This window comes from Venenivibrio stagnispumantis, from assembly GCF_900182795.1.
GTDB lineage: Bacteria > Aquificota > Aquificia > Aquificales > Hydrogenothermaceae > Venenivibrio > Venenivibrio stagnispumantis.
Window position 1 is genome coordinate 1 of record NZ_FXTX01000003.1, and the last position, 97382, is coordinate 97382.

Sequence of the window (97382 nt, forward strand, 5' to 3'; positions counted from 1 at the left end):
TTATCAGAAAACCATCTTAAGAGTTTAACTTTTTATCCTTATATTAAGGAGGCTTTTAATGTGATATAATTATCATTCCTTTTCGGTTTTGGTATTATAAACTTTATAAACATTTTTTAAGAGAAGAAATTTACAAACCATTTATACATTCTTGGTAAGAAAATGTTTGTAATACTTGTTTATGATGCAAATGAAAAAAGGGTTCAAAAATTTCATAAAATATGTAAAAAATATTTAACATGGGTTCAAAACAGTGTTTTTGAAGGTGAAATCTCTGAAGCAAACCTAAGAATATTAATAGATGAATTGGAAGAGATAATGGATATTAAGGAAGATAGTATCTTGATATATAAATTTAGAACAAAAAAGTATTATGATAGAGAAACTATTGGAATTCCAAAACCTTCACATGAAGATTTATTTATCTAAAACCCAAAATAAAATTTATCTTTGATTTTAAATCCGGTTTCTAAATCATAAAAATATTCCAAATTGGAATAAGGTACATAATAAAATCCATTTTCTATATGTGGTGTATTATCTTTTATAGGGACAGATATAATATATTGATAAAACTTAGCTTTTAAATCATCAAAAGCTTTTTTCTTTTCAAAAATATCCCTTATTTGTATTATCTGACAAAATTCTTTCCATATTTTTTGGGCTTCTTCATCAACTTCAACAAATATATCTTCTTTATAATAATCTTCTTCAATCAGAACAAAATCTTTTATAGATGTTATTTTGTTTTTTTCTTTTTCTCCATCAAATTTTAAAGAATAAAGCATATTAAGTAAATCTATAGAAATTTTATCTGATTTTCTTTTTTGAATTTCATTATAAAAGTTATGAACAAGATTTAATATATCTTTTTCTTCGTAATAATCTTTATATAATATTGATTTTGTGATAGAAATTAAAACAGCATCATAAACATAAAAACTATATTCTTTATTATTGTTATCTACTAAATTTATGATATAAAAATTACCTTTGGATTTATTGCTATTGCGATTACACCTTCCGGCAGATTGGATTAGGCTATCTAAAGGGGCAAAATCTCTATAAACTACATCAAAATCTATATCTACGCCGGCTTCTACAAGTTGTGTTGAAACTACTATTCTTTTTTTACCTTCTTGAATTTCTTTTATTCTTTTAAATCTTTCTTTTGGAATTATATAAGTAGAAAGAAAGGTAATTTCTTCTTGATTAAATTGGTTTTTTAGCCTTTCGTATAACTCTTTTGCAGAATTTACAGTATTTAGTATAAATAAATAACTTTTATCTGGTTTTATATCAAGATTGCTACAAAATGCTTCTATGGTTTGTGGTGTTTTGTTTATATAGATGTTGTATCTATTTAAATTTTCAAAGTAATAATTTGAATTAATAGCAAGTTCTTTTGAATTTTCAAAAATAAATGGTTGTGTAGCTGTTGATAATATAACATAAAAATTGAACTTTTCTGCCATTTTTGTTAAAAATTCATTTATTAAAAGCCAGTATTTATGAGGTATTGATTGAATTTCATCAAGGATAATGATTGAGTTTGTAAATCTATGAAATTTTCTTATCATTTTATTTTTATTTGTAAATATAGAATAAAAAAATTGCATAAATGTAGTTGTAATAATCTTACTATTAAAACCTTCAATTAAAATTCTTGAACTATCATAATCAAATTCATCTTCTTTTTCTCTATAGCTAAAACCGGTTAAATGATGGTATTTTAATAATAATGTATTATCAACAGATATTTTAGAATGTTTTAAAACTTTTTCAAAAACATTATGATTTTGTTCTATTACAGATAAAAATGGTAAACTGTATATTATTTTTAAATCAATACCTCTTTCTTTTTTTACTTTTTCTGCTATTTTTAAAGCAAGTTTAAAAGAGATTAAAGTTTTACCTATACCGGTAGGTAAAGTAATTGTTAATATTTTATTGTTTATATCAATATCTTGATTTGTAATTTCTTCAAAAGCTTTTTTCCTCAAATTATTTATTTTATTATCTCTTTGAGATAATGCTCTTACATAACTATCTACAATGTTACTTTCTAAATCTATATCTTTAAACAAAATAGATTTATCAATTTTAATACCTACATCCGATTTATCAGCATCTAAAAGAAGAGAAAATAAAAGTAATGTATTAAGATAATAATCTAATGATTTTTTTTCTTTAAGATTTCTTATAAATCTTTTTATTTCTCTTAATTTTTTATTAATTTTATCAAAATCTATATCTTCAAAAGAAAATTTTAATAAATCTTTGTTTTTAATGTTTAAATTATTTAAAAATACATTAAATTTTTCTTTATCTATTGCATTTATTTGATTTTTTAGTAATTCTATTTCGGTATCTTCTAAAATAACTTCATTTAAAAAATCTCCTAAATTACCATGATGTCTTTTTGGTAATATAAATCCAAGAGAAAGTAAAAATAGGTCATTTATATTTTTAGAACTTAAATATCTTTCTGTAAGACATAAACCTATTACTCCGCCAAGTAAAGCATGTTTTGTTTCAGGTCTATTTCTAAGGGTTTTATCTCCTTTTATGTATTCTTGAAAATAATCGGTTGATTTTCCAATATCGTGGGAAAATGAAATAATAGTTAGAATATCTTTTAAGATTTCATTATAGATATTATCTTTTTCAAAAAATTTTAGAGATAACTTTATCACACTATTAATATGCTCTTCTAAAAGCCTATCTGGATGAGAAAGAAGTCCTGAATTAATTTTATCCATTTTTCACAGAAAAGAGATTATACTATCTCCCACTTTATAACAATTTTTAAACTTGCCTTCAAGAATATTACCTACAAGTTCCATAACTACATCTTTATAAGCTAAGGGTTCTCTATTTATATTCATATCTGTTGGTAATTTTTCTTTAAAATATTTTTTACCTTCTTTGATTTCTATTTCTTCTATATTTTCTGAAAGTATAGCTGTATCAACTTTATTTGAAATAGATAAAGGCTCTGCATTAGCTACATTAATAAAGGAAAAATTTGCCAATAAATTAGCAAGTCCTAAGGAAACGGTATAATAACATTCTTTATTTTGCACTTTCTCAATCAGTTGGTTAAATAAATCATCATTATCTATATTTATAAATAATCTATAAGCCGGTTGTTTTAAAAATTCTGTTTTAATCTGTGTCCGCGATTTTATAAGGTTAAAACTTCCTGAATTTTTTGTATCTATCAAGTTTAGCGTCATTCTTGTTTTTTTAATTGGTTTTAAAATTTGAATAGCTACCTTAGTGTTTCTACCATTTATATGTTTCAGATAATCATTTTTAGATAGCCCTAATATTGCTCCTAAAATTCCATAGATTGCTGTTGGTGGTGGGATAGAAAATGTAAGTGGTGAAGATGTAGTATAAAATTTTTTAAAATGTCCAAATTCTCCCCAAATGTCAAATATTAAAGTTTTTTTAGACATTTATAGCCTCTGAATATATATACTTTTGAAGTTCTTTCCTTACTGCTTCTTTTATAACAAGGTCAACTTTCAAACCAAATAAATCTTCTAAATAAAATTTTAATCCCATATAATTGTCAAAACTTTTTCTCCCTTTCTCAAACTCTACAAGAATATCAATATCACTTTCTGGAGTTTGCTCTCCTCTAACATAAGAACCAAAAATATATAAATTTTTCACACCATATTTTTCTTTTAGCTCCGGCATTCTCTCTTTCAAAGTTTGCTTTATTTCTTGTAAATTCATCTCTATTCCATTTTTAATAAAATTTTTTATAAAATAATTCTAAAAAATTATTTCTTCAAATTTAATTTTATCAGAGCTTAAATCTTTGCTTAATATTAAATTTCTATCTTTTTTATAAAATACTTTTTGTATTTTTTCTGCTTCTTCTTCCAATATCTCTAAAAGTTTATCAATATTTAAGATAAAATCATCTGTGCTTCGTAGTTCTTCATCTGTTTTTTCGCTTTCTATTTTTATATATCTGTGAAGTTCTCCTATATGAGAATTGATGCCTTCTTTATAAATTACTTCAATAAGTAATCTTGGCATTTGGTTTTTAGAACGGGTTATCAGATTTTTTGTCCCTTCCCAGATAGCCTTTTTAAGAAGTTCTAAATCTTCATTTGTTAATTTTGTTAATTTTGCTGCATTTTGATTTGCTACTCCATGAAAAGCAATAAATGAGTATGGAAGTATCCATTCTTCTCTAAAGGTTTTCTGCTCTTTCCCTGAGCTTGATGCAAAGGCTCCTGTTCCTTTTATAAATTCAAGTTTAACTCTGTGGAGAGATTGTCCCATACCAAATTGCACTGCTCCTGTATATGTGATAGAGCTATCTTTACTTTTTCCGGTAGTTATTGGTATAGTTCCACCAAATAATCTAACATCAATACATTCATTTAATATTTTTTCAGGATTGTTATCAAAATCTTTTGCTCTTGCTTTTGCATCTTGAATTTTTCCATCTTCGTTTGCTATTTCTCTAACGAATATTTCCAGTCCTTCAAACTCTTTTAAATAATCTCTAATAGTTCTTTTGAGCCTAACATCTGTAACAATATTTCTACCGGTTTCTTCATCTATTCTTGGTTTGTTTTCATCGTTTGGGTCACCGTTTGGATTTGCAAAGCTAACATCATACAAAAACAAATACTCTCTTCTGTTTTTAATAATTTCTCCCATCTTAATCACCTCTTAAATAATTTTTCTTATAAAGTTCAAATTAAAACTCCTTTTTGGCTAAATATATCTTTTGTAATTTCCTTTATCAGACAGTCTGACTTTCTTTCTCATTTTCATAAACCACATTTGCAACATCTTTATATAATGCCATTCCGGATACAAAATAAAAGTTGATTTCATCTATATTTAATTTAAATTTATCCTCTGATAATAAATTTTTACTTATTTCCTCAGCTATTTCTTTTTTACCTTTGTCATATTTATCATATTCCATTAGCTTGTTTATAACTTTTGCAAGTAAGCCTTTTATATCTTCTTCATTCATTTTTAAGCCTTTTAGATTTTTTACAAAAGGTGTGCTTTGCCTTTCTTGAGCTTGGATATTTAAAAGCATTTGAGTTAATGCTCCAAGTAAAAATATTCCCCTTTTAGCCGGTGTGTTTAAAGATTTTCCTACTTTTTGATAAATTTTTTCAAATTTTGAGTTTTCCATAATTTCTCCCTCATATTGTAATAAACCAATTTCTTCAAAAAATTTAATATTCATTAAAGCATCAAAAACAGTATAACTAAAATTATTACCATTAAGAAAATTTTCCCGTATTTTTTTATTAAAAATCTGTATCAATGTTTTAAAATCAATTTTTCCTTCTTTAAAAATTTTATCTATAACTTCATAAAATGTTTTATCAAATTCATCTAAAAATCTAACAATTTTTCCAAAATTATATTCTTGAGAGAAGATTTTATCAACTTTTTCTTTTGCATCAAATATTTTATGTATTCTTGACGGAAGAACATCCTCTATGGATAGAAGTATTCTTTCAGCAGCGTTATCTTTTTTTAAAAAGAGCAAATAAAAACTAACTACATCTTTATAATCTTTCAATATTTCAAATATTTCTTCCTTATCATCTGTTATTAATTTTTTATTTTCTAAGGTTATTTTTCCAGCTTCATAAGACAATATCTCATTTATTTCTTTCAAAGCTTCCGGAGTATCTAAGATTAATTTAGGAATAATATAATAATCTTTTCCATAAAATTTAAATTTAAGTTTTTCTTCTATATATTTTTTGGCATAATCTATTTTTAGAAAACATTCTTCGCATATAGGAAAATTTTTCCAAGCATCTTTTTTGCTAAATCCAGACGTTATATAACATTCTTTATCAAGTGTATAAAATTTATAAATTAAGGAAGTGGTAAAAACTTCATCTTTTTTTTCTCCACATACACTACAAACAGCATCTTTTTTAGATACTTCTTTTATTTTTGCCATAAAATCATTTATCAAAATCTCTTTAAAATTTGGTTCTTCTATTTCGTATAGATATTTTCCATCTATTTTTAAGGTGATAATTTTGCCGTCTTTTGTTTGGTTTTGTTTAATTTTTGTCAAGATTTCTTCTTTATGATTTTCTAATTCTTTGTAGATTTTGTTTATTTCCGGAATATTTTTATGATTTTCAAACCATCTTAAAATTTTATTTTCTAATGTTTTTTTCGGTTCAGTTATTCTGGAAGTAGGAGAAAAATCCGGAGCATTAGAGCCGGAAGCTCTTTTATATAGATATATTTTCCAATTCTCACCTTTAAACTCTTCAACTACCACATCTTTAAAATTTAAATCTTTATCAAATTCTAAAACAAATACCGTCTTATATGTTCCATTACTATCCGGATTTTCAAGGAGAATATCAACAACTTCTTTTTGTTCATTTTCTAAAAGCAACTGTCCAATGTATTTAAGTGCTGTTAGCATTTTGGTTTTCCTTTATTTTAGATGAGCATCTATTTTATCCAAAATATATTTCCCATCTTTGGATTTTATATATAACCTTCTGTTATCATTACCATCAAATGGGTATATTTCATATTGGTAAGTTTCTGAAATATTACCTTTTAGTTCGTGGAATCTCAAAGATTTTTTGCAATCTTGAAAATTTCTTTCTATACAGATTTCAAGGTCGTCAATTTTTTTATTTAATTGTAAGCGTTCAGAAGGATTTAAAGATTCAAATTGTTTCTTTAATTGAGTTGACATTTCTATTCTTTTTGAAATTGGTTCAACTAATCTTTCTTTGTAAACTTCATCTTTTATATTTTGCCATATAAGTTCTCCCCAAGGAGACATAGCAAAACCATTATCAATTTTTAAATAAACAATTTCAGGTAATTTATCTATCTCTTCTTTTATAACATCTTGATATATTCCTAATTCTAACATTCTAAATAAATTTAGGTTTTCCTTGAAAATACCTTCCTCTATCTTTATTGGTAATCTTGGTATTCTTAATAAATTCTCACTTGTTTCAAATATATATATACTTTCATCTGCATATAAAGAAGCTACAGTTTGTAGAAAACTATTTATACTTTTAAATCCACCGGTAAGGTTAAAAATTATTTTATATCCACCTGATTTGAAAGGCTTTATTATTTCATTGACTAAATTTTTTGCTAAATCTGACAAAGAAATTTGAAACTCTTCAAAAGAAGATGTTTTTAAATCTTTAGCTGTAATTGATTCTACATTTGTAATTCCCTTATTTTTAAATAACTCTATTAAAATTTCTGCAACTTTCTTACCTAAGTATGTATCTGTATGAAGAAAATAATGATAATCCATTTCAGGAAAGTTTTTAATATCATTTTGGTAAAAATTTATCAAAGCATTTAATTCTGCACTTGTTTCTTTTAGCTCTGATAAATTAAACTTTAATAACTTTTCTTTTACATCTTTTATAAATTTATCAAACTTTTCTTTTTTTTCCTTAGGAAATTCTTTTTCTGTATAATTAGAGTATTTATATATATTTTCATCAAAGTTCAATTCTTTTGCCATATTTGTAAGAATGCTTAAACCACAGCTTGTAAGAATAAAATTTCCTACGATTTTATCCATCCTAATACCTCATTTTCTTTAGTTAATCTTCTTGTTTTTGGGAAAGAAATGTTATATCCGGTTTTTTTAGAAAGCAAAACGATTGTATGACTTAGTTTTCCGGTAAATCTTCCTATTCTTATTAATGGATTTTCTTCTGTATTTTCATTTTCAAGATTTTGATAAAATTTTAAAATCTCTTGATTTTTATCTTTCCAATATTCTTTTTCTACATCTATTAAATCTTTTGCATATTCATAACAGCTTTGTTTCCAATTGATTATGTATTTATTGTATTTGAAATTTTGAAATTCTCTTCTATTTTGGAATATTTTTATTTTTGTTTCTAACTTTGTATCTTTTTTAAGACATTCTGCATATTCTGAAAATTTTTTCCTTGTATTTATAATTTCTATTTTTTTGGCTACGAGATTTTGTGTTTCTATCGGCTTTGTATCTTCTACCATAAAAAATTTCATTATATCATTTGATATTTTTCCGAATGCTTTTTCTTCTATTTCTCTTGCAATTTTATTATTTTTATCTTCATTAACAAATTTCAATTTATCTTTAAATTCCTGTAAATTATTTTTAACTATGCTATATAAAATAGCAGTTCTTATTGCTCCTTTTATTTCTGACCCCGGAATATAAGGTTTATCTGCTGTTTTTATAAACTCATGGATTTCATTTATGTTTGTATCATTTACATTTAAGCTATATCTTTTTATATCATTTAGGTATTTTCTTATTAAATTTTCATCTATTTCATTATTACTTTCTATTTGTGCAATTATATTTTCCAGCTGTTTTTCATCAAGTTTTGATAAAAATTTATTTAGACTATATATAACTATATTTCTGCCTTCCGGTATATATTCAAGTTTTGTTATTTTTTCGCCTGAACCTATATGAACCGGTGATTTTATAGTAAGATTTATTTTTTCTTCAATATATCCCATTTTTACCACTCCATATATACAGGAAATTCTAAGCCGTATTGGTATATATCATTACTAATATGTTTTAAAACTCCGGCAAACTGGTTGGTATCTTGTTTTTTTATTATTGAACCTTCTTCTATATAATCAATCTTACCTTTTAATTTTGGTTTCTCAAAACTTCCATCTGTATATGAGACAAATGTGTAAAAGTTATAATAGCTATTTTTTAAATTTATATTTTTTGCAATTATAGGAGAAAGGGTTATAAATTTATCCGTTTCTTTTCTTCCTAAGAATGAAAAATTTTTATCATCTTCTAAAATCTCTACCTTTCCCCAACCAATATTTTTATTTCCACCTAAACCAAGCTCCTGAACTATTTTTAATATTTTTTCAAACTCATTTATAAATGATTCATCAATAAATTTAACTAAAAAATATTTTTCTTGATTTTCAAAAGGGACAATCCCTTCCTCAAAATAAAGATTTTTAGATTCATTATTAATCCTATTTATCTGATTATGGACAAATATCTGATTTTTACCGAAATTTAAACTACTAAGATTTTCATCATTATCATAAATTACTCCGGATTTAACATTTAGCTTCATTAAATCATTTTGGTTTTTAACTTCTCCTTTTATAATCTTCTCTAAAACTTTTTGGGTAATATATACTGCATTTTTATATGGTTTTCTTTTTAATTTTTCTAATATTTTTATATCTGATGATAGCTTAAGTTCAAAAAATGGTTTAGGGAATAGATATATATCTTCTATAACCGGAAACGGAGAGGATATTAAAAATTTTGGATTTTCTGAAAATTCTTTTAAGAAATTTTCTAATCTATCTTTTCCATATAAAAGTCTATAAGCCCAACAAAAAGCACCGAAAATTGTATAGCTTTTTATAGTGGTATATGGTGATAAAAATTTTATTCTATAAGCCTTTATCATAACTACTGCCCGATTTTAGTTATTTTATCTATCTCATCTTTTAATTTCTCAATTTCTATTTCTTTTTCAACCCCATTTATATCTATTATTTTTGCTTTTTTGGGTTCGCCTATTTCTACTCTTCCATATCCTCTTGAACCACTTCCACCAAGATAATCATTTTCAAGTAGTTTTATACCTTTTTGTAATATTTCTAGTGTATTTTGATAGCTATCTCCTTCAAAGAGTCTTATTATTATATTTCCTTTAAATATTGAACCGGGAATAACTCTTTCTTGATGTCTTGGATGTGCTGCTGTGCCGGTTATTCTATTTATAGTATTTTCTGTTTTGATTTCTGTATATAAACCTTCAAGCACATCTTCCCACATCTGTATGGTTTCCATTGTAGGATAAAAATCATCAAATCTAACTCTTACAGGTTCTGTTTGATTTTTGCCGGCTTTATGAGTTCCAAAAAGTTTGCATATATTACATTTTCCACAGTTACAAGGTTCTCCATTGTTAGATATTGCAATTGGAAGATTTGGATTATTTTGAGGTTTTTCTACCCATTCAAGTAAAGCTCTTATTTTACCTTTTAAAGATGAACCGGGAATATATGGAACATTTCTTTTTCCTTCATAATAAGGTGTTTTTATAACTATATTATCTATTCCACCTATTTCTATACTCTCCTTAGAACCGCCTATATGCAATCCGGTTAATACTTCAATTTCATAGCTTAATTTTAAAATAGCTTTTAATGGCTTGTTAAAAGTAGCTTGATTGTTTGACATCTTTTATTCCTCCTTTGGATGATGATATGTATGATAAGCAATAATTGCTTCAAAAATGTGGTCAAAAGCTTCAAAATCTTTTCTTTTGCCATCTTTTAATTTTAGAAGTAATAATTTCATAAATTCATAAAAATTCTTATCTATAGTTTTTCTACCGGAAGCATAAGCAAGTTTTGGTATAAGGGCAGTTACTCTAATACGGATATCCGGTTTTAAATTTTCATCCGGTTTAATTTCTACTATCTTTTGTTTTAATTCTTTTACTTCATTGAAAAATTTTCTTAACTGGCTTCTTTTTATTGTTGTTTCTTTGGCTATTTTTTCTGCAAATCCGTTCGGTTCTATAAATTTCTCAATATCAAGTTCAGATATATTTTTTCCTTTTAAATTTCTTTCAAGCACAATATTAAATGCGTATAAAAAATCTACATTATTCCATCCTTTAGTTCTTTTTATTTCTTTAATTTCGTTATAAACTTCTTCAACAGTCATCCTAATTACCTCCTCTGGTTTTCATTAATACTAAAGGGATTATAACATCTAAATTTTTTAAAACATTTTTTGTGGTTATTAAAATTTTGCCATTTTCTTTAAAACCTTCTTTTATTAACGTATTTTCAAAAAATTCTCTGACATCATTATCTTTTATATTTCTTGCAATTTGATAGTAGATTTTAGGATATATCATAGCTTTTATCTTTTCCTCTTTTCCTATATAACTTTGATGAAATCTCAATAATTTAAATAAAAAGCTTCTGCTTATTTTATCTTTTTCGTAATATTCTATAATTTTATTGGCTAATTTAATGATATACTCGTAAAATACAACTTCTTTATTTTCTTCCGGATTTGATATTCCTATATTGTATAAAATAGAGTTATCATTGCTATATTCATTCTGGATAAGGATTTCTAAGGTTTTTCTTCCTTGATAATCTCTCCATCTAAATGGTTTATCTAATATAGCTATGTTATCTTTTAAAATAATATTACCATTTTGTTTAAACATTGTTTTTTTAGCGATATTTTCAAGATTTTCCGAAAATTTAGCAGTCATGTGGATAGGTGTTGTAGGGGAAGATATGTATATTCCACCGGATAATCCAAAATCTAAATTTTTTCCGGTATATTTATAAAATTCTTCCCTTAATCTTAATGCAAAATCTAAAATTATGTTATAAGGTGCTATTAAAAATAAATCATCACCACCGGAATAAACAATATATATTAAAGAGTTTATATTTTTCAGTTCTATCTCTTTATTTCCTACTTTCTTTTTAATTGGTAAACTCTCTTTTGTAAAATCCTGAACTAATTTATTGATATATCCACTAAAAAATAAATCAAGCATTCTACTTAATGTAGCAACCCTTGATATTGTGTATCTTTCGGAGTCATTTTTGCCTTTTTTTCTAAGTCCATCGCTAAAAATTAATCCGAGATTATCTACATCGGCTCTGAATATACCAAGTTTTTTATCACCTTCTGATAACTCAGCTAACCAAGAAAAAGGAACAACATTTGCTTTGAGAGTTTCATCCCCTTTTTTGAAAGTTTCATTATCTTTATTTTCAGCTATGATTTTGAAAAATTCTTCATTATCTTCATCTATAAAAGGCACTGTATTTCCTAAGAATTTAAAACCATTATTTTTTTCAAAAGTTGTATCATTTAATAAAAGTATTTCTTCTGCATCTTTAAATTTATCAATATTTTCCTCTTCTACAAGATAGACCGTTCCAAAATTTCCAAGAGTAATGGAAGTAATATTATTTTGATTAGTTATATTTTTACCGAATACTATATACTTAATTTTTGGTAATTTATTTCCTATTTCATTTGACTTTTCACAAAGATAACAGATAGCATCCTCTTTTTCAACCGGTAGTTTTTTACAAGAAGGACATATAAATTCTTTTTTGCTTTCATTTTCATCTTTTCCGATTTGTTTATCAAATCTTTGTTTTTTCTTTTTATCAAGTAAAATTTGAAGTTCATCTATAACATCTGCATAATTTTTATGGTCTTTTCCGGTAAGATACTCTCCGGAAAATTCTTTATAAGCTATTGTTATTCCAAGTTCTGCAAAAAATTCTTTATAAAAATATTCTTGAAGTTTTTCTTTTATTTCTTCTAATTTTTTATTATTATTCTCTGTATTTGCAACTAATAATTGGAATTTTCCACCACTTGTATATATTGCATTTGTGATTGTATATCCAAGCTCATTTAATATATGTCTTGATATAATCTCCGGTATCATAGAAACTAAGAATGAACGACCTCTTAATGCTTTGGATATTGAAAAATTTTTTATACCTTGAGTTTTTCCTAAGTTATATATAAATTTTTGAATTCCGTTTATATCTGCTTCTATCAAGAGTAAAAAGTCTTGTTTTTCCAATGCGTTAAAATCCAGTTTTGATATATCTAATCCGGTTTGTTTTGCATAATCGTATATAGCACAGGCAATTGCTGATAATATTCTTGAATGGTCAAATAAAGATATATCCGGATAATGTCTGCTTTTTTTCTCAATATCATAAGTAGATGCCGGCACACACCAAAGATATTTTTGAAGCAGATAATATATAAATATAAATGCTTGTTTCCCTTTAAATCTTGATAATTTTTTTAGTTCATTTATAAATTCATTCCATAAATCCTTATAATTTCCAAGTTCTTCTTCTATTTCTGCTTTATTTTTGCCTATAAATCTTATAAAATTACCTTCATAAATACCTTCATAGGTTTTTGGAAAAATTCTTTCGTCTAATGCCAAAGGCTCCAATCTATAATATCCAAAATCTTTTCCTCCTGTATCTGATTCTCCTGTAAATGATACCCTTTCAAAAACTGTATGTAAAAAGTTTATTTCATCTTCTCTTATTCGCTCTCTTTCGGCAGAGGAAAACCAATCTGCTATCTGCATTATTTTTTCAAGCTCATTTGAAGGATTATGATGCTTAGATGCTATATTTGCTATCTCTTCCGGATTAAGATTTAGATTTTTTTCTAAATATTCTCTGAAAAATTTTTTTATTGCTATATATGAATATAATGCATGGTCATATTTAAAATCTTCTTTATTGTAATTTGAGATATTTTCTTCCGGTTTTGTCCTTAAATAAAACTTTCCAATATCGTGAAGCAGACCTGCTAAGGCTAATTTTTCTATATTATTCATCTTTACCTCTTGCAGTTTTTTATATTAAAAACATAAAATTTAATCAATTTCTGACATTACCTCTATCATCCCAAAACCTTGGGAGTTTTTTGCTCCAAGTCCGGCATCATAAACAACTTTAAACATATCCGGATTTGTTTTTATTTTAAATATTCCTTCATAAGCCTCTATCGGAAAATCTTTATATTTGAATAATACTTTTTTTATATCTTTTGCCGGCTTTATATCTATTGGAAATTCTTCTATATTTTCACCAGTTATAAGATTATATTTTTTAGTTAGATTAATTTTTATTAGCTCTGCAAAATCTTTTTCCGATGGAGAGTAATATTTGTAATATTTTTTATCATTTTCTATGGTTCTATAAACTGTTATCGGTGATAAGGTTTTTATATAAAACTCTTCTTTGAATTCTGGCTGTTTTTGAATTTCTATCTCTTGTAGATAAAGGTTATTCTTTCCAAGGAAAATCCTATCTTTTCTTATAAAATTTTCTCCCCATCTGTGTGGTATCTCTTCTATGGCTGAGGATATATATATGCTGATTGGTGATTTGTATTTTATCTTTTTATCTTTTAAAAGTGGAAAATATTGCTCTGAATAGATTTTTGAAAATGTAAATAATTTAAAAGCTCTGTTATTATAAAAAAATCCTATATCGTGTAGGTATTTGGCAAGTGGTTCCGGTAGATTTCCATAAAGCATCCCCTGAATATATTCATTATGATGGATAGGAAGATATATATATTCTTTATCTGCTGAAAAAGATATTTTTAATCTCAAAAGTTTTTCCCCTCTTTTTTATAACTTTGAAAATTATAAAAAATTTTTTGGAAATTTGCAAACGGATTTTTATGAAAAAATTTGAGTTCTAATATGGTAAAAAAGGATATTGATATAAATTAATTAGTCCTTATTTTTCAATTCTTTATATGTAAGTATGATATTAATATTTTCTTCTAAATCTAAGTTAGCAAAATCTTTATCCAAAGTGATTAAATTATTTATATCTTTTTCTATACAGATAGCAAGAATTAAAGCATCTTTAGGTAATAATCCGTATCTTTCGCAAATATTAAACAAAATTTCATGTGTGTTTTTACTTGGCGAAATAACTTTAAAAAAGGTTTTTAGAATACTTTCAATTAAAGGAATAACAATTTTGTATGTATCTTTTGCTATGTTAGGATTGTGCTTTAAATCCCAGTAAGATTTTTTAGAAAAATGTTTTACAAGAACATACAATATCTCTTCTATTGCATCTAAGGTTAGATAATATTCATTGTTAGGATTGCTTTTAACAAAATTAACAATATTTACTGCTTCAGGATTACCTTTCATATATTCAATAATTACATTACTATCTACCATAAATTTCTTCATAAATTTCTCCAATAAGTTCTTCAGCCGATTTATCTGTTTTTAATATTCCTTTAAGTTTATCAAGAGCTTCCTCGCCTTTTTTTCTTTCTTCAAATTCTTTTAAAATCTTTTCTATTTCTTGTGATGTCAATGATGTTTTTATTTTTAATTCTTTTTCATCTTTTGTTTCAATGATTACTTTACCCATAACAACACTCCATAAAATGAAATCTTTATTTAGAGTTTTAAAAATCGCTATTCAGTTAATATTATAGCAAGTTTTTCGTGATAATCTATAACAACCCCCTTATCTTTTTACCCCTTAAACTTCTAATTTATCCATATCTTTTTTCATAACAACTTTTTTATGAAAAAAATTTGAGTCTGTCGATGTAGATTTTTTAGGACTAATTGAGACAAAATCTCACAGTAAAAAATGGCAAAAATTGAGAGTTTGGCTTACAGTATCAACGATTAGCCGATGTCCAGGGTTTTTTGCAAGATTGGAGGTCGACTGAAAATAAATTCAATTTGACAGAAATAATTTTTTGTATTATGATATAATATAGATAAGTAATTGTAAGCATTACTTGGCAACTGAATAAGATATAAAATTTCGGGTTTGTAGCGTGCCTATAAGGAGTTGAAACATAACTTCCTTTAATAGAGTTTCTACTATTTTCTTTGCTTGTTTGTAGCGTGCCTATAAGGAGTTGAAACATCTCTTCACTGTTTTGTGCTATTTTGATTACCGATAGTTTGTAGCGTGCCTATAAGGAGTTGAAACTGATTAAATTTTCATCTTCTACTAATAGGAAATTATTAGTTTGTAGCGTGCCTATAAGGAGTTGAAACTGATAGCTCTTGCTGTAATTTCTTCTATTTTGATATTGTTTGTAGCGTGCCTATAAGGAGTTGAAACAAGAACTGAATTTGTGAATTCTCCCTATTGAAATCAGTTTGTAGCGTGCCTATAAGGAGTTGAAACTAATAATATCGATTTCGGTTAAACATTTGTTTAAATTGTTTGTAGCGTGCCTATAAGGAGTTGAAACTTTTTGGGGGTTTTGTAATGACAGATAAACAGACAAAAGTTTGTAGCGTGCCTATAAGGAGTTGAAACCGTTGTCAAGTTTTTCTATTTCATCTTTTAACATTAAGTTTGTAGCGTGCCTATAAGGAGTTGAAACAATCCACCATCAATAGAGATACAGCAGGGTATAATGAGTTTGTAGCGTGCCTATGAGGAGTTGAAACTCGCTAAAATATCAGGAAAGCATAATAAAGAATTATCGTTTGTAGCGTGCCTATGAGGAGTTGAAACGAAGATATCCGGATAGAATAGGCTCTATCCTAAACAAGTTTGTAGCGTGCCTATGAGGAGTTGAAACTACAAAAATCCCCATACATCCCAGAACAATCTATCAAGTTTGTAGCGTGCCTATGAGGAGTTGAAACAACACTTCAAGTAACCCTTGAATGATAACACCCTTTGTTTGTAGCGTGCCTATGAGGAGTTGAAACATCCGGAACAGAGGAATCATCAGAAGAAAAAATCAGAAGTTTGTAGCGTGCCTATAAGGAGTTGAAACTTTTAATCTATTTAGTATTTCTTCCAATTTATACCAGTTTGTAGCGTGCCTATAAGGAGTTGAAACTAATATCTCCATTATCTAATTGTCTTGTAATAAATCGTTTGTAGCGTGCCTATAAGGAGTTGAAACAATTTTATTGTCAATATTTCGCTAAATTCTTAGCAGAGTTTGTAGCGTGCCTATGAGGAGTTGAAACGTCTCAATCTGTTTTTGAGATTTAGTCTCAATTGGGTTTGTAGCGTGCCTATGAGGAGTTGAAATAATAAATTGGTGTTCTTAATTTCTATAAATAATCCTAAAGTTTGTAGCGTGCCTATGAGGAGTTGAAACGCTATTCTTTCTAAATTAAACATAGAATTACCATAAAGGTTTGTAGGGTGCCTATAAGGAGTTGAAACTTTATACAATGGTCGCATGCTATATTCCACAACTCTGGAGTTTGTAGCGTGCCTATAAAGAGTTGAAATAATAAATAAAAGTAGATAGTAAATATGGCTTAGCGATTAATAGTTATAAAGATTTAAAGCTTAGATTTATGTTTGTTTTTTAAACAAATCTGTAATAAGCATATAAACGATTGGGAGAGAGCCTAAGAGACCGAATAAACCAGCGATAAAAAAAGTATCTTGAAATGAAAAATTTAAAGCCTGTAAGTTTTGCACTGCATAGATTACAGCTTTTGCTTTTTGCTCTATTATATTTTCCGGCACAAATCCATCCATCTTAGATATTAAACCCTGTAAAAACTCAGAAACATAACCATAATTTTGCATAGCATTTATACCTTCAAAATGCTCATACTGATGCCGGTATAAATCATTTGTAGCTATAGCCGTTCCGAAAGAACCACCTACAAATCTTGCATAATGCATTAAACCGGTTCCGAGAGAAGTTTTTTCACCTAAATATCTAAGTGCTAAGGTTGTAGTTGGAGCAAAAAACATACCCATAGAGATACCAAGAGGAATAGTCATAATAGCTGCTTGCACAGAAGGAGTATAATAATCAAGCTTTGGCAGTATAAACAAAGAAGCAATAATATATATAGTAGCACTTATATAAATTACATATTTTTCATTCCATTTATCAGACAAAATACCAGCAACCGGAGAAAACATAGCTATAAATACAGCAAAGGCCAAAATATGCAATCCTGCATCAAAAGTTGATAATCCTTTTAAATTCTCAAAATATAAAGGAAGCAAATAAAAAACCTGATACATAGAAAATCCAAGAAGTAAAAAATATATAATAAATCCAACCGTATATTCTTTAACCATAAAAATAGAAAAATCTATAAGTGGTTTTTTTGAAATAATCTCTGAAACTATATAAAATAAAAAAGAAAAAATAGATATGATAGCAAGATAAACAATAGTATCGGACATAAACCAGCCAAGCTGTTGTCCTTTTGAAAGAAGTATCAATAAAGATATAGTAAAAGATGATAAAAAGAAATATGAAACAAAATTTAATTTTTCTTTTGTTCTATGCAACGATGTTTCCGGAAGATAAAATATTGCAAGCAAAGTGGTAATAACTCCAACAGGTAAATTTATAAAAAATACCCATCTCCAATCAAGATATTCCGTTAAATATCCACCGAGAGTTGGACCAAGTGCCGGTGCAAAGCTAACACCAAGCCCAAATATCCCCATAGCCATACCTTTTTTTTCTACCGGATATACCGAAAAAAGAATAGTCTGGGCAGTTGCCATTATGAGAGCTTCTCCGGTTCCCTGTAATATTCTGGAAAAAATCATCCATTCTATGCTTTGAGCTTGTCCGCATAAAAAAGATGCAGTGGTGAAAATTATAATTCCGGCTATATATACTATTCTCAGTCCTATTACTTTATCAAGCCATTCTGATAATATTAAACCGGTGGCTGCTGCTATCATATATGCAGTTATCACCCATTGGATACCATATAAATCTGTGCCAAGTGGAGACATCATCTTTGGCACTACTATATCAACAATGGTAGTATCCAAAATAGCCATAAAGGCACCTGTCATAACAATAAATGTTATTAAAACCCTTTCTCCTGTTGATATTCTTTCATAAATAGGTTTTTCCATCTTATTTATCCTTCTTTATCTCAACTTCTCCACCAAGACCAACCCTTAATAAAGAAAAATCGCCTTTTGTTATTCTTATTTTTACGGGTATTCTCTGGGCTACTTTTGTAAATTCACCGGCAGATATATCTCTCGGCACGAGGGCATATGTTGCAGCAGAAGCATATCCTATCTCTTCTACTACTCCTTCAAATTCTTTATCCGGATAAGCATCAAGTTTTATATAAGCTATGCTTCCTTTTTTTATACCTTTTAGTTTTGTTTCTTCAAGTAAAACATTTATATAAAAGCTATCTTTTTTGATAACTGAATAAATCGGTATACCGGATTTTACAATATCTCCAATAGAAACAAATTTTTTTGCTATAACCCCATCAAATGGTGCTCTTAAAGTAGTATAATTTATCTGATTTTCTAAATCTTCTTTTTGTTTGTTTAAAGCTTCTATCTGTTTTTGTAATGAAAGAATGGATTTATCAAGTTCTGAAATCTGGATTTTTTGCACTTTTGCAAGATTTATTCCTTCTTCTGCTTTTTTTATGGAGACATTTAGTTCTTCTAAATTCTTTTCAAGGGCTGATTTTTGTTTTTGTAAAACCGAAAGCTGGGTTTGTATCTGTTCAAATTTTTGTTTTGGTATTAAGCCTTTATTTAATAAATTTTCATATCTTTCATAATCTTTCTTTGTCTGGTTAATTTGGGCTTCTACCTGTTTTATCTGCTCTGATAGTGCCTCTTTTCTTTTGTTTATCTCTTCTTTTGTTAAACTGCTATTTATCTGATTTATATCTAATTCTTTTGATATTCTATCTTTTTTAATCTCCAGTTCTTCTTTTTGGTATTCAAGGCTTTCTATCTGTTTTTCTATCTGCTGTAGGGAGATTTTATAATCTGTATCATCTATTTTTGCAAGTTCTTGCCCTTCTTTTACAAAATCTCCTTCTTTTGCAAAAAGTTGTATCACTTTACCGGATACCCTTTGAAATCCTATGTTTGATATATAATCGCTTTCAACAAATACTGCATCTGTTATAGCATACTCCATTCTATGTTTTATCCATTTTATTGCTACAACGGCAAACAATAATATAAGTATTCCTACAATTATTAGACCTATCTTCTTTTTGTTATCCATCTCTTACCTCTCTTTTCCTGTTAGATATTCTATATCTGCCAATGTTTTAAGATATTGATAATAAGATATTTCTCTACTTGATAAAGCTCTTGTTAATGCTGATTCTGCATTTATTAAATCTGTTCCGGTTGCTATCTGATTTCTGTATTGCTCTTTTACAAGCTCATAATATTCCTTTGCATAAGATAGATTTTCTTCTGCCACTTTTAGATTATCTTTTGCTGTTTTTAGCTCTTCATAAGCTTTTTCTATCAAAAGTTTTAGATTATTTTCTAAATCCTGTATTTGATACTCAATCTTTTTTGTGTCTGATTTTGCCTGTAATATTTTATAATATGGTTTAATTCCCTGAAATTCTACACCGGCAGATATACTAAGTATAAAATTTCCTTTTGGATTTAGATAATCTACCTGATTTGTGTATTGATAACCTGCCTGAGTATATATCTTTGGTAAAAACTGAGATTGTTCTATTTTTTCTTTTTCTTGAAGCTGTCGTAGGGTAAATTTTAATGCTTTTAATTTATCAGAATTTTGTATGGTTTCTTTTTTTAGTTCTTCTATATCTTCAATATCTTTTATAGGAATATTTACCGGCTCAAAATTTTCATTTTTTAAACTTTCTCCTACCAATCTTTCAAGATTAGATAATGCAACTTTATATCTTCCTTTTGCATCTCTTAAATCTCTTTCAACCTCTGCTTTTCTTACTTTTGCCTGCAATAGCTCTACTTTTGTTACTAATCCCTGCTCCAAAAATCCTTCTGTCTCTTTAAGATGGGCATCCACATTTTCAAGCTCTTTTTGATATATATCTACCAATGCCTTTGCTATCATTAAATCAAAATATGCTTTTTTTACCTCTGCTTTTAAAGATTTTAATGTATCGTTATATAAATATCTATCTGATGTTAGCTGATACTTGGATATATTTATAGATGAGCTTCTTAAACCGGCTGTATATATATCATATTTTAACCCTATATTAAAGGTTGTAAAATTTTTATTAGATTGTTTGAAAGAAAGAAATGGTGCAATCTCCATTCTAGGTGTCTTAGAATAAAAGATTTCTGATATATTTGTAAAAAATGAAGGATAATATAGCTGTTTTTCTGCTTCAAGATTAAATTTTGATGATTCTACTTGCTGATTATAGGCTTTTAGCTGTGGATTATTATTTATAGCTTTTTCTATTAACTGGTTTAGGTTCTCTCCAAAGCTAAAATTTGCAAAAATCATTAATGATATAAAAATCTTTTTCATTTTTCACCTCTTGCTATTTTATTCCTTTTAAAACAATATTTAAAGATTCTTCCAATAAATTTCCAAACTCTTCTTTGGTTTTATTATCCGTTAAAATAAGCTCTAAAAAGTTTTGCCTTATACTGCCTATAATTATATTAGCAATAACTTCTTCATTATTATATCTAAATTTTTTCTGATTAATACCTTTTTTTACAATCTGTAAAATATAATCCTTTAATTTTAACATTTTTTGTATGTATATCTTTTTAAAATCTTCATTCAGGCATATCATCTGAAATAAAAATATAGAGGCTATCTCTTTGTTTTCATATATACAATTTGCTATTTTATTTACAATATTTTTCAGTATATTTTCAGCATCTTCTTCTGCGTTGCAACAATTTTCTATTTCTTTAAATATTTTTTCATTTATGCTAAATATTAACTCTTTGAATATATCTTCTTTACTTTTGAAATATATATAAAATGTCCCCTGAGCAACGCCGGCATCTTCTACAATATCAGATACTTTTGTATCGTGGTATCCTTTTTCTGAAAATATCTTTTTTGCAGAAATCAATAATTTTTCCTTTGTATTCAATATCTACCTCGCTAAATTCAGTATTTCTTTTATTACTTCTTTTGTATATATTTTATCAAGATTCCATAATTTAGCCGTAATCATAACATTGTCTGCTATTGCATCTATATCTTTTATACCTACTTCTGATAAAGAAACCGGTGCTCCTATGCTGCTAAACCATTCTTTTATAGCCTGTGGCAATTTTGTGTAATCATCTAAATTAAATATTTCCTTTGCAAATCGCTTAAATTGTGGTTTATTATTTTCAAGATACCATTTTGTCCATGCAGGTATTACTATTGATAAACAGGCTCCGTGTGGTAAATCATATAAAGCTCCTATGGAATGGGCTATCATATGGTTTGGAAAATATCCACCACCGACACCGGTTCTTGTTATTCCATTTAATGCAAGGGTAGAAGCCCACATAAATTCTGCTCTTGCATTATAATTGGTAGGTTCTTTGAGTATTATATCTGTGGTTTCTTTTATGGTTTTTACAATGCTTTCTACCAATCTATTTTGAATATTAGGACATACTTTGCAAGTAAAATACCATTCCACACTATGGGCTGTTATATCTACTGCTGAGTATGCAACATACTCTTTTGGCACGGTATATGTAAGCTCTGGATTTAAGATTGAAACTTTTGGATATATATAAATAGAAGAGATTGATAATTTTTCTTTTGTTTCTTCATTTGTGATAACGGCATAACCATTCATCTCTGTTCCGGTAGCCGCAAGGGTTAATATATCATATACCGGCAGGGCTGATTTTATTTCTTCTCCTCTTTCAAAATATATCCATATATCTTTATCCGTTTTTGCTCCTACTGCTATTGCTTTTGCTTCATCAATAACAGAGCCACCACCTACTGCCAATACTGCATCAACATTATTTTCTTTTGCTTTCTGGATACCTTCTCTTGTGTGGGATAAAACCGGATTTGATTTTACACCGCCGTGAAGGATGTATTCTATGCCGTTTTGATTTAATAAATTTATAACTTTATCAAATAATCCGGTTTTTTTGATGGATTCTTTTCCATACACAAATAAAACCTTTTTTATTCCATCATTTTTTAAAATCTCTCCTATCTTTTCTTCTGTCTTTTTACCAAATATTATTTTGGTAGGGTTATGAAACTCAAAATTTTCCATCTTTCTTACCTCCTAAGGGCTGATTTTAAAAATAGTTCAACTTTATCAAATAACATATACACAATAGGTATAACAAATAAGCTAAGAGGTAATGCCGATAATAAACCTCCTATTACTGCTATTGCAAGAGGTTGTCTCATCTCTGAGCCTTCTGTTATTCCAAGGGCTACCGGTATAAGAGATGCTATAATTGTTAATGTTGTCATAAGAATTGGTCTTAATCTTTCTTTTCTTGCTTGAAGTATTGCATCTAAGGTTTGTTTACCATCTTTTTTAAGCTGGATTATTCTTTCAATGAATAAAACAGAATCCCTTGTAACAAGACCGATTAATAATATTATTCCAAAATAAGAAGTTACATTTAAAGTTGTTCCGGTTATAAGTATAAGTGCAAATGTTCCTACTATTGCAAAAGGAAGCATCAATAAAACTGTGAAAGGATGGATTAAGCTTTCAAATAATGCTGCTAAAATCATATATACTGCAACAATTGCCACTATCAAAGCAGCTCCTAAGTATGCAAAAGTTCTTTTAAACTCTTTTGTTTGCCCGCCGATTTCATAAGTATAACCTGCCGGTAGGTATTTTTTGATAATATTTTCAACCTGAATTATTCCTTCCGATACTGGTTTTCCGGATGCCATATTTGCATAAATGGTGACAGAGTATTGTCTGTTATATCTGTTTATAACATTAAATCCGGGAGCCGGTTCAAATTTTATAAGATTGGATAACGGCACAAGATTTGAGTTTGCTGCCCTTACATATATCCTGTCTAAATTGTTATACTCTTTTAGAAAATCTGTATTTGCTTTTACATAAAAATCATAACTTTCTGAGCCTTCTTCAAATGTTCCGACCTGATATTTTCCAAAAATTATATTTATAGTATCGGCTATATCTTTTGTAGAAACTCCAAGCATTAATGCTTTATCTTTATCTATGGTTATTCTTATTTCCGGCTTATTTATTCTAATATCTGTATCTACATCCACAAAAGAAGGATTAGAGCGAAGCTCTGATTCTATATGGGAAGATACTTTTGCAAGTTCATTTATATCAGAGCCTTTTATTATATACATAATATCTGCCGAACGGCCGGCTCTTGGACCTACTGCCGACGGAATATCTATTATTGCCCTTACATCAGGAACTTTTCTCAAATCTTTTCTTAGCATATCCATTATTACTTTTTGGTGTGGTCTTGTTTTTCTATCTTTTAATGTGATAAAAAATATTCCGCCATTAACTTCCGGTCTTCCGGCTATTCCTTCACCGAGGGCTACTCCATATCTTAAAATATAAGGATTTGAAGAAATTATTTTTTCCATCTCTTTTGCTTTTTTATTTGTAAATTCAAAAGATGAGCCGGTAGGTGTTTCAAATCTTATTAAAAATCTTCCTTCATCAACAATAGGGAAAAACTCTTTTCCTGTTTTACCTGCTAATTTAAAACCTGCAATTACCGTAATAAATGCAACTGCTAAAACTATCAATTTGTGATTTAAAGACCATTTTAAAGCTTTATCAAAACCATTTTCAAATTTATCATAAAGTTTTTGGAATATATTTTTTTCTCCTACTTTTATTATTCTTGCAGATGCCATAGGTGTAAAGCTAAGGGATACTATATAAGATATTGCAATAGCAACGATTAATGTAAATGCAAAACCGATAAAGAATTTACCTATTACACTTTTTATAAATAAAACCGGAACAAATATAACGATTAAAGAAGCAGTAGAAGCAAGTAATGCAAATATAACCGTTTTTGTTCCTTTTTCTGCTGCTTCTATTCCTTTTAGTCCTTCTTCATTTCTTCTATAAATGCTTTCCATAACAACTATAGCATCATCTATAACAAGACCAACGGCTACTGCCATAGCAAGTAATGTGATTGTATTTAGAGAATAACCAAATAGATATAAAAATGTGATTGCTCCAAGGATAGAAACAGGAATAGCCATAGCCGGTATAAATGTCATTCTAAAACTTCCAAGGAATAAGAAAACAGTTAAAGCAGTAAGCAAACCACCTATCACTATCTCTTCAAGGGCATCATGGACGCTTCTTTCTATAAATGTTGAAGAATCATAATTAATATCAAGTCTCATTCCCGGTGGAAGTTGTTTATTTAGCTCTTCCATTTTTTGTTTTACTTTATTTGATACTTCCACCGTATTACTTTTTGATTGTTTATATACAATAATAGCTACTGCCGGTTCAGCTTCTTTTGCATCAAATGCTTTAAATCGGACTGCACTTCTTTCTTCATCAAAACTAAATTCAGCATTTCCTATATCTTTTATTCTTACATTGTTTTTTATTATTATATTGTTAATCTCATCTGCCGATTTAGCCTTTGAATAAATTCTTAATATATATTCTCTATTTTTTGAATCTATTCTACCGGCAGGGGTTTCAAGATGGTTTGATTGTATTGCATTGACAACATCAAGGGGAGCAAGATTGTGCCCTGCAAGTTTTTCAGGGTTTAGCCTTACCCACATTACCCTGTCCCTAAAACCACCTAAATCAACCTCTCCAACTCCCTGAACCCTTTCTATCTCTCTTTTTACAATTTTATCTGCATAATAAGAAAGCTCTGAATAATCTACATTTCCGTGTAATAAAATAGCCATAATTGGAGCAAGTGATGTATCTACTTTTCTAACAACAGGAGGGTCAGTGCCTTCAGGAAGTTTTTTTATAATCCTATTTACTGCATCTCTAACTTCCTGAGCTCCTATATCTATATCTTTATCAAGGTCAAATATAACAGTAATTCTTGATTGACCGGTATAACTTTGAGAAACTATACTTTCAATTCCACTTATTGTAGCAAGCTCATCTTCTATTTTTCTTGTTATATTAGTATCTACAACATAAGGAGAAGCACCCTGATAAGTTGTAGAGATAGAAACAATTGGAAAATCAACATCCGGATTTCTATCTATCGGAATATTTTTTAGGGCATAAATACCGGTTACTATAAAAGCCAAAATAAACATCCATGTTGTTATCGGTCTTCTGATAAAAAAGCTATACATATTGGCTCCTTGACATTTTTTATAAATTTAGTCTATAATATCACATGACTGATAAATCAGTCAATATATTTTGAAGGTGGAGAAATGAAAAAGATAACTCTTTTTTTGATACTATTTAGCTTTATACTATCTTGTCAAAAAAAAGATGAAACAAAAAAAGAAAAACCTACTCCAAAGGTTAGTATAGTTTATCCAAAAGAAACCTATATAAATATTCCTTATATAGCAAATGGTATTTTAGAAAGTCCAAAATCGGCTTATATAAAACCGGAAGTATCCGGAAGAATAGTTAAATTATATGTAGATGAAGGCTCTATTGTAAAAGCAGGGCAACTTCTTGCAAAAATAGAACCTGAACCTCAACTCTATCAGGTAGAATCATCTCAGGCAAATATATCAAAACTTGAAGCAATTTATAAAAACAAAAAAGATTATTATGAAAGAAGGAAACAGCTATACGAAAGAGAGCTAATCAGCAAAGAAGAGCTTGACCAAGCAGAAGCAGATATGAAATCAGCATTAAATGATTTATTATCAGCAAAAGCCAATCTAAAAGAAGCATCAAGAAACTTAAAAGAGACAAATATAATAGCTCCATTTTCCGGAATTATAGATAAAAGATTAGCCAATGTGGGAGATTATGTTGACCCATCAAAAGATATATTTTATATATTAACATTAAATCCTATCAGGGTAAAATTTAGCGTTCCTCAAGAACTGGTTAAAAATATAAAATTGGGACAAAAAATAGAAGTGGATATAGAAGGATTTGGTAAAAAAGAAGCACAAGTTGTTTATATCTCTTCATCCTTAGACCAAAATAGCCTTGTAACAATCAAAGCCCAGCTTCCTAACCCAGATGGAAATCTAAAAGAAGGAATGTATGCAAAAGTAAATCTTATAAAAGATACCGTAAAAGGTTTTGAACTACCGGAAGAAGTGGCTATAATGGAAGGGACAGATAATTTTCTGTATATAGTAGATAACCAAAATAAAATTCAAAAAACAAAGATAGATATTTTAAATCAAACCTATGGCAAGATTTATGTAACCGGAGATTTAGACCAAAATACAAAAGTAGTGGCTACAAATATTTTTAATGTAAAACCATTGATGACAGTTCAGATTATCGGAGAGAAAAAATGAAAAGATTATTTATAACAGCTTTAATTATAAATTTAAGCTATGCTTCAACTTATGAAGAAGTTATCCAACTTGCAACCCAAAGGGCTACCGATATAAAACTTTCAGAAGAAGATATAAAAAAAATAGAATATCAGATAAAAGAAGCAAAAAGCAATTTATATCCATCATTATCAATAACCGGAAGTTATACCAGATGGGACCCAAACTATATAAGCGGATTTACACCGAAAAATCAATATAATGCAAAATTAACATTATCACAAACAATATTTGACCAATCTATATTTGAAACATTAAATATAGCAAAAAAATCTTTAAAACTTCAAAATGCAACAAAAGAAAATGTAAAAATAAATGTAATAGATACGGCAAGAAGATTATATTATGATGCTTTATATAAAAAATCTGTTTTAAAACAAAAAGAAGAAAATCTAAAATATTGGCAGGAAAATCTGAAATTAGTAGAAAATAAATATCAGGTTGGACAGGTCGCAAAATACGATTATATGACAGCAAAAGCCCAATACCAATCAGCAATATCAGACCTTGAATTAGCTAAAGCAAATTACGAAAAATCTATAATAGAGTTAAAAAGATTTTTATTTAAAGAAGATTTAACCCCGCCGGAAGGAGAGTTATCAAAGATAGATTATAATTTAGATGAAGATTTTGATAAACTACTTGAAGAAAATCCGGATATAAAAGTTTTAAAAGAACAGATAGCAGTCCAAGATAGCCAGATAAAATTAGAAGAGGTAGCAAACAATCCAACAGTTTCATTTCAGGCTAATTATCAGACAAATAATATAATGAAATTTCCACAAAATGAAGAAGCTTGGAAAAAAGGATATAATTTTAATATATCTGCCAATATGGTAATTTTTGATGGATTTAAAAAAGATAGCAGAGTAATGCAGGCAAAAATAGATAAAACAAAATACAATATCCAGCTTGAGGACAAGAAAAACAGCGTAAAAGCCCAGATTAAAGAAGCCCTGCAAGATTTAAATGCTCTACAAAAGCAGATAGATGCAAATAAAGCAAATCTTGAAGCTTCAGAAGAAGCTTTAAGATTATCAACAGAAAGATACAAAGTAGGTGTAGCTAACATTGTAGAGCTTCTTCAATCAAAATCAAATTATGAAACAGCAAAACTTAATTATTTAACATCTATTTATAGCTATAATCTACGATTGTTTGATTTAATGAAACTCATAGGAAAATAAATATATTTTAAATCCCTCATTCTTTTCTTCTATATGATAAAATTTTAATAACATTGTGCTTTGAGAGGGATTAATGTATAGTTTAAGTATAGAGCAGTTTAAAGAATTAAGTAAGGATTACAATGTTATTCCGATTTATAAAGAGATTGTGTTAGATATAGATACTCCTTTATCTGTATTTTTAAAAATATCTTCTGAAGGCAGATTTAACTTTCTTTTTGAAAGTGTAGAAAAAGGCGAAAATGTAGGAAGATACTCATTTATAGGCTCTTCTTCTTCTGTTTATATAAGAACAAAAAAAGATTTTGTAGAGATATATAATAAAGGTAAAATTAGGTATGATAAAACAAAAGACCCATTAAATACATTAAAAGAGATTGTAAATAGTTATAAAGCTCCTAAGTTGGAAAATTTACCACCATTTTGGGGTGGTTTTGTAGGATATGTTGGTTATGATGTGATATATTTTTATGAACCTATTCCGGATATAAAACCGGATATATTACAAATTCCGGATATTTTTTTCTTTTTAAGTGATGAAGTTATCGTTTTTGATAATGTATATAACACAATAAAAATTTTCGTTTCTGCTATTATTGACAATCGAGATGTAGAACAAATATATAAAGAAAATATTGAAAGAATTGAAAAAATTGAAAATCAATTAAATAAAGAAATCCAGATTAAAAGAATATCCATAGAAAAAAAAGATGTTGATATTACAAAATGGAAATCTAATTTTAGTAAAGAGCAGTTTTTAAATGCAGTTTTGAAGGCAAAAGAGTATATTAGAGAAGGTGATATTATTCAGGTTGTGCCATCTCAAAGATTTAGTAAAAAATTTAAAGGAAATCCGATAGATATTTACAGAGCAGTCAGGGTAATAAATCCATCTCCTTATTTATTTTACCTTGATTTAAAGGATATAAAAATTATAGGTTCTTCTCCGGAAATACTTGTTTCTGTTAAAGATAAAAAAATCATCACAAAGCCAATAGCCGGCACAAGACCAAGAGGAAAAACAGAAGAAGAAGATAAAAAGTTATCAGATGAACTTATAAATGATGAAAAAGAAAGGGCAGAACATCTTATGCTTGTAGATTTAGCAAGAAACGATGTTGGAAAAGTTGCAAATATAGGCTCTGTAAAGGTTGATAAATTTATGTATATAGAATATTATTCTCATGTTATGCATATTGTTTCTGATGTTTCAGGAATATTAAAAGAAGGATTAACAGGTATAGATGTTTTAAAATCTGTATTTCCTGTTGGAACTGTAAGTGGAGCCCCAAAGGTAAGAGCAATGCAAATTATAGAAGAGCTTGAACCTGAAAAAAGAGGTGTATATTCCGGAGCAGTAGGTTATATATCATTTGATGGCAATCTTGATACTGCGATAGCCATTAGAACAGCTGTTTTAAGAGATGAAGAAATATTTGTTCAGGCAGGTGCAGGTGTCGTAGCAGATTCAATTCCGGAAAAAGAGTATGAAGAAACAATAAATAAAGCAAAAGCTATGATAAAAGCCGTAGAGATAGCAGAAAATATATGAGGTAAGTAAAATGTTTGGAATAGGTTTTCAAGAATTACTTGTTATAATGGTTGTTGCATTGATAGTTTTAGGACCAAAAAGACTTCCGGAAGTAGCAAGAAGTCTTGGTAAATTTTACAGAGAGCTAACATCTTCTCTTAATGAAGTAAAATCTTCTGTAGTTTCAGATTTATCTTCTATAAAAGATATAGAAAAAGAAAAAATTAGCTTAGATGAAACAAAAACAGAAAAAAAAGATACATTTGAAAAAGAGTTTGAAGCCCATATAAAAAATAAAAAAGAAGATATACAACCACAAAGGGAAGTAATATCCTTTAAAAAAGAGGTAAAAGATGAGCAAAAATCCTGAAGAATTTGAAGCCCCCATAACAGAGCATTTAGCAGAATTAAGGGATAGATTAATAAAAATCATTATAGCAGTATTTATAGGTATAGTAATATCTTTTACTCAGGCAAGTAAGCTTTTTGAATTTTTAAAATATCCATTACAAAAAGTAAACCCAAATATGAAACTTTATTTTTTATCTCCTACAGAACCATTTTTTACAGCATTAAAAATATCTGCATTAGCCGGAGTAATAATAACTTCTCCTATAATTTTTTATCAAATCTGGAAATTTATAGAGCCTGCTTTGTATGAAAATGAAAAGAAACTTGTTTTACCTTTTGTTTTATTTACAACTATATTTTTTATCGTAGGATGTGCTTTTTGTTTTTATCTTGTCCTACCGGTTGCCCTGAATTTTTTCATAAATTTTGGTAATATACAACTTGGGGCAGAAGCAATTTTTTCTGTAAAAGATTATATATCTTTTGTAACCAGAATGATTTTTGCATTTGGTATTACTTTTGAACTTCCTGTTATACTTTCTTTACTTGCAAGAATTGGAATTATAACCCCTGAACTTTTAAAAAAATATCGTTCTTATTTTATTGTTGCTGCATTTGTAATTGCAGCAATTTTAACACCTACCCCCGATATGTTTAGCCAATTAATGCTTGCTTTACCGTTAGTAGCATTTTATGAATTATCAATATTTATAGCAAAAATACTTTATCCAAGAAGCACAAAAGCTCAAAATGAGGTTTAAAAATGGCAAATAACTATCAGATAAATGAACTAAAAAAAGAAGAAGCTTGGCGATTATTTAGAATAATTGGCGATTTTATAGATGGATTTGATATTATGCCTGATTATCAGCCATCTGTAACTATCTTTGGTTCTGCAAGGGTTGATGAGAATGACCAATATTATCAAGCAGCAAGAGAAGTTGCCTTTAAATTAGCTAAAAAAGGTTTTAGTATTGTTACCGGTGGTGGACCCGGTATAATGGAAGCCGGAAATAGAGGTGCTTATGAAGCCGGAGGAAACTCAATTGGTTTAAATATAGCCCTTCCTACCGAACAAATACCTAATAAATATGCAAATGTTATTTTAAATTTTCATTATTTCTTTGCAAGAAAAATGATGCTTGTAAAATATGCTTCAGCATTTATTTTATTTCCAGGAGGATATGGCACCTTAGATGAATTAACAGAAACATTGGTTCTTATTCAGACAAAAAAATTAAAGCCATTTCCGGTAATACTTTATGGAAAAGAGTATTGGGAAGGTTTATATAACTGGTTAAAAGATAAAGTTGTAAAAGATGGATATATAGATGAAAAAGATTTAAATTTATTTAGAATAATGGATGATATAGATGAAATAGTTGAATATATTGAAGAAAGTTATATAAAGAAATCTGCGGAGAAATAATATGATTTTAGATATAAAAAATTTAGATGAATCACAAATATATAAATTGATGATAAGCACAATTGTGCCAAGACCTATTGCATGGGTATCTACAGTAAGTAAAGAGGGAATTTATAATATTGCACCATTTAGTTTTTATATGGGAATATCCAGCTCACCTCCACTTATTGCTATCTCAATTGGTAAAAAAAATGATATTACTAAAAAAGATACATGGAAAAATATAGAAGAAGTTGGAGATTTTGTTATAAATATTGTTGATTATGATTTGGTTGAAAAAATGAATATAACAGCATTACCTTTTGATGAGCATATAGATGAATTTAAAGAAGCCGGTTTGACACCCATCAAATCAGATATTGTAAAATCCCCAAGAATAGCAGAGTCTCCTATAAATATAGAATGTAAAAAATTTGCTATAATAGAGATTGCAGATATGGGATTGATAATTGGAGAAATTTTAAGATACCATATAAGAGATGATTTAATAAATGAAAAAGGATATGTAGATACATCAAAATTAAAAATAGTTGGAAGACTTGGTTCTGCAGATTATTGTTTAATTACGAAGGAAAATATCTTTACATTAAAAAGACCGGATAAGGGGTAAGAATGAAGCTTAAACAGATAGAAGAAAGCTTATCCTCAAAAGGTTTTAAAATAACAAAGCAAAGAAAACAGATTTTAGATTTTATATTAAAAACAAAAGGCCATTTTGAGATAGAAGATATAGTTTATAAAATGAAGAAAAAAAATAAAAATGTTTCAAGGGCTACAATTTATAGAACAATAGGTTTATTAAAAGAGCTTGGTTTTGTAGAAGAAGTTATTAAATATGATAATAAAACAATATATGAAATTGCAGGGAAAGGGCATCACGACCATCTTATATGTATAAAATGCGGAAAAATTATAGAATTTGAAGATAAAAATATAGAAAAACTGCAAAATAAGATATGTAAAAAATATAATTTTAAACCTATTTATCATAGACTTGAAATATTTGGAATATGTGAAGAATGTCAGAAAGGTGAAAAATAAAATGATAAAAAAAATTGGTGTATGTGTTGGAGCTACAAAGCCAAATAAAGTAAATTTTGTATCTGCTGAACCTCTCAGGATAGGGCAGTTTGTTATTCTTGAATATGAAGAAAATGGAGAAAAATATAAATTACTTGGAATGATACAACAACTTATAAGAGAAAATCTTTATATTTCAGATGGAAAAAGTTTTGAAGAAGCAGAAAAATTAAAAAGATTTGTCCATAACACAAATATAAAAGGAGAAATTCAGATACTTGGTAAAATTGTAGAAAATCAAAATGAGATATTTCTTGAAATACAAAGAACACCGCCGCTTCCCGGTTCTGATATATATGAAGCAGACCCTGAAATACTAAAAAAATTATTCGGAGCAAAAAATGAAAGATATATAAAAATCGGTAAATTATTGTCAGAAAAAAATGATATTCCGGTTTATATAGATATATCACAGGTTGCATTAAGACATCTTGCAATTCTTGCAATTACAGGAGCAGGTAAATCAAACACGGTTGGAGTTTTGCTAAAAAATATAGTAAATCTTGGTGGGACGGTTATTGTATTTGATTTTCACGGTGAGTATTCTAAAACAAGATTTACAAGAGATGGAAAGGAAGTTATAAATCAGATTAAACCAATAATTAATCCGGCAAAGTTAAAAATAGATGAATTTGCAAATCTTGTTGGTATAAGCTCAAAAGCCCATGTCCAGAGAAGATATTTTAGAATAGCTTTTAAAAAATTAATTGAGCAACTACAAGATGAAAAAGGTAAAGATTGGTATAACTATATAGATACAGATGATTTTATAGAAAGATTTAAATTGATATTAGAAAGTCTTGATGAAAGCGAGGAAATAAAAGGATTAAAAAAAGATTCTTTATATGAAGTAATAAATAAATTAGAAGATACCCAATCAGAACTTGGACATATTATAAAAATAGGAGAAAATCATCTTATAGAAAAAATAAAACATGGATATATAAATGTGATAGATTTTTCCGAAATAGATGAAAATGTAGCAGATGCGGTAGCTTCAAATATATTAAAAGTAGCATTAGAAGAAAGAAAAAAAGCAGTTAGACAGGAAGAATCAAAACTACCTTATCCGGTAATCGTAGTAGTAGAAGAAGCACATATTCTTGCTTCTGATAAAAGAGATACCCAATCAAAATACTATATGACAAGGATAGCAAGAGAAGGAAGAAAATTCGGTATTGGACTTACAATAGTTACCCAAAGACCAAAAGGACTTGATAAAGAAATCCTATCCCAGATGAATAATATGATAATTTTAAAATTGGTAGAGCCGGAAGACCAAAAACATGTCCAATCTGCATCTGAAGCATTATCAGCAGAACTTATGGAATATTTACCGGCATTAAATCCGGGAGAAGCAATAATTATAGGAAATATGACAAAATTACCACTTCTTATAAAGATAGATAAAGCAGAAGAAAAAATACAAGGAAATGATATAGATATTATCTCTAAATGGAAAGAAAGTTTAAAAAATGAATCCGGTAGGAGAAAAATAAACCTTGAAGATTTATAAAGATAGAAAAGAAGCAGCTAAAATATTAGCAGAAGAGCTATCAAAGCTCAATTTAGATAAAGAAAATACAGTTATTGTTGCTATACCAAGGGGAGCAGTAATTATTGCTTATGAAATTGCAAAAATATTAAAAATTCCATTTACATTTGTAATAACAAAAAAGCTTGCACCGTTATATGAACCGGAAGCGGCATTTGGAGCAATAGCATTAGATAAAACAACAGTTATAAATGAAAGATTAAAAGATTATATGAATGTATCGGATAAAGAGCTTGAAATAATTAAGGAAAAAGCATTCAATGAAGTTAAAGAAAGATTTAATAAATATTTAAATGGTAAAGAACCTGATGTAAAAGGCAAAACCGTTATAGTAGTTGATGATGGCATAGCAACCGGTTATACAGCCATTGTAGCTGCTAGATATCTTAAAAATAAAGGCGCTAATAAAGTTATTCTTGCAGTTGGAGTTTGCCCTTATGATAGTTTATTTAGATTAAAAGAAGAGTTTGATTTGGTTATCTGTCCATTAATAGAAGATACTCCGTTTTTTGCAGTAGGAGCATATTATGAAGATTTTCAACAGGTAGAAGATGATGAACTTTTTTCTATTGTAAAAAAAACAAAAGAGGAAAATCTATTTTATGAATAAAATCAGGAGGTAAAAAGATGAAGAAATATATTGCTCTATTATCTGCATTTGTAATTGGTTGTAGCACAACACAAACACAAATTCCGGAAGAAAAAAAAGCAAAGATAGAAGAAATCGGAGAAAAAAATGCTATGGTTTTACTTAAAACCTTAAAGGGAGAGCTTATTAAAGCAATGTCAGAAGGTGGAGCAGAAAATGCTTTAACAGTTTGTAATAAAAAAGCTATGGAACTAACACAGCAAGTAGAAAAAGAAACAGGCGTTCAGATGAAAAGAACAACATTTAAATATAGAAATCCGGCAAATGCACCGGATAAATACGAAAAAGAAGCCCTTGAATATTTTGAAAAATCTATAAAAGAAGGAAAATTTCCTAAGAATTATATACAGGTAGTAAATGAAAACGGAGTTCTAACTTACAGATACTATAAGCCTTTAAAAGTAGAGCCTATTTGTTTAACCTGCCATGGAGAAGTTATAGATGAAAAACTTGCGGCTAAAATAAAATCTTTATATCCAAGTGATAAAGCTACCGGTTATAAAGATGGAGATTTTAGAGGAGTAGTTAGAGTTTCTATTCCGGCAGATAAGATTCAATAATCTTCTCTAAACCGGCTTTGCCGGTTTTTCTTTTAATTAAAGTCTCAAAAAAAATATCCGAAAAATAATGTAAACCTAATAGAGGAGCAGATTTATGCTTAATTTAAAAGATATAAAAGTTAAGTTGCCTACTTTAAATTTATCTTTAAAAAAGAAAGAGTTATTGGGAGTAGAGATAGATTCAGATTATATAAGAGTAGCAGTTTTAAGAGAAGATGGAGAAGATTTAATATTAGAACCGGCACCTTTTGAGATAAAAAATATAGATGATATAGCTCAATCTATAAAGAGAAATTTAGAGCTAAAAGATATAAAAGCAAAAGATGCTGTTTTCAGTTTACCAATATCTGCAACTTTATACAAAAGCATAAAATTACCGAAAGTATCAGATAAAGAACTTCAAGATGCGGTAGAATGGAATATAAGAGAAGATATAAAAACTTTAAAGGGTAAAACTTTTTATGATTATGATGTTTTAAACGAAGAAGGTGATTTTCTTAATGTTATTGTTGTTATTGCAAAAGTAGATGATTTAGAAAGATTGGAAAATATAGCTTCACAAGCTGGATTAAACCTAAAAATAATAGATTCAGCAGCAATATCTCTACTTAATTTAGCATTACTGCAAAGAGATAAATATTATCCCCAAGAAAAAAATTTATCTGTTTTACATATAGATGAAAATGAATCTAATCTTTTATTTTCTAATAATAATTTAATTATACAACCTCTTGATTTTAATATTAAACATTATAAAGATTTATCCCCTGATGAGAAAGAAGAGGAAGTTTTAAGATTAATAAATGAGATAAATTATTTCTTTCTAACAATAACAGAACCAAAAATTATCTTTGTTTCCGGATTAGTTGGAAAATATGTAGAAATAAGAGAGTATATGCAGTTTAAATTCGGACAGAGATTTACAGTAGTAGATTTAGACCCAAGATTGTCACTTAATATAAAAGTAGACAAAGATATACCTATTACCGTTTATAACATTCCAATAAGTTTAGCTTATAGAGGTTTGACAGATGATAAAGATTAATTTAAAACCAAAAAAAGAAAGAAAAATAAAAGGTGTTCCAAAAATCAAATTAGGTGGATTACCACAATTATCACTAAAAAGTCAGATTATATATTTTGTGCCTGTAATTTTCTTAATAGGAGAAATCTCATATTTGTTTTATATAAATAAACAAATTTCAGATTTAAATACTCAAAAAGAAGAGCTTGAACAAAAGAAAACAAAACTTAATGCTTTTAAAAAGAATATTGATGACCTTTTAAGAGAAATTAATGAACAAAAAAAATTAAAAGAAGAGGTTAATTTAAGAATCGCAACAATAGAAAATTTATCTAATCAAAAAAAAGATTTTTCAAAACTGCTTGATGCTGTGGTTTATTCTTATACAGATGGAATTTGGCTAACTTCTGCTAATTTATCAATTGAAAAAAGTTCATTAAGCGGTTTTGCTTTTTCTCCGGATTATATATCTACTTATTATAGCAATTTGAATAGATATTTTGATAGCATATCTTTTTCTCAAACAGAAATGAAAGTAGCAAATGCCGGATTTCCATATTATAGCTTTAATTTTGAAATTTCAAGTTTTAAAGGGGGATTATAATCTATGGATGATTTAAAACAGCAATGGGAAAACCTTCCCCAATGGCAAAAATTATTAGTTATTTTTGGATTTTCTTTTGCATTGATATACTTAATTTATACATTATTTTTATCTGAAAAATTAGATGAAAAAAATAAATTGGCTGAGGAAGTAGGTAATTTAAGCTCAGAAATTGAAACATTAGAAAATTCAATTAAACCCGAAAATAAAATAAGACTGCAAAAACAGCTCCAGCAGATAAAAAAAGAGATAGAAGAACTTAATAATAAATTGGCCGTTCTTGAAAAAAAGATACCTTCCAAACCTGAAACCAATGAAGTTTTAGATATAATTTATAAAGATGCAAAGCAAGCAAAGCTAACTTTATCCAATTTTAAAATAGAAAAAGAAGAAGATGTATATATCAGTTATAATCAAGAAACTAAAAAAGTAGATTTTTTTGTCCCTACCGATAAAAATAAAAACCCACCTCAAAATGCTATAAAACTAAAAAAACAAGTAATCAATACATCTTTTGTTACTGATGATATGTCAAATTTATCTAAATTTATAAACATCTTATCAAAAGAAGAAAGATTTATATCAATAGAAAATATGGAAATCAAAAAAGAAGGACAGGTTTTAAAAATTAACTTATCAATTTCAACATACTACTTAGGAGAGGTTTAACAATGAAAAAAATATTCCTTTTAATTTTAATATCATCTTTTGCGATAGCTGAAGAACTTCCACCATTAAAAGAGGTTGTAGGACAAAATAAAGAACAACAGCAACAACCTCAACCTGTGCAAAATCAAAACGAAAGTAATCAATCTAAAAATCAGCAATCATCACCGGAAAAGGCAGTTATAAATCCTCCAAACGATAATATCCCAAAAGAAAATATAGAAAAATCAATATTTGAGCCAAAAGAAAATACTGTTGGTTATATTCAAACCGAAAAAGGAGAAAAATATATAATTCTTGAATCACCAGATGGAACAAAATTAATAAAAGTTAAAGAAAATCCGAAACAATTATTAAATAAAGAGATGAAAAAAAGGTAGGAGAGAAAAAATGAAGTTAATAAAATTAGGAACAATAACAGCATTATCACTGAGCTTTAGCTCCTATGCCGGAGAAAAGATTACAGCAGAATTTTTAGGAGCTAAAATAAGCACAGTAGTTGATGCTTTATCTATGGTATCTAATCAAAATATAGTTTGGGACAAAGATGCAATAGCTCAGAAAGATAAAATAGTTTCTTTAAGTATAAAAAAGCCATTAGAAATAGAAAAAGTATTAAATACCGTTCTTTTACAGAATGGATTTATAGCGGTAAAGCAGGATAATTTATATATAATCAAAGCCACTGATGAATATTTTGTTAATGTTCCACAAGAAATAACATCTACATTTGGAAAAGATATTTTTGACACGATATTGTTAAATATAAAAAGCAAAGCCTCTTCTAATGCACAGATAGATGTAGATAGAAACAGTTATTCTATATATATAAAAGATGATAAAGAAAGCATAAATAGAATAAAAAACTTTATGACAGCTTATCTGGATTATCTTAAAAAGGAAGCAGATAAAATATCAAAAATACAGCAGTCAGAAGGGAAAATAATAAAGAAAGAGTTTGATATATCTTATGAAGATTTTAAAAAGATAGAAAATAAAATTGCAGAAAATATATCACCTATTGGGAAATACAGCTATGATAAAGAGAAAAATAAATTAATCATCTTAGATACAGAAAAAAATTTATCCCAAATGGCAAATTTAGTAGCAAAATCCCAGCAAATACAGATAACTACTAAATGTTTTTATATTAGAGGATTAGAACCGGGTGAGTTAATACTGAATATAAAAGAAAATGATTTATCTCCAAATGGAGTTATAATTTATCAAGGAAAAATAATATCTAAACCACAGCAAGAGGTAGGACAATCTCAAATAGGACAAAAAACTCAGGCTGCTCAGGTAGCAACCGGTGTGGAAACATTAGTTACATCACTTCCTAAGGTATGTATATCTGATGAGCCAAAAATTATAGAAAATATAAAAAATAAATATTCTGAAATTTTGCTTACTAAACCTTATCAAATAGCTATAGAAGCAAGAATAGTACAGATAGATTCTCAAAATCTAAAAGATTTAGGAATACAATGGGGAGGACAGGCTTCAGATAACACAAATGTAATCGCAGGTACAAATTCACCAAGTCCTATAGCAAGACCTGGAGTAACTGGGTTGACAACAATAAATGGAGCCGGTGGAGCTTATGCAGTAGATTTTCCTGCATCAAGTTCTCAACCTCTTGGTGGTTTTTCTCTTGGATTTATACATGGGGGACTTAATAATTTTATAGATGTAAGACTTTCTGCTTTACAAAGAATAGGTGTTACAAAAATACTTTCAAGACCAAAAATAGTTACAATAGATGGAGAAACAGCAGAAATTACACAAGGTTATCAAGTTCCTTATACTACCGTAACTTCTGTTGGAGGAGGAGCAAGTGCTGCTTCTGTATCTTTTAAAAATGCTGTGCTTAAATTAAATGTTACTCCAAGAACTACATCAGATGGAAATATTATTATGGATATAAAGATTAATCAAGATATACCGGATTTTAAGAATTTGGTAGCCGGTAATCCACCTATACAAACAAAAACCGTAACAAGTAAAGTAGTTGCAAAAGATGGAGATACAATTGTAATAGGTGGAATACTTGAAAAAACAGAAGAAAATACTAAAAGCGGTGTTCCCGGTCTTATGAATATACCAATTCTTGGAGCATTATTTAAAGAAGAACTAAATAGAGAACAAAATACGGAATTACTTATATTTTTGAGTGCAAAAATTATTTATGAATAATTGAGTTGAAAAAAGCTAAATATTTTCTATATTTAAGATTATAAAATTTAGTTAAATGAGGGAAGATATGTATGATTTAATAATAATAGGAATGGGGCCTGGAGGATATGAAGCTGCACTGACAGCTTTAAGAAAGGGATTAAATATAGCAATTGTTGAAAAGGATAAACTTGGTGGAAATTGTTTAAATAGAGCTTGTATTCCTACAAAATATTTTAGGGTAGGTGCCCATTTTATTGAAAAAATAAAAAAATCGGAAAATTATGGAATAAAAATAAATGATTATAATTTAGATTATACAAAAGCTTGGGAGAATAAAGAGAAAGCAATCTCATTTTTAAGAAAAAGCTTAGAACAATTACTTTTGTCAAAAAAAGTTCCGGTTTATAAAGGAATAGGTAAAGTTATAGATAAAAATAAGGTTGAAGTTTTATTGAATGATGGTAGAAAAGAAATAATTGAAGGAAAATATATAATAATAGCAACCGGTTCTTATCCTGCTTCTGTTGGCAATCTTGTGCCTGATGGTAATTATATAATAACTACCGAAGATTATATGGATAAATTAACCTCTTTGCCTGAATCTGTTCTTGTTGTAGGTGCCGGAGTAGCCGGATGTGAATTATCTTATATAATGGCAAGTTATGGTGTAAATGTTTATATAGTAGAGATGATGGATAGATTATTACCTTCTAAAATAATTTCTCCTGAAATCTCCAAATATCTACTTAGAAAATTTAAAACTACAAATATAAAAACATATTTCAATACTACCATTAAAGATTTTAATATTAAAGACCAAAAAGTAGAAGTTATTTTATCAAATGATGAAAAAATAGTAGTAGATAAAATATTACTAACCATTGGGAGAAAACCAAATACAGGATTAATGGATATAATAGAAAAAGATGAAAAAGGATTTATTAAAACAGATAGTTATTTAAGAACAAATTTTGAAAATATCTATGCTATCGGTGATGTTGTAAACTCACCTATGCTTGCCCATATAGCAAGTTATGAAGCAAAAGTTGCATTACATAATATCACCGAAGAAGAAAAAATATCGGTGGATTACTCTTTAACACCCTGGGCTATATTTACTGCTTATGAGATAGCCCATATAGGTCTAAATGAAGAAGAGGCAAAAGAAAAAGGTATAGATGTTGAAAGTGGTTATTATCCATTTAGTTATAATGAAAAAGCAATAGATGAATCAGAACCGGAAGGATATGTAAGATTGTATTTTAATAAAGAAAATAAAAAAGTGATAGGTGCAGATATTGTTGGAATTGGTGCATCTGAATTAATACACCAGGTAGCCATATTTATAAAAGAAGGATATACAGCAAAAGATATTCATGAATTTATATATTTCCATCCATCTTTAAGTGAGATTTTTGCTTTTGCTACTTATGATTTGGCTGTTGGTAAATTATTTAGATAATTTTGATAATATATCTTTATTTAATTCTTCCCATTTAAAATCATCATCATTTCTGCCAAAATGTCCATAAGAAGATGTTTTTTTATAAATTGGTCTTCTCAAATCAAGAAAATCTATTATTCCATTTACGGATAAATCAAATATCTCTTTTATATATTTTGTTATATTTTTTTCTTGATATATATTTACATTTATTGAAACCGGATAATCCATCCCGATAACATAAAGCATCTCTACATTACATCTATCTGCTAATCCGGATGCTACAATATGTTTTGCTATCATTCTTGCCATATATGATGCAGACCTGTCTATCTTTGTAGGGTCTTTGCCGGAGAAAGAGCTTCCACCGGATGCAGCTGCTGTTCCATAAGCATCTGCTATTGTTTTTCTACCTGTTAATCCGGTGTCTGCCATAGGCCCGCCTATAACAAATCTTCCTATTGGATTTATTATTATTTTTGTTTTTTCATCTATATAATTTTGATACTGTAGCTTTTTGATAATTTCTTCCATTATAACTTCTTTTAACTCTTTTTCCGATACATAAGGCTCATGCTGAGCAAGAATTGTTATACTATCAACTCTTACCGGTTTTCCATCTTTATACTCAACTACAACAATGGCTTTTCCATCAGGTCTTAAAAATGGAATTATATCATCTTTCCTTAGATTATCTAATTTTTCTGTTATTGAGTTTGCAATATTACAGGCAAGGGGCATATAATTTTCGGTTTCATTTGTAGCATATCCTACAATAATACTTGTATCTCCTGCTCCACCGGAAGGTATTCCAAGAGCAAGCTCTGGGCTTTGGTCGCTTATTGAGGTAATTACTCCGGCAGTATATCCATCAAATCCATACTCTGATTTTGTATATCCTATATCTATTAATGTATTTCTGGCAATTGTAGGAATATCTGAGTAGGCAGTTGTTGATATTTCTCCTGCTACATATATTACACCGGTTGTTATTACTGCTTCTATAGATGCTCTTGTGTAAGGGTCTTGTCTAATTAAATCATCAAGTATAGCATCAGCAATAATATCTGCTATTTTATCCGGATGACCTTGGCAAACTGATTCTGCACTTTGTATTGTTATCATCTTACAAACACTCGTCGCTTAATACTGCACCTTTATTTGCAGATGTTACAAGTTTTGAATATCTTCTAAGCCATGGGCTTTTTATCTCTTTTTTCTTCGGTTTAAACTCTTTCATTCTTCTGTTAAATTCTTCTTCTGATATAAGAAGTTCTATTTTTCTATTTGGAATATCTATTAATATTTCATCTCCATCTTGAATAATACCTATTGGACCGCCTGCTGCAGCTTCCGGTGATATATGTCCTACGCATGCTCCCCTTGTTGCTCCGGAAAATCTTCCATCTGTAATAAGGGAAACTTTATCACCAAGTCCCATACCCATAAGTGTAGATGTTGGGGCAAGCATTTCCCTCATACCGGGACCACCTTTTGGACCTTCATATCTAATAACTACAATATTTCCTTCCTTAACTTTTCCGTTTGTTATTCCTTCTATTGCTTCTTCTTCACTATCAAAAACTACTGCTTTTCCTTTATGCACCATTATCTTAGGGTCAACTGCTGCTGCTTTTACAACTCCACCAAAAGGTGCTATATTTCCAAATAATACAGCTAATCCTCCGGTTTCGCTATAAGGATTATCTAAGGTTCTTATTACATTTGCATCTTTTATATCGGCGTCTTTAATTGCTTCTCCTACAGGTTTTAATAAAACAGTAGGATTATCTAAATGGATTAATCCTTTTTTAGATAGTTCTTTCATTATTGCATATATTCCACCGGCTCTGTCTAAATCTTCCATATGATAGGAAGATGCCGGAGCTAATTTGCATAAAGTTGGAGTTTTTGCAGAAATTTCATCTATTTTTTCTACAGGAAAATCTATACCGGCTTCATGGGCTATGGCAAGTAAATGTAAAACTGTATTAGATGAACCACCCATTGCAATATCTACCGTAAAAGCATTTTCTATAGCTTTTTGATTTACTATATCTTTAAATCTAAGATTAGCTTTTACAAGTTCTATTATCTGTTTTCCTGCCTGTCTTGCAAGCTCTTTTCTTCTTGGGTCTATTGCAAGTATTGAGCCATTTCCGGGAAGTGCTACTCCAAGGGCTTCTGACAAACAGTTCATTGAGTTTGCAGTAAACATTCCGGAACAGGAGCCACAGGTAGGACAGGCATGTTGTTCTATATCTTTTAATGTTTCATTATCTATTAAACCTTTTTTTATTGAGCCGACGGCTTCAAAAACGGTAGCTAAATCTATTGGTTTTCCTTCTTTGGTATGACCGGCAGCCATAGGACCGCCACTTACAAATATGGTAGGAATATTTAATCTTGCAGCTGCCATTAACATTCCGGGGACTATTTTATCGCAGTTTGGAATGCAAACAAGACCATCAAGCTTGTGTGCCTCAACAACTGTTTCAACCGAATCAGCAATTAGCTCCCTACTTGGAAGTGAATAAAACATTCCGGAATGTCCCATAGCAATACCATCATCAACACCTATAACATTAAATTCAAATGGAACTCCACCGGCTTCTCTTATTGCTTCCTTAACAATCTGTGCGAACTCTCTCAGATGAACATGACCCGGAATTATATCTATATAAGAGTTTGCAACACCTATAAATGGCTTATTAAAATCTTCCTCTGATAATCCGCAGGCTCTGAGCAAGCTTCTATGTGGGGCTCTTTCTATTCCTTTTTTTATCTCTTCACTTCTCATAATAAACTCCTATTAAAACTACACACATTATATATTTTAAGGCAAATTTTACTAATTTCAAAATTACTGATTCTTAGAAAGGAACTCTTTTATTTTTAATTCCATTAAATCTTTTAAAAATAATTTTCTTCTTTTTAATCTTTCTTCTTCTGCTTCAAGTTCAGGGTCAGGTGGAAAATGTTTCTCTAATTTGGATATTTTCCATTCAAGCTCTTTGTGCTCTTCATAAGCATGTTTAAATTCATTATCTGTTTCTAATAATTTTTGGATTGCCTCTTCTCTTGTCATAATGTTTCCTCCTTTTTTAATTTATTTTTTAAGTGCCGTGTTGCCAACTTGAAAGGTATTCTTTTTGCTCCTGCGTTAATGTATCTATTTTTATTCCCATTGCATTTAGTTTTAATCTTGCTACCTCAAAATCAAGTTCATCAGGAACTTTATAGACGGTTTTTTCTAATTTTCCGGCATTTTTATAAACATATTCTGCTGAAAGTGCTTGATTGGCAAAGGACATATCCATAACCTGTGCCGGATGCCCTTCTGCTGCTGCAAGGTTTACCAATCTTCCTTCTGAGAGTATATAAATCCTTCTACCATCTTTTAATTTATATTCTTTAACATTATCTCTTATTTCTCTTGTTTCAACAGCTATCTCTTTTAATGCAGATAAATTAATCTCTACATCAAAATGTCCTGAGTTTGAAACAATAGCCCCATCTTTCATAACTTCTAAATGATGTTTATCTATAACATTTATATTTCCGGTAACTGTTACAAAAAAATCACCTATTTTTGCTGCTTCTTCCATAGGCATAACCCTATATCCATCCATAACTGCTTCAAGAGCTTTAAGTGGGTCAACTTCTGTAATTATAACATCTGCTCCCATTCCTCTTGCTCTCATAGCAACACCTTTTCCACACCATCCATATCCTGCTACAACAAATTTAGAACCGGCAATTAATCTATTGGTAGCCCTTAATATTCCATCTATTGTTGATTGTCCTGTGCCATATCTGTTATCAAAAAGATGTTTTGTATATGCATCATTTACAGCTATTACCGGAAATCTTAAAACCCCTTCTTTTGCCATAGCTTTTAATCTAATAACGCCTGTTGTTGTTTCTTCTGTTCCACCATAAACATTATCAATTAAATCCTGTCTTTCTTTATGTAAAAGAGATATTAAATCTGCTCCATCATCCATAGTGATATTAGGCTTTTTATCCAATACCATATTAAGATGTTTATAATAAGTTTCTCTGTCTTCTCCGTGAATTGCAAAAACAGGTATATCAAAATATTTTACAAGTGCAGCTGCAACATCATCTTGGGTAGATAAAGGATTAGAAGCTGTTAGATAAACATTAGCTCCACCTGCTTTTAATGTTATCATCAAATTAGCAGTTTCGGTAGTAACATGCAAACAAGCTCCTATGACTAAATCTTTCAAAGGTTTTTCTTTTTCAAATCTTTCTCTTATCTGTCTTAAAACAGGCATATCCTGCTCAGCCCATTCTATTCTGAGCTTTCCTTTTTCTGCTAAGGACAAATCCTTTACATGGTAATCCATTTTCACCTCTTTTTTGAAAATTTGAAATATTTTAACATAAAGTTATGATGTGCAGAAATATAAAAAATGAGGCTGTTTAAAAATTCGTTAATGTTTGATACACTAAAGGTTAATCAACTCATTGAATTTTTGTATATTATTTGTTATTATTTATAAACCTTGGGATATAATTATGGTTAAAATTTTATCAGCTTAGAGATTTAAAGTGTTAGATTTTGGTAAAGCTACATTTTATTTTTTGGATAATGTAATAAAAAAGAGGCCTTATATTCAACCTGAATGGATAGAAAGAGCAAGAAATGGTGATATAGTTTTAAAGAAATACAACCGGATGGCAGAATAAAAGTTTGGGTATTTATTGAAGAAAAAGATAAATATTTAAGAGTTGTTTTTTTAGAAGATGGAGAGACAGTTCATAATGCATTTTTTGATAGAGGTTTTCATAGGAGGAAGCAATGAAATTTAAATATTATCCGGAAACAGATACTCTTTATATAGAAACAAAAGATGTTCAAAGTGTTGAATCAGAGGAAATATTAGAAGGTATAGTTTTAGATTATGACGAAGATGGTAATATAGTAGGTATAGAGATAGAAGGGATTAAAAACTTAAAGAATTTAGATTTGCCAATAAAAGCAAAGTTTGAATTATATCAATCTTCTAAATAAGATAAAAATCAAAAAAATTATTAAAGAATTTAACACAACAGATGATAAAATATAAATATGTGTAATAGAGGAAGACGAAGAAATTATAGATACGATACATTGGGACAGATATACGAAATTATGGATATGGATAGATGACGGTATTGAATTATTATTAAATTAAAAATGGTGGTGAGTTATTGAAAAAATTAGCAGTTATAAGTTTAGGTTGTCCTAAGAATTTGGTTGATACGGAAAATATACTCGGAGCAGTAGATAAAGAGAAAATAAAGTTTGTATCTAATCCGGAAGAAGCTGATATTATACTTATTAATACCTGTGGTTTTATAGAGCCGGCAAAAGAAGAATCAATAAATACAATATTTGAAGCAATATCTTTAAAAGAAAAATCAGATAAAAAGATAGTTGTAACCGGTTGCTTAGTAGAAAGATATAAAGAAGAACTGAAAAAACAGATTCCGGAAGTTGATTTATTTATAGATTTAAAAGAAGAAAATAATATCCCAAATATTTTACAGATTGAAACGAAAGAGAAAAAAAGAGTATTAACAACGCCAAAACATCTTGCATATTTAAAAATATCAGAAGGTTGCGACCATACCTGTGCTTTCTGTGCCATTCCTTTAATAAGAGGAAAACATAGAAGTTTTCCAATACAAAAATTGGTAGATGAAGCAAAATATCTTGTTGATTTAGGAGTAAAGGAGCTAAATATTGTTTCACAAGATACATCTTATTATGGATATGATATTTATGGCAAACAGGCTTTATGGGATTTAATAAAAGAGCTTGAAAAAATAAATGATTTAAAATGGATTAGGTTGTACTACCTTTATCCAACTACCGTAAATGAAGATTTTATAAAAAATATGGCAGAAAGCGAAAAAGTGGTTAAATATATAGAGATGCCTATCCAACATACAGAAGATAATATATTAAAAGATATGATGAGAGGATACAGAAAGAAAAAGATAGAGCAGATATTAAACTGGAAAGATAAATATCTACCGGATATGGCTATAAGAACATCTGTTATTGTTGGATTTCCAACAGAGACAGAAAAAGATTTTGAAAATATGAAAAATTTTATAAAAGACGCTAAATTTGATTGGCTTGGGGTATTTAGTTATTCCCACGAAGAAGGAACGCCGGCTTATAACCAATTTAAAGATAAAATACCTAAAAAAGAAAAAATAAGAAGATTAAATGAGCTAATAGCTATTCAAGAAGATATAACAGAAGAAAAAAATAAAGAGTTAATCGGAAAAGAGATAGAGGTTTTGATAGATGGATTTTCTGAGGAATGGGAAACATTGCCTATTGGAAGAAGTTATAAATCTGCTTATGAAATAGATGGAATAATATACTTAGAAACAACAGAGCCTCTAAAAGTAGGAGATTTTGTAAAAGTAAAAATAAAAGATACCGTAGATAAATATGATTTATTAGGAGAAGTGGTTTGAGAAAGATAAAAGATTTAAGAGCCGTTGAGCTAAAAGGAGATTATATCTCTGTAATAAATCAGCTTAAATTACCTCACCAATTGGAATATCTTGATTTAAAAACATTGGAAGATGTGGAAAAAGCAATAAAGGATATGGTAGTGAGGGGAGCACCTTTAATAGGTATTGTGGCAGCTTATGGTTTTGCAATAGGGATTAAACAATATCCTGACAAACCGGAATATGTATATGAAAAACTTAAAAATACAAGACCTACTGCTGTAAATCTATTTTGGGCTTTAAACAGAATGATGGATAAATATAATAGATTAAAAGATAAAGATAAAGAAACATTGATAGCCGAACTTTTTAAAGAAGCAGAAAGGATAGAAATTGGAGATTACCATGCAAACAAATCAATCGGTGGTTATGGAGAGGTATTAATTCCAAAAAAAGCAAATATATTAACCCATTGCAATACCGGTGCATTGGCAACAGGTGGATGGGGAACAGCCCTTGGAGTTATAAGGTCTGCATTTGAAAATGAAAAAGATATAACAGTTTTCGTAGATGAAACAAGACCTTATCTGCAAGGTTCAAGATTAACTGCTTGGGAGCTTGATTATGAAGGAATACCTCATTATATTATTACAGATTCATCTGCCGGTTTTTTAATTTCTAAAAAAATGATAGATGTAATAATCATAGGAGCAGATAGAATAACATTAAATGGAGATGTGGCAAATAAAATAGGAAGTTATACATTATCAGTTTTGGCAAAATATCATAATATACCGTTTTATGTGGCAGCACCTACTTCAACATTTGATTTAAATACATTAAAAGGTGAAGATATACCGATAGAGCAAAGGTCTGAAAATGAAGTAAAATATTGCGGTGGTTGTAAAGTAGCACCTGAAAATTCAAAAGTTATAAATTATTCATTTGATATAGTTCCTGCATCTAATATAACAGCAATAATAACCGAAAAAGGAATAATACAAAATCCGGATAAAGAAAAGATTTTAAAATTTTTCAACAAAAGGAGCTTGCTATGAATGTAGTAGCAATAGGAGGAGGAACAGGATTATCATCACTACTTAGAGGGATAAAACATCTTGTTCCGGATATTATAACAAATTTATCAGCAATTGTTACCGTTTCTGATAACGGAGGAAGCTCTGGAATATTAAGAGAGCAACTTAATATACCTGCTCCAGGAGATGTGAGAAACTGTATAACTGCATTGGCAGAAGATGAAGATATACTTACAAAAATTATGCAGTATAGATTTGAAGAGGGAGAAGGTTTAAAAGGGCATAGTTTTGGAAATCTTTTTTTAACGGTTTTAACAAAAATAACAGGAGATTTTTTAGAAGCAGTAGAGATAACATCAAAAATCTTAAAAATAAAAGGTGAAATTGTTCCTTCTACAGATAAATTAGTTCATCTTGTAGCAGAATTTAGTGATGGAAATATAATAGAAGGAGAAGTTCAGATAACAGAGTATGGAAAAAATTTAAAAGGAAAAATAAAAAAAATATGGCTCAAACCTGATAATGTTAATGCTCCTGAAAAAGCTATATCTAAAATTTTAAATGCAGATTTTATTATACTTGGTCCGGGCAGTTTATATACAAGCATTGTGCCAAATTTATTAATAAAAGATATAAAAGAAGCTATTTTAAATTCATATGCTTATAAAATATATATATGCAATGTTATGACCCAATATGGTGAAACAGATGATTTTACAGCTTCAGACCATGTAAAAGTTTTAAATAAGATATTAACCGGTGATGAAAATAAAACTATTTTAGATGCAATAATTTTAAATACAACAATCCCACCTGATGAACTTTTGAAAAAATACCTTAAAGAAAATGCTGAACCGGTTGTTGCAGATGCTGGAAATTTATCAAGGATGGGACTAACAGTTTATGCAGAAGATTTATTAGATAAGGGTGATTATGTAAGACATAACCCTGAAAAATTGGCAAATGTATTGAAAAATATATTTGAGCAATATCTTGTGGAAAAATGAGATATTTTTTAAATTTTGATACAACAGATATACAGACCTTAAAGACAGACACAATAATAGTAGGTGCCGGTATAGCCGGATTATCTGCGGCTTTACAACTTACTAATCTCGGTATAAAACCGATAGTTATATCTAAAAAAAATGTTGGAAAATCAAACTCTTTTTGGGCACAAGGTGGTATAGCTGCAGCAATTGGTAAAGATGATAATACCAATTTACATTTTCAGGATACATTAAAAGCCGGTAAAGGTTTATGCATAGAAGAAAATGTAAGAATATTAGTAGAAGAAGGTTTAGAAAGGGTAATAGATTTAATAAATATCGGAGTTCCTTTTGATAAAGATAAAGATGGATATATAAAATTAACAAAAGAAGGAGCCCATTCTAAAAACAGAGTTTTGCATGTAAAAGATAAAACAGGCTACGAAATAGGTAAAACATTAATAAATTTATTAAAAACAAGAGAAATAACTTTACTTGATAATTACTATCTTGAAGAGATACTAACAGAAGATAACAGATTTATAGGAGTTATAATAACTAATTGTAATGAAAAGATTTTAATAAAAGCAAAATCAATAATAATAGCTACCGGTGGATATAGTGGTTTATTTAAAAGAAATACTGCGGCATATAAAGTATCCGGAGACATCATATCAGCGGCTTTTAGGGCAGGATGTATATTAAAAGATATGGAATTTATACAATTTCATCCTACAGCTATAAATCTTCCGGAAAAACCTGCATGGCTTATATCGGAAGCAGTAAGAGGGGAAGGAGCAATTTTGATAGATGAAGAAGGAAAAAGATTTATAGATGAGTTAAAACCAAGAGATGAAGTAGCTAAAGCAATCTTTCAAAAAGAGCTGGAAGGGAAAAAAGTATATTTAGATATATCTCCTTTACTGAAAAAAGGTATTGATTTTAAGGAAAGATTTCCAAATGTTTTTAATATCTTAAAAGAGTTTGGATTAGAAAATGAAACAAAAATACCGGTTAGCCCTGCCGCCCATTATTCCATAGGAGGTATCCAAGCCTCAATAAACGGAAAAACAGATATAGATGGCATATTTGCAATTGGAGAGTCATCATGCACAGGTGTCCACGGAGCAAATAGATTAGCAAGCAATTCATTACTTGAATGTATTGTATCCGGATATAAAGTAGCTTATACTATATATCAATACAATATGTATAGGCATATAAAAGAAGATATAAAGATAAAAAATATCATAAAAGGTGATAAAATAGAAAAACCTGAAAGAGAAAAGATTTTAGATAGATTGAAAGATATAATGTGGAAAAAGGTTGGATTAATAAGGTCTGAAAAATCATTAAAAGAAGCATTAGAAGAAGTATTATCAATTAGAGATCATTTAAATAGATTTGAAAATGGAAGATATTTAAAAGATTTAATAAATTTATCTCAGGCAATAATAATATCTGCATTAAATAGAAAAGAGAGTAGAGGCGTTCATTATAGAGAAGATTATCCGACAGAAGATAATAATTATAAGAAACATACCATTTTGGATAATAGATTTAATATTAAATTAGTATAGAATATATGTTATTATGGTATGCAGAAATATATAAAAATATCAAAAAATGAACAAAAATTCATATATCCCTGCATTTAAACCATTACACTAATTACTAATCCCTGTCGGCATAGATAATGTTTCTACGCAGAACAGGTTTGCATTTTAAGTAATTCTTAAGTAATTTTTACAATTACTTACTTTAATAAGCCCTTGCAAATATTGATGCAAGGAATAATTATCATCGCCATTGCAATTGGCATTTGCATATTCATTTTTTACAATATATAATATAATTAATTATTCTTAAATGTCAAGTTTTTTGTATGTTTTTAATTATTATTTACAAAATATATAATTAAGGATAGCTAAATAGCGCCTGCCGGTTATGGCTATCCTTAAACGGCGCGATAAAAATAGCCGGCACTTCTGAGGTTTTTTGCCTTAGAAGGTAAGAAGGTTTTAGCCATTACAGAGTTAAGAATTAATAGGGAGATTAGAGCAAGAGAAGTAAGACTTATTGATGAAAACGGCCAAAATTTAGGTATAGTTCCATTGGAAGAGGCTCTTAGAAAAGCAGAAGAGAAAGGGTTAGATTTAGTTGAAATTTCACCTAATGCAAATCCACCTGTATGTAAGATAATGGATTATGGAAAATACAGATTTGAACAAAAGAAAAAGGAAAAAGAAGCAAAGAAAAAGCAAAAAGTTCAAGTGGTTAAAGAGATAAAGTTTAGGGTAAATATAGAAAACCATGATTACCAAACAAAAATAAAACATATTAGAGAGTTTATACAGGAAGGTGATAAAGTAAAAATATGGATATGGTTTAGAGGCAGAGAAAATATTCATCCTGAAATTGGGGAAAAATTAGCAAATAAAATAATTGAAGATTTATCAGATATAGCCATGGTAGAAAAACCACCGGTTAAAGAAGGAAGAAATATGTTATTTACACTTGTTCCAAAGCAAGAGAAAAAATAAAAATAGGCAGGCTTTTAAGCCTGCTCTTCTATACCAAATTCTTTTATTTTTCTCCAAAGGGTTACTCTGTTTATTCCCAGTATCTTTGCTGCTAAACTTTTATTACCATTTGTTTGTTTCAAAACATCTTTTATTTTTTCTATCTCACTTTTTTGTTGATTTGATTGTTCTTTTATAAATATCTCTTCCGGCAAATCATTTATATCAATGACTCTTTTTTTGGCTAATATAACAGCTCTTTCTATTATATTTTCCAGTTCCCTTATATTTCCGGGATAATGGTAATCAAGCAAAGCTTTTATAGCTTCAGGAGATATTCCTTTTATGCTTTTATTATACATTTGGGAATATTTATCAATAAAAAAATTTACTAAAAATGGAATATCTTCTTTTCTTTCTCTAAGAGGTGGTATGGTAAGTGAGATTACTTTTAATCTATAATATAAATCTTCTCTAAAATCTCCTTTCTTTATTGCTTCTTTTAAATCTTTATTTGTAGCAGCAACTATTCTTATATTTACTTTTCTTGTTTTTGTATCTCCCAGTCTTTCAAACTCTTTTTCTTGGATTAGATGAAGTAGTTTAGATTGTAGATAAAGTGGCATATCTCCGATTTCATCTAAAAATAATGTGCCTCCATCTGCTAATTCTACTTTGCCCGGTTTATCTCTTACTGCACCTGTAAAAGCACCTTTTACATAGCCAAATAATTCACTTTCAAGTAGATTTTCCGGTATGGCTGCACAATTTATTTTGATAAATGGTTTATCTCTTCTTGAAGATAAAGAATGAATATATCTTGCAATAACATTTTTTCCTACACCGGATTCTCCCTCTAAAAGCACAGATGCATTTGTATCAACTATGGTTTTTACAGTTTCTAAGATGTATATCATCTTAGGATTTTTTGATACAAGCCTTCCTTTTGCTTCTTGATTTAACATACATTCCGGAATCACATAAAAAGAGATTAACCTACCTTTATCTTCTTTTAAAGGCGTAGATAAAAGAGAAACTTTTATATTTCCCAAAGCCGGAGTATTTATATATATATCTTCTCTTTCTTCAGGTAGTTCATAAATTTTTTTACTAAGTAAAAATTCTATATTCATTCCTTTTATGTCAGATAATTCTTTGCACAGTATCTGCTTAGCATTATGGTTGTAATCTATAATATTCCCAATTTCATCAACAACCAATATAGAATCTACAATAGAATCTAATATTTTTCTGCTAAACTCTTTCTCTTTTTTTATCTGCTTTAAATAGTTAGATACCTTAGTATAATCTCTAAATTCTTCTAATATCCCTATAACTTTATTATTTTCAATTACAGGGGTAATGGTATGACAAACTGTTAAATCACAACAATTTAATTTTATATCAAAATTTTCCCTTTTATTTTTATCCTTTTTTATATCTTCTAAAGGACAGTTTTCACATATAGAAAATAAACCTACGCAACTCTCTCCTTCTTTCTTTTTTATTAATTTTTTTGCAGAGCTATTCATAAATATAATTTTTTTATCTAATCCTATAAATATAACTGCTTGAGAAAGGTTATTTAAAACTGAAAAATCCATTTTACCACTCTGTAGGAATCTTTCCCATCATTCTTAAAGATTCTTCAAATGGACCCATATACTTCATTGCAGTTATCATTGAACCTTTAAATTTTAGCTTTTTTGTTAGCATGGCTGCTTTTGGTCCCATTTCTCCTTTTGCTAAAGTCTGCCAATCTTTATATGTAGCCCACATTTCAAAATCATACTTACTATTATTATCGGCTTTTCCGGCTTCTGTTGCAACCCCATTTTCTACTTTCAAAAATACAGCCTCATTTTCATTTCCATCTATATAATATTTTATAGAAGCAGAAAAATTTTTTAAGTCATTTTTAAGTTTTTCATTTTTATTCCATTCTTCTTTATATAAATTAATCCATTCTTCTGTTAAAAATTTAGCCATTTATTTTTTCCTCCATTATCTTAAATAAAAAAAGGGGCTAATAGCCCCTTTCTGATATAACTTTATCAAGAGAGTAATGCTTTAAAAACTTCATTAAAAGATACTTCATCATTTTTTACAAATACGCCTTTATTTCCTGCTACACATACAGAATATTTTGGTCCGGTTAATGCCTATCCAAGAAGTGGTGTCCATTCTTGACCTGAAAAAGCAGTATATCCATCTGTTTGCATTTTTGCCATTGCATTATTTGCAGCACACATTTGAGCTGCCATTGCAGCTTCTTCTTCTGTTATATCTCCTTCAAAAGCTACAAGATTTCCTTTTTCATCAAATTCTCCGGCAGCGAATACACCTTTTATTTTCATTAAATCTTTTAATGTAGCCATTTTTCTTACCTCCTTATTAAATATATTTTGAAAGTGTTTCAAAGGTTTTGTCAAAATCTGCTTTAGAAAGTTCAACAAATACCCCTACATTGCCCATAATACATGCTGCATATTTACCTCCAGCTACTGCAAAACCTTGCACAGGATAAAATCCATCTTTACCGGTGTAAGCACTCCAACCTTTTGCTTGCATATTGCCCATTGCTTTGTTTGCTGCACACATAAGAGCCGCTATTTCAGCTGCTTTCTCCGACATGTCTCCATAATAAGATAGAAGTCTTCCATCTTCTGCAAACTCTCCTGCTGCAACTGCACCCGGAAGTTGCATTAATTCTTTTAGCTTTGATAATGTTGCCATGGCTAAAACCTCCTTTTAAAGTAGTTGTATTAATTTATATGCAAAAATTATGCCAAATATTGCAAGTTATTGAAAATTCAATATTTTTTATAAAAAGATTAAAATAAAAAATGTTGCATTTTTGTTGCATTGTTACATACAGTGTTGCATAAGCTGAAACAAATTGAATTTTAAGAAAAAATAAAAGAAAAGCCCCCTTTATTAGGGGTTATATTTGAACAGAATATAAAAAATAATGAGATAACATCAGATTTTATTATTATTGCAATAGGAAAGCATGAGGTACCCTTATAGATAGTAAAAGGTAATCAAATATAGTCAAAAGATTATAAAAAATTATATCCTTCTACTATCTTGCAGAGTACCCGATTTTGCCTGCTACCCATTATTTGCAGTGTCTCCACTACAAACTCACGGGATACTTCCAATAACTCCTTTAACTTTAAGTTTGTCCATTAGTGGCAAAGCCACTATTTAATTTTTGATTTTTTTGTTTTTTTTCTTATAAATTCCCTGCTATAATATTATATAATCTTTCGCTATAGTTTCCAATAAGTTTTATAAAAATTAAAAACTATATAATAATATTCTAAAAACTAAAATGAAGGAGAGATAGATGGTTGAACTTCTTAAAGATTTTAGAAGGGATTTATATTGTGGTGAAATAAATGAAACTAATATAGGAGATGAGCTTAGAGTTGTTGGTTGGGTTGATACTATTAGAGACCATGGGGGTGTTTTATTTATAAATTTAAGAGATAGGGAAGGAATTGTCCAAGTTGTTTTTGACCCGGCAATTACTACATCTGATACTTATGAAAAAGCTAAGCATCTAAAATCTGAATATGTGATAGGTGTAAAAGGTAGAGTTTTTAGAAGACCGGAAGGAACTGAAAATCCAAAAATGAAAACAGGAACTATAGAGATAAAAGCCGATTATTTGGTAATACTAAACAAATCAAAACCTCTTCCTTTCCAAATAGAAGATGATATAAAAGTTAGTGAAGAAGTAAGATTAAAATATAGATACCTTGATTTAAGAAGAAATAAAATGCAAAGAAATATAATATTAAGACATGAAGTTTATCAGGCTACAAGAGAGTTCTTAGTAGGTAATGGATTTATAGAAGTAGAAACTCCAATGTTAACAAAAAGCACACCGGAAGGAGCAAGAGATTTCTTAGTTCCTTCAAGACTTGAAAAAGGTAAATTTTATGCATTACCTCAATCCCCTCAGTTATTTAAGCAGATTTTGATGGTTGCTGGTTTAGAAAGATATTTTCAGATAGTTAAATGTTTTAGAGATGAAGATTTAAGAGCTGATAGACAGCCGGAATTTACCCAGATAGATTTAGAGCTTTCTTTTGTTGATGAAGAAGATGTAATGGCATTATCAGAAGGTTTAATCCAACATATCTTTAAAAAAGTATTAGGTATAGATATAAAAATACCTTTTAGAAGAATGAGTTATGAAGAAGCAATAAACAAATACGGCACCGATAAACCGGATTTAAGATATAGCTTAGAACTTATAGATATTACAGATATAGCAAAAGAAGTTGAGTTTAAAGTATTTAGTGATGTTGCAAATAGCGGTGGATTAGTTAAAGGTATTAATATAAAAGGTGGAGCTGTTTTTTCAAGAAAAGAGATAGATGAGTTAACAGAGTATGCTAAAAAATTTGGTGCAAAAGGAATGGCTTGGATAAAGCTTGAAAATGGTCAGATAACTTCACCGATTTTAAAATTCTTTACGGAAGAACAGAAAAATAAACTACTACAAAGAATGCAGGCTGAAAATGGAGATTTACTTATATTTATTGCAGATAAAAAAGATATAACCCATAAAACTCTTGGATTTTTAAGAAAACATATAGCAGAAAAAATGAATTTAATACCGGAAAATAGATGGGAATTTTTATGGGTTGTGGATTTTCCTTTATTTGAATGGGATGAAGAAGAAAAAAGATTGGTGGCTATACACCATCCATTTACAAGCCCAAAAGAAGAAGATATAGAAAGGTTAGATGAAGCATTATCTGATGTAAATCTTGCTTTATCTTTTAAATCAAGAGCTTATGATATGGTTTTAAATGGAGAAGAAATTGGGGGTGGTTCAATTCGTATCCATATACCGGAAGTTCAGGAAAAAATATTTCAGCTTTTAAATATTTCGCCGGAAGAAGCAAAAGAAAAATTTGGATTTTTAATAGATGCTTTAAGCTATGGAGCACCACCACACGGCGGACTTGCTTTTGGTTTAGACAGAATACTTGCTCTAATGACAGGTTCAGAAAGCATAAGAGATGTTATAGCATTTCCAAAAACTCAAAAAGGTATATGTCCTCTTACCGGAGCACCTGATTATGTTCAGGAAAAACAGCTCAAAGAGCTTGGAATTAAAGTAGAGGAAGAAGAGTAATTTTTTGATTTTTATCATACAATTGTTATGAATTATTAATAATAATTATTATAAAATTTATGAGGTTTTTAAAATGGAAGGTCAAGATAAAGAACAAACCACATTAAATCTATATATACAACAGATGGCTAAACATCCTCTTCTTACTCCGGAAGAGGAAAAAGAGCTTGCAATAAGAGCTAAAAAAGGAGATAAAGAAGCTTTAAAAAAATTAGTTGAAGGAAATCTTCGTTTTGTTATAAATATAGCTAAAAATTTTATGGGTTGGGGTGTTCCACTTGTTGATTTAATAGCAGCCGGAAATCTTGGTCTTATAGAAGCAGCAAAACGTTTTGACCCTGATAAAAATGTAAAATTTATATCTTATGCGGTATGGTGGATAAGACAGGCAATTATGCAAACGATTTTTCAGCAAACCGGAGCTGTCAGAATACCTATAAAAGAATCTTTATTTATAAGTAAAGTTAAAGAGACCTATGATAGATTAAAAGAACAGCTTGAAAGGGAGCCTACAATAGAAGAGCTTGCAAAAGAGTTAAAAGTAAGTCCAAGGAAAATAAAAAATGCATTGGCAGTAGTTAGAATGCCTGTTTCCCTTGATATGCCTATAGGAGAAGAAGGGGAAGAGATGACCCTTCTTGATGTCCTATCAAAATCCGGCACAGAAGATATTGAAAAAGAATTAATAGAAGAATCATTACATAAAGATTTGGAAAGTTTGTTAAATGCATTAGATGAAAGAGAAAGAAAGATTATAGAGCTAAGATATGGTCTTACAGGTGAAGAACCGAAAACATTAACAGAAGTAGGTGATGAGATAGGAATATCAAGAGAAAGAGTTAGACAGTTAGAACAAAGGGCTTTGAAAAAACTTAAAAATCTTGCTATGAAAAAACATCTTAAAGATTTTCTTTCATAAAACTTAAAATATCAAGTAGTTTGTCTATATCTTCATATTTATGACTATAAGATATAGTTATTCTAAGTCTTGAACTACCTATTGGCACAGTAGGGGGTCTTATTGCCTGAATAAATATATTGTTTTTAAGTAAATAATCTCTCCATATTAATGCTTTTTTCTCATCTTTTAAAATTATTGAAAATATAGGTGTATTATGAAACTCTATATTAAACCCTATTTCTTTTAATCTACTTGCAAAATATTTTGATTTTTCAAATAATTCTTTTCTTCTAAATTCTTCTTTTTGCATAATTCCTAAGTTTATAAGAGATATAAAATTTTGAACCGGAGATAATGCAGTAGAAAAAATAACAGGTCTTGCTTTATTAACAAGAAAATCTATTAATAATTTTGAGCCGGATATAAATGCTCCAAAACTTCCTATGGCTTTTGATAATGTGCCTACCTGAATTATATTTTCATCAGGTTTAATATTAAACTCAAATAAACTTCCTTTTCCATTTCCTATAACACCGGTTGCATGGGCATCATCTATAATTAAAACTGCATCATATATTTTTGCTATCTGATATAACTCTTTTAAAGGAGCTATATCTCCTTCCATACTAAAAACGCCATCTGTGATTATAAAAATATTTCCTTTCGTTTTATTTTCTTTTATTTTATTTTCAAGGTCTTCTATATCTTTATGTTTATATATAAATTTTTTTGCTTTTGATAATCTTATTCCATCTATGATTGAAGCATGATTATACTCATCACTAAATATAATATCTTCTTCTGTTGTGATAGCTGATATTAAGCCAATATTTGCCATATATCCAGTTCCTACAACTATTGAGCTTTCTGTATCTTTCAGATTTGATAGATTTTGTTCTAATTTTTTTTGTATCTCATAATAACCGCTTACTAATGCAGATGCTCCACTTCCAACCGGTAAATCTTTTATAAACTCTTTCAATTTCTGTTTTGTATATTCATTATCTTTCAGTCCAAGATAATCATTTGAGCAAAAATTTATAATATTTTTATCAAGGATAAATCTTTCTCTATATAAATTTTTTTCCTTTATTTGATTTAGGCTATTTTTTAGATATTCGTTAAATTTCATTCTTTACAAAATCTGCAAAATTTTGCAAAAATTTTAAACCTGTTGTTTGGCTTTTTTCAGGGTGAAACTGGACAGCCCAGATATTATCTTTTTCAATTGCAGAGCAAAAATCTACTCCGTAATCTGTATAAGAAGCTATAACATCTTCTTCATCCGGAACTGCATAATAAGAATGGACAAAATAAAAATAATCTCCTTCTTTTATATTTTTAAACATTTTATCTTTTTTCTTTATCCAGACTTGATTCCATCCCATGTGTGGTATTTTTATATTTAGTCTTTCATCAAATCTTATAACTTTACCTTTAATTATTCCAAGTCCTTCATGTTCTCCAAACTCATAACCATACTCAAATAATATTTGAAGTCCAAGGCATATTCCAAGATAAGGTTTTCCTTGATTAATTGCCTGTATAATTTTATCTTTTAAGCCAAATCTTTCAAGGTTATGTATTGCATCTGCAAATGCTCCAACTCCGGGAACAACAATTGCATCTGCTTTATCTATATCTTCCGGATTAGATGAGCGATTAACCTCAAGACCTACTTTTTGAAGAGCTTTTTCTACACTCCGTAAATTACCCATTCCGTAATCAACGAGCATTATCATGCTTCTAAAAGCCCTTCTTTTAGATTTTTTACAAGCTCTGCAATTCCTTTAAAATCTTTTTGAGCTTGGAGTTTTACTACTGCACTTCCTACAATGACTCCATCTGCAAATGTTGATATTATTTTTGAATGTTCTTTTTTTGATACTCCAAAACCTACTGCAACCAGTTTATCAGTTATTTTTTTTATATTTTCTACATTTTGTTTAAGTTCATCCCATGGTAAATTTTCTCTTTCTCCGGTTATCCCTGTAAGAGATACATAATATATAAAATCATCTGTTAATTGGGAAATTAATTTTATTCTTTCTTCATTAGATGTAGGTGCTGCTAAGAATATCTGGGATAAACCAAAGCTATTTGCTATCTTTTTAAAACTTTCTGATTCTTCCGGTGGTAAATCGGGAATGATAAATCCATCTATTCCGTTTTCTTTTGCTATCTTGCAAAACTGCTCTTCTCCCATTTTGAAGATTAGGTTGTAATAGGTCATAGCAATAAGTGGTATTTCCGGATATTTTTCTTTTATTCTTTTTGTTAGATTGAATATATCTATTGGTGTAATTCCATCTTTTATGGCTTTTTCATGGGCAACTTGAATTGTTACTCCATCTGCTACCGGATCAGAAAAAGGTATTCCAACTTCTAATATATCTGCTCCATTTTGGATTAATGTAATAGCTGTTTGAAAGCTATCTTCTATGGAAGGAAATCCTCCCATAAAATATGTAATTAAAGCCTTATTTTTAAATTTTTCTTTAATCATTTTCTTTCTCCAAACTTTCAAATATATAGCTCAGTAGTTCTTTTATTCCGGTTCCTTCTTTTGCAGATGTTAAAAATACAGGTTTATCTTTATCAAGATTTAGCTCTTCTCTTATTATTTTTGTTGTTTTTGCTTTTTCTGATTGGTTTAATTTATCTGCTTTTGTTGCTACTACAATATAATTTAATCCAAAACTTTCAAGCCAATCTTTCATTAATTTATCTAAACTTGTAGGTGGATGCCTGCTATCTACAAGCATTATTACATATTTTAAATTTTCTCTATTTAAAAGATATTCTTCTATCATTTTTTGCCATTTTTCTTTTTCTGCTTTTGATACAGAGGCAAAACCATATCCCGGTAAATCTACAAAATAGATTTTATCATTAAAAGAGAAAAAATTTATTAATCTTGTTTTTCCTGGTTTTGCACTTACTTTTGCAATACTTCTTTTAAAAATAGCATTTAAGAGGGAAGATTTTCCTACATTAGACCTTCCGACTATGGCTATTTCAGGTTTATCCGGTTTTGGATAATCTTTTATGTTTGTAGCACTTTTTACAAATTCAACTTTTAAGGCTGACATTTTAGCTTGCTTTTTCTATTATGTATAATGGCTCTTTTTTCTTTAAAACAACATCTTTATCTATGATTACTTTCTTCAATCCTGTTTGGTGTGGTGCTTCATACATAACATCAAGCATTATATCTTCTATTATTGCCCTTAATCCTCTTGCTCCGGTTTTTCTTTGGATTGCTTCTTTTGCTATCTCTCTAATTGCATCTTCTGTAAATTCAAGCTCTATACCATCCATTGCAAGAAGATTTTTATATTGTTTTATCAATGCGTTTTTAGGTTCAGTTAATACTTTTACAAGAGCGTCTTCATCAAGCTCTTCAAGGGTTGCTATAACAGGAATTCTTCCTATAAACTCAGGTATTAATCCGAATTTTATTAAATCTTCAACCTGAACCTGAGAAAGTAAATCTTTTTCTTCTTTTTTATTTTTTATATCAGCTCCAAATCCTATGGATTTTTTACCAAGTCTTTGTCTTATAATATCTTCAAGTCCTACAAATGCTCCACCAAGTATAAATAATATATTTGTGGTATCTATCTGTATAAATTCTTGATGTGGATGTTTTCTTCCACCTTGAGGTGGAACATTTGCTATTGTGCCTTCTAATATTTTAAGTAATGCTTGCTGGACTCCTTCTCCTGATACATCTCTTGATATAGAAGGATTTTCTCCTGATTTTTTGGCTATTTTATCAACCTCATCTATATAAACAATACCTCTTTCTGCAAGCTCTACATCATAATCAGCATTTTGTAATAATTTTGTAAGAATACTTTCTACATCTTCTCCAACATAACCGGCTTCTGTTATATTTGTAGCATCTGCTATTGCAAAAGGAACATTTAATATTTTTGCAAGGGTTTTTGCAAGCAATGTTTTTCCTGAACCGGTAGGTCCTATTAAAAGTATATTACTTTTTTCTATCTCTACATCTGAGTTTTTTATCTTATCCTTTGAGTACAATCTTTTATAATGGTTATAAACAGCTACTGACAATACCTTTTTTGCTCTTTCCTGTCCTACAACATATTCATCAAGTATCTTTTTTATCTCTTTTGGTGTTGGAAGCTTAGATATATTTTTAAATTTTCTTTCTTCAAGCTCATTTTTTATAATTGTTGCACATTCATCTACACAATCATCACATATATATACACCATTAGGTCCTTCTATTAGAACATTAACTTCTTTTTCTTTTTTTCCGCAAAAAGAGCATTCTCTTTCTTTTGCCATATTATTATTGACCTCTTTTTTCTATAACTTTATCTATTAAACCATACTCCATAGCTTCATAAGCAGACATAAAATAATCTCTCTCTGTATCTGCTTCTATTTTTTCTATTGGTTGTCCGGTATGTTTTGCAAGATATTCATTTAACATTCTTTTTAATCTTAATATTTCTTTTGCATGTATTTCTATATCGGTAGCCTGTCCTTGAAATCCACCAAGTGGTTGGTGAATCATTATTCTTGAGTTTGGAAGTGAATATCTTTTTCCTTTAGCACCGGCTGAAAGTAAAAATGCTCCCATAGAGGCTGCCTGTCCTAGGCATATTGTCACTACATCTGGTTTTATATAATTCATTGTGTCGTATATTGCAAAACCGGCAGTTACTACACCACCGGGAGAGTTGATATACATATATATATCTTTTTCAGGGTCTTCTGCTTCTAAAAATAATAGCTGTGCAACAATTAGATTAGCCACATGGTCATCAATAGGTGTTCCAAGTAGTATAATTCTATCTTTCAGTAATCTTGAATATATATCGTAAGCTCTTTCACCTCTTGGTGTTTGTTCAATTACTATAGGCACTAATTGGTTTAAAATCTTATCCATTACTTACCTCTTCTGCTTGGTTTTCTTTTTCTTTTAATTTTGCTTCATACTCTTCCTTAGATAATTCTTTAATATTTGCCTTTTCTATTACTTTGTCAAGGGCTTTTTGTCTAAGGATATCTGATTTAATGCCTTCTATCATCCCTTTTTCCTGTAAATACGCTTTCATGTCTGAAGTAGATACATCATATAATTTAGCCAATTCTTCTATTTTTGCATTAAGTTCTTCTTCTGATACTGATAATCCTTCTTTTTCTGCTATTTTATTTAAAATAAACATAATTTTTACATTTCTTTCTGCAGATGCTATCATATTTGGCTTAACTGCTTCTATCATATCCCTGTTTGGTTTTATTCCATAATTTTTCAATTGGGATTCATATCTATTTAAAAGAGCATTTGCTTCTATTTCTAATAAAGACACAGGGACAGGGAAATCATAATCTTGGGCTAATTTTCCTAATATTTGGTCTTCTATATTTCTTTTTCTAGCTATTTGTAATGCATTTTCTATAATTTCTTTAATTTTTTGTCTTGCTTCTTCTACATTTTCACCAAGTTCTATGGATTTTACAAACTCATCATTAAACTCCGGTTTTACTTCTTGTCTAACTTCCAATATCTTAATATTTACAGTTGCTTTTCCTATTTCTTTTCCTTCTGGATTGTATAATGGAACATTTTCAAGTTTTACTTCATCTCCGGCTTTTTTTCCTATTAATGCATCTTCTATTTCTTTTCTGAGCATTCCGGCTCCAATTACTGCTTCAAATATATCTTTTTCTTCAGAGCCATCTTCTGCTACTATATGATATTCTATTTCAACTTCATCACCTATTTCTATTGCTTTGTCTGCTACTTCATACGTTATATTTTCTTCTAATATAGAATCTATTTCTTTTTGGATATCTTCTTCTGTAACTTCTACTTTTAATGTTTCTACTTCTATATTTTCATAATCTTTTAATTCAAATTCCGGTGCAACTTCAAATTCCACTTTAAACTTTAATTTTTCATCATTTTCAAGCTCAATTTCTCCAAATGATATTTCTTGGGTTACAGGTTTTAAATTTTCTTTTTCTAAAATCTCATTTAGATATTTTCCTATGTATTGTTTTGCAGTTTCTTCTTTTATTAAATCTTTATATCTTGCTTTTACTATGCTTTTTGGAGCCTGTCCTTTTCTAAATCCTTTTATTTCTGCATTTTTAGTTAGCTCTCTTATAATTTCTTCTACTATTTCTTTAACTTTTTCTCCTTGGTCTTCAATTGTTAATGTTCTAACTAAATCTTTGCTTTCTACTACTACGTTCATTCTTACTCTCCTTTTAACATTTTTTTTGAAAAAAATAATATATCATAAATAAAGCCAAAAATGCTTTATGAAATGTTTGAAAGTTTTTTAAATATTTCAAATACTACAGAGAAATCCATATCTGTTAAATTATTTGATTTTGCACTATTATAGTATTCTCTTGAAATTGCAGTAAATTGTGAAACAACACCAAGTTTATTCGCAACATCTAAAGCATAAGTTAAATCTTTATGGATTAAACCTGTAGAAAAATGGGTTGAATAATCTTTATTTAATAATTTTTCTTTTTTTGCATCTAAAACCATAGATTTTCCTGCACCATTTTCAAGAACTTTTAATGCAAGTTTTTCATCTATTCCGGCTTTCTTTGCAAATATAAATGCTTCACATAAAACATTAAAAAATGAACCAAGCACTGCATTATTTATAAGCTTCATAGTTGAAGCCATACCATAATCTCCAATAAAAAAGATTTCTTTCCCTAATGCTGAAAATATATCAAGATTGTTTTTGTAAATATTTTCATCACCACTTATAAGTATTGTTAAAACTCCTTTTTGAGCCGGTATCACACTACCTATAACAGGTGCTTCTAAAAAATAAGCTTCATTTTTTATAATCATATTTGCAATGTTTTTTGCAGTTTCCGGATGAACAGTTGTCATATCAATAAATAATTTATTTTTTATGTTGTTTTTAATTATCTTAGAGTATATATCAAATACAGAGTTAGAATCATAAAGCATAGTTATAATAATTTCTCTATCTTTTATCAGTTCTTCCAATGTTTCAGTATAAGGCAATCCACTATTTTTTGCTTTTTCAATAGTTCTATTCCATACTTTAATCTCAAAACCGGCATTTTTTAAATTAATAGCCATAGGAAGTCCCATATGACCAAGACCTATCCAACTAATTTTTTTACTCATGTTAATCACCTCATAGAATATATTTATATAAACGATTTTGATATTTTATCATATTATATTTGATTCAAAGATTTAGATTTAATATTTCTTGCATTAATAGATTAAAATCCTTATAATATAACAAAATTTCATAATATTTAGAGGTAAAAGAATGTTTAAATCTTTATATGAGAAGATAAAAAAAGGTGTTGAAAAAACAAAAGCACAATTAATGAAAATTTCTTTTAGAAGAAAGATAGATGAAGCTTTATTTGAAGAGATAGAAACTGCTTTATTAAAAGCTGATGTTGGAGTCAAAGCTACTCAAGAAATAATGAAATTTTTAAGGGAAGAAAGCAAAAAAAGGGGTATAACAGAAGGAGAAGATTTAAAATCATTACTGAAAGAAAAATTAATAGAGATATTATCCGGTTGTAAAGGAGAGCTTAATCTTAAAGGAGAAAAACCGGATGTTATACTATTTTTAGGCATAAATGGAAGTGGTAAAACAACAACTGTGGGTAAATTAGCATCTTTATTAAAAAAAGAAGGAAAATCTATTGTTTTGGCAGCAGCAGATACATTTAGGGCAGCTGCTATAGAACAGCTTGAGGTATGGGCTAATCGTGCAGGGGCGAGATTAGTTAAACATTCTCAAGGGGCAGATCCTTCTGCCGTTGTATTTGATGCAATTAATAGTGCAAAAAGTAGACAGGAAGATATTGTTATTGTTGATACAGCCGGAAGATTACATACAAAAGAAAATTTAATCAAAGAACTACAAAAGATAAAAAGAACAATACAGAAATTTTCACCAAATCAACCATGCGAAACTTTACTTGTTCTTGATGGAACAATAGGTCAAAACTCAATAAATCAGGCAAAAACATTTAAAGAAGCAGTAGATATAACCGGCATTATAATTACAAAACTTGATGGGACTGCAAAAGGCGGTGCTATTATTCCAATTTGTCAGGAATTAAAAATACCTATTAAATTTATAGGTGTTGGGGAAGATATAGAAGATTTACAACCATTTGACCCTAAGAATTTTGTAAATGCTTTATTTGATTAACCTTTGGTATAATATTAAATACTTGAAATTATTAAGAAAGGGAGATTTTTTATTTGAATAAAAAAATTTTAGTTTATCTTGGTATATTCTTTGCTATATTTTTTACTTTTTTCACTGCTTTTGTTGTTTTTAATCTTAGAGATTTACCGGATGTTCGGCAGCTTGAACATTGGAAACCAATGCAATCTACCCAGATATTTGATGATAATGGAAAATTGTTTGCCGAGCTATATATACAAAAAAGGCAGTATGTTCCACTTAGTAAAGTGCCAGATATAGTTAAAAAAGCATTTATAGCAGCCGAGGATAAATCTTTTTATACAAATCCGGGAGTAGATATATTTGGAATAGCCAGAGCTTTTGTAAAAAATCTATTCTCAGGTAGAGTTGTAGCCGGTGGTAGCACCATATCGCAACAACTTGTAAAAAATCTATTTTTAACACCGGAAAGAAGTTTATCCAGAAAAATTAAGGAGTTTGTGCTTGCAATAAAACTAAATAGATATTATAGCAAAGATAAGATATTAGAAATGTATCTAAATCAGATATACTTAGGGCATGGAAGTTATGGCGTTCAATCTGCTGCACAAACTTATTTTAATAAAAATGTATGGGAACTTGATGTTTGTGAAGCGGCAGTTCTTGCAGGACTTCCAAAAGCACCTTCTTATTATGACCCATATAAAAATCCGGAAGCTGCAAAAAAAAGACAACTTATAGTATTACAAAATATGCTTGAGGAAGGTTATATAACAGAAGAAGAATATAAAGAATGTGCAGAAAAACCTATAAAACTTGCTAAAAATTATAAATCTGATGGTTATAATGATTATGCTACAGAAATGGTAAGACAATGGCTTGTAGATAAATTTGGAGATGATGTTTTATACAAAGGCGGTTATAAAGTATACACAACCTTAGATAAAGATTTACAAATCTATGCCACAAACAGAATACAGAAAAAATTAGAAGAACTACAACTTCAAGTCGGCTTTCCTAAGCTTACAGAAGATGAAATTAATCAGTTAAAAGAAAGATATGAAAATCAAGATTCTATAATGATACAGGATAAGATATATATAGCAATTATATCAGAGATAAAAGGAAAAGTAATTAAATTTAAAATAAAAGATGTGGAAGGTAGTGTTATATTTAACGGAAATTTAAAAAATGCAAAGGTAGGAATGCCAATATTCGTAAGATATAAAAACGAGAACAGTTTTGAGTTTGTGCCATTTTTAGAAGGTGCAGTAGTTTCAATAGATTCCCATACCGGAAAAATAAAAGCAATTGTTGGTGGATACTCTATTTATAAATCTCAATTTAATAGAGTATTCCAAAGCAAGAGACAACCCGGTTCTGCATTTAAACCTATTATATATATGGCCGCGTTATTAAAAGGATATACCCAAATATCTTTATTAAAAGATGAACCTATATCATTTTGGGATTATAGCCAAAATAAAGAATGGATACCTTCTAACTATGATGGGCAATATAGAGGAACTGTATTGTTAAGAACTGCCCTTGCCCAGAGTTTAAATGCTGCTACCGTATATCTTCTATCCCAGATAGATTTTGACCCTGTTCTTGATGTGGCTCAAAGGGTTGGTATAACTTCAAGATTACCTAAATTTTATTCTCTTGCCCTTGGTTCTATAGAAGTTTCTCCGATAGAGCTTGCAACGGCGTTTGCAACATTTGGAAATGAGGGAACAAGATGCAAACCATTTTTTATAAAGAAAGTTATAGACCCTGAAGGAAAAGTTGTGTTTGAAGATAAAGAAGAATGCATGGATGTGCTTCCAAAACCTGAAACTGGAGTAATGTTAGATTTACTTAGGGCTGTAGTGACGGAAGGGACTGCTACAAGAGCTGCTTCTCTTCCTTTCCCTGTAGCCGGAAAAACAGGAACAACAAATGATTATGCAGATGCATGGTTTGCAGGATTTGACCCTGATTTAACAACAGTTGTATGGGTAGGATATGATAGAAGAAAACCCATAGGAAAAGGAATGGCAGGAGCCGTAGCAGCTTTACCTCTATGGATGGATATTATGGCTTATGCTAATAGAAATGGTGGAGTAAAAGAATTTTCTAAACCGGATGGTGTTGTTTATATTCCTATAGACCCTATTACAAGAACTATATCTGTTAATAACTGCCCTAAAAAATATATGGCATTTGTAGAAGGAACATATCCTACAGTAGATTGTGAAGGAAATCCGGTAGATTTATCTAAGGTATTTGCTCCTACACAGCAACCATCAGAACAACAACCTGAACAACAGCAAACAGAACAACCTGAGCAACAACCACCACCGGAACAAACACAATCTCCTGAAAATAAAGCAGAAGAAAAAATACCATCTGCAAAAGATATATTAAATTTGATAAAAGAAGGAGAAAAACAATGAAATATAATTATCCGGATAGCAAAGGATATTTTGGAATATATGGTGGTAAATTTTTACCTGAAACATTAATACCTGCATTGGAAGAACTTGAAAAACAGTATGAAAATATAAAAAAAGATGGAGATTTTCAAAGGGAGCTTCTTTATTATATGAGAGAGTATGCAGGAAGACCCACAATATTATATTATGCAGATAGATTAACAAAAGCTGTCGGTGGAGCAAAAATATATCTTAAAAGAGAAGATTTATTACATACAGGAGCTCATAAAATAAATAATACACTTGGACAGGTATTACTTACAAAAAAACTTGGTAAAAAGAGAGTAATAGCAGAGACAGGTGCAGGACAGCATGGTGTTTCAACTGCTACAGCTGCGGCATTATTTGGGCTTGAATGCACCATATATATGGGAGAAGAAGATGCAGAAAGACAGGCACTAAATGTATTTAGAATGAAATTACTTGGTGCAGATGTAAGAATAGTAAAATCTGGAAGTAGGACATTAAAAGATGCAGTAAATGAAGCTTTGAGAGATTGGGTGACAAATGTAAGAACAACCCATTATATAATCGGTTCAGCCCTTGGACCACATCCATTTCCGATGATTGTTAGAGATTTTCAATCTGTTATAGGGCAGGAAACAAAACAGCAAATTATTGAAGTAGAAGGAAAACTTCCGGATTATATAGTTGCCTGTGTAGGTGGTGGTAGCAATGCAATAGGAATATTTTATCCATTTATAGAAGATGAAGATGTTAAACTTATCGGTGTAGAAGCAGGAGGATATGGAATTGAGACCGGTATGCATGCAGCAAGTATAAATGGTGGTAGCATTGGAGTATTACACGGTATGAAAAGTTATTTTATTCAGGATAAATGGGGACAGATAGAAAGCACCCATTCTATCTCTGCCGGTTTGGATTATCCCGGAGTTGGTCCAGAACATTCATTCCTACATGATATTAAAAGGGTAGAATATACTACTGCAACAGATGAAGAAGCCCTGCAAGGATTTTTCCTATTATCCCAAACAGAAGGGATAATTCCGGCACTTGAAAGCTCCCACGCAGTTATAAAAGCAGTAGAAATAGCCCAAAAACTTGATAAAAATCAGATAGTTATTATAAATCTATCCGGTAGAGGAGATAAAGATGTGGCTTCTATAAAAAATCTCCTTGATACAGAAAAAGGATTATATGAAAAAATCATTGATAATCTAAAAACTAAATATAAATTTTAAAGAAAAAAATTTTTAAAAAAGGTTGAGCTATATGGTAAATTTAAAAGATTTTAATTTTCAGCAATTGGAAAATTATCTTATAAATAATGGATTTGAAAAATTTAGAGCTGTGCAGATAGCCAAATGGCTTTATATTAAAAAAGTAGATTCTTTTGATTTAATGACAGATTTAAGTAAAAATTTGAGAAATTTTTTAAAAGAAAATTGTGAAATAAACTCTTTAAAGCTGTTATATTGGGAACAATCTAAAATAGATGGTAGTATAAAATTTTTATGGGAGCTAAAAGATAAAAACACCGTAGAAACCGTGCTTATCAATGAAAAAGACCATAAAACATTATGTGTATCTACGCAGGTTGGTTGTGCAGTAGGATGTAAATTTTGCTTTACAACAAAAGATGGATTAATAAGAAATCTTGAAACAAATGAGATAGTTGAGCAGTATATTCAGGTTCAAAGATTCGTAGGAAATGAAGAAAGAATATCTAATATTGTGTATATGGGAATGGGAGAGCCTCTTGCAAATTATGAAAATACAAAAAAATCCGTTCAGATATTTACAGATAAAAGAATGGTTGGTTTATCAAATAGAAAAATAACAATCTCTTCCAGTGGGATAATAGCACAAATAAAAAAGATGTATGAAGATAAAGAATTTCCTCATGTAAAGCTTGCTGTATCCTTAAATGCTCCTACCCAATCAAAAAGAGAGTTTTTAATGCCAATATCCCAAACAAACAGATTAGAAGAATTAATAAAAACATTAAGAGAGATACCATTAAAACCCGGTTGGAGAATAACCTTAGAATATGTCCTTATAAAAGGAGTAAATGATACAATAGAAGATGCAAAAAATCTTGTAAAATTAATCAAAAAAGATAGAAATAGATTTAAAGTAAATCTTATACCATTTAACCCTTATCCTCTTTCTGAGTTTGAAAGACCGGAAGAAGAAAGAATATTGGCATTTGAAAAGGTTTTATGGGATAATAATATAGCTACATTTATAAGATGGAGTAAGGGAAGGGATATATCCGCTGCTTGCGGGCAACTAAGAAAAAAAGATTTATTACAGATAAATCCTGTATAAAAAGGAGATGCTTTTATGGAGTTTGAAAAAGTTATAGCCTGTATAGGTGCCGGATATGTTGGTGGTCCTACAATGGCAGTTATTGCCTATAAATGTCCTCAATATAAAGTAATTGTAGTAGATATAAATAAAGAAAGAATAGATAGATGGAACTCTGATAATTTACCTGTATATGAACCGGGATTAGATGAGATAGTGAAGCAAGTAAGAGAAAAAAATCTATTTTTTTCAACAGATGTAGAGTCTGCTATAAAGGAAGCTCAGATAATATTTGTTAGTGTCAATACACCTACAAAAGAATATGGTGTAGGTGCCGGAATGGCAGCAGATTTAAAATATTGGGAAAAATCTGCAAGGGATATATTAAAATATGCAAATTCTGATAAAATCGTTGTAGAAAAAAGCACAGTGCCGGTAAAAACAGCAGAAGCAATAGAAAGAATATTATCTACTTCCGATAAATACAAATTTGAAGTAATTTCAAATCCGGAATTTTTAGCAGAAGGGACAGCTATAAATGATTTATTATATCCGGATAGGGTTTTAATAGGTTCAAGGGAAACTCCTTCCGGTATAAAAGCAAGGGAGGAAATAGTCAAAATTTATGAAAATTGGGTGCCAAGGGAAAAGATAATTACATCAAATATATGGAGTAGTGAGCTTGCAAAACTTGCTGCAAATGCATTTTTAGCCCAAAGAATATCATCAATAAATGCATTAACACCTCTCTGTGAGATAACAGGAGCCGATATAGAAGAAATTGCTTATGCAGTAGGGACAGATAGCAGAATAGGTAATAAATTTTTAAAGCCAAGTGTAGGTTTTGGTGGTTCTTGTTTTAAAAAGGATATATTAAATTTAACATATATCTGCAAATATTACGGACTTGATGAAGTTGCAGATTATTGGCTAAAAATAGTTGAGATAAATGAATATCAGAAAAATAGATTTGTCTTAAGAATATTGGAAGAGATGTTTAATACGCTTTCCGGCAAAAAAATTGCATTATTTGGTTTTGCATTTAAAGCCAATACAAATGATACAAGGGAAAGTGCAGCTATCACAATAGCTAAAAAATTAGTTGAAGAAAGAGCAATTTTATCTATAACAGACCCAAAAGCCCTTGAAAATGCCAAAAAAGATTTAGAAGGTGTAGAAGGAGAAATTTATTATACAGAAGACCCTTATGAAGCCGTAAAAGATGCAGATGCCATAGCTGTTATAACAGAATGGGATTTATTCAAAAATTTAGATTATGAAAAAATATATTCTCTAATGAGAAAACCGGCATTTATATTTGATGGTAGAAATATACTTGACCATAAAAAATTATTTGAAATAGGCTTTAATGTTTATCCTCTCGGCAAACCACCTTTAAAGCATTTTTAATGGTTAGAGTGAAATTAAAAGCTTTTCAAATATAATTATAACCCGAATTGTGTGTGAGAAAAAAAATTATTATACAAAAAACCTCTTTTTTCAGATAGTTATGAAAAAAATCATAAGAGAAGGATTTAAATATTAATAAAGGTTTTAGAACGGGTTTATAAGTATAAAATATGCAAACTGTAATGGCAGATTTGGAATGGGAGCAAAAGCTCCCTCTTTTATAAATTTTCTCAATAGACCTATTTAAATTTTAAAATTTTTTAAATCTAAAAAAATAATAAAATGTATAAATAAATTTTTAGGAGGAAAATCTTTGCAATATTTAGGAGGTATTATTTTTACATCTGTTTTGGCATTGATTTCTATGTTTTTATCAGGACTGCCTATTATAAAAAATACAGTTAATTTTAGTCCTTTGATTATTGCTATATTGATTGGTGTAGCTATCGGAAATATCTTTAAAATGCCGGATATACTTAAACCGGGGATTACTTTTTCATTAAAGAGAATATTAAGATTGGCTATTATACTTCTTGGATTTAGATTAACATTTCAAAATGTTATAGATGTAGGTTTAGAAGGTTTAATTGTAGATAGTTTTATGCTTATTTCTACTTTTATTCTTGGTGTTTGGGTTTCTAAAAGATTTTTTGGTCTTGATGATAAGATGAGTTATCTAATTGCTTCCGGTAGTTCAATATGTGGAGCATCTGCTGTGCTTGCTACTGCTCCTATTGTTAAATCTGAACTTCATCATGCGGCTATGGCTGTAGCAACAGTCACTATTTTTGGGACAATTTCTATGTTTTTATATCCTGTTGTTTATAAAGCCGGTTTACTTCTTGATTTTGATGATATTAGATACGGAATATTTACAGGAGCAACAGTTCATGAAGTTGCTCAGGTTGTAGCAGCATCATTTACTATATCTGAAATGGCAGGAAATACTGCAACTATTGTAAAACTTACAAGGGTTATGATGCTTGCACCACTTTTATTAGTTTTAAGTTTTTATTTTGCTATGAAACATTCTACCCATGGAGTAAATTTAAGAGAAATTCCTATTCCTTGGTTTGTATTTGGATTTATAGCTGTAGTAGGATTAAACTCTCTTAATATAATACCAAAAGATGTTGTAAATATATTAAACACAATAGATACATTTTTGCTTACGGTAGCAATGGTTGCAATGGGATTAGAAACTAATATAAATAAAATGAAAGGTGTAGGTATGAAACCTATCTTTGCAGCATTTATTGTATTCTTATATCTATTTATAGGTGGAATTATTGTTGTTAAAGTTGTTCACTCTATTTTATAAGGTTATTTCGGTGCCTATACCGGATTGGGTGAATATTTCAAGTAAAACACAATGGATAACCCTTCCATCTAATATATGAGCTTTTTTTACACCTTGCTCAAGAGCTTGGATACAAGCTTTTACCTTCGGTATCATCCCACCTTTGATGATACCTTTTTCTATCATCTGATTAATTTTTTCTACATTTATAGATGAGATAGTATTTCCATTTTCATCTTTTAATCCTTCTATATCGGTTAAAAATATTACTTTTTCTGCCTGTAAAGCTCCGGCTATTGCAGATGCTACAAAATCTGCATTTATATTATATGCATTTCCTTCATCATCAAATCCAATAGGTGCAATAACCGGTATATAATTATCTTCATCAAGATGTCTTATTATATCCGGATTTACTTTAACAACTTCTCCAACATGCCCTAAATCAAGAAGTTCAGTTGGTCTAAAATCTCCCATTGTTTTAAAATATTCATCTGCATCTAACTTTTTTGCTTTTATAAGCTCTGCATCTTTACCTGTAATACCTACAGCTTTAATATGTCCACCGGAATATTTATTTATCATCTGAACTATGGCTTTATTGACAAGACCACCTAAAACCATCTCAACAACATCCATTGTTTCTTTATCGGTAACCCTCAATCCACCTACAAATTTTGATTCTAAACCCATTTTTTTTAGATATTGCCCTATTTGGGGACCTCCTCCGTGGACGATTACAGGATTTATTCCTATATATTTAAGCATTATAATATCCTGTGCAAAGGCTTCTTTTAAATCTGCTTTTTCCATAGCATTTCCGCCGTATTTTATAACAAATGTTTTTCCTCTAAATGTTCTTATAAAAGGTAATGCTTCCATTAAAATTTTTGCTTTTTCCAATGCTTTTTCCATTTTATTTACCTCATAAATTCTTCTAAAAATTCTAAAACTTCTTTATTATATGCTATTTCTACCCAATATAATCCATCTTCATGCTCTATTTTTATAATATTTCCTTCTACAATAATATTTATTAATCCGTTTGAAAAATACCATTCAAGCTCTTGTGTTGGTGCCTGCATAAATAAAGTAAATCCACCTTTTCTTTTAGATATTTTTTTTTAAAATAATCGGTGTTTTTGTAATAGTATCTTCTTCTTCCCACTCGGAAGAGATAACATCAACAGCTATTCCTCTAATATTAAAATCTTTTTCTACCATATTATTCCTCTTTTGCTATTTTCGGTTTATCAACAGTTTTTTGTAAGAATTCTTTTAAAATTAATTTTTTTCTTTCCGGTTCATATTTTCTGTTAAATCTATTTTGATATAATTTTAAGGCAATTTCAACTTCTTCCTTTCTATCAATCAAAAAATCTTTTATAAAATTTAAAAGATTATAAGCTTTCCTATGGGATAAAATTAGATTATATCTGTTATTAATTTTTATTAATTTTCCGCCAAACTGTTCTTTTATAGATTTTAGATTATTTTCTGTTTTGGATTTTAATACTAAATGAATATAATAAGAGCTTTTTGTTCTTTTATCTTTTTTTATGGATAAATTTCCGGTTGATTCAAAAAGACCGGCAATATAAGAAGGATTTATATTACTCTCCATTTTTCTCCATTTCTTCTATCTCTTTTAATAGCTCTTTTACCATATCCTCTTCTAAAACTCTTCTTATTGGCTCACCTTTTTTAAATAAAATTGCTGATTTATTTCCACAAGCAAGTCCTATATCTGCTTCTTTTGCTTCTCCTATCGCATTTACCACGCAACCCATAATCGCTACTTTTATAGGCAAATCTTTTCCTTTTAAACTTTGTTCTACTTTATAAACTATGTCCGGAAGATTTACTTCTATTCTACCACAGGTAGGACAGGATATAATCTCTATACCTTTTCTTCTAAGACCAAGAGATTGTAAAATATTATAAGCTGTTTCTATTTCTTCTTCCGGGTCAGCTGTCAAAGATACTCTGATTGTATCTCCTATACCAAGATAAAGTAATATTCCTATTCCTACCGCAGATTTTATAGAACCTCTGCCGGCAGGTCCTGCCTCTGTTATACCTATATGAAGTGGTATATCTGTTTTTTCTGCAAAGATTTTATTTGCTTCTATATTTTGTAAAACATCAGAGCCTTTTATCGATACTTTGAAATTATAAAATCCTACGGACTCAAAAAATTCAGACCAATATAAAGCACTTTCTGCAAGAGCCTCTGCCGAAGGATACCCATATTTTTGTAATAATCTTTCTTCTAAAGAACCGGAATTAACACCAATTCTTATTGCTATATTTCTTTTTTTACATTCTTCTATTATTTCTTTTATCTTTCCTTTATCATTAATATTTCCTGGGTTTAATCTTATACCGGATATTCCACTTTCAAGGGCTTTAAAGGCTATTCTCGGACTAAAATGTATATCTGCAATTACCGGAATAGGTGAGTTTTTTGTTATTTCGGGTAAAGCTTCTGCATCTTTTTCTGTAGGAACTGCTACTCTTATTATTTCACAACCGGCTTTTGATAATCTATATATTTGTGATAATGTGGCTTCTATATCGTGGGTTTTTGTGTCTGTCATTGATTGGACAACAATAGGTGCATCATCACCTATTTTTACATTACCAACATATACGGCTCTTGTTTTTCTTCTTTTTATCATTTAACTCTCCGGTATTTTTAGCACCTGGCCTACAGAGATTGTATTATCAGATAAGTTATTTAATTTTTTTATTTCTTCAATATCTGTATTATACATTTTAGATATTCTGTATAGGGTTTCTCCTTCTTTTACTATATGGGTTATATATTTTTTGTTTTCTTTAAACACAATATTTGAAATTTTTTGTTCTGAATTGATAGGTATTTTAAGAACCATACCGACGGAGATATTATTATCCGTTAGATTATTTACTTTTTTTAATTCCTCAATATCTACATTATAAATCTTAGATATTCTATATAAAGTTTCTCCTTCCTTTACTATATGCTGTTTATAATCTTTTGAGTAGCTTACAAGCTGTATAGGTTGCTTTTGCTGGTTTTTATTTTCTTTGACTATCTGGGTATTGTTATATTTTGGAATGTATATATATCTTTTGTCAAATTCTGCCAGCATCAATTTTGGTATATTAATATTTACTCCATCTAAGGCTATCTCTTTTTTAAGATGGGCATTATAAAATTTTAAAACTTCGTAATCTATTTTGTATTTTTTTGCTATTTCATCTAAGGTTATTTCTCTATCTGCTATTTCTGTTATTATTTCATATTTATTTCCGGCTATATCTAATCCATATTTTTCAGGATTTTGAGCAATTAAAAGTAATGCAAAGAATCTTGGAACATATTCTCTTGTTTGGTCAGGCAAATCATATTTTATGTCAGTAAATTTATATTTTTCTGTGGATAATTTAGTTGATATACATTTTTCACCGCAGTTATAAGCAGCAATAGCTAAATCCCATCTTCCAAAATAGTTATATAGATATTGTAGATATTTAGCTGCTGCTATGGTGCTTTTAACAGGGTCTCTTCTTTCATCTACATAATCATCTATTCTAAGACCGTATCTTTTTGCAGTAGATGGTATAAATTGCCATATTCCGGCTGCACCTGATATAGAAGTAGCATAAGGATTATATCCACTTTCTACAACTGCTAAATATGAAAGTTCTTCAGGTATATTATATTTTGAAAATATATCTTTTACTAAAGGCAAGAAATAATTAGCTCTTCTTAATGCTACTTCTGTAAATTTCTTTTTATTAACTGCATATTCATAAATGAATTTTTGGATATCTTCATCTTCAGGAATAGGTATGTTTAGAGAGTTTGCTTCTTTCTGTAAAATCTGTTTTTCTTCAAGCTCTATGTTTGGTTTGTTTTTTACTATTATTTCTTTTCTTTCCGGTTTATAAGTTATAACTTTTTCAGGCAAAGATGGTTTTTTTTCTATCTTCGTTTGCTTTTTTGGAACATCTTTTACGGCGACACTACAAGATGTTAAAACAAGAGCAGATATGTATAAAAAAATATATTTTTTTTTCATTTTACCTTAGCCTCTTCTTTACTACTTTCCTTTCGGAAAAATCTGTATAAACTTTAGAGCATTGAAAGAAAACTAACTAAACTTCAACATTTGATATAGCTTTTACTTTTTTGTGTTCTTTTATTGTATTGTCTTTTTCGTCTATATAGACTAAATCTATATGAAAATTAGATAACTCTTTATCTGAAACTTGAGCATAGGAAGCAATTATTATAATATCTCCATAATGTCCAAGTCTTGCAGCAGCACCATTTAATATGCATTCTCCACCGTATCTTACACCGGGAATAACATAAGTTGAAAATCTATTTCCATTATTTACATTGTATATTTCTATTTTTTCAAAAGGGACAAGATTTGCAGCTTCCATTATAGCTTCATCAAGGGTTAAGCTTCCTTCATAATGTAAATCTGCACCGGTTATTTTTATTCTATGTATTTTAGATTTAAGCAATGTTCTTACCATTTGCCGTATCTCCTTTTTAAAATTCTCTTTCTACTACAAATTTTGCAAGATTTTTTAGTTCTTTAAGATAATCATTTTCCGGAAAATTTTCAAGCTCTTTTAAGGCTTTATTTATTAATTCTTTTGCTTTATTTATTGATTTTTCTATTCCTCCATATTTTATAACAATCTCTTTTATTTTTAAAATATCCTCTTCATTTACACCATTTATACTTCTTACAACTTTTTTAATTAAATTAAATTCTTCTTCTGTCAATTTATCCATAATAGAAAGCAAAGGATAAGTGATTTTCCCTTCTTTTATATCATTACAAACAGGTTTGCCTACTTTGTTTTTATCTGCTGTATAATCTAAAATATCATCTACTATCTGAAAAGCAAGACCAAGATAAAGTCCGTAATTGTAAGCCGACAAAAGCTGTTTTTCTTCTGCTTCTCCCAGTTTTGCTCCTACATAGCAACAGCTTGCAAAAAGTGCTGCCGTTTTTCCAGTTAATATCTTAAAATATTCTTCTTCTGTTATATCTAAATCTCCAATTTTTTTAAGTTCTAAGAGCTGACCTTCTGCCATTTTTTTAACAGCATCTGATACATTTCTTATCATATCAATATCACCGTAAATTGAAAATAGATATAAAGCATCTGCATACATATAATCACCTACAAGTACAACAACATCATTTCCGAATACTTTATTTGCAGATGGTTTTCCTCTTCTTGTGTCTGCCATATCTACAACATCATCATGTAAAAGGGAAGCTGTATGTAGATATTCCATTGCAACAGCAAGTGGAAAATCTCTTTTTTCATTTTCTCCTTTAAATAATTTAGAAAATGTTAAAACAAGATAAGGTCTAATTCTTTTTCCACCACCATCAAATATATAATTACCAACTTCTAAAATAAGTTTTACATCCGGATTTAAATATTTTCTAAGCTCTTCTTCAATAATTTTAATCATTAACCTCTCCTGCTATTTATATGCGTCCGGCAGGATTTGAACCTGCAACCTTTGGCTCCGGAAGCCAATGCTCTATCCACGTTGAGCTACGGACGCAGATTTTTCAGCAATATCTTTAAGTAATTTTATTTCCTGTTTATACAGACTTTCATCTGGAGTTTCAAGCACAAATAAACATTTTGAAAAATAATCATCTTGTAAAAATAGCTTAAAGCATCTCATATTTATAAATCCTTTTCCTATGCTTTCATGTCTATCTTTATGAGAGTTAAAAGGCACTTTTGAATCATTTGTATGTATCACTTTTACATATTCTAATCCTATTATCTTATCTAACTCTTTTTTATAGTTATAAAAGCCTTTATCTTCATCTATTTTGTAGCCGGCTGCAAACAAATGGCAGGTATCAAGGCAAACTCCTATTTTTTCTTTTAAAAATGGCTCCATCATCTGATATATTTCTTCCGTAGTTTTTCCAAGCTCTCCTTTCTGTCCTGCAAGGGTTTCATATAAAAATGTTGTATTTTTTAATTTAACATTGCTAAATATTTCTTCCATAGCTTTTATTACCATTTGTATGCCTTCTTTTTCAGGTCTTCCTTTTGTTTTGCCGGCATGAATAACATAGTACTCTATACCAAGCTCTTCACAAAGCTCTAATTCTTCAATAACTCCCTGTATAGATTTTTTTCTTAATTCTTCATCATCTGATGCAAGATTGAATAAATAAGAAGCATGAACTACTACCGGCATATATTTTTTCTTTCTGAATGCTTCTTTTTCCTGAGCTGACCTTTCTGTCCATTTCCAAGCTCTTGGGGAGCGGACAAAAAATTGGGCTGTCGTTGCTTCTAAACTTTTAGCTCTGTCAAAAACTAAATCTATTGATTTTGATGATGATACATGAACTCCTATTCTAACCATTTTAGCTTAAACCTTCCTGTTATAAACGGATTGTATTTTTTTCTCTTCCTATGGTGGTTTTTTCTCCGTGTCCCGGATATACCACCGTATCTTCAGGCAAATTCATAAGTTTTTGTAAAGAAAGTTCCATCTGTTTGCTATTCCCACCTGGCAAATCTGTTCTTCCTATGCTATCTCTAAAAAGTGTATCTCCTGATATTACAATCTTATTCTTTTTATTAAAAAAACAAACACTTCCGGGAGTGTGTCCCGGCGTTTCTATAACATTTAATAATATATTGCCGATTTTTATTTCATCACCTTCTTTTAAATCAAAATCTGGTGGTGGGCATTCTACGGCATTTAAAATAAAAGATAAACCGGTAAACAACTCATTATTTAATAAAAATTCATCTTTCCTATTCATATAAAAAGGAATGTTTAATCTATTTTTAATATATCCTACTTGCCCTGTATGGTCTATATGACCGTGTGTATTTATAATGGCTACCGGATTTAAACCTTCAACTGCTTTTAATATTTTTTCTCCTTCTGCTCCCGGGTCAACAATAGCACATTCTTTACTTAATTCATCAATTACAATTATGCAATTTTCTGCTAAATTTCCAACTGTTAATACTTTTATCATTCTTTTATTCCAAGATAGTTTCTATCAACATGGGTTGTGGTGTATGTTCCTTTTAAAAATTCTTTATCATTTAATATTTTAAGATGAAATGGAATAGTTGTTTTTATTCCTTCTAATATAAACTCCTCAAGGGCTCTTTTTCCTCTTTTTATTGCTTCTTCTCTATTTTTTCCCCATACTATCAACTTTGCTACGAGAGAGTCATAATATGGTGGGATTGTGTATCCTTGGTAAATATGGGTATCAATCCTTACACCATATCCACCGGGAATGTATAACTTTTCTATGGTTCCCGGATTTGGTGTAAATTTTTCAGAATCTTCTGCATTTATTCTAAATTCAATAGCATGTCCGTTTAATTTAATATCTTCTTGTTTTATATTTAATTTTTGACCATCTGCAATTTTAAATTGCCAAGAAACAATATCTATACCGGTTACCAATTCTGATACAGGATGTTCTACCTGTATTCTACCGTTCATCTCTATAAAATAAAAATTTTTATCCTTATCAACAATAAATTCTACAGTGCCTGCACCGGTAAATCCTATATGTTTTGCAAATCTAACAGCAGCTTCTCCCATGGATTTTCTTATCTCTTCATCAATAAAAATAGAAGGTGCTTCTTCAACTAATTTTTGATGTCTTCTCTGGATAGAACAATCCCTTTCACCCAAATATATTACATTTCCAAAATTATCTGCAAGTATCTGTATTTCTATATGTTTTGGATTTAATATGAATTTTTCTATATATACCCTTTTATCTGAAAATGCAGCTTCTGCCTCTTTTTGAGCTATTGGAAGGAGTTTTACAAGCTCTTGCTGATTATGGGCTACTCTCATACCTCTGCCACCACCACCGGCAGCAGCCTTTATCAAAACCGGATATCCTATCTTTGATGCAACTTCAAGAGCTTCTTCTATTGTTTCCACAGGAGGACTTCCCGGAATTGTAGGGACACCGGCTTCTTCTGCTGCTTTTCTTGCTAAAGCTTTATCTCCGGTTAGTTTAAGGGCAGATGAAGAAGGCCCTACAAATTTTATATTACTTTTTTCACAAATAGAAGCAAATGTATAATTTTCTGCTAAAAATCCATATCCAGGATAGACAGCATCTGCTCCGGTTAGCTCAATTGCTGATAATATTGCAGGAATATTCAAATAACTTTTTGAAGATGGAGCATCTCCTATGCATATAGCAATATCTGCTAAATCTTTATGAATACTATTTTTATCGGCAGTTGAATAAACAGCAACAGATTCTACTCCAAGCTCTTTCAGTGCTCTAATAGCTCTTACAGCAATTTCTCCTCTATTGGCAATCAATACTCTTTTAATATTTTTCAACAACTTTTTCCCTCAAAAAATTTTTATATAATAATTATATTACAAAAATATAAATAGAGGATTAATCTGTGGAACAACAAAGAAAATTATTTATACTTCGAAAATTGGTAGATTTAGGAATAGTTCCGGTTGAAAAAGTAAGGGGAAATTCAAAAATAAAAGAGTTAGAAAATGATTTTACAGATATTCTTGTTTATTTGATTAAAGAAGGTATTGCAAATGAGCAAGATATAAAGAACTTTTTTGTGAAACATTTTAATTTTAAACCATTTACAAAAGATTTACAGATAAACATACCAAAAGAGATTTTAGAACAGCTTTCTTTTAGTTCCCTAAATAAAGAAAAATTTGTCCCTATCTCATATAATCCGGAAAACAATTCATTAACAATAGTAATGCTAAACCCATTAGATAAAGAAGTTATAAATTATCTTAAGTTTATAGGAATAAAAAGTTTAAATATATACGTGGCAACTTTATCTGAGATAGAAGAGTTATTAAAAGAAGTTTCTACAATGATGCCGGCAGCATCGGTTTTGGAGGATTTAGAATTTGGTGAGAATGTGGCAGAAGAAGAAATTATAGAAGAAGTAGATTTATCTAAGATATCAAAAGAAGCAGAAGAAGCACCTATAATTAAATTATCTTATGGCTTGATAGAAGAGGCTTATAATAAAGGAGCATCAGATATTCATATTGAGCCTTTTGAGAAAGAATTAAGAGTAAGATATAGAATTGATGGAATTTTAAGAACAGTAAGAAAACTTCCTACTGCTATTAAGGATTCATTGGTAGCAAGATATAAAATAATGGCAAAACTTGATATATCGGAAAAAAGATTACCCCAAGATGGAAGAATTAGGGTAATTATTGCCGGAAAAAAAGTTGACCTTCGTATGTCTACTGTCCCTACAGTTTATGGTGAAAAAATAGTTATGAGACTTCAAGATGCAGAAAGTTATCTAAATGTTAAATTGGAAAATCTTGGATTTGAAGAGGACGATTTGGTTATTGTCAGAAAAGGTATATATAGCCCGTGGGGCATGGTTCTTGTAACAGGACCAACAGGTTCAGGTAAAACTACCACACTTTATTCTGCTCTTATGGAAAGAAATAAAGAAGATGTAAATATATCAACGGCAGAAGACCCGGTAGAAGTTTCTATACCGGGTATTAATCAGGTTCAGGTAAAGGAACAGATAGGATTAACATTTGCAACCGTTTTAAGAGCATTTTTAAGACAAGACCCTGATATTATTCTTGTAGGGGAGATAAGAGATGGAGAAACAGCAGAGATAGCTATAAAAGCAGCATTAACCGGACACCTTGTTTTTTCTACATTACACACAAATGATGCACCATCATCTATTATCAGATTGATAGATATTGGAGTAGATAAATTTTTGGTTTCTACAACAGTAAATCTAATAATAGCACAAAGATTAATAAGAAAATTATGTAATGAATGCAAAATGCCTATTGATTATGATAAACATGCTTTAAAAGGATTTGGTTTATCAGATGAAGATATAGAAACCGGAACATTTTTTAAGCATAATCCACAAGGATGTCCTAAATGCAATCATACAGGATACAAAGGAAGAACTGCCGTCCATGAAATTTTATGGCTTGATGATGAGATAAAAAAAGCAATAAATCAGGGAGCAACATCTGACCAAATAAAAGAAATAGCAATAAAAAAAGGTATGAGAACATTGTATCAGGATGGACTTATAAAATTTAAGAAAGGAATAACAGATATTGCCGAAATAGAAAGAGTATTAATGAAATAGGAGGGTTAAGATGGAAGAGTTTAAAATGCCAGCTATAGATGAAATAGCAAGGGAAGCATTAAACAAAAAAGCATCTGATATTCATTTAACAGCAGGATTACCACCTGTAATAAGGGTTGATGGTAAATTAGTACCACTTACTCAATATCCACCCTTTACTCCAAGAGATGTGCAACAATTTATTTATTCATTTATGAATGAAAAACAAAGGAGAACTTTTGAAGAGAAGAAGGAACTTGATTTTTCTTTTGGTATTAAAGGTATAGGAAGATTTAGGGTTAATGTATTTTATCAAAGAGGAACTGTAGCAGCAGCACTCAGAAGAATTCCTTATGAAATTAAACCAATGGAAGAACTTGGATTGATACCGAAAGTAAAGGATTTGTGTCATCTCAGTATGGGTTTAGTTCTTGTAACAGGTCCAACAGGTTCCGGTAAAACTACTACCTTGGCATCTATGATTGATTATATAAATACAAATTTTCCTCACCATATTATAACCATAGAAGACCCTATTGAATATATTTATCAACATAAGAAATCTGTTGTAGCCCAAAGAGAGGTAGGAACAGATACAGATTCTTTTGCAAATGCATTAAAATATGCTTTAAGGGAAGATCCGGATGTTATACTTGTTGGTGAGATGAGGGATTTGGAAACAATAAGAGCTGCTTTAACTGCAGCAGAAACAGGACACCTTGTTTTTGGAACATTACATACAAATACTGCAGTCCAAACAATAAACAGAATAATAAATGTTTTTCCTATGGAAGAGCAAGACCAAATAAGAACAGAACTTAGTTTTGTATTGCAAGGAGTGATTTCACAGAGATTATTACCTAAAATAGGAGGTGGAAGAATTTTAATCCATGAAGTATTAATTCCAAATACGGCTATTAGAAGTTTAATAAGAGAAAATAAGATACATCAAATTTATGGGCTTATGCAGACAGGACAGGCAGAAACCGGTATGCAAACAATGAATCAATCATTATACAAAGCTATCCAACAAGGATTGATAACATTAGAAGATGCATTAAGAATTTCACCTGATGTAGCCGAATTAAAAAGAATGCTTAAAATAACATAAATGGAGCGGTGAAAATGAGATTTAGATATGAAGCAAGGGATATATACGGTATAAAAAAACAAGGAATAATTGAGGCAGATTCAATAATAGTAGCAGAAGAACAATTAGCAACTTCCGGTTTACAAGATATAAAAATATTTGCGGAAAAAGAAAAGGAAAAAGTAAAAGAGAAAAAAGAGATATCATTACCTATTTTTAAAGGAAAAGTAAAGGAAACAGATTTGGCTATCTTTACAAGACAACTTGGTGCAATGATAAATGCAGGTATAGGTATAGCACAGGCATTAGAAATATTATCGGAGCAACTTCCTAACAAAACATTATCAGAAACATTAAAAAAAGTAACAGATGATGTACTTGCAGGAACATCTTTAGCAAAAGCAATGGAAAAACATAAAAAGGTATTTCCGGAATTTCTTATAAATCTTGTTGCAGCAGCGGAAGAATCAGGGAAATTAGATATAGTATTACAAAGAGCTACAACTTATTATGAAAAAATAGCTGCAATTAAAAGAAAAATAAAAAGTGCTTCTTGGTATCCTACAGCTGTTGTTGTTATTGCTACTATTATTGTTACCGGATTATTAACATTTGTTGTACCTACATTTGCACAAATCTATGAAAGTTTTGGTGGAGAGCTTCCTGCACCAACCCAGATTTTAATAAATATCAGTAATGCTTTAAAAAATAGTATTTTATATATTATTGGTTTTATAATATTATTTTTCTTGCTAAACTCATATTTTTATAAAACAGAGCAAGGAAAAAGATTTTATCATAGGTTGTTCTTAAAACTACCTTTACTTGGTAAAATTTTTCATAAAGGAGCATTGGCAAAATTTGCAAGAACATTAGCAACTTTAATAACTGGTGGAGTGCCGATAACAAGGGCAATAGAAATCTCTGCAAAAGTTACCGGAAATGTAATAATAGAAGAATCACTTCAAAAAACAAAAACTGATATTGAAGAGGGTAAAGAAATATCAAAATCCCTTGATAAAAAATTATTTCCGCTTATGTTTATTGCTATGGTTAGTGTAGGTGAAAGCACAGGTAGAATAGATGAAATGCTTGATACAATAGCTTCTTTTTATGAAGATGAGATAGATAGAGAAGTAGATGCACTAATATCTTTAATAGAGCCACTTTTAATGGTTGTTATAGGTGGTATAGTAGGATTAATCTTAATAGCTTTATATTTACCAATCTTTAAAATGGGAGAGCTTATTAAGTAAAATGAAAATAGCTGTGGCAATGAGTGGAGGAGTGGACAGTAGTGTTACTGCCCTTCTCCTTAAAGAAAAAGGATATGATGTTGTAGGAATAACATTAAAACTTTCTTCTGTTGATAGCTGTAATATAGATATACAGGTATGTTGTAGTGATAAAGATATTTTAGATGCAAAAAATGTAGCAAATTATCTTGGTATTCCCCATTATGTTTTTATCTGGGAAGATTTTTTCAATAAAAAAGTTATAAAACCTTTTATAGAAGATTATAAAAATGCATTAACTCCAAATCCTTGCTGTGTATGCAATAGGGAAGTAAAAACCGGTGGATTAGCTAAATTTATAAAAAATCTCGGTTTTAATTATCTTGCAACCGGTCATTATGCAAAAATAGAAGAAAATCCAAAATATGGAAAAATTATAAAAAGAGGAAAAGATACACAAAAAGACCAATCTTATTTTTTAGCTCTGCTGGAAAAAGAGATTTTAGATTATATTATGTTTCCAATAGGAGATTTTACAAAAGAAGAGATAAGGGAGATTGCAAAAAAATATAAACTTCCTGTTTCTCAAAAAAGTGATAGTTTTGAAATATGTTTTACAGCAGGAAAAACTCCGGCAGAATATATGTACGAAAATCAGCTTTCAGAATTTGAGGAAGGAGAGATAGTTCATATCTCCGGAAAAGTTCTTGGAAAGCATAATGGCATTATAAACTATACCATAGGACAAAGAAGAGGTCTTGGAGTAGCATGGAAAAAGCCTTTATATGTTATAGAAAAAGATAAAATAAACAACAGGGTTATTGTAGGAGAGATAGATTATTTATTAACAGATAGAGTTTCTGCAAAAAGTCTTAATCTCTTTGTAGAGCCGGATAAGTGGGAAAAAATATCTGTTCAGGGAAGATATAAACAAAAACCGGTTCCTGTAAAAGATTTTGAATATAAAGATGGTATATTAACCGTATTTTTTGAAGAAAAACAGCCAAAATTCGCAAAAGGTCAAATACTTGCAGTTTATGATAATGATATATTACTTGCCGGTGGAGTAATTATTTAAAATAAATTTAATGGCTTCTTCTTTTGTTTTTATAATACCTTCAATCTGCTTTTCCTCAAGCTCTTTTTTTATTTTTCCTACAAGAGGTGAAGGTTTTATATTTAAAAGTTTTATAATTTCTTCTCCGGTTAAAAGAGGTTCTTCTATAATTTCTTTTTTGTATAAATTTTCATAATAATCATCTATTTTTTTTATAAAATCTGTATCTTTGTATTTTACCAAGAAAAGTAGAAAAATATAATCTTTGTATTCTTTATATCTATAAAAGAAAAAATTAACTGCGTTTTCTCCTTTATATACCTTTTCAAGCTGTTTAAATCCGTTTATCAGATTGATGCAAAATTTTTCAGCTTTTTCTCCAAGATTTAAATTTTTTAGAATCTGTATTTCATCTGTATTAGATAGGAGAAATAAAGATAATTTTATCAATGGTTTTTCATTAAATCCGGTAAGAAAGTTTTGTTTATATTCTATGTTTATTAAACAATCTTTGTTTTTCATTTAATTTTCACAATTTTTGAGTAGATTTTCTAATTCTTTCATATCTTCAAAAATATTTTTATCTTTTAAACTACTTTTTATTATTTTATTTTCAATCAGTTTTTTAAGGGTTTCTGCTGTGCCATCATTTTCAAAAATTTTTAATATCTCTTCTCTTATCCTTTCTTGAGGTGAGTTTTGAAGGATAGAAGCATTTTTTTCAATCCATTTTTCAAAATCTTTATCAATATTAAAATTAAGTTCCTGAGCTAATCTGTAAGCTCTTAATATTCTAACAGGGTCTTTTTTTATATTTTCAATAGAAACAGGTTTTATTAACTCTTTATTTAAATCTTCATAGCCATTTGAAGGGTCAAATAATAATGTTTGGGATACACCAAGAGATACAGTATCATCAAAATTAACTGCCATAGCATTTATTGTAAAATCTCTTGATAATAAATCTTCATATAATTTTTCTACGATTATCTTTTCCCTTTCTTCAAAATCTTTTATATCCGGAATTTCAAGATAAGAAAAATCAAATCTATATTTTATATCTCCTTCACTGAATAATATTGTTGCCACCTTTTTTTCTTTTTCAAATTGAAAAATATCTCCACCGATTAAACTTTTAAGCTTTTTTACTATATCAAAAGGGTCTGTGGTAACTATAAAATCTATATCTACTTTATTTGTAATTTTTCTATTTATTAATCTATCCCTTACCCAGCCACCAACAATAAAACAGATAGTATCTTTTCCAAGGGCTTTATATACACTATCAAAATAGCTATTATAAAATAAAAGCCCGTGAATATATCTTATTTTAAATTCCGGTAACTTTTCCTTATTAAAAATTTTTTGTAGAAATCCTTGGAAGCTAAGCATCAATATATATTTCCGAGGGTTTTTAGTTCATTTTTCATTCTTTCTATTAATCTTATTAAATTTTCAGCTTTATTTATCCATTCTTGAATAATATTTGCAGTTTTAGGAAAACTTTCTGAAAGTTCTCTATATTGGTATATTTTATCTTCTACAAATTTTTTTAAATTATCAAGGAATGTTTCCATAGCATTCATCTGCTTACTGTAATAAAATATATCTTTAAGCATTTCCCTTCTTTCCCTAACAGGCACATCAACGCCTATTGTATAACCTATCCTTTTTATATCTATTTTTGAAAGATATATGCCACTTTTAGCAGGTATTGTAAGGAGTTTGACTATTCTTTCAAATTCTGACTCTTCCTTCATTAAATCCATCATATTTTCTTGAAATTTTTTATTTGTTTGAAATGGATTTTTCATTAAATCTTTTTCATCAAACATTTGGCTTACCTCTAAATTTTATAAGTTGCTATAATATTATAGCATTTATATTTTAAAACAATAGGAGAGGAAATTGTTTAGAGGAAAAGTAAAAAAGATACATTTTATTGGTATTGGTGGCTCAGGAATGAATGGTATAGCACAGGTTTTATTAAATCAAGGGTTTATAATATCCGGTTCTGATTTAAAAGAAACCGAAACTGTGTTAAAACTAAAAGAAATGGGAGCAAAAATATTTATAGGACATAATCCTGAAAATGTTGTAGATACAGACCTTGTTGTTTATTCTTCTGCCGTAACACCGGATAATCCGGAACTTCAAAAAGCAAAAGAGCTTGGTATTCCTACTATTCCAAGAGGAGAGATGCTTGCTGAACTTATGAGATTTAAGTATGGTATAGCAATAGCCGGAAGCCACGGAAAGACAACAACAACATCAATGGTAGGAACAATCCTTGGTAAAACCGGATTTGACCCTACAGTCGTCATAGGAGGAAAACTTGAAGCTTATGGCAGTAATGCAAAGCTTGGTAGAGGAGAGTTTATAGTGACAGAATCAGATGAAAGTGATGGCTCTTTTTTAAGATTAACACCTACCATAGTATCAATAAACAATATAGATTTAGAACATATCGGATTTTATAAAGATTTAGAAGATATAAAAAATGCTTTTATTCAGTTTGCTAATAAAGTGCCTTTTTACGGAGCAGTAGCTGTCAATATTGATGATGAAAATGTAAGGTCAATTTTACCAAGAATTGAAAAAAAAGTTATAAAATTTGGACTTTCAGATGAAGCTCAAATTAAAGCAGAAAATATAGAGCTTATAGATGGAAGATATAAATTTCATATAAAAGGATACGGAGATATTCATTTATCAATACCGGGAAAACATAATATTTACAATGCTCTTGCTGCCATATCAATATCCCTTGAACTTGGTGTTCCGTTTTGTGTAATAAAAGAAGCCCTTGAGAACTTCAAAAATGCAAACAGAAGATTTGATATTAAATATAAAGATGAAAATATTATTGTTGTTGATGATTATGCTCACCATCCTACGGAAATAAAAGCCACTTTATCTGCTGCCAAAGATATGTATCCTGATAAAAGAATTATTGCAGTTTTTCAGCCACATAGATATAGTAGAGTAGCCTCATTATTTGAAGAATTTGCTAAATCTTTTGATATTCCTGATGTTCTTATCCTTACTGATATATATTCAGCCGGAGAAAAACCAATAGAAGGAATTACCGGAGAAGCTCTTGCAGAAAAGATAAAAGAGAGAAAAAAAGAAGTTATATTTGTAAAAGATATAAAAGAAGCAGAAAATCTTATAAAAAATATAATGAAAAATGGAGATTTAATAATAACACTTGGAGCCGGTAATATCACAACAATATCTGATAATCTATCTAAATTTTTGAGAGAGAGATGTTAAATTTTGGATTTGTAAATCAGAAAAATTTCTCTTTGCTTACAGATTTATATGAATTGACAATGGCACAAATTTATTTTGATAAAGGTATAAATGATGTAGCAGTTTTTGAGTTTTTCGTTAGAGATACTGAAAACAGAAATTATTTTTTAAATGCTGGTTTAGAGCAAGTTTTATATTATATATCCAATATAAGATTTGAAAAAGAAGAAATAGAATATCTAAGAACTACCGGTAAATTTTCCGATGAATTCCTAAAATATCTGAAAGATTTTAAATTTACAGGAAATCTTTATGCAATGGAAGAAGGAGAAATCTTTTTCCCTTATGAACCGGTTGTGGTTGTAGAAGCACCATTAATTCAGGCACAGATTTTAGAAACATTTATAATAAACACAATGCAGATATCTATTCTTATAGCTACAAAAGCTTTAAGATGTTATTCTGTTGCAAAAGATAAATTATTAGTAGAGTTTGGTCTCAGAAGAGCTCACGGAACAGATGCAGGAATGAAAGCCGCAAGAAATAGTTTTATCGGTGGCTTTGCAGGAACATCCAATGTTTTAGCCGGTAAAGAATTTAACATTCCAATCTTTGGAACAATGGCTCACTCCTTCATAATGGCTCACAATAGCGAAAAAGAAGCATTTTTAAACTTTGCTTTCAAATATAAAGAGAATACAATATTTTTAGTAGATACATACGATACAATTCAAGGTGTAAAAAATGCAGTTGAAGTAGCAAAATATCTAAATCTGAAAACCTTTAAAGGTATCAGGTTGGATAGTGGAGATATTATAACCCTCTCAAAAGAAGCAAGAAAAATACTTGATGAAAATGGTTATAAAGATGCTACAATTTTTGTCAGTGGCAGTATGAATGAATATAAAATAAAAGAATTTTTAGATAATAATGCACCGATAGATGGTTTTGGAGTTGGAACGGAGCTTGTTGTTTCTTCCGATTTACCATATCTTGATTGTGCTTATAAACTTGTAGAGTATGCAAAAAAACCAAAAATAAAATTAAGTCCCCAAAAAATAACACTACCGGCAAAAAAACAAGTATATAGGATAATAAAAGAGGGCATTATTCAAAAAGATATAATAACTTTATTTGATGAAAAATTAGAAGAAGCCAATCCTCTTTTAAAACCGTTTATCATAAATGGAGAATTGGTAGAAAAAAATTATCCATCTTTAAATCAAATAAAAGAAAAATCTTTAAACAATTTTAAAACTTTACCGGAAGAACTAAAAGATATATATAAAAAATATGAATTTTTACCGGAAATATCAAAATCTTTAAAGGATATAATGGAAAAATTAAAAAAAGAGGTTAGCTAGTTATCCTTACAGATATGTATTCATTCAATAAATCTTTCTATCCCTCATTCATTGAGAAACCTTATCTAACTCCCTGCCTTTTTGGTGGGGATTTTTTTGAATTCTTCATTCCCCTTTATTTTTTTCTACATAAACCTTTTTTTCAATCACTACTCTTGTAACCTTTTCTATCCCACATAGTTCAGATAAAACAAAAATAACATAAATTTAAATCATTATTTATATACTTTCTATCCCACATAGTTCAGATAAAACCTGTAGGAAGATATTTTAAGCTTTCCTTTGATACACTTTCTATCCCACATAGTTCAGATAAAACTATTTAGAAGAATTAAAGGAATCCTCAAAACAATTTGCTTTCTATCCCACATAGTTCAGATAAAACTGCATACCTTGATATTATATCCATGAGTGAAATTCAACTCGCTTTCTATCCCACATAGTTCAGATAAAACCTCTTGTTTTTCTAAAAAACCGGATATAAAATTATACTTTCTATCCCACATAGTTCAGATAAAACATTCCATATTCTTTGAGAGCGGTATGGAGAAGAAGATCTTTCTATCCCACATAGTTCAGATAAAACTTTTCTGTTTTTAGTAGGCTTTTTACTATTTTCTTTCTATCCCACATAGTTCAGATAAAACTGTAGAGTCTTTTAGTTTAGACTCATCTGAAATAGCTGCTTTCTATCCCACATAGTTCAGATAAAACAAAATAGACAGGCAAGGAAAAGAGAAGTTTAGAGATTCTTTCTATCCCACATAGTTCAGATAAAACCCGTCAATTTTTGTATAAAAAATAATAATGAAATTTTTAAATTTTGTCAAGAGGTTTTTAGCAAAAATTAGTTTAAAACTGAATAACCGCAAATTGATATTTTTTGCATCGAACCTCAGATAATGCAAATATATTTTCTGTTATATTCTCGCAAATCATTGATACAAGCCAAGTTAAACAGAAATATATTTTCTATTGAAAATGCAAAATTTTTGAAAAAATAAAACAGCGTTTGATTAATAGGCTCATCTTTCTCCTCAAAAACAAGAAAGAAAGTCTATTCTCTTATTCTATTGCCAAGTAATTAAACCAATTTTAAATAACCTAAAAAATTATAACATAAAAAAATTTAAAAAGTGGAAAAAGATTTAACTTCTTCCTCATATCTTTCTTGGATTTCTTTTGAAGAAAGAGAAAGGTTTTCATCTTTGTAAGATATGGCAAATGGAGAATTTTTTAATCTTTTTTCTTCTTTCTCCGGCATTGGTGGAATATCAGCAGAGATTGTGGCTATTGTAGAAGAGCTTTTTCTGCCTACCGGTGGCACAATTGATATTTTAAATCCGGCTTCTAATAATCCTTTTCGGACAGCCAAAGAAGCAGAATAAGTTGCAAATATTGCCGTCTCTTTCATAATTTTCCGGATCAACCTAAATAAATCCACGCTCCACATTTCCGTATTTACCTTTGGAGAGAAAGGGTCATAAAAAACTGCATCAAATTTTTCTCCATTCTCAGCAAGTTCTTTTATAATCTCCCTACCTTCACCTATTATAACCGTTATCTTTATATTATCTTTATCTATTTCCAAAGTTTTAAAAATCTTATTATTTAATAAAATCTCACCTTCTTTTAAAGAATTTATCAAAGAATAAGCATATTTTAAATTTTCCGGAATATCTAATATCTTTATTTTTTCAAGTATATTTTCATCTTTTTCAATGGATATAAACTCAATCTTTACATCTTTATTTATCTGTTTTGCAAATGTTATAGCAGTAGCAACATTATAACCAAGCCCAAAACCAACATCTAATATTTTTATACTTCCTTCTTTTGCAAGATTTTCTATATTACAGGGGATAATAAATTTATATAAACTTTCTGTATATGCTCCGGCTTTTATACTGTGATATGCTTCTTCATAATTGCTATTATATATTGTAGTTGTTCCATCATTTGTAATAATTAATTTATCTGTAAATCTAAATTCCGGTATTTCTTTTATAAACTCATTTTTAAGTAAATATTCCGAAAATTTCTTCAAACTTTCTATATGTTTTTTTTCAAGATTATAATCAAGATTTAAAAGATACTCTTTTGCAAAATCTTTATCAAAATTTATATTATCTAAATATTTATCTATATCATTAAAAAATCTTTCTTTTGTTTGGATTAATAATTTATGAAATAATAAAACTTCTTTTAGATGATTTTTATAAAAATCTTTTCTTACACACCATAAAGCAAATGTAAAAGGCATTTTTGTATATTTATACCAAAGATAAGATAAATCATATACATATTTAAATTTATCTTTAAAAAGAATTGCTGCATCACCTATGAATAAAACTGATTTTTCTTCAAGATTTTCCCAGTTTTCAAGGGAGTGATAAATAACATCCTTTTTTAAAAACTCTTTAAAAATTATTTTTGTAAGTAAGACAGAACTTTTAGATGCTTTTGTTAGATAAAGTTCTTTTATATCTTCCAATGCAGTATTTGATAATATTGATACAGATTTTACATCTTTGTATGAAGATATTGATAAATCCGGTAAAATCAGATAATCCTTATAATTTTCTATATATTCAGCAGAAGAGATAATCCCTATATCTATTTTTCCTTCTTTTAAAAGTTTATTTAAAACAGCAGGATAATCCTTTATTATCTGAATATCTATATCCGGTTTTATTCCTACTTTTTCAAAATCAAAAGGAAGAGTATTTAAAAAATTTATCCAGCCTACTTTCATTTATTTCTCTCTTTTTTCTCCATAGTAATAAGTATAAATGTTCTAAGTCTATGGGCAAATGCACTAATTATTATTCCGGCTATTAAACTTATTACTATTACTAATATTGCATATAATGATGGATTTTCAAGGGCAAATTTTGTAATTATATTCTCTGAAATTGTAATTATAGCTTTTGCTTTTTCTTTACCGAAAACAAGCTCATAAAATGTTGTAAATCCTACTGCTATCATAAGCATAGCCAAAAAGCCTTTTAATTTATCTCTTCCGAGCTTTTGACCTATATAAGCTCCAAATACTGCTCCAAAAGAAGAGCCAAGGAGCAAAATAAAAGAAAGTATTATATCTACATTATGATTTATCGTTGAATGAAAATATGTTAAAAAGATAGTAACAAACATCATCTGAAAGATACTTAAAGCTACTGCTTTTTGTGGTTGATAATTTGCAAAATACATAAGTGCCGGAGTTGTAATATTTCCACCACCAATACCAAGCATAGAAGCTAAAAATCCGGAAGATATACCAACAAAAACCGGAACTAATAATGACACATCTCCGATTTGAAATTTTATTTTAAATGGCAATTTATCAGCAATTTTTTTTAATTTTCCTTCTTCATTCTCTTTTTTCTTTTTTAAAGCATCTATCAGCATTAAACCGCCAAGAATAAATAGATATATAGTATATATAGTTAAAACTGCTTCCCTAAAATGTCCTGCTTTTTCTAAAATATGGGTTATTATTGTTCCTAATGTTCCACCTACTACTCCAAAAATCACTATAAAAATACCCATTTTTAAATCTATATTTTTTAATTTCCAATGGGTAAAAAATCCTGATACAGTAGCACCTATCATTTGGGATATAGATGTGCCAACTGTTACAATAGGTGGTATCCCAAGTTTTATCAATGCAGGGTTGAGTATTATACCGCCACCTATACCAAGCATTCCGGATAATATCCCAACAACAACTCCAAGTATTATAAGCACAAAAGGATTAATATATACATTAGCAAGCGGTAAATATATTTCCAATTTTCACACTCCTGATTTTATTTAGAAAATAAGCTAATTCATGCTAAAATTTATATCATAAATTTCATTTTCAAACAATAAGGAGTTTTATGGATAGGAATATCTATTTTAGAAGTTTTATAATTTTCTGGATAATTTTTATATATTTTTGGAATGTATGGTTAAATGCTATATGGATACCTAATGAAAGCTTTTATGCAGAAGCAGTTAGGGAGATGTTTGAATCCGGAAATTTTCTTGATATTTATTATAACTATGAGCCAAGATTTAACAAACCACCTTTAACATATTGGAGTATTGCTTTATCTGTATTTATTTTTGGATTAAATGAGTTTGCCATTAGATTACCTATTGTTCTGATGGCTCTTGGAACAAATTTTTTAACATATCTTATAGCAAAAAGATTATATAACTCGGAAGTTGGATTTTATGCATTTGTTATTATGGCTGTTAGTTTTCAATTTATAATAAATTCAAGATATGCTTCTCCGGAAGTGCCACTTGCTTTTTTCTTCACACTTACTTTATATCTTTTCTTAAAAGGTTATCTTGATAAAGATTTCAAATATATATTTTTTTCTTATATTGCCCTTGGTTTAACAATTCTTACAAAAGGCTATCCTTACTTTTTTGTTATCTCCGGTATTGTCGGATTATATATTTTTATTGAAAAAAATTTTAGTATAAAAGAAATAATTAAAGAGCTAAAATTTTTAAAAATTTATATAGGTATTCCGGTAGCTTTAATTATAGGATTTAGCTGGATTGTTTATATGCATCTTAAATTTGGAGATTATTTTTGGCAGGTTTATAATGAAGAAACAATAAAAAGAGCATTTGCAGAAGAATCAAAATTTACAGATATATTTTTTTATCTTACCGTTATACTTTGGGGATTTTTACCTTATTCTTTAACATTTTATTATGGATTTATAAATAGTTTAAAAGATATAAAAAGATTTTCATTTATATTTAGCTGGGTAGTTGTGATGTTTATTATATTTACCATTGCAAAAGGCAAAATACCTACCTATTTTATACAGGCTCATCCGGCTTTATCTATTTTTGTATCTTATTATCTTACAAACTCAAAAAATGATTATCTATTTAAAGCCACCTTAATAATACCTGCTATTTTGATTACCGGATTAAATATTGCAATAATATATCTTTTTAAATTAGATTATATCTATTATCTTATATCTTTATTCCCTATTATTTATTTTATCCGGTATAAAGATTTAAAACTTTTACCATTTTTCTCAATTTTAATCACATTTTTTATATTTGTTGTTTCAATTCTTCCAAAAGTTGAAAAATATAGACCTTATAAAGAGATAGGACAGAAGGTTTTATTTGTAGATAAAAAGATACCTCTTATTATCCAAAATAGATTTTTCCATAATTTACCGTTTTATGCTCAAAGAAAGGTTTTGAGAGATTTTTCCAAAGAGCAGATAATAGATTATACCTTGAGTGAGAAATTAAATTCTAAGGGAAGCATTTATACCTCTTAACAAAGAAAAACCTAAAGCAAAACCATATAAATATGTCAAAAGTG

At 29.2% G+C, this 97382-nt stretch carries 90 protein-coding genes, 1 tRNA gene, 1 pseudogene and 2 CRISPR repeat arrays; of the genes and pseudogenes, 40 read left to right on the forward strand and 52 right to left on the reverse strand.

Annotated features, from left to right (window positions below; all coding sequences use genetic code 11):
* Nucleotides 1–162: 162 nt before the first annotated feature.
* On the forward strand, nucleotides 163–429 hold the full coding sequence (gene cas2 / locus QOR43_RS01815; protein ID WP_265133885.1) for a CRISPR-associated endonuclease Cas2: 267 nt from the start codon (nucleotides 163–165) through the stop codon (nucleotides 427–429).
* Here cas2 and cas3 read toward each other — a convergent pair.
* From cas3 to QOR43_RS01915, 20 genes are all read right to left on the reverse strand, one after another.
* Entirely contained in the window at nucleotides 426–2762 is a 2337-nt protein-coding gene (gene cas3 / locus QOR43_RS01820) for a CRISPR-associated helicase Cas3' (RefSeq protein ID WP_265133886.1), read from the reverse strand. The genes cas2 and cas3 overlap by 4 nt on opposite strands.
* Nucleotides 2763–2765: 3 nt before the next feature.
* Nucleotides 2766–3464: a type I-B CRISPR-associated protein Cas5b gene (gene cas5b / locus QOR43_RS01825; RefSeq protein WP_265133887.1), complete on the reverse strand. Its 699-nt coding sequence runs from the start codon at nucleotides 3462–3464 to the stop codon at nucleotides 2766–2768.
* Nucleotides 3457–3750 (reverse strand): nucleotidyltransferase family protein, encoded by a 294-nt coding sequence (locus tag QOR43_RS01830; RefSeq protein WP_265133888.1) that lies wholly within the window; start codon nucleotides 3748–3750, stop codon nucleotides 3457–3459. The genes cas5b and QOR43_RS01830 overlap by 8 nt, the downstream gene beginning before the upstream one ends.
* Nucleotides 3751–3789: 39 nt before the next feature.
* Nucleotides 3790–4692 carry a type I-B CRISPR-associated protein Cas7/Csh2 gene (cas7b, locus tag QOR43_RS01835; RefSeq protein ID WP_265133889.1) on the reverse strand — a complete coding sequence of 301 codons (903 nt, stop codon included), beginning with the start codon at nucleotides 4690–4692 and terminating at the stop codon, nucleotides 3790–3792.
* 85 nt (nucleotides 4693–4777) lie between these two features.
* Complete coding sequence (locus QOR43_RS01840; RefSeq protein ID WP_265133890.1) at nucleotides 4778–6457, reverse strand: TIGR02556 family CRISPR-associated protein; 1680 nt, start codon at nucleotides 6455–6457, stop codon at nucleotides 4778–4780.
* A gap of 12 nt (nucleotides 6458–6469) precedes the next feature.
* Entirely contained in the window at nucleotides 6470–7600 is a 1131-nt protein-coding gene (locus tag QOR43_RS01845) for a putative CRISPR-associated protein (RefSeq protein ID WP_265133891.1), read from the reverse strand.
* Complete coding sequence (csm5, locus tag QOR43_RS01850) at nucleotides 7585–8541, reverse strand: type III-A CRISPR-associated RAMP protein Csm5 (RefSeq protein WP_265133892.1); 957 nt, start codon at nucleotides 8539–8541, stop codon at nucleotides 7585–7587. Before csm5 ends, QOR43_RS01845 begins: the two co-directional genes overlap by 16 nt.
* A 2-nt stretch (nucleotides 8542–8543) precedes the next feature.
* Nucleotides 8544–9479, reverse strand: coding sequence for a type III-A CRISPR-associated RAMP protein Csm4 (gene csm4 / locus QOR43_RS01855; RefSeq protein ID WP_265133893.1), 936 nt, complete (start codon nucleotides 9477–9479; stop codon nucleotides 8544–8546).
* Between the two features lie 2 nt (nucleotides 9480–9481).
* Nucleotides 9482–10258 carry a type III-A CRISPR-associated RAMP protein Csm3 gene (gene csm3, locus QOR43_RS01860; protein WP_265133894.1) on the reverse strand — a complete coding sequence of 259 codons (777 nt, stop codon included), beginning with the start codon at nucleotides 10256–10258 and terminating at the stop codon, nucleotides 9482–9484.
* 3 nt (nucleotides 10259–10261) lie between these two features.
* A complete protein-coding gene (gene csm2, locus QOR43_RS01865; protein ID WP_265133895.1) occupies nucleotides 10262–10750 on the reverse strand; it encodes a type III-A CRISPR-associated protein Csm2 in 489 nt (162 codons plus the stop codon).
* 1 nt (nucleotide 10751) lies between these two features.
* Nucleotides 10752–13445 (reverse strand): type III-A CRISPR-associated protein Cas10/Csm1, encoded by a 2694-nt coding sequence (cas10, locus tag QOR43_RS01870; RefSeq protein ID WP_265133896.1) that lies wholly within the window; start codon nucleotides 13443–13445, stop codon nucleotides 10752–10754.
* Between the two features lie 39 nt (nucleotides 13446–13484).
* Nucleotides 13485–14228 (reverse strand): CRISPR-associated endoribonuclease Cas6, encoded by a 744-nt coding sequence (cas6, locus tag QOR43_RS01875; protein WP_265133897.1) that lies wholly within the window; start codon nucleotides 14226–14228, stop codon nucleotides 13485–13487.
* A 123-nt stretch (nucleotides 14229–14351) separates the two neighbouring features.
* The gene (locus QOR43_RS01880; protein WP_265133898.1) at nucleotides 14352–14828 is read right to left on the reverse strand and encodes a PIN domain-containing protein; all 477 of its coding nucleotides are present in this window, start codon (nucleotides 14826–14828) and stop codon (nucleotides 14352–14354) included.
* Entirely contained in the window at nucleotides 14806–15015 is a 210-nt protein-coding gene (locus QOR43_RS01885) for a hypothetical protein (protein ID WP_265133899.1), read from the reverse strand. The genes QOR43_RS01880 and QOR43_RS01885 overlap by 23 nt, the downstream gene beginning before the upstream one ends.
* A gap of 412 nt (nucleotides 15016–15427) precedes the next feature.
* Nucleotides 15428–16869: direct repeats of the CRISPR family, unit length 30 nt; unit sequence GTTTGTAGCGTGCCTATAAGGAGTTGAAAC.
* A gap of 66 nt (nucleotides 16870–16935) precedes the next feature.
* On the reverse strand, nucleotides 16936–18483 hold the full coding sequence (locus QOR43_RS01890; RefSeq protein WP_265133900.1) for a DHA2 family efflux MFS transporter permease subunit: 1548 nt from the start codon (nucleotides 18481–18483) through the stop codon (nucleotides 16936–16938).
* Between the two features lies 1 nt (nucleotide 18484).
* Nucleotides 18485–19618: an HlyD family secretion protein gene (locus tag QOR43_RS01895; protein ID WP_265133901.1), complete on the reverse strand. Its 1134-nt coding sequence runs from the start codon at nucleotides 19616–19618 to the stop codon at nucleotides 18485–18487.
* 3 nt (nucleotides 19619–19621) lie between these two features.
* Nucleotides 19622–20881: a TolC family protein gene (locus tag QOR43_RS01900; protein WP_265133902.1), complete on the reverse strand. Its 1260-nt coding sequence runs from the start codon at nucleotides 20879–20881 to the stop codon at nucleotides 19622–19624.
* Between the two features lie 13 nt (nucleotides 20882–20894).
* Nucleotides 20895–21464 carry a TetR/AcrR family transcriptional regulator gene (locus tag QOR43_RS01905; RefSeq protein WP_265133903.1) on the reverse strand — a complete coding sequence of 190 codons (570 nt, stop codon included), beginning with the start codon at nucleotides 21462–21464 and terminating at the stop codon, nucleotides 20895–20897.
* Nucleotides 21465–21467: 3 nt separating this feature from the next.
* Nucleotides 21468–22610 (reverse strand): iron-containing alcohol dehydrogenase, encoded by a 1143-nt coding sequence (locus tag QOR43_RS01910; RefSeq protein ID WP_265133904.1) that lies wholly within the window; start codon nucleotides 22608–22610, stop codon nucleotides 21468–21470.
* Nucleotides 22611–22615: 5 nt separating this feature from the next.
* On the reverse strand, nucleotides 22616–25660 hold the full coding sequence (locus QOR43_RS01915; RefSeq protein ID WP_265133905.1) for an efflux RND transporter permease subunit: 3045 nt from the start codon (nucleotides 25658–25660) through the stop codon (nucleotides 22616–22618).
* An 84-nt stretch (nucleotides 25661–25744) separates the two neighbouring features.
* Here QOR43_RS01915 and QOR43_RS01920 point away from each other — a divergent pair, with 84 nt between their 5' ends.
* The 17 genes from QOR43_RS01920 to lpdA all read left to right on the forward strand — a co-directional run bounded on the left by QOR43_RS01920 (nucleotide 25745) and on the right by lpdA (nucleotide 41121).
* On the forward strand, nucleotides 25745–26806 hold the full coding sequence (locus tag QOR43_RS01920; protein WP_265133906.1) for an efflux RND transporter periplasmic adaptor subunit: 1062 nt from the start codon (nucleotides 25745–25747) through the stop codon (nucleotides 26804–26806).
* A complete protein-coding gene (locus tag QOR43_RS01925) occupies nucleotides 26803–28032 on the forward strand; it encodes a TolC family protein (RefSeq protein WP_265133907.1) in 1230 nt (409 codons plus the stop codon). The genes QOR43_RS01920 and QOR43_RS01925 overlap by 4 nt, the downstream gene beginning before the upstream one ends.
* A 73-nt stretch (nucleotides 28033–28105) precedes the next feature.
* Nucleotides 28106–29584 carry an anthranilate synthase component I gene (trpE, locus tag QOR43_RS01930; RefSeq protein WP_265133908.1) on the forward strand — a complete coding sequence of 493 codons (1479 nt, stop codon included), beginning with the start codon at nucleotides 28106–28108 and terminating at the stop codon, nucleotides 29582–29584.
* 10 nt (nucleotides 29585–29594) lie between these two features.
* Entirely contained in the window at nucleotides 29595–29933 is a 339-nt protein-coding gene (tatB, locus tag QOR43_RS01935; protein WP_265133909.1) for a Sec-independent protein translocase protein TatB, read from the forward strand.
* Entirely contained in the window at nucleotides 29917–30675 is a 759-nt protein-coding gene (tatC, locus tag QOR43_RS01940) for a twin-arginine translocase subunit TatC (protein ID WP_265133910.1), read from the forward strand. Before tatB ends, tatC begins: the two co-directional genes overlap by 17 nt.
* Before the next feature lie 2 nt (nucleotides 30676–30677).
* Nucleotides 30678–31343: an LOG family protein gene (locus QOR43_RS01945; protein ID WP_265133911.1), complete on the forward strand. Its 666-nt coding sequence runs from the start codon at nucleotides 30678–30680 to the stop codon at nucleotides 31341–31343.
* 1 nt (nucleotide 31344) lies between these two features.
* A complete protein-coding gene (locus QOR43_RS01950; protein ID WP_265133912.1) occupies nucleotides 31345–31953 on the forward strand; it encodes a flavin reductase family protein in 609 nt (202 codons plus the stop codon).
* 2 nt (nucleotides 31954–31955) lie between these two features.
* On the forward strand, nucleotides 31956–32384 hold the full coding sequence (locus QOR43_RS01955) for a Fur family transcriptional regulator (RefSeq protein ID WP_265133913.1): 429 nt from the start codon (nucleotides 31956–31958) through the stop codon (nucleotides 32382–32384).
* Between the two features lies 1 nt (nucleotide 32385).
* Complete coding sequence (locus QOR43_RS01960; RefSeq protein ID WP_265133914.1) at nucleotides 32386–33939, forward strand: helicase HerA domain-containing protein; 1554 nt, start codon at nucleotides 32386–32388, stop codon at nucleotides 33937–33939.
* A complete protein-coding gene (locus QOR43_RS01965) occupies nucleotides 33926–34588 on the forward strand; it encodes a phosphoribosyltransferase (RefSeq protein ID WP_265133915.1) in 663 nt (220 codons plus the stop codon). The genes QOR43_RS01960 and QOR43_RS01965 overlap by 14 nt, the downstream gene beginning before the upstream one ends.
* Nucleotides 34589–34605: 17 nt before the next feature.
* Nucleotides 34606–35187, forward strand: coding sequence for a Tll0287-like domain-containing protein (locus QOR43_RS01970; RefSeq protein ID WP_265133916.1), 582 nt, complete (start codon nucleotides 34606–34608; stop codon nucleotides 35185–35187).
* A 94-nt stretch (nucleotides 35188–35281) separates the two neighbouring features.
* Nucleotides 35282–36232, forward strand: coding sequence for a type IV pilus biogenesis protein PilM (gene pilM / locus QOR43_RS01975; protein WP_265133917.1), 951 nt, complete (start codon nucleotides 35282–35284; stop codon nucleotides 36230–36232).
* A complete protein-coding gene (locus QOR43_RS01980) occupies nucleotides 36219–36815 on the forward strand; it encodes a PilN domain-containing protein (protein WP_265133918.1) in 597 nt (198 codons plus the stop codon). The genes pilM and QOR43_RS01980 overlap by 14 nt, the downstream gene beginning before the upstream one ends.
* A gap of 3 nt (nucleotides 36816–36818) precedes the next feature.
* Nucleotides 36819–37484, forward strand: a complete 666-nt coding sequence (gene pilO, locus QOR43_RS01985; protein ID WP_265133919.1) for a type 4a pilus biogenesis protein PilO — start codon at nucleotides 36819–36821, stop codon at nucleotides 37482–37484.
* A gap of 2 nt (nucleotides 37485–37486) precedes the next feature.
* A complete protein-coding gene (locus tag QOR43_RS01990; protein WP_265133920.1) occupies nucleotides 37487–37861 on the forward strand; it encodes a hypothetical protein in 375 nt (124 codons plus the stop codon).
* A 10-nt stretch (nucleotides 37862–37871) separates the two neighbouring features.
* Nucleotides 37872–39677, forward strand: a complete 1806-nt coding sequence (locus QOR43_RS01995) for a pilus assembly protein PilQ (protein ID WP_265133921.1) — start codon at nucleotides 37872–37874, stop codon at nucleotides 39675–39677.
* 67 nt (nucleotides 39678–39744) lie between these two features.
* Complete coding sequence (gene lpdA / locus QOR43_RS02000) at nucleotides 39745–41121, forward strand: dihydrolipoyl dehydrogenase (protein WP_265133922.1); 1377 nt, start codon at nucleotides 39745–39747, stop codon at nucleotides 41119–41121.
* Here the strand turns inward: lpdA and metK are convergent.
* From metK to ahcY, 4 genes are all read right to left on the reverse strand, one after another.
* Nucleotides 41110–42228 carry a methionine adenosyltransferase gene (gene metK / locus QOR43_RS02005; RefSeq protein ID WP_265133923.1) on the reverse strand — a complete coding sequence of 373 codons (1119 nt, stop codon included), beginning with the start codon at nucleotides 42226–42228 and terminating at the stop codon, nucleotides 41110–41112. The two genes, lpdA and metK, sit on opposite strands and share 12 nt — an antisense overlap.
* A gap of 1 nt (nucleotide 42229) precedes the next feature.
* Nucleotides 42230–43903 carry a dihydroxy-acid dehydratase gene (gene ilvD / locus QOR43_RS02010; protein WP_265133924.1) on the reverse strand — a complete coding sequence of 558 codons (1674 nt, stop codon included), beginning with the start codon at nucleotides 43901–43903 and terminating at the stop codon, nucleotides 42230–42232.
* 63 nt (nucleotides 43904–43966) lie between these two features.
* Complete coding sequence (locus QOR43_RS02015) at nucleotides 43967–44191, reverse strand: DUF465 domain-containing protein (protein WP_265133925.1); 225 nt, start codon at nucleotides 44189–44191, stop codon at nucleotides 43967–43969.
* Nucleotides 44192–44219: 28 nt separating this feature from the next.
* On the reverse strand, nucleotides 44220–45476 hold the full coding sequence (ahcY, locus tag QOR43_RS02020) for an adenosylhomocysteinase (protein WP_265133926.1): 1257 nt from the start codon (nucleotides 45474–45476) through the stop codon (nucleotides 44220–44222).
* A gap of 205 nt (nucleotides 45477–45681) precedes the next feature.
* Here ahcY and QOR43_RS08595 point away from each other — a divergent pair, with 205 nt between their 5' ends.
* From QOR43_RS08595 to infC, 7 genes are all read left to right on the forward strand, one after another.
* Complete coding sequence (locus QOR43_RS08595; RefSeq protein ID WP_265133927.1) at nucleotides 45682–45819, forward strand: hypothetical protein; 138 nt, start codon at nucleotides 45682–45684, stop codon at nucleotides 45817–45819.
* 112 nt (nucleotides 45820–45931) lie between these two features.
* Nucleotides 45932–46144 carry a DUF2283 domain-containing protein gene (locus QOR43_RS02030; protein ID WP_265133928.1) on the forward strand — a complete coding sequence of 71 codons (213 nt, stop codon included), beginning with the start codon at nucleotides 45932–45934 and terminating at the stop codon, nucleotides 46142–46144.
* Between the two features lie 179 nt (nucleotides 46145–46323).
* Nucleotides 46324–47607: a 30S ribosomal protein S12 methylthiotransferase RimO gene (gene rimO, locus QOR43_RS02035; protein ID WP_265133929.1), complete on the forward strand. Its 1284-nt coding sequence runs from the start codon at nucleotides 46324–46326 to the stop codon at nucleotides 47605–47607.
* Complete coding sequence (mtnA, locus tag QOR43_RS02040; protein ID WP_265133930.1) at nucleotides 47604–48644, forward strand: S-methyl-5-thioribose-1-phosphate isomerase; 1041 nt, start codon at nucleotides 47604–47606, stop codon at nucleotides 48642–48644. The genes rimO and mtnA overlap by 4 nt, the downstream gene beginning before the upstream one ends.
* Nucleotides 48641–49630 carry a gluconeogenesis factor YvcK family protein gene (locus tag QOR43_RS02045; protein ID WP_265133931.1) on the forward strand — a complete coding sequence of 330 codons (990 nt, stop codon included), beginning with the start codon at nucleotides 48641–48643 and terminating at the stop codon, nucleotides 49628–49630. The genes mtnA and QOR43_RS02045 overlap by 4 nt, the downstream gene beginning before the upstream one ends.
* Nucleotides 49627–51192: an L-aspartate oxidase gene (gene nadB / locus QOR43_RS02050; RefSeq protein WP_265133932.1), complete on the forward strand. Its 1566-nt coding sequence runs from the start codon at nucleotides 49627–49629 to the stop codon at nucleotides 51190–51192. The genes QOR43_RS02045 and nadB overlap by 4 nt, the downstream gene beginning before the upstream one ends.
* 462 nt (nucleotides 51193–51654) lie before the next feature.
* Nucleotides 51655–52155 (forward strand): translation initiation factor IF-3, encoded by a 501-nt coding sequence (infC, locus tag QOR43_RS02055; protein ID WP_486680539.1) that lies wholly within the window; start codon nucleotides 51655–51657, stop codon nucleotides 52153–52155.
* 14 nt (nucleotides 52156–52169) lie between these two features.
* Here the strand turns inward: infC and QOR43_RS02060 are convergent, their stop codons facing one another.
* The 4 genes and pseudogenes from QOR43_RS02060 to QOR43_RS02075 all read right to left on the reverse strand — a co-directional run bounded on the left by QOR43_RS02060 (nucleotide 52170) and on the right by QOR43_RS02075 (nucleotide 54870).
* Entirely contained in the window at nucleotides 52170–53738 is a 1569-nt protein-coding gene (locus QOR43_RS02060; RefSeq protein ID WP_265133933.1) for a sigma 54-interacting transcriptional regulator, read from the reverse strand.
* 1 nt (nucleotide 53739) lies between these two features.
* Nucleotides 53740–54123, reverse strand: a complete 384-nt coding sequence (locus QOR43_RS02065; RefSeq protein WP_265133934.1) for an SCP2 sterol-binding domain-containing protein — start codon at nucleotides 54121–54123, stop codon at nucleotides 53740–53742.
* A gap of 65 nt (nucleotides 54124–54188) precedes the next feature.
* Nucleotides 54189–54512, reverse strand: a pseudogene (locus QOR43_RS02070) (DUF2173 family protein).
* A 16-nt stretch (nucleotides 54513–54528) separates the two neighbouring features.
* Nucleotides 54529–54870 carry a DUF2173 family protein gene (locus QOR43_RS02075; RefSeq protein ID WP_265133935.1) on the reverse strand — a complete coding sequence of 114 codons (342 nt, stop codon included), beginning with the start codon at nucleotides 54868–54870 and terminating at the stop codon, nucleotides 54529–54531.
* A gap of 616 nt (nucleotides 54871–55486) precedes the next feature.
* Here QOR43_RS02075 and aspS point away from each other — a divergent pair.
* Together aspS and QOR43_RS02085 are read left to right on the forward strand one after the other, a co-directional pair.
* Nucleotides 55487–57292 carry an aspartate--tRNA ligase gene (aspS, locus tag QOR43_RS02080; protein ID WP_265133936.1) on the forward strand — a complete coding sequence of 602 codons (1806 nt, stop codon included), beginning with the start codon at nucleotides 55487–55489 and terminating at the stop codon, nucleotides 57290–57292.
* A gap of 73 nt (nucleotides 57293–57365) precedes the next feature.
* On the forward strand, nucleotides 57366–58211 hold the full coding sequence (locus tag QOR43_RS02085; protein ID WP_265133937.1) for a sigma-70 family RNA polymerase sigma factor: 846 nt from the start codon (nucleotides 57366–57368) through the stop codon (nucleotides 58209–58211).
* On the opposite strand, the gene bioF is transcribed toward QOR43_RS02085, so the two are convergent.
* The 8 genes from bioF to QOR43_RS02125 all read right to left on the reverse strand — a co-directional run bounded on the left by bioF (nucleotide 58192) and on the right by QOR43_RS02125 (nucleotide 65364).
* The gene (gene bioF, locus QOR43_RS02090) at nucleotides 58192–59325 is read right to left on the reverse strand and encodes an 8-amino-7-oxononanoate synthase (RefSeq protein ID WP_265133938.1); all 1134 of its coding nucleotides are present in this window, start codon (nucleotides 59323–59325) and stop codon (nucleotides 58192–58194) included. The two genes, QOR43_RS02085 and bioF, sit on opposite strands and share 20 nt — an antisense overlap.
* Entirely contained in the window at nucleotides 59315–59935 is a 621-nt protein-coding gene (hisH, locus tag QOR43_RS02095; RefSeq protein ID WP_265133939.1) for an imidazole glycerol phosphate synthase subunit HisH, read from the reverse strand. The genes bioF and hisH overlap by 11 nt, the downstream gene beginning before the upstream one ends.
* Nucleotides 59932–60699, reverse strand: a complete 768-nt coding sequence (trpA, locus tag QOR43_RS02100) for a tryptophan synthase subunit alpha (protein WP_265133940.1) — start codon at nucleotides 60697–60699, stop codon at nucleotides 59932–59934. Before trpA ends, hisH begins: the two co-directional genes overlap by 4 nt.
* Complete coding sequence (gene yihA / locus QOR43_RS02105; protein WP_265133941.1) at nucleotides 60692–61285, reverse strand: ribosome biogenesis GTP-binding protein YihA/YsxC; 594 nt, start codon at nucleotides 61283–61285, stop codon at nucleotides 60692–60694. The genes trpA and yihA overlap by 8 nt, the downstream gene beginning before the upstream one ends.
* Before the next feature lies 1 nt (nucleotide 61286).
* Entirely contained in the window at nucleotides 61287–62513 is a 1227-nt protein-coding gene (gene clpX / locus QOR43_RS02110; RefSeq protein ID WP_265133942.1) for an ATP-dependent Clp protease ATP-binding subunit ClpX, read from the reverse strand.
* Between the two features lie 4 nt (nucleotides 62514–62517).
* Complete coding sequence (clpP, locus tag QOR43_RS02115; RefSeq protein ID WP_265133943.1) at nucleotides 62518–63120, reverse strand: ATP-dependent Clp endopeptidase proteolytic subunit ClpP; 603 nt, start codon at nucleotides 63118–63120, stop codon at nucleotides 62518–62520.
* Nucleotides 63113–64435 (reverse strand): trigger factor, encoded by a 1323-nt coding sequence (gene tig, locus QOR43_RS02120; protein WP_265133944.1) that lies wholly within the window; start codon nucleotides 64433–64435, stop codon nucleotides 63113–63115. Before tig ends, clpP begins: the two co-directional genes overlap by 8 nt.
* Nucleotides 64436–64500: 65 nt before the next feature.
* Nucleotides 64501–65364: an NAD(P)-dependent oxidoreductase gene (locus tag QOR43_RS02125; protein WP_265133945.1), complete on the reverse strand. Its 864-nt coding sequence runs from the start codon at nucleotides 65362–65364 to the stop codon at nucleotides 64501–64503.
* Nucleotides 65365–65515: 151 nt separating this feature from the next.
* On the opposite strand from QOR43_RS02125, the gene ftsY reads away from it, so the two are divergent.
* The 6 genes from ftsY to QOR43_RS02155 all read left to right on the forward strand — a co-directional run bounded on the left by ftsY (nucleotide 65516) and on the right by QOR43_RS02155 (nucleotide 73876).
* Nucleotides 65516–66418, forward strand: a complete 903-nt coding sequence (gene ftsY, locus QOR43_RS02130; RefSeq protein WP_265133946.1) for a signal recognition particle-docking protein FtsY — start codon at nucleotides 65516–65518, stop codon at nucleotides 66416–66418.
* A 53-nt stretch (nucleotides 66419–66471) separates the two neighbouring features.
* The gene (locus QOR43_RS02135) at nucleotides 66472–68835 is read left to right on the forward strand and encodes a penicillin-binding protein 1A (RefSeq protein ID WP_265133947.1); all 2364 of its coding nucleotides are present in this window, start codon (nucleotides 66472–66474) and stop codon (nucleotides 68833–68835) included.
* On the forward strand, nucleotides 68832–70076 hold the full coding sequence (gene trpB, locus QOR43_RS02140; RefSeq protein ID WP_265133948.1) for a tryptophan synthase subunit beta: 1245 nt from the start codon (nucleotides 68832–68834) through the stop codon (nucleotides 70074–70076). Before QOR43_RS02135 ends, trpB begins: the two co-directional genes overlap by 4 nt.
* Nucleotides 70077–70107: 31 nt before the next feature.
* Nucleotides 70108–71166, forward strand: coding sequence for a dual-specificity RNA methyltransferase RlmN (gene rlmN, locus QOR43_RS02145; protein ID WP_265133949.1), 1059 nt, complete (start codon nucleotides 70108–70110; stop codon nucleotides 71164–71166).
* Nucleotides 71167–71181: 15 nt separating this feature from the next.
* Nucleotides 71182–72555: a nucleotide sugar dehydrogenase gene (locus tag QOR43_RS02150; RefSeq protein ID WP_265133950.1), complete on the forward strand. Its 1374-nt coding sequence runs from the start codon at nucleotides 71182–71184 to the stop codon at nucleotides 72553–72555.
* Nucleotides 72556–72868: 313 nt separating this feature from the next.
* On the forward strand, nucleotides 72869–73876 hold the full coding sequence (locus QOR43_RS02155; protein WP_265133951.1) for a YeiH family protein: 1008 nt from the start codon (nucleotides 72869–72871) through the stop codon (nucleotides 73874–73876).
* Here the strand turns inward: QOR43_RS02155 and argB are convergent.
* The 11 genes from argB to accC form a co-directional block, all read right to left on the reverse strand.
* Nucleotides 73871–74770, reverse strand: a complete 900-nt coding sequence (gene argB / locus QOR43_RS02160; RefSeq protein WP_265133952.1) for an acetylglutamate kinase — start codon at nucleotides 74768–74770, stop codon at nucleotides 73871–73873. The two genes, QOR43_RS02155 and argB, sit on opposite strands and share 6 nt — an antisense overlap.
* Nucleotides 74771–74775: 5 nt before the next feature.
* On the reverse strand, nucleotides 74776–74940 hold the full coding sequence (locus QOR43_RS02165; RefSeq protein ID WP_265133953.1) for a hypothetical protein: 165 nt from the start codon (nucleotides 74938–74940) through the stop codon (nucleotides 74776–74778).
* 140 nt (nucleotides 74941–75080) lie between these two features.
* The gene (locus QOR43_RS02170; protein ID WP_265133954.1) at nucleotides 75081–75479 is read right to left on the reverse strand and encodes an LAGLIDADG family homing endonuclease; all 399 of its coding nucleotides are present in this window, start codon (nucleotides 75477–75479) and stop codon (nucleotides 75081–75083) included.
* Nucleotides 75469–76536, reverse strand: a complete 1068-nt coding sequence (gene ispG, locus QOR43_RS02175; protein ID WP_265133955.1) for a flavodoxin-dependent (E)-4-hydroxy-3-methylbut-2-enyl-diphosphate synthase — start codon at nucleotides 76534–76536, stop codon at nucleotides 75469–75471. The genes QOR43_RS02170 and ispG overlap by 11 nt, the downstream gene beginning before the upstream one ends.
* Nucleotides 76537–77925, reverse strand: a complete 1389-nt coding sequence (locus QOR43_RS02180; RefSeq protein ID WP_265133956.1) for a lytic transglycosylase domain-containing protein — start codon at nucleotides 77923–77925, stop codon at nucleotides 76537–76539.
* Between the two features lie 76 nt (nucleotides 77926–78001).
* On the reverse strand, nucleotides 78002–78391 hold the full coding sequence (gene panD / locus QOR43_RS02185; RefSeq protein WP_265133957.1) for an aspartate 1-decarboxylase: 390 nt from the start codon (nucleotides 78389–78391) through the stop codon (nucleotides 78002–78004).
* Between the two features lie 16 nt (nucleotides 78392–78407).
* Nucleotides 78408–79352, reverse strand: coding sequence for a polyprenyl synthetase family protein (locus tag QOR43_RS02190; RefSeq protein ID WP_265133958.1), 945 nt, complete (start codon nucleotides 79350–79352; stop codon nucleotides 78408–78410).
* Between the two features lie 21 nt (nucleotides 79353–79373).
* A tRNA-Arg gene (locus tag QOR43_RS02195) sits at nucleotides 79374–79448 on the reverse strand.
* The gene (locus tag QOR43_RS02200; RefSeq protein ID WP_265133959.1) at nucleotides 79425–80276 is read right to left on the reverse strand and encodes a deoxyribonuclease IV; all 852 of its coding nucleotides are present in this window, start codon (nucleotides 80274–80276) and stop codon (nucleotides 79425–79427) included. Before QOR43_RS02200 ends, QOR43_RS02195 begins: the two co-directional genes overlap by 24 nt.
* Nucleotides 80277–80295: 19 nt before the next feature.
* The gene (locus QOR43_RS02205; protein ID WP_265133960.1) at nucleotides 80296–80904 is read right to left on the reverse strand and encodes an MBL fold metallo-hydrolase; all 609 of its coding nucleotides are present in this window, start codon (nucleotides 80902–80904) and stop codon (nucleotides 80296–80298) included.
* Nucleotides 80901–82256 carry an acetyl-CoA carboxylase biotin carboxylase subunit gene (accC, locus tag QOR43_RS02210; protein ID WP_265133961.1) on the reverse strand — a complete coding sequence of 452 codons (1356 nt, stop codon included), beginning with the start codon at nucleotides 82254–82256 and terminating at the stop codon, nucleotides 80901–80903. Before accC ends, QOR43_RS02205 begins: the two co-directional genes overlap by 4 nt.
* Nucleotides 82257–82321: 65 nt before the next feature.
* On the opposite strand from accC, the gene QOR43_RS02215 reads away from it, so the two are divergent.
* Genes QOR43_RS02215 through mnmA form a run of 4 tightly spaced genes read left to right on the forward strand, consistent with a single transcriptional unit; the run spans nucleotide 82322 to nucleotide 87428 of the window.
* On the forward strand, nucleotides 82322–84046 hold the full coding sequence (locus tag QOR43_RS02215) for a GspE/PulE family protein (protein ID WP_265133962.1): 1725 nt from the start codon (nucleotides 82322–82324) through the stop codon (nucleotides 84044–84046).
* Nucleotides 84047–84056: 10 nt separating this feature from the next.
* The gene (locus QOR43_RS02220; protein ID WP_283571408.1) at nucleotides 84057–85136 is read left to right on the forward strand and encodes a type IV pilus twitching motility protein PilT; all 1080 of its coding nucleotides are present in this window, start codon (nucleotides 84057–84059) and stop codon (nucleotides 85134–85136) included.
* Nucleotides 85137–85150: 14 nt separating this feature from the next.
* On the forward strand, nucleotides 85151–86371 hold the full coding sequence (locus tag QOR43_RS02225; RefSeq protein WP_265133963.1) for a type II secretion system F family protein: 1221 nt from the start codon (nucleotides 85151–85153) through the stop codon (nucleotides 86369–86371).
* A gap of 1 nt (nucleotide 86372) precedes the next feature.
* Complete coding sequence (gene mnmA, locus QOR43_RS02230) at nucleotides 86373–87428, forward strand: tRNA 2-thiouridine(34) synthase MnmA (RefSeq protein WP_265133964.1); 1056 nt, start codon at nucleotides 86373–86375, stop codon at nucleotides 87426–87428.
* Here the strand turns inward: mnmA and QOR43_RS02235 are convergent.
* From QOR43_RS02235 to QOR43_RS02245, 3 genes are read right to left on the reverse strand one after another with little or no spacing between them, the layout of a single operon-like run.
* Nucleotides 87402–87929 (reverse strand): HD domain-containing protein, encoded by a 528-nt coding sequence (locus tag QOR43_RS02235; RefSeq protein WP_265133965.1) that lies wholly within the window; start codon nucleotides 87927–87929, stop codon nucleotides 87402–87404. The two genes, mnmA and QOR43_RS02235, sit on opposite strands and share 27 nt — an antisense overlap.
* Complete coding sequence (locus QOR43_RS02240; RefSeq protein ID WP_265133966.1) at nucleotides 87930–88799, reverse strand: tRNA nucleotidyltransferase/poly(A) polymerase-related protein; 870 nt, start codon at nucleotides 88797–88799, stop codon at nucleotides 87930–87932.
* Nucleotides 88799–89242 (reverse strand): hypothetical protein, encoded by a 444-nt coding sequence (locus QOR43_RS02245; protein ID WP_265133967.1) that lies wholly within the window; start codon nucleotides 89240–89242, stop codon nucleotides 88799–88801. The genes QOR43_RS02240 and QOR43_RS02245 overlap by 1 nt, the downstream gene beginning before the upstream one ends.
* Nucleotides 89243–89315: 73 nt before the next feature.
* On the opposite strand from QOR43_RS02245, the gene murC reads away from it, so the two are divergent.
* Together murC and QOR43_RS02255 are read left to right on the forward strand one after the other, a co-directional pair.
* Nucleotides 89316–90683 carry a UDP-N-acetylmuramate--L-alanine ligase gene (gene murC / locus QOR43_RS02250; RefSeq protein ID WP_265133968.1) on the forward strand — a complete coding sequence of 456 codons (1368 nt, stop codon included), beginning with the start codon at nucleotides 89316–89318 and terminating at the stop codon, nucleotides 90681–90683.
* Nucleotides 90677–92026, forward strand: coding sequence for a nicotinate phosphoribosyltransferase (locus tag QOR43_RS02255; RefSeq protein WP_265133969.1), 1350 nt, complete (start codon nucleotides 90677–90679; stop codon nucleotides 92024–92026). The genes murC and QOR43_RS02255 overlap by 7 nt, the downstream gene beginning before the upstream one ends.
* 163 nt (nucleotides 92027–92189) lie before the next feature.
* A CRISPR array of direct repeats spans nucleotides 92190–92806; the repeat unit is 29 nt; unit sequence CTTTCTATCCCACATAGTTCAGATAAAAC.
* Between the two features lie 349 nt (nucleotides 92807–93155).
* Here QOR43_RS02255 and QOR43_RS02260 read toward each other — a convergent pair.
* Nucleotides 93156–94781, reverse strand: a complete 1626-nt coding sequence (locus QOR43_RS02260; protein ID WP_283571409.1) for an MqnA/MqnD/SBP family protein — start codon at nucleotides 94779–94781, stop codon at nucleotides 93156–93158.
* Nucleotides 94778–95821 carry a sulfite exporter TauE/SafE family protein gene (locus QOR43_RS02265; protein WP_265135071.1) on the reverse strand — a complete coding sequence of 348 codons (1044 nt, stop codon included), beginning with the start codon at nucleotides 95819–95821 and terminating at the stop codon, nucleotides 94778–94780. Before QOR43_RS02265 ends, QOR43_RS02260 begins: the two co-directional genes overlap by 4 nt.
* Nucleotides 95822–95910: 89 nt before the next feature.
* Between QOR43_RS02265 and QOR43_RS02270 the strand changes: the two genes are divergently transcribed.
* Nucleotides 95911–97338 carry an ArnT family glycosyltransferase gene (locus QOR43_RS02270; protein WP_265135072.1) on the forward strand — a complete coding sequence of 476 codons (1428 nt, stop codon included), beginning with the start codon at nucleotides 95911–95913 and terminating at the stop codon, nucleotides 97336–97338.
* Nucleotides 97339–97382 lie beyond the last annotated feature (44 nt).

Bases quoted from the DNA above. Each gene is read 5' to 3' on its own strand.
- cas2 (WP_265133885.1), top strand. From the start codon at position 163: ATGTTTGTAATACTTGTTTATGATGCAAATGAAAAAAGGGTTCAAAAA.
- cas3 (WP_265133886.1), bottom strand. From the start codon at position 2,762: ATGGATAAAATTAATTCAGGACTTCTTTCTCATCCAGATAGGCTTTTA.
- cas5b (WP_265133887.1), bottom strand. From the start codon at position 3,464: ATGTCTAAAAAAACTTTAATATTTGACATTTGGGGAGAATTTGGACAT.
- QOR43_RS01830 (WP_265133888.1), bottom strand. From the start codon at position 3,750: ATGAATTTACAAGAAATAAAGCAAACTTTGAAAGAGAGAATGCCGGAG.
- cas7b (WP_265133889.1), bottom strand. From the start codon at position 4,692: ATGGGAGAAATTATTAAAAACAGAAGAGAGTATTTGTTTTTGTATGAT.
- QOR43_RS01840 (WP_265133890.1), bottom strand. From the start codon at position 6,457: ATGCTAACAGCACTTAAATACATTGGACAGTTGCTTTTAGAAAATGAA.
- QOR43_RS01845 (WP_265133891.1), bottom strand. From the start codon at position 7,600: ATGGATAAAATCGTAGGAAATTTTATTCTTACAAGCTGTGGTTTAAGC.
- csm5 (WP_265133892.1), bottom strand. From the start codon at position 8,541: ATGGGATATATTGAAGAAAAAATAAATCTTACTATAAAATCACCGGTT.
- csm4 (WP_265133893.1), bottom strand. From the start codon at position 9,479: ATGATAAAGGCTTATAGAATAAAATTTTTATCACCATATACCACTATA.
- csm3 (WP_265133894.1), bottom strand. From the start codon at position 10,258: ATGTCAAACAATCAAGCTACTTTTAACAAGCCATTAAAAGCTATTTTA.
- csm2 (WP_265133895.1), bottom strand. From the start codon at position 10,750: ATGACTGTTGAAGAAGTTTATAACGAAATTAAAGAAATAAAAAGAACT.
- cas10 (WP_265133896.1), bottom strand. From the start codon at position 13,445: ATGAATAATATAGAAAAATTAGCCTTAGCAGGTCTGCTTCACGATATT.
- QOR43_RS01880 (WP_265133898.1), bottom strand. From the start codon at position 14,828: ATGAAGAAATTTATGGTAGATAGTAATGTAATTATTGAATATATGAAA.
- QOR43_RS01885 (WP_265133899.1), bottom strand. From the start codon at position 15,015: ATGGGTAAAGTAATCATTGAAACAAAAGATGAAAAAGAATTAAAAATA.
- QOR43_RS01890 (WP_265133900.1), bottom strand. From the start codon at position 18,483: ATGGAAAAACCTATTTATGAAAGAATATCAACAGGAGAAAGGGTTTTA.
- QOR43_RS01895 (WP_265133901.1), bottom strand. From the start codon at position 19,618: ATGGATAACAAAAAGAAGATAGGTCTAATAATTGTAGGAATACTTATA.
- QOR43_RS01900 (WP_265133902.1), bottom strand. From the start codon at position 20,881: ATGAAAAAGATTTTTATATCATTAATGATTTTTGCAAATTTTAGCTTT.
- QOR43_RS01910 (WP_265133904.1), bottom strand. From the start codon at position 22,610: ATGGAAAATTTTGAGTTTCATAACCCTACCAAAATAATATTTGGTAAA.
- QOR43_RS01915 (WP_265133905.1), bottom strand. From the start codon at position 25,660: ATGTATAGCTTTTTTATCAGAAGACCGATAACAACATGGATGTTTATT.
- QOR43_RS01920 (WP_265133906.1), top strand. From the start codon at position 25,745: ATGAAAAAGATAACTCTTTTTTTGATACTATTTAGCTTTATACTATCT.
- QOR43_RS01925 (WP_265133907.1), top strand. From the start codon at position 26,803: ATGAAAAGATTATTTATAACAGCTTTAATTATAAATTTAAGCTATGCT.
- trpE (WP_265133908.1), top strand. From the start codon at position 28,106: ATGTATAGTTTAAGTATAGAGCAGTTTAAAGAATTAAGTAAGGATTAC.
- tatB (WP_265133909.1), top strand. From the start codon at position 29,595: ATGTTTGGAATAGGTTTTCAAGAATTACTTGTTATAATGGTTGTTGCA.
- tatC (WP_265133910.1), top strand. From the start codon at position 29,917: ATGAGCAAAAATCCTGAAGAATTTGAAGCCCCCATAACAGAGCATTTA.
- QOR43_RS01945 (WP_265133911.1), top strand. From the start codon at position 30,678: ATGGCAAATAACTATCAGATAAATGAACTAAAAAAAGAAGAAGCTTGG.
- QOR43_RS01950 (WP_265133912.1), top strand. From the start codon at position 31,345: ATGATTTTAGATATAAAAAATTTAGATGAATCACAAATATATAAATTG.
- QOR43_RS01955 (WP_265133913.1), top strand. From the start codon at position 31,956: ATGAAGCTTAAACAGATAGAAGAAAGCTTATCCTCAAAAGGTTTTAAA.
- QOR43_RS01960 (WP_265133914.1), top strand. From the start codon at position 32,386: ATGATAAAAAAAATTGGTGTATGTGTTGGAGCTACAAAGCCAAATAAA.
- QOR43_RS01970 (WP_265133916.1), top strand. From the start codon at position 34,606: ATGAAGAAATATATTGCTCTATTATCTGCATTTGTAATTGGTTGTAGC.
- pilM (WP_265133917.1), top strand. From the start codon at position 35,282: ATGCTTAATTTAAAAGATATAAAAGTTAAGTTGCCTACTTTAAATTTA.
- QOR43_RS01980 (WP_265133918.1), top strand. From the start codon at position 36,219: ATGATAAAGATTAATTTAAAACCAAAAAAAGAAAGAAAAATAAAAGGT.
- pilO (WP_265133919.1), top strand. From the start codon at position 36,819: ATGGATGATTTAAAACAGCAATGGGAAAACCTTCCCCAATGGCAAAAA.
- QOR43_RS01990 (WP_265133920.1), top strand. From the start codon at position 37,487: ATGAAAAAAATATTCCTTTTAATTTTAATATCATCTTTTGCGATAGCT.
- QOR43_RS01995 (WP_265133921.1), top strand. From the start codon at position 37,872: ATGAAGTTAATAAAATTAGGAACAATAACAGCATTATCACTGAGCTTT.
- lpdA (WP_265133922.1), top strand. From the start codon at position 39,745: ATGTATGATTTAATAATAATAGGAATGGGGCCTGGAGGATATGAAGCT.
- metK (WP_265133923.1), bottom strand. From the start codon at position 42,228: ATGATAACAATACAAAGTGCAGAATCAGTTTGCCAAGGTCATCCGGAT.
- ilvD (WP_265133924.1), bottom strand. From the start codon at position 43,903: ATGAGAAGTGAAGAGATAAAAAAAGGAATAGAAAGAGCCCCACATAGA.
- QOR43_RS02015 (WP_265133925.1), bottom strand. From the start codon at position 44,191: ATGACAAGAGAAGAGGCAATCCAAAAATTATTAGAAACAGATAATGAA.
- ahcY (WP_265133926.1), bottom strand. From the start codon at position 45,476: ATGGATTACCATGTAAAGGATTTGTCCTTAGCAGAAAAAGGAAAGCTC.
- QOR43_RS02030 (WP_265133928.1), top strand. From the start codon at position 45,932: ATGAAATTTAAATATTATCCGGAAACAGATACTCTTTATATAGAAACA.
- QOR43_RS02045 (WP_265133931.1), top strand. From the start codon at position 48,641: ATGAATGTAGTAGCAATAGGAGGAGGAACAGGATTATCATCACTACTT.
- nadB (WP_265133932.1), top strand. From the start codon at position 49,627: ATGAGATATTTTTTAAATTTTGATACAACAGATATACAGACCTTAAAG.
- QOR43_RS02060 (WP_265133933.1), bottom strand. From the start codon at position 53,738: ATGGATTTTTCAGTTTTAAATAACCTTTCTCAAGCAGTTATATTTATA.
- QOR43_RS02065 (WP_265133934.1), bottom strand. From the start codon at position 54,123: ATGGCTAAATTTTTAACAGAAGAATGGATTAATTTATATAAAGAAGAA.
- QOR43_RS02075 (WP_265133935.1), bottom strand. From the start codon at position 54,870: ATGGCAACATTATCAAAGCTAAAAGAATTAATGCAACTTCCGGGTGCA.
- aspS (WP_265133936.1), top strand. From the start codon at position 55,487: ATGGTTGAACTTCTTAAAGATTTTAGAAGGGATTTATATTGTGGTGAA.
- QOR43_RS02085 (WP_265133937.1), top strand. From the start codon at position 57,366: ATGGAAGGTCAAGATAAAGAACAAACCACATTAAATCTATATATACAA.
- bioF (WP_265133938.1), bottom strand. From the start codon at position 59,325: ATGAAATTTAACGAATATCTAAAAAATAGCCTAAATCAAATAAAGGAA.
- hisH (WP_265133939.1), bottom strand. From the start codon at position 59,935: ATGATAATGCTCGTTGATTACGGAATGGGTAATTTACGGAGTGTAGAA.
- trpA (WP_265133940.1), bottom strand. From the start codon at position 60,699: ATGATTAAAGAAAAATTTAAAAATAAGGCTTTAATTACATATTTTATG.
- yihA (WP_265133941.1), bottom strand. From the start codon at position 61,285: ATGTCAGCCTTAAAAGTTGAATTTGTAAAAAGTGCTACAAACATAAAA.
- clpX (WP_265133942.1), bottom strand. From the start codon at position 62,513: ATGGCAAAAGAAAGAGAATGCTCTTTTTGCGGAAAAAAAGAAAAAGAA.
- clpP (WP_265133943.1), bottom strand. From the start codon at position 63,120: ATGGATAAGATTTTAAACCAATTAGTGCCTATAGTAATTGAACAAACA.
- tig (WP_265133944.1), bottom strand. From the start codon at position 64,435: ATGAACGTAGTAGTAGAAAGCAAAGATTTAGTTAGAACATTAACAATT.
- QOR43_RS02125 (WP_265133945.1), bottom strand. From the start codon at position 65,364: ATGAGTAAAAAAATTAGTTGGATAGGTCTTGGTCATATGGGACTTCCT.
- ftsY (WP_265133946.1), top strand. From the start codon at position 65,516: ATGTTTAAATCTTTATATGAGAAGATAAAAAAAGGTGTTGAAAAAACA.
- trpB (WP_265133948.1), top strand. From the start codon at position 68,832: ATGAAATATAATTATCCGGATAGCAAAGGATATTTTGGAATATATGGT.
- rlmN (WP_265133949.1), top strand. From the start codon at position 70,108: ATGGTAAATTTAAAAGATTTTAATTTTCAGCAATTGGAAAATTATCTT.
- QOR43_RS02150 (WP_265133950.1), top strand. From the start codon at position 71,182: ATGGAGTTTGAAAAAGTTATAGCCTGTATAGGTGCCGGATATGTTGGT.
- argB (WP_265133952.1), bottom strand. From the start codon at position 74,770: ATGGAAAAAGCATTGGAAAAAGCAAAAATTTTAATGGAAGCATTACCT.
- QOR43_RS02165 (WP_265133953.1), bottom strand. From the start codon at position 74,940: ATGCAGGCACCAACACAAGAGCTTGAATGGTATTTTTCAAACGGATTA.
- QOR43_RS02170 (WP_265133954.1), bottom strand. From the start codon at position 75,479: ATGGAGAGTAATATAAATCCTTCTTATATTGCCGGTCTTTTTGAATCA.
- ispG (WP_265133955.1), bottom strand. From the start codon at position 76,536: ATGATAAAAAGAAGAAAAACAAGAGCCGTATATGTTGGTAATGTAAAA.
- QOR43_RS02180 (WP_265133956.1), bottom strand. From the start codon at position 77,925: ATGAAAAAAAAATATATTTTTTTATACATATCTGCTCTTGTTTTAACA.
- panD (WP_265133957.1), bottom strand. From the start codon at position 78,391: ATGGTAAGAACATTGCTTAAATCTAAAATACATAGAATAAAAATAACC.
- QOR43_RS02190 (WP_265133958.1), bottom strand. From the start codon at position 79,352: ATGATTAAAATTATTGAAGAAGAGCTTAGAAAATATTTAAATCCGGAT.
- QOR43_RS02200 (WP_265133959.1), bottom strand. From the start codon at position 80,276: ATGGTTAGAATAGGAGTTCATGTATCATCATCAAAATCAATAGATTTA.
- QOR43_RS02205 (WP_265133960.1), bottom strand. From the start codon at position 80,904: ATGATAAAAGTATTAACAGTTGGAAATTTAGCAGAAAATTGCATAATT.
- QOR43_RS02220 (WP_283571408.1), top strand. From the start codon at position 84,057: ATGGAAGAGTTTAAAATGCCAGCTATAGATGAAATAGCAAGGGAAGCA.
- QOR43_RS02225 (WP_265133963.1), top strand. From the start codon at position 85,151: ATGAGATTTAGATATGAAGCAAGGGATATATACGGTATAAAAAAACAA.
- mnmA (WP_265133964.1), top strand. From the start codon at position 86,373: ATGAAAATAGCTGTGGCAATGAGTGGAGGAGTGGACAGTAGTGTTACT.
- QOR43_RS02235 (WP_265133965.1), bottom strand. From the start codon at position 87,929: ATGAAAAACAAAGATTGTTTAATAAACATAGAATATAAACAAAACTTT.
- QOR43_RS02240 (WP_265133966.1), bottom strand. From the start codon at position 88,799: ATGCTTAGCTTCCAAGGATTTCTACAAAAAATTTTTAATAAGGAAAAG.
- QOR43_RS02245 (WP_265133967.1), bottom strand. From the start codon at position 89,242: ATGTTTGATGAAAAAGATTTAATGAAAAATCCATTTCAAACAAATAAA.
- QOR43_RS02255 (WP_265133969.1), top strand. From the start codon at position 90,677: ATGTTAAATTTTGGATTTGTAAATCAGAAAAATTTCTCTTTGCTTACA.
- QOR43_RS02260 (WP_283571409.1), bottom strand. From the start codon at position 94,781: ATGAAAGTAGGCTGGATAAATTTTTTAAATACTCTTCCTTTTGATTTT.
- QOR43_RS02270 (WP_265135072.1), top strand. From the start codon at position 95,911: ATGGATAGGAATATCTATTTTAGAAGTTTTATAATTTTCTGGATAATT.